Genomic DNA, 86,365 nt, shown 5'->3' with positions numbered 1-86,365 from the left:
GCACCGGATTGACAGTGTTATTGCATTTTTCGCGCAAGGCTTTATTTTCTTCGCCTTTTTGGGAGTAATAATGTCTTCTGTTGCGCGTTTAAGAAAAATGTCCCTCAGTCGGGGACTCGATAAATATTACGAGTCGGTATCAGTTCACAAAAAGGGCCATCTTCAGGAATTTTACCGGGTCAATGTGATTAAACGGCACCCACTGGCCAGCCGGAACATGGATGAGATCACCACAGTTGATATTGCAGCCTACCGTGATGAAAGGCTGACGCAGTGCAACCCCAGGACTGGGAACCCTATCTCTGGCAATACAGTAAGGCTTGAACTGGCGCTGTTATCATCACTTTTTGGAATTGCACGAGTGGAATGGGGGACATGTCGTAGCAATCCGGTCGAACTGGTGCGTAAACCTAAAGTATCCAAAGGTCGCGATCGCCGCCTGACATCCAGTGAAGAGCGCAGACTGTCCCGTTATTTCCGCGAACGAAACTTAATGCTGTATATAATTTTTCATCTCGCGCTTGAGACAGCCATGCGCCAGGGTGAAATCCTTAACCTGCAATGGGAATACATTGACCTGCAGCACGGCGTAGCACATCTGCCAGATACCAAGAATGGCTCATCGCGAGATGTTCCTCTCTCACGTAAGGCTCGTAACCTCCTTCAGATGATGCCGGCCCAGCTAAAAGGTAAGTTGTTTTCCTATACGTCATCCGGTTTCAAAAGCGCCTGGCGAAATGCTCTCAAGGAACTCTCTATCGAAAATCTGCATTTTCATGATCTTCGGCACGAGGCCATCAGCCGTTTCTTCGAACTCGGTACGCTGAACGTTATGGAGGTCGCAGCTATATCAGGCCACCGCTCGATGAATATGCTAAAGCGCTACACCCATCTGAGAGCTTACCAGCTGGTCAGCAAGCTGGACGCGCGACGGCGTCAGACTCAAAAGATCGCCCCCTACTTCGTGCCCTATCCTGCCCAGGTCGAGCAGGACAGCGAAGAGTCAGGTGACATCAAGGTAATGCTATGCGATTTCGAAAATCTGACGGTATCAGCGCCGACTCGCGAACTTGCATTGGCCCGCGCCAGCGAACTGCTACTGCGGACACTGGCTCTTGCAGCCCAGCGCGGCGAACGAGTCCCCGCGCCGGGAGAGCTTCCTGTCAGGACAAACAATCACATCATGATATGTCCGCTTAACCCCGACCTGGCACTGTCGGCCCTGGTATAACTTTTCTTCTGGAGGGGCTGTGTTTCTGATTTTCCTTTCAGCAGTACCACTAACGCTACTGCTGTATTGCCCGATAATGACAATCGTCAGTGCCGTGACGCCCTGGAAAGGGTTCCGAACGGCCTTGGTTCGACATCGTAAGAAGCATTACACAACCCTGCATCTGTCGACATTTGACCGGGTTGGCCATCTTAATCTCCGACGCGCGGCACGCTTTCACCGCAGCTTTCTGGCCACGTTGCAGCTGGCGCTACAAAGAGACAGCGCGCCGGTGTACTTCACATCCCATCTGATGCGACCGGCACACCTGAAAAGCATGACTATCCTGATGTCAAAAATGGGGGAAACGCACCGCTGGCGCTGCACCACAGTCACGATACCTCCAGCCATCAGAAACGGGATACGGCTGCAAACATTTTTACAGGAATGGCGCTGGATAACCGTACCTGAAACCGGCGTGCTTGTACTCATTCGGCCGCGCCGGAAAGCGCGGTAAAAAAAAGCAAATACACAAACGTAATTAAAACGAACACGCAAACGCAGTCGATCTACACGATCGAATTAACTCGTTATACATACGCGTCACGATTAATTATTCTCTAACCCACTGAGAAACAAAGTCTAATTTCACTTAAGGGGACCATGTGGCAAACAGTCTTACAGCAATTTTCACCTCGCTTCTGGCGCTCCCCGACCTTGATCGGAACAGGATTGCAGAACTGCTTCAGCGCAATGATAAGAAGCCCATGCAGACCACATCACTTCGGTTGCGACCTGGTACCCGTCAACTGATTGATGAGCTGTCAGGCAAAATTGGAATTTCTCAGTCAGAGTTGCTGAATATGGTAATTGAAGGCTCTTTTCGCGATATCTTCCTGCCATTCAGTAATACTGCAATCAGCGTTATAGACCGCTTTGAGCTACTGATGCAGTCACACGAGCTTAGCCCGACAGACATCGCAGAACTGCTGTCGTCATGGAATGTTCGGGTTAGTGTGCTACAGGACAGGGAACGTACAATGGACTATCTGTCCACCCCGCTTCTCCAGGCGCTCGCTGACTGGTTTTTCGTTTCTCCTGGCTGGTTGCTTGGAAGCAACGTTCCCCCTGTTGACACAGGCAGCGCGAGTCATCAATGGCCACAAACGGAAGAAACTTTCCGGGAGGTAATTATTCCTTCAGCCGAAAACAATAATGACAGCATTATTTTCTGGAAGACTGAAAATACAACTGAGGATAAAGATCAGGAACGAAACGGCATATTAATTAAGAAGAAAATATCTTCATCTCAGCTGACATATTTTCCGGTGCTATCCATTATTACGCGCACCCTGAATACAGAGCAGGAATGCTGGAAAGAGCGACTCCTCAGGGAACACGCAGCAACAGGTACTATCCGCCCCGTCACCTTAGGTGCAGGGCTGGCAACAGCACTTGAACACGGAACAACGTTACCCGTACTTATATTCAGACAGCTTTAAACCACGCTGAAAATCTGAATTAAAAAAGAAAAAGAAAATTTTGATGCTGCCGCATCAGGACCTTCTTTTGCCCTAAATCCAGACAGGACTACAGGAATTTTACTTATGAAAAAGACTCACATCGCAAAAACACTGATATCTTCCGCCGTCATGATGGCATTTCATGCAGGAGCTGCAACCTCTTATATGGAAGCCCGCAGCGATGCGATGGGCGGGACTGGCGTAGCTTCCGCACATTACGGTACAGCTGCCTTATCCAACCCGGCACTCCTGACGAAATTTGGCGCGAACGATGACTTCAGCCTGGTGCTGCCGTCCGTAGGTGTCCAGGTAGCAGACCCAGATAATGCCATCGATAATACCGATGACGTAAAGGATCTGTGGAACAATTTTGACAATGCAGTTGACCGCCAGAGCGGTGTCAGCGAAAGTGCAGCCGCATTACGCAACAAGCTGGAAGACCTGAAGGACGTAAAAGCAAACGGACAGGTCGGGGCATCTGTCATTGCTACCACTCCTAATAAGGTGCTTCCATTTGCGGTTGTCGTGAAGTCCTGGGGCACCGTTTCCGTAAACGGCAAGGTCAGTGATCACGATCTACAGTATCTCGATAATATCGCCAGCGGCGCCATCCCGTCAGATACGGTAGACAAGGATGCACTAACGTCCCGCGCTTATGGTCGGGCTGCCGTTATCACCGATGTCGGTGTGGCTATGGCGCACGAATTTGAAACAGCGGGACATAGCTGGTCACTGGGGATCACGCCCAAGTATCAGCGCATCGATCTTTTCAACTACAGCGCAAAGGTAAACGACTTCGACAAAAATGACCTGAATTCGGATGACTACCGCAATACTAAAACCGGATTTAACGCCGACATCGGTCTGGCAACAAACCTCGGCGACAACTGGATGCTGGGTCTCGCGGTACAGAACATCATCGCCCGCACCGTTGACACTAAAGCAGTGAATGGTGAGAAAGAAACATTCAAAGTAAAACCACAGGCCACTGCAGGCGTGGCATGGAGTAACAGTATCCTGACCACCGCTCTCGATGTGGATCTGACCGAAGCCAGCCGCTTTGAGCGAGATGACAAACGCCAGTTCGCCAGTGTGGGTGCCGAGCTGAATGCCTGGAACTGGATGCAGGTACGCGCGGGTTATCGTCAGAACATGGTCTCCAGCGAGGGCAACGCTTTCACTGCGGGTCTGGGCTTCTCTCCTTTCGACGTAGTACATCTGGACCTGACCGGTATTGCAGGAACCGATCGTACCTACGGTGCGGTCGCACAGTTGCAGTTCACGTTCTGATAGTTTAGGGGAAGCCCGCAATGGGCTTCCTCTGCCGTTTCTTTGTGTGTTATCCCCTGTGCACTGGCTGTAATCCCCCCGAACTTTCTCCCGCTGAGACCGTTGAAGATGAAATCTTTCCGATATGTACATGTATTGCATCAGATCAGCAGTGTTGCTTTCAGCAGCCTGATAACTGCGCCAGCCACCGGTTTTTTTATTCTGTTCATGTTATTTGGATTCAACCACTCGCTCGCCGACACCTTCCTTGAACAGGCCCGATCACTTACCGGTGATGCACCACCAGGCATGGTAAGAGAATGTAAACAATCAAACGATAGCGGCCCGCCATCTCCTCTTGTAATGCCTCAGGTATGCAAAACGGTATTAATTGATGAGGATCACTGGAAAGAGCGTGTTGACGATACCATCAGGCAGTTTTATCTCACTTTCTCTGTATTCGGACTTTTATTCTGGATGACCGCAAATAATCAACCAGCTGAATTAATTGGCTGGATACGCAGGAAAAGTAAACATCAAAATTAACGGCATCATAAGCCTCGCCCACTGAATCTTCTGGCTTTAATCTCCGTCGCCCCCCGGCAAGGTAACTACCATGAATTATTTAATGCTTCCCGGCGTGTTGGCCATCTCCCTGCTCGCCGGCTGCCAGTCCTGGACTACGCCATCAACGTCTCCAGTTTCTCCTTCCCCCGACCGTTACGGCGCGGCCTCATCCGTTGCCGTTACCCGTCACACACAGTATCAGATGTGGAATAACGGTGTCTGGTCCGGTTCGAAAACCGTGCCATCATCCATGGAGATCATTCGCTCCAACAGCGCTGACGTCTCTTTCGACTGGGAAGGTGATGCTGTGGAACTACTGGATGAACTGGCGCGGGCACGTGGCCTGCAGTTCAACTACAGCGGCGTTCGCCTGCCCTTGCCCGTAACATTGCACGTTCGTGGCATGACGTTCAGCAATGTGTTGCGCGTTATCGAAGCGCAGACCGCATGGCGCGCAACCCTGAATCAGTACCCTGGGCTGCTCCAGCTCAACTTCATGCAACCGGAGACCAGAAAGAAATGAAATGCTTTCTCTTGTTACTATTCCCTGCTCTGCTCCTGACTGGGTGTGCAGGAGAGCGGCCGGCTTCACCGACAGATACAGGGGCACCACCTCCGGATATGCAGGCCTGGCTCAACCCGGAGCGACAAAGACCAGAAGGTCTGTCCGAAACGCGCTGGCAGATGCTTACTGATGCTGGCAGAACACTGGGATTCCGGGGAGGAAAATCCCAGCGGGCATGGGAGTTAACCCAGGCACTCAACGCCCGCGAATCCACCCTCAATGCCCTTTACGATTTCCGTCCACTTATCAGCCCTGAAGGCTGGCTTCCTCCGGTTATTGATGAAGCGCAGGATGTAGCACACATCACTCCTGATCAAATTCGCACAGCCTCAAAAGTCTGGACCATCATCCGACCGGAGCGATTCGTCAGTAACCCGCCCAGCTGGCGCAGCTGGTTACTACGCGGTCTGGCCACCACGGCAACCCCTGGCACAGAAGGTCTGGTTGTGCCGGAAGACAGCGCCCAGAGAAAGGTCTGGGAAGACGCACTGAAAAAAGGCTGGCAGGAAGGTCGCGAAAATGCCGATCTGACCTTTGAGGCCAGCATGAATCAACTCACACGGGACTATCGCGGCATGATGCTTTATTCCCTGCTCTGGCGACGGGGCATGATTTCCCGGCCGGAAGTCACCGAGCAGCAGCAGACTGTTACTGGCAGTGGTCAGAAGCTCGTTACCGGCGATCGTGTTCGCCGACTCAAATCACATGCATCGTTTGAGCTACAGAAATCACGCTGGCGCCCGTCCGTTACCATCCAGTAAGGAGTTTTCCTCGTGAACATATCAGCTATCCCTGACTCGTTCGGGCTTTTCCCGTTCAGCGGTGCCTATACCGCCGACGAGTTCAGGACATTTTTTGCCTGGTGTTCGGCACATGGAGTCAGTGATGTGGATCTGGTTGGCGGCTCACCAGTTTCAGTGAGTCGTTATGGCCGACGTGAGAGAGTCTCAGACACCATACTGCCGAATATCATGCTGGGAAATATGCTTGACGACCTGCTGGGGCCAGAAGTGCGCCCCCGAGTGCAGGGTGGAAGCCCGCTGGACAGAGCCATTCAAATCGACGGCGACATGCATGGGCGATATGGCCTGGAAAGGGGGGAACGCGTGCGGCTACGCGCGCACATCATCCAGGGGACATCTGCCCGGGAAGAAAAGGCTCTCTCCGTCACTCTGCGTGTGATCCCCCACATCATTCCCGATTTTCTGAAGCTGGGTATCGAGCCCGATCTGGCGGCGGCAATGCTGCCAAAAACCGGGCTGGGTCTTATTTGCGGTGAAACGGGTTCGGGTAAATCAACGTTGCAGGCGTCGTTGTATCGCCACTGCCAGGACACACAGCCCGATCGCAAAATTGTGACCTACGAAGATCCAGTAGAGTACATTCTCGGCCGCCCCGACGACCTTCTGCCGCCGCATCAGGCTCAGGTAAGACGTGACGTCGCAAGTTTTGCAGATGGGCTTCGCTCCGCAATGCGCCGAAACCCGGAGGTCATCGGTATCGGGGAAATTCGTGACACGGAAACAGCAGAGGCTTCTGTCCAGGCCGGTGAAAGCGGACATTTAACCATCGGTACACTGCACTCTAAATCACCAGGTGAAACCCTGAACCGACTGCTTGGTCTGTTCCCGCCTCAGATTCGTGATGCACGCGCCTGGGAGATGCTTGGGATGTTACGGTTTATCGTAGTCCAGGTACTTGTCAGAACGACAGACGGCAAACGCCGGGCTCTCCGGGAATACATCGTCTTCGACGATGAGCTACGCGATGCACTACAGAATCTCCCGTCAGAGAAGTGGCCGGCCCACATCGATAACATCCTGAGACTGGAGAAAAGGCGCATTGTCGATCAAGTGCGTGAAGGTTACGTAACGGGTGATATAGACAGACACGAAGCGGCACTCTACCTACCGACACAGGAGCTTAGACATTGAAACGAGAAGGATTCTGGCGCTATGCCACACCGCCTGTCACCTTTTTTGGTATCCCGCTGCCGTTCCTGTTGCTGTATCTGGTCTGGTTTCGCTGGCCGTCCATGAAGACGCTGTATATCTGTTCCGCCATTCTGGGATTCTTTGTTGCCCTAAATTTCTTTGGCTGGAGTGTACGGGCTATCTGCCTGCGCGTAATAAGTACCTTCAGGGGAAAGATTGCCTCCGGTCGCCCCTGGTGGTACCGGCATTTTGTTGAAAAACCACGAGACTGGACTGGTCTCTGAACCCGATGTAACCCGTTCGTTCCCCATAGCGCCCCCGCGCTACTCCCTCAATATCTTCCAGGAATGTGACCATGCAAAAAAGTCACCGCGTATGGCTTGCCGTACCTCACGAAGAGAAGGACGACGCCATCAACGCCCACCCGCGTCTCAGCGATGGGCAGAAAGCCCTTAAATGGGACGATGAGCACCGCCTCTGGTATGCCCGACCAGGAGCCGACCTGACCAGGTTCGAGCGATGGATGCCTCGCCCCCATGAACTGTCGATGAATGCGGACGATCCGGTAACAGAGTTTGCTCAAAAACTCGAAGAAGCAGGACTGCTGGTTAAGGGGCTCCCCGTGATGGATGGAAGCCTTCAGCGCGTACCGACGAAACAGGACAAGAAAGGTTCGAAAAGCGGAGCTTACAAGGCTTACCTGGACGGGCGCCCTGCCGGATGGTACCGCGATTATCGCAGCGCCGACGCTAAACCGACGCAGTGGGTGTTTTCAGGTGGTGGCGAGATGGATCCGCTTGCGCGTCTTCATCTCCGTGCACACGCCCAGCAAACGCGTGAAGACAATGCCCGTGCTCTGGAGCAACAGTACAACCGGCAGGCGGAGTACGCCGCCCGATATGTTGAACGCTACCCGCAGGCTACAACGAACGCCTATCTGACCCGTAAGGGTGTGGAGGCTGCGCCGGGTATAAGAATCAACGATAAGCAAGAACTTGTGATCCCCTTCAGCAATGCGCATGGCGACATACGCTCCTACCAGCGTATTCCGCTCACTGGCGGAAAAGACGCCCGCATCCTTAAAGACAGTGAAAAAACAGGTAACTGGTTTGCACTGGGGACGCCACAGAATGGCCTGCCTTTGCTGTTTGCTGAAGGATATGCCACAGCAGCCTCTCTGCATGAGGCATCAGGTCTGCCGGTACTGATGACGGTTGATGCGGGAAACATGATTGCCGTTGGCCAGAATGCTCGTGCCGTCTGGCCTGACAGTCCTTTTATTTTCTGTGCAGACAATGATCATCAGCTGAAGAATGCGCAGACAGGACAACCTGAAAATAAGGGCATCCTGAGCGCTGAGAAAGCGGCAGAACTCACGGGCGGCAGAGTCATCGTCCCTGATTTCACCGAAGAAGAAAAAGCACGCTTGCTGACGGACTTCAACGATCTCGATACCAGCAGGGGCAGAGAAGCCTTCCGTGAGCACATCAGCGACCTCCTCAGGTCTGCCGGCATCGATATCCGGACAGACTACGCACCCAACGATGCACAATTTCTCTCACAACAGGACCCAAAAATGGAAAATCTGGAAAGCCAGGAATCCGGCCAGTCTTCGATTGCCCCGGATGAACCTGTCGTTATTCCGTCTGAAAGCCACAGGCAGGATGAGTCAGTAAACCCAGCGCCGCCCGCCCCGCCTGAACCTGAAATAATCTCTCCGGCAGCGGTGATGCCGCCCGATGAAGCCAGTATCAGTGCGGCACCGGTTGAGAATAAGGCTGAACACGATGAACCCGCCCCCACGTCCCTGCGAGACGCTGATGTTTTAATTCCTGATACGCAGAGCACCACGGACGGGACGATCGCGACATCTTCTGCGGATGCCGGTCAGCGTAGTCATAGTGCCGTCGAATCAGGATCGAATATACCGGTCCCTGGCCTCGATGATTATGCAGACATACGCGCGCAGATGGACGACCCACAATTTGCTGAATGGGTGAACAGTCAGTCTGATGACATTCCCCATATGCCTGCTCAGGAACGACAGACAGACCATGAACTGCCAGAAACGGGCAAACAAACCCTGAAACCTGAGGCAGCGTCACATGAAACAGACGCTGAGTCTCCGGAGCCGATCGTTCCTGAATTACCAATCCCTCCACAGTCCCCCGGAGCAACATCAACCGGGCAAAAACAGGAGCAGACGCAAACTGCTGATGTGGATCCAAACACGTCAGAGCCCTCCCCGGGCAGGAAGGAAACGGCAGAGAGTGAGATGCATGAAGCGGATGGGCTTGTCTACGGACCGCGAAGGCCGGAACCGCTTCAGCGAGAAGATCTCGATGAAATCATTAAAGCCCTGTCAACGGAAGAACAGCGTGACAATAAGGTGCTTTACCGTCTCGACGGGGAAGATGCGTTTCACGATCTCGGCAACCGTCTCGAAATGTGTAACGGTGCGAGTGAGGACAAGCGCAAGGTGCTCGCCGCGCTGGCCGTGGCATCACGCTATTACGGCGGCGTGGTGGAGCTCACCGGCAGTACGCAGTTTAAAGAGCAGGCCATGCGGCTCATTATTGAATATGACCTCGATATCCGAATGAAGCTGCCTGCGCAGCGCGCGCAGCTTGAGGCTATGCGGCAACAGTTTGGGGCAACCAGGGATTCAGTCACAACACATATTCCTACGCCGGACCTGAACCGACAGACTCCATCACCTGATGCCGCATCGCCAGTGTCACCGGCAACAGCCGCCCCCGAAGCTGTTACCCCTGACGCTCCGGGCATACCCGTGCCCCCCGTATCACCGACGCCGTCAGCACAGGCAACTGCCGCAAAGCAGCCTGCCGTTTCACCCTCAACAGAGCCTGTAGCGCCTAAGCAGGCCGACAGCATCCGGGTCCCTGATATGCCCGCTGAGCCCGCCCCCTCTGCACTGAAACCAGGCCAGAGCGTCACGGCGGTCCTCAAGAACTTTGGTGAAGCGATGTACGAAAATAAAGAGCAAAAGGGCAAGAGCTTCTTTATCGAGCTACAGAACCGCGGTGGAAGTCATACCTACTGGGGGCAGGATTTACGGGAGCTGATCGCGCACCACAAAACCGGCGATGTGGTCACGCTGACGCTCAATTCCCGTGACAGCTGGCAGGTACCTGGTGAGGAAAAAGAGCGCGTAAAAAATAACTGGTCATTGACGTCCGCCTCAACAGGTCTTGCCGTGGCACATGATCGACCGGAGCAGGGACAGCCTCTTCAGGCTTTCCCGGTCGATACGTTTGGCCGCCTCACACAGCAAATCCGACAGGCCTGGCCTGAGTACACCACAGACCTGAAGCTGCCACCTCGCCTGGAAGAGCGTCAGTTTTATCTGGGCGAAGACAGGCATCCTGTAAAGTCACCGGTAGCCGCGGCCAGCATTTCGCCACCGTCCACGGAAGCACCAGACAGGCTGGTACCCGTCATGGCCTCTATGGACACACAGTCAAACCAGTTAGATCTGCTGCTTGTCCAGTCTGCGGGGGAACACCTGCAGGGGATGGTTCGTCTGGATGGCACGCTGTATCCGGCACTGGCCACGCCAACCACAGACAACAGTCAGCTGGTTATTAATGCCATCACCGATGACGGTCCCCGCTTTGTAGGCTACGGACAGGCGGTGAATTTCGAACCCGACGGCACCACCCGTGCCGCACCTCAGCTGATGACGTTCCACCTGAAAGGTCGGGAAGAGGATACACCGCTTCCCGCCCGGCTCTACACACCGGAAAAACAGGCAGATACCTTGTTCCAGCGCCTCGGTTTTGAACAGACCTGGAAACAATGGGATGACGCCCGAAAGCCGGAGGGCAGACAGGAAAAAGCGCTTCATCAGGAACACTCCCACAGCCCCGGCCGCTAAGCCGATAAGGAGAGAGAATGCGATATCACATGCTTAAAGCCGGACTTTTGTCCGGCTTCATGCTTTTTTCTGCCGCCGCTGCGGCGGCAACCTGCCGAGCAGGAAGTGCTGCTGAAGCGGGTAGCCAGGCTGGTTATGAGCGAGCCAGGGCGGCCGCAACAGCCTGGGAACAGCGCGAAAGCAATGTCTCATCCTCCCTGCAGTCCTGTCTGTCCCGTATCAAGAACGTCAAGGTGACCCTGCCGCAATTCCCCGGGCTCGATGAAATCATTTCGCAACTGGAAAATAAGGTCTGCGAAGCGGCCCTGGATAAAGTCAACGAACAGATCCCAGACAACATCGATCCCTGGAAAAACTTCAACTCCTGAAACCTATGACAAAACAGACACAATCAGCCCCCCCAGCAAAGGGGCGGGCCCCCTCCCCTGCGGAGGATCCGCTGAAAAACGCCGTGAACATGATGAAAACGGCAGAAAAACGCCAGAAAATGGCACCAGAGCTGATGAAGAGTAACCTCCTGCTGGGGAGTGGCCTGCTTATCAGCATCATCCTCAATGCTGGCCTGACCTGGGCTCTGATACAACAGCCACGGGATTACTTTGCCACCGACAATGGGCGCCTGGTTCGCCTGGCTCCCACTTCCGAACCAGCATGGAGCCAGGATGATGCCATCGCCTTTGGCAGCAAGGCTCTGATGCGGGCCTTTAACCTGGACTTCGTTCATTATCGTGAACAGGTATCCTCTACAGCATCGCTGTTCTCTGAAGCAGGACACGCCAGTTACATCCAGGCGCTAACCAACTCCAATATCTACGATGCCCTGAAACGCGAGCGTATGAATCTTACCGGCTCCGTAGGGGCTGGTGTCGTCATCCGGCGTGGGCGTCTGTCTGACGGAACCTGGTTCTGGACAATGCAGTATCCGGTACGTTTGCGCCTGGTTGGGCAGACGACCAGCAAGCCTGAACAACCGTTTGTTTTCGAAATTACCATCCAGCGCGTAGATCCACGACAGAAACCCGTCGGGATGGAAATCCGCCAGATGATCTCACGCAACGCTCCCCGCAACCTCTGAGGCTCCCGCCATGAAACTTCGTTATCTCATGACCACACTACTGCTGTGTGGTCCGGCCCTCGTAGCCGCCGCTGACAATACTGGCTGGCAGGATGCCAGGACGCCTGGTGCAGCAACTGCCGCCGCTCCTCAGGCGGCAGAAGCGCAAACAACAGGTGTACCGGCAACCCGGATTAGTGGAGAGCTCCCGCCCCCGGAACAAAGCTCGCCGCTGGTAGATGAGGCAGCAGGTTTAGACTCGCCTCTGTCAGCGGATGAGATACGCGAATTGAGGCTTCGACTGACCGACAACGAGCGTTCTGTAAATGCCCCAATGATAAGCGTGGTTCCGCGTATCAGTTCATTAACCCTCAATCTTTCTCCAGGCGCCAGTATCCCGCTGGTACGCACGGCCATGAATAACCAGAGCGTCGTCACCCTGACGGACATCAGTGGCGTACCGTGGCCACAGTCAGATCCGCCAATTAATGCCAGCCCGAAGAGTTTTGATGTGAAGTTCAATGCTGGAACCAACATGCTGGCCATAACACCCCTGCGCCCGTGGGCGGCGGGGAATATTTCCGTATATCTGAAAGGGCTTGATGTTCCAATCATGATCAATGTGACAAGTGGTGAGACAGACACCCGTACTGCCAGTCAGGAGATCGACAGTCGGCTGGATTTACGCGTCCCGCGTCTGGGTCCTGGCTCAGCAGCCCCGGGCGTACCCGTCGATAAAATCGCACTCCACAGCGCCACGTTGCAGGCTTTTCTGGATGGCACACCACCAGAAGATGCCCGTCGCCTTAAATTCCAGGGCAACGTCCCTGACACTGCGATCTGGCAAAGCGGTGATGATCTGATGGTCCGTTCCCGCGCAATGCTGCGCGACGAGTTTGAACAGACACTCTCTTCAGCGGATGGTACGCATCTCTGGAAACTCCCCGTCACCCCGTTACTGACCTTCTCAGTAAACGGGAAATCCGTTCACGTCACGCCGGAGCTTCAGTAATGAGCGCAGAACAGGATGCCGGTAAGAACGGCAAAAAACTTTTTTCAATAATTGGATTTAGTGCCCTGGTTTTAGTGACCGCGGGTTATCTGGCCATGTCGTGGCTGACACATGACCCTTCAGGAACAGATTCTGCCGTCAACCTTAACGGTACGGCCTCAAGTGCCGTAACCACCACGACGGAGAGCCCGCGTTACCGTGAACTGCTTAAAGCCTCAAACGATTTAGGCGCGCAGGAAGCCGCACGGACCGATTCATCCTTCATCGCCAGTCTCCCGGTCGGCCTTGAAGTCACGGAACCCCCTCCGGATAAGGTGCCAGAAACAAAACCGGTGGACCTGCCACCTCCGCCGCCAGCAGCATCACGCCATGCGGAAAACCCGGCCGGAGAAGAGCAGGCAAACGAAAAGCGACAGGCTCAACTGCAAAAACTGCTTAAGCGGATCAGTGACGCCCAGACTGGCGGCGATGCACCGGTGCTGGCAACTGCCCTGGCAAGTGTTACGCAGACATCGCCAGCGACTGGCACAAGAAACCTGGCAGAGACAAAAACGGAAACAGAGAGTGCACAGGTCTTCATCCACGCACTTACGCGTGCGGCCGGTTATATGGAGACTGCCGTGGATTCAGATAACCCCAACTCAGAGGTTGTTGCGGTTATTCCTGCCGGGCCGCTGGCTGGCGCAAGACTTCACAGTTCGTCAGTAAAACTTGCCGGCAATGGACTGGATATCAGGTTTACCAGTATGAGCTGGAACGGCATGGAGCTGAACGTCAATGCAAGCGCACAGAGCGAGAAAAACCTGATGTCTTCTGTGGCCTCCGATGTTAACCATAGATGGGGAACACACATCGTTCTGCCCGCTGTACTGGGAGGTCTTGGTGATCTTGGTGGGCTGTACAAGGATGCTAACACTCAGGTTATGCAGTCCAGTGTCGGTACCGTCACCGGACGAGTGGGTAAACCTGATGGCAGCACAGTGGCTGGCGTAATGGTTGGCGGCACAGCCCAGACCGGTGCGGAAGTCATCAAACAGGAGATGGCCCGTGAGCCGTTCCGCCAGGTCACCGTGAAGCAGAAAGAAGTTATCTCCATTCTCTTCGTTGACTCGGTTACTTCTGACGACATTGTCAGTAGCAATAAAGCGGCCCGCCCCGCAATCAATAGCACCTTATCAGCACCCGCTGCCGCAGAGCAGCAAACCGAAACCCGCCTGCAGGAAGCCATCGCGCGCCGCCAGGCTGAAATCCGTCGTCAGTATGGCGATACCGTACCCGTGAGGAACAATGATGAACCAGAAAATTGATATGCCTGAAGAAGAAACACTGGAAAGCGAGGATGATTTTGGCGCGCCAGATCCTCGCGAGAAACCGCCCTTCTGGAAGCGAGACCTGCTGTTTGGCTATTCTCTGCCGTGGCTTCTCGGGATAACGCTTCTGGCAGTGGCCAGCCTCTGGTACCTGTTCGGTCCATCACTGTCATTGACGAATAATACGCCGTCTGAAACCAGCTTCAGTGAAGTTGAAAATACACTCGACGGTGCACAGCATAGTACGGTTGAGTCTGTTCCGCAGCAGGCTGTCTCGCCAGCCGCGGCGCAACCGGCGGCACATACGTCCCTGCCAATGGCTCAGGACGACAGGGCGAGCATGATGACGGATATCCGTGACGAACTGAACGATCGTGACCGCAAGATAAATGACTCTCTGACGTCGCTGAAAGACAGCGTTACGCGCCTGTCTGATGCTATCAAAAGGGATGAGGCTTACGCAGTAGAAACGCGTGCACAGCTTAATGAGCTGACACAGAAGCTGGCTGTTCTGGAAACCCGCGTAAGCACCTCTGATGCCTCAAAAACAGCTTCCCGGCCCCAAAAACGGCAGACAACCAGTGCTGTTGCAGGCATGAAAATCATGTCGCTGGAAGCAGGAATGGCGTGGATCAAATGGCAGGGCAGTACCTGGTCAGTCCGGGAGGGGGATACGCTGGGTAAAGTCACTATTCGTCAGATTGATCCTGCCACGCGCTCTGTGGTGACAACCGGAGGAACCCTGCGCTAATGGCACTGGATGCCGTCACGCTAATAGAGAATCTTGCTTCGGGCATCTTCACCGCTGGGCTGGATTTATTGTTCAGCTGGTCCGAGATGATTGGTTTTTTTGGCCTCATCGCACTTCTGACCCGGCAACGTTCCAGTCGAAGCCCATTATCCCCGGGCAAGTTTGCTATTGGCCTTTTTTTCTGCGCCGCGCTGGTATCTCTCCCCTCCATCATTAATGCCAGTGGTGCGCAGCTTGGCTTTGGCGCCACATCTTTTGATGCAATCGCGTATGTGCAACCCGCCACCTACGGCGTTGCTGCCGGGGCTGCAAACGCCGTACTTTCTCTGGTCCGGCTAGCAGGAGTGGGATTTGTCTATGCGGCACTCGATATGTTTCGACGATCAGAGCTTGAGGGGCACACCGCACTCAGTTCAAGTGAAAGCATTCGCGCTGCGACAGTAAAACTGTTTGCAGGGACCGGTATGGTCTTTTCACCTCAGCTCATCGATGCCGCACTTGCCACTCTCGGCCTCTCTTTTTAACACACTTCGTTTTTTATAACCCAAGGAGACACTATGTCACTTTTCCGTGCTATTTCCGCGCGTCTTTATGCCGTCGTTATTTTCTGCCAGCTGACCATGATGCAGTGCCGCGAGCGCATGATTCAGGGGCTGTGTGCTCTGGTCACGTTCCTGTTACCCGGCATGGCCTTCGCTGATGGCGACATTGCCGACATGTTAGGCAGCGCCGCTGATGGTGCCAAAAGAGGTAAAACATCCGGTCTGGAAATCGCCCAGGCAATCGGTGTGTTCATCTTCATCGGTGCCCTGCTGTCCTTCAAAAAAGTGGGCACCAATCCGCAGATCACCGTAGGCCGCTGCTGTGCAGGTCTGGCCATCGGCGCATTACTGGTCGTCGTTCCTGAAATTATGGGACGAACCCAGAAACAGCTCGGTACCAGCTCCGTCAGCATCAGCTAACCACAGGAAAGGGTCGGTGTTTACCGACCCTTTCAGGAGAAAACGATGAGCAAAAAGAAAAAGACACCTGACTGTCCATGGCTACATCCGCTTCCGGTTCCTGATGTTGTCCATTCCACAGCCCCTTTACTTCCTCCCCCCGAGAGCGTTTCGGGAGGGCGGTGTTATTGCTGTAGTGCTGACATGAAACATCTGTTTGTGTTACCGGAATCCCTGCCATTATCCCGACTTGCGGAAGACGCGCAGGATGCCAGGACCCGACTCGTCAGAGCGAAAGACACGCTGGCTCAGCTGGAGTCACGTCCCACCCCGCAGGTACCGGTTGAATATGAGAAACACGCCCGGGCTCTGAAAGCTGCCCAGACCGGGATGCAGCACGCATCACTTGCCGCCCGCCGGATTGCTTTGCGACACATCCCCAAAACACTGCTGACCGACACCAGTCTGCTGTCTGACATCGAACATGCTGAATTAGAACGGCTCACGACACCGTTTCACCTCTGTTACCTATGCCATGCCTGGCATGCCCTCAACGGATTTGCTGCTGCTCAGGGGGTCATGGTCTGGCTACCGGACCTGCACCCACGTAATGTTGTTGCCCTGAACCGAAAAGCCCTGCAGGCTGTCTTCAGCACCAGACCAGGCGAGGTTCGGGAAGGCCGTCGGGTACTGTCGGAACTGACCCGCCATCGTCTTCCTCTGGAAGAACGTTTCGGGGGATGGCGACCAGCTGACTATGCAGATGCGCTTAAACGTTTCCCGCCAGTCATGCGCGATGAAATGCGACAAAAAATGAACGGAGTGGCGTTGATCCTGACACCTGATTCAGTGACGGACAGTGACGTTCTGTCAGGAGCCTCGCAGACAACAATATTATCCTCACAGTCATCTGGTACCACTGTCACGTAAACCTAACGCAAGCCTTATCCCGCAGATGCGCCCACAGAAGCGCCTCGCCCATCAATACACGCCATTCCGGTGGAGTCTTCGCAGCTATGAATATCAACCGCCTTGTCTTCACTATTGAAGACGTTATGAATACCTGTTCCCGTTTCGCCGTCTCTGCTGACTTTGTCGACTACTGCGACATTCGTACGGTGATCGGACTGGACAAACAAGATCTGGAGCTCAGACCCTGGCTGGAAGCGCCTTATATAGGTGTCACCCATCATGGCTATTTCCTTTCTGTATTCGAAATATCCGGGGCATTGCGTGAAATGTCGGAAACAGCCTCAGACGATCATCCGGATGCGTTTGAAGGAATGATCGCGCACCTCGCGTCCACGCTCAGCACCACCTGGAAAAATATCGGCCATAAACTGGCCTTCATTTTCGAACGTGACCCGGAAAAAGGGCGTGACGAAGTCAGCGCCATGATCGCCCCGCAAATGCGTTCAATTCAGCACATCGGCGTCCAGCTGGATGACCTGCTTAATGAGAAGATCAATGTCATTTCTCCGTGGCTTGTTCGTGAGCGCTGCTGGCTTGCCGTCTGGAGCTCTCCGACACTGGTGAGTCATCAGGAACGAACCGATTTTAACGCCACCGTTCGGGCCATTCAGGATAAAGCACCTGTCGCGCGCTTTGGTCAGGAGCCCTGGCGCTGGCAAATGTCTGGTCTGAAGATCCGGCACGATAGCTTTATCACCACTCTTGAAAAAGCACTCGTACGCGGTGGAGACGGCTTGCTTGTCCGCCTGCTTGATGTGCCTGAGTTCTGTAATGAAATTAGACGTGAAACAGCACGCAACAGCACATCGGCCGCATGGCGCCCGGCATTACCGGGGAAGGCTGCGCCAGCGGGTGCGCTTCAGGAGGGCGACGCTACAGCACTGCTAGCTCCCTTCCTGAATCTTCAGGTATTTGGTTGTACGCCAGAAACAGAAGGTAATCTGGTGCATGCAGGGGGGCTGTGGCACGGCATGGTGGCCATAACACTTCCGCCTCAGCATCCCCGCCCCTTCAATGAGCTTGTGAAATTGGTTCCACGTTCCGTTCCCTGGCGCATACGAATCGACATCATGCCTGGCGGGATGAAAGCGCTGGGCTGGAAAAAGACTATTTCATCATTTGGACAATTTATTCCCTCTATTCGCCCACTTTACGACGCTTTCACACAGCTGGCTGCAACGGATGAACGCGATCCGGTCTGCGTGATGACCATTGTGGCGTCCACCTGGGGGCATACCCGGGAAATATGCTCCCGTAATCAGATGCTGCTTGAATCAGCGTTGCAGGGCTGGGGAGTCTGTAACACGACCACCACATTCGGTGATCCTCGCAGGGGATGGGTCAACAGTATGCTGGCCGCGTCAGCGGGCTCCGGCCCTGTTCCGCTTTACCCGCCACTCTCCCATGCGCTATCGATGTTGCCCTTCAACCGACCAGGTACCGTCTGGCGAGGGGAAGGCAACCTGATGCTGCACACGGAAGACGGATGCGCCTGGGAAGTCGGGCTGGGGTCTTCTCGACAGAACAAGCATACCGAACTTGCCCCTGGCGATTCGGGTCTGGGTAAATCGGTACTGATTAATACCCTGACGGAAATACAGGTATCTTCCGCCCAGGTTTCGCTTCCTTATGTGGCTCACATTGATAAAGGATTCAGCGCGATGGGGTTAATCCAGCTGATACGTGACAGTCTGCCAGAAGAGAGAAAGGACGAAGCAGTCGGCATCATACTCAGCAACGACCCGTCTAAGTCACGCAATGTCTTCGACATCCTGTACGGCGCTCGTAAGCCAGTGACACCAGAGAAGCAATTTATCGCGTCCATGTTGACGGCCTTCTGTATCGAACCGGATAAAGGGACCCCGCCTAACCCTACAGATACCCGGCAAATAGTGAATCGCCTGATTGATCTGGCGTATGACATGCGTAGTGGTATTGAGCCAAACATGTTCCGTTCAAACGTAGAGCCAGAAGTGGATGCGGCACTGGAGTCATCCGGTTTGTGGGGTGAGCACGATCCGGAGTGGTGGACCGCGACACCATGGTACGAAGTACGTGACCTCCTGCATGAACGTGGAGAGTTATCTGCAGCTCAGCGGGCACACTACCAGGCGGTACCAGAACTTGCTGATATGCCCGCGCTACTACGCAGTGAGGTTATTCAGGAGACTTTTGGCCGAATACAGCGTAACGGCTCACAGGAGCCCCTGGTGGAGTACATTGAGCGCTGCATGATTCAGGCCCGACAGGACTACCCGATGATGGCCAGTCGGACTCGTTTTGCGCTGAACCCGAACACACGCATTATTGCCGTAGACTTAAACAACGTAGCCGGCGATAAGACCCCGGCAGGCAGACTGAAAACCGGCATCATGTTCCTCTTTGCTGGCCACATCACTGCGGGTGATTTTTTGCTGCCGCAGTATCAGGATGAGGTAATGCAAATACTGCCGGAAGCCTACCTCCCGGGCATTATGCGACGCATCAACCAGCTCGATAGTGAAATGAAAACCAAAATCTATGACGAACTGCACAACGTCAAAGGCATTGATTTCATCTTCGAAGCACTGGATACGCAGGATCGTGAACAACGTAAGTTTGGTATCCGCACGGTGCTGAGTACCCAGTTCCTTACCGACTATCCGAAAAGCCTGCTCGACTCTGCCAACACCCTCTGGCTGCTGCGCTTCCGCCAGGAAGATATTCCACTTTTACGGGACAGTTTTAAGATCCCCGAACACAATCTTCATGCATTCCTGCGTATGCCAGCTGGTCCGGCTGCAGACGGTAGTGGCGTACCGATGCTATGTATGATGCGCACAACCCAGGGGACGCTGGCACGGATTGTCCGGTTTACGCTCGGACCGCTGGAGCTGTGGTCGCTTAACTCAGACAAAAAAGACGGCGCGCTACGCAGAAATCTCTCGGATACGATCGGTACTGCCCGTGCCCGTCAGTTACTGGCGGAGAAGTTCCCTCGCGGATCCGCAAAAAAACTCATTGAGTACAGGGAGCGTAACAGTGGCGCCCGTGGTGATAAGGGCGTCATCGAATTGATGGCAGACGAAATGATAAATGAGCTGGGGTATGACCTTTGATGTGTTCCATCCACCTGACGCCACGCTGTCGCCGCCCGGTAAAGGGCCAGGTCAGTCTTTCCCGCCTGGTGATCGATGCCGACGGCGTGGAGTTCGTCCTGCCGTCTCGGCACTTCCGTACAGACAGTGCAGTGAACTCCCGGGCGGTATACGCGACCGATCGCCGGGCAACGCAAGAGGCCTGTGGCGTGCTTCTTTCACTCAAAGCGCGACCACGCCAGCTGGTCACAACAGCCATCTGGCAGGTCAATGAGCCAGGCGAACCGGTGCGGGAATCGCGTCATGTGGTCCAGTGGTTGCTACCTGAAAATACAGTGGCGGTGTTAACTGATGATACCTGGTTATGGCCGGAGGGGGCAGATACCCCACAACTCAGCCCGGGAGACTGGCCGGTACTGGATATCACCCCTCCAGCTCATGCAAGAATCACGCGTCGTGGGCTGACAATCATAGACACCCGCAGCCGGGAAGGACGTATCAGCAGACGCTTTCAGACCTTCCCTCTGGTCGCCCTCGCCCCCGGCACACAGTCAACCCGCCTTCCCGACGTGTTTACCCCGCTCAAATAAACGGAGAATTTCATGATACAACGTCATCTCCCCGCGCTGGCGCTGGCCATCGCGTCCAGCCTTCCCACTGTTGCCTGTGCTTTAACGGTCAACGTGAACTCCAGCGTTCCGATCACGACTCAGGTTCTGCCTGAGATGGCCACCATTCAGGCAACTCTGGTCGAAATACTACAGATGCAACAGGCAACCGGCACAGCCATCACACAGAACGCCGACAAGCTCGGCGCCCTGATTAATCAGGATGGGCAGGCTACTCGTCAGCAAATGATTTTCAATAATGAAACCCAACGTCTGGAGGAGGCACGGCAGAGTTTTTCGGTACCGGATTCGATCTGTAGTGATTCCGCATCCGGTGTGGCAGCACAAAGTAAAAGTGCATCAGGCAGCGCCGCGTCAAAACTCTCATCAGGCAAAGGTGTTTCCAGTTCAGCGGTGCGGAAGAGGATTTCTACAGCATCGGAAGAACAGGCCCGCGACGCTTATGACGGTGCGAACGTACATGCCGCGTACTGTACGGCAGCAGAATATGAACGCTTTGGCGGAACCGGTATCTGCCCTGCCGTCAGTAATTTGCCCGGAGGTGACAGTCAGGTACGCTCCATCTATGGCGGCGCGGGACCTGAAGGGCAGGCACCGGCACTTTCCTGGTCACAGGAACAGATTGATGCCGCTATGGCCTACATGAAAAACACGGCTCGACCTTCAGCAGGCCGCACGCCAGGCAAAGGTGAAGTCAACACTGTTACCGGTCGTACGTATGTAGGGTTGCTCAACGAGTACAACGGTATCATCGATGCCGCGTCTGAACCTCAGCTCTCGCTGATTGCCGACAGTAAGACCAGTGAAACCACCCGTGATGCCCTGAAAGAAGCACTGCAGTCACCTTCCGCTGCGCAGTATTTTGACAATGTGGCTTCGCCGGAGGCGAAGGCAAAGGGCTACATGAGCCAGCGAGAATTTGAATCGTTTGAGGCCGGACGTCGATATGCCAACACAGCCTATCTCTCCGACCTGCAGCAAATGGACGGGGATAACCTTATGCGCGAACTCATCCGAACTACGGCACAGATGAACTGGCAACTTAACGACATTAAAGAGTTGCTGCGCAAAGGGAACGTGATCGACGGCCAGCTACTCGCCGCCTTTGCCCGCCAGTCCTACGCCCCACGTCTGAAACAACTCGAATCAGCCATGAACCAGGGAGCTGCCAAATGACACTGGAAAAAACAGTCGCACGGAAAAAAGGACTACCTGGACGTATTACCCGGGGACTGCTGAGCATATTTCTGCCATTGCAGGAAACGAAGTGGTATTTGCGGGCTGCCCGGCACATGACCTCACGAAATATTGAGCGAATGCGTGATGCTTTTCCGGAGCTCATTACTGACGACAAACCGCCGGCTTCTCCTGACTGGGAAAAAGCCGTTGCGGAATCAGGTTGTACCCCCGCACAGCTGGATAAGGGGTATGTGAGCCAGCGCAAGCGCTGGCGAGTGCTGTTCTGGCTTATGGCCATACCGGTTCCGCTTGCAGCACTGACACCATTCATTATTGGCGGGAGTATCTCCGCGCACCAGATCAGCACCTGTGTGGTGCTGTTTTCCGGTGCTGGCGTGGCATGGTCAAAAGCGCTAATCGTAACCTACCGACTGTGGCAGTTACGCAACCGTCGCGTAAGTCTTGCTGAAAGAGGCACCTTTCAGCATTTCATGGCGGAAACCCATGCCGTACGAGATGCCATTCTCGGGAAATAGCTGCCCTTCTCTGCCTCCTGCCGACATCCCGGCATTCATGCATTATCCGGAGTTACCGTGAAAAATCTCATTCGTGCGCTTTGTGCAGGGCTGCTTATCTCTGTTACCCCGGCACGCGCAGGTGTCACTTACGATGACATAGTCTCTGCTGCAACCAATGCACAGGACCTCTCCCGACAGGCACTGGTCACTATCTTCGGCGATGTGGTGCTGGACCCTCTCGCCGCCGGCAATACCACGATGATCGGGAATCTGTTTGCTCTGTTTAACGGAATTATCGCCGTCCTTGCCGTCGTCTGGTTTGTATTTATTGGTCTGAAGCACATTAATAAAACGGGGCATCAGGGCAAGGTATTCAGTGGGGATCGCGATATCACCAGCACACTGAGCACAGTGTCAGGATTTTTGATGATTATCCCTACAGCCAATGGCTGGAGCATGTCCCAGCTAATCATCCTCTGGGGCGCGTCGATTATGGGCATAGGTTCTGCCAACCTGATGGTGTCCAAAGCTGCCAGTGATATTGCCAGCGGCTACTCCCTGACTGTCCAGCCCACACAGGCTTCGACCCGCACTTCTGCACGCGGTATTTTTGAGATGCAGCTTTGTAAACATGCCATCAATACTGCGCTGGACGATTACAACAGCACGGCAAGCTCGACCACAGCCAGAATGGCAGGGGTATCCGGTTCTTCTGGAGGGAATTATACCTACCGGGTCACTAATGGCAGCGGTGTGTGCGGCACGGCGACGATACCGGAACAACAGAAATCGGACTCCTCGTCTGGTTCCGGAAGCTTCTTTAACCCCTTCAGTAACCGCGATACACGTGAAGTGGTGGATGCGCAAAACAAAGCTATGGAAGCAATGATCCAGGATATGGACAGCGCGGCCAGCGAGTTTATGGCAGGGTTTATGAATAAACGAACAACCGGCAACGGCACACTCCCGGATATTGAAACCCGCATTCAGAGAGCAGCCAGTACGTACGAACAAACTGTTCAGCGCGCATTACCGGCGCAGAGTGAACAAAATGGCATACAGGATGCTGTCAGGAATTACCTCGACACATATGGCTGGGCGGCTCTCGGTGCCTGGTACCAGACTTTTGCAACGGCCAATCAACGCCTGACAGAAGTTGCCAGTCGCGCGCCTGCAACCAGTGGAATGTCATCTCTTGGGGAAATTGGCAGCGGAGACCTGTTCAATGCGGTAATGAGCGCCTACCGTACGCAATTGCAGAATTCCAGCTTCAGCCCCGCTTTAGGCACTATTGTCTCAAGTGACGAGCAAATGGCTGTCGATGGAAACGATCCAAATAGCGTTTTCATGAAATCTGTTGCGGGGCCAATGCAGAGACTAACCAATTATTTTGCTACATCATTAAGTGGTACAGGGACTGAAAACGGGCAAGTAAACCCCCTCATTAAGATGAAGAATGTAGGGGATTACACGTTGGGAGCGGCAGAAGGCACTCTCACGACTTATACTGCCGTACGCATAATTGCAGCTGCGGGAGAAGGAAGTCTGTTTGGTAAAGCTTTAGACTTATCGACAGGCACTGTCAGCGGTATAAATAAAGGTTTGGATGCGATTTCTCCAGCAGTTTATTTCCTGCTATTACTCATGTTTACTGCCGGATTCACTTTATCAATCTATCTACCGTTTATCCCGTTCATTTTCTGGATGACGGGGATTGGCAACTGGGTAGTTAGTGTGCTGGTAGGCTGTGCAGCAGGGCCTTTGTGGGGAGCAACACATCTGGGAACGTCTCAGGATCGTGGTAGCCGCGCTGCATATGGCTACATTTACTTAATCGACACAATGATCAGACCTACATTGATGGTGTTTGGATTCTTCTTTGCATCAGTAGCAATTATAGCTGTAGGCACAATTTTGCATGCACTATTCGGGGCTGCACTTGCCAACGTTCAGGCAAATTCTTTAACTGGTGTATTTAGCCTAGCTGGTTTTTTAATGATCTATGCCCGTCTGTGCACAGCACTGGTATCAAGTATGTTTGCATTACAGGCATATTTACCTGACTACGTCATTTCGTTCCTTGGCGGTAGAGATGCAGCAAATACTCTTGGAAGCATGGCTGGTTCTGTCAAAGATATGTTCGTAGCCGGTGGGAGGAATATACGGCATACCCCTGGTGTTAATACGAAGGGTATGAATGGTCCTGGTGAAACAAATAATGATGGGATTAAAAGCTGAGAAGTGGACATCTATCCAGTGGTGCTATAATATTGAGTGAAATATCTAAGGAGGGTTGACTGTGAAAGATAGATTCCCTAAGTGGTGGCTTCCATATTATGTAGTCAGAACTCTATTTTTGCGCTTTGGAGTTATTACACTAGTTTTACTTGCCCCGTTATTTACTTTATACGTAGCAAATGGGGATTATGTTATTGGAAGTGACTATGTGTTTCTCTTTAGTCTTTGGTTTATGCTGTTCGCCCCATTCGCCATAAATTACGGCATAGCCAAGAAACGCAAAAAAAAGATCCTTGCTGTTATTGAGAAAATCAAGGAGACAGGGCATTTCAACCCGGAAAGCACTTCTGAGGGCTGGCTCTTCTGGAAAAGTACCTACCTGGGTTTCGACTTTCAGCAAGGAACCTTTTTGTACGTCCGAATCTACCCGGGCAATGTCATGGATGTCATTGGCTTCGATGCTTACAGCCTGACACGTACAGAAGTTGAAGATTCAAAGTTGCGTCTCTTCACAAGGTTCACATCATTGCCGATGATTCCTATCGATACCGGTGCTGCATCCAGTATTGCTAACCATCTGCATGCAATGAACAACAAAGGATACACCTATAACTTCAACTTCCACGATGTCGTGAATAAAAAACGTGCCGAGATTGAATCTCTGACAGGGCTACCTGTTCCCGTTCTTGCCTGAAACACATCCAATACCTTCCAATAAATAGCCGGTTTAATTGCCGGCTATTTTCATTGATTTCATTAACGCAGATCATCGCTCTGAAAATTCACTTTAAAACAGATGATGATAATAAAAACCACAACCCATCTTATTAATGCCCCTCACTAAAACAAAGGAGATCCGTATCAGATCCTCAACAATCTAATATTTGACCAATCAATATAATTCCACCTGCCGTTATCACCAGTAAATACTCTTGCTAACTTTTCGTAAGCTCGGGCTCTGCTGCCCTCTTTTATTCAGTTAGTCTTCATCGTTTTTATTTAGGGAGCTTTTCCATGACATCCGCTCGCGCGGGAACGACTGACCCGCTTGAATTTCTTGGAGCCCTCGCCATCTTGGGCATTATGCTTCTGCTTGTTGCATGGCTGTTCTTGCCTGAGTTTGTGTACTGGTCATGTTTCATTTTGCATACCCTGTGGGGCATGGCTGATTTTGGCCCCTTCCACACCTGGGCCGCACCGCGTTATAACCTGCTGGCCGTCACCGCCAACAATGCCGAAAACATCACTTACGATCAGTGGATCAACGTGATGAAGCAAACGACGGTGATCCTGATGATATTCCTCATTCCCCTGTCTACCGCTTCGCTGTGGAGCTGGTTATGCCATCCTGCACGAAACTGGCAAACACGACGGGTACTCAATATCAGCACGCTGCCCTTCGCTATGGAAACCATTTCTCCTGCAATTGCCCCCATTCTTAATGAGGGGGATTCCAGTCGCCTGTTGCTTGATAAACGTCGTCCAGAAAGACGTCCGGCACAAAGCCCTGAGGGTTTCGCTGAAGAGCATGAACTCATCAGTAATATGCAGCTCGATGTTGCCCGCTGCCGGGCTGTTTTTATGGCCCAGCTGGGGCGTCCACTTAATGGATGGAAAAGTCTCGCTCCTCATGAAAAGGCATTATTCGCAATATTCGGCCTTCAGTTTTTCCTGGACGACCGACCGGCCGCACGTCAATTAATGGATGCCCTGAACCGCTCCTGTCGGATAAAAAGCCGCCGTGATAAGGGAAAATTCTCAGTTCCGGTCTATGCGCTGGCGAGAACCGCTTTTAAGCGCGTCATCCAGAGCGAAGGCGCGAAACAGTGGTTGCGTGAGCACCGTTACGTCAGAAGTGGTCTGGTCTGGCTGTACGCGCATGATTTACGGCTGACACCACCTAACTGGCTATGGCTAAAGGGGGTAGACCGCCCACTCTTCTATGCCCTGCACCGGGCAAACACCACCAAAGGATTTATTGAAGGTGCAGGTATCGTCGCCGTCGCCCGCACCGAGAGCGAGGCTATCCGACTTGGCCTCCCCTGCCCGCAAGCCTGCGTCGATGAAGCCATTGAGGGATTGCGCATCGATATGCTGTCCCTGGGGCTAATCTGGAACGAACCTCAGCCAGACCGCGACCGCAGGCGTCGCATCCGGACCAACTGGTCACTCACGGAAGACGTCATCACTCGCCCGGGTGACGATGACGATCTCATCTTCTGAAATTTCGCTCATTTCTGACGCTAATTATCTTACTGTCTACTGGAGTCTCATTATGTCGCTGGAAAGCACCTACACCACCTTTCGTTGTAACGACACCATTGTGGTTTTACATCAACACGGACATGGTGTTCCTCAGGCCCTGTTCACCTTTCGTGAGCCTCAGCGTATGGCCATCTACGATAAAAAGCTCATCGCTTTTTATCCATATTCAGCAGAAGCCGTGACACTTCTTGATGACCCGATGCACGATGCGGCGGAAGTCTTCAACACCATAGCGCGACACCTCAAAACCCAGAGTAAGGCAATAATGAAACGCCGTATTAAGTCCCTTGCCCTGTTTGTGAGCGGCGCGCTGATAGCATCTTCGTTATGGCTCCTGGGTACGGACAACCATTTCTCACTCAATGTGGGAAACCAGACACTGACTATCCCGGCAGAACCAGGCGCAATCGCACCGGCCCGGCCGCGGCAGACTGTTGCTGTTCAGGAGCCAGCCAACCCGACGGCAGGCAATACAGTCATTCAGGCTGCCCAGGCTGAATCCGACAACATGCAGAATATTATGAAGGAAAGTCATAAATCCTTACCGGCTTCGCCTTCTGAAGCCCTGAAAACAGCACCGGCAGCGGTAACGTCAACCACATCAGTAAAAAAAGAAGCGACGGAACAGCCAGCGCGACAGAAGATGGTGGAAATACTGAAGCGCAGTACCGATCGCGGTCTGTTCACCATCCAGCTCTCAACCGGGCATGAGCGTACGCTGTATGCATTCCTCGATCCTACCTGTGCGGTCTGCAGAAGTATGGAGCCGGCAATCGAACAGCTGGCACAGCGTTACAACGTTGTTGTATTCCCTGTATCAGTCGTGAATGACGGCGGCGATGCTGTAGAGAAGATCATTCCGGTTTTATGCGAGAAGGACCAGACAGCTCGTGCTGTTGCATGGAGTGATCTTTTCCGACCGGACGCAGGTATGCTGGTTCCGGGACAGACAACACCTCCACAGGTGAGCTCAGACTGTTCCGCGTCGGCTCAGGCCGTAGTAGCCGTAAACGATACTGGCTTCCGCACCTTTGGTTTTTCAGGTACGCCGACAGTGCTGACTGACACGGGCATTCGCCTGGCAACGGGCATGCTGACCGCGCCGGATAAAATTGATCACTTCCTGAAAATTACAGATCCAATGTCACCAGAACAGGTCGACCGCTTTGTGAGTTCCCTCAGTATCCAGGAGTAAACCATGAATTATACGCCCGTTAACCAGGCGCTCATGAAGCGCAATGCCTGGAACTCCCCTGTTCTTGAGCTTTTACGCGACCACCTGCTGTATGCCGGCATTATGGCAGGAAGTGTGGTGGCGGGGTTTATCTGGCCACTCGCCATACCGCTTTTGCTTTTGCTGGCCATCGTGGCCAGCATCAGCTTTGGAACACACCGCTGGCGTATGCCCATGCGAATGCCTGTCCACCTGAATAAAGTAGACCCCTCTGAAGACCGGAAGGTACGGCGCAGCCTGTTCAGAAGGTTCCCCTCACTGTTGCAGTATGAAACAACGCAGGAAAGTAAAGGTAAGGGAATATTCTATCTCGGCTACAGGCGAATGAATGATATCGGGCGCGAACTCTGGCTCACCATTGATGACCTGACCCGTCATGTGATGTTCTTTGCCTCGACCGGTGGAGGCAAAACCGAAACCATCTATGCGTGGATGCTCAATTCATTTTGCTGGGGTCGGGGCTTCACCTTTGTTGACGGCAAGGCGCAGAACGACACGGCGCGCACCTGCTACTACCTGGCCCGCCGATTTGGGCGAGAGGATGATGTGGAGTACATCAACTTCATGAATAGCGGCATGTCCCGCAGTGAGATGATCCACAACGGTGATAAAAGTCGGCCACAGTCTCACCAGTGGAACCCCTTCTGCTATAGCACTGAGGCCTTTGTTGCTGAGACGATGCAATCAATGCTGCCGACCAACGTACAGGGGGGAGAATGGCAGTCCAGAGCAATTGCAATGAACAAGGCGCTGGTTTTTGGCACAAAGTTCTATTGCGTCCGTGAAAACAAAACCATGTCGTTGCAGCTGCTGCGCGAGTTTATGCCACTGGAGAAACTGGCAGAGCTTTACTGCCGTGCCATAGACGATCAATGGCCAGAGGAAGCTGTCTCTCCGCTCTATAATTATCTGGTAGACGTACCGGGTTTCGATATGGCCACCGTTCGCCAGCCTTCAGCCTGGACAGAAGAGCCACGCAAGCAGCACAGCTACCTGACTGGGCAGTTTCTGGAAACCTTCAACACATTTACGGAAACGTTCGGTAATATCTTCGCTGAGGATGCCGGTGACATTGATATTCGCGACAGCATTCACAGCGACCGGATACTCCTGGTACTTATCCCGGCAATGAACACCTCTCAGCACACAACCTCTGCACTGGGGAGAATGTTCGTTACCCAGCAGAGCATGATACTGGCCCGGGACCTGGGACATCGTCTGGAAGGGCTAGATTCCGAAGCTCTCGAAATCACCAAATACAAAGGCCCCTTCCCCTACATGAACTATCTCGACGAGGTGGGAGCCTATTATACCGAGCGTATTGCCGTTCAGGCCACACAGGTGCGTTCCCTGGACTTTTCTATCGTCATGATGAGCCAGGACCAGGAGCGCATTGAAAGCCAGACCTCAGCCACAAACGTTGCCACCCTGATGCAAAACGCCGGCACTAAGGTTGCGGGTAAAATCGTAAGTGATGATAAAACGGCAAAGACAATCACTAATGCCGCAGGACAGGAAGCCCGGGCGAACATGGTCAGCCTGCAACGGCGTGACGGTATCATTGGTACCTCCTGGATCGATGGCGACCACATCAATATTCAGATGGAGAACAAAATCAATGTGCAGGATCTGATTAAATTGCAGCCTGGTGAGAACTACACGGTATTTCAGGGTGATCCGGTTCCGGGAGCATCCTTCTACATCGAGCCGCAGGACAAAACGTGCAATGCACCCGTCATTATCAACCGATACATAACGATTAACCCACCGAACCTTAAGCAACTACGTAAACTTGTTCCACGAACAGCGCAGCGCCGTCTTCCGGCTCCGGAGAACGTCAGCAAAATCATTGGTGTTCTGACAGAAAAGCCCTCGCGTCGGCGTAAAGCGGCAAAAGCTGAACCCTGGAAGATAATCGATACCTTTCAGCAGCGTCTGGCCAATCGCCAGGAAGCGCATAATCTGATGACTGAATATGATACGGACCACCGTGGACGGGAAGAAAACCTCTGGGATGAAGCGCTGGAGGTAATCAGAACAACCACTATGGCGGAACGTACAATACGGTACATCACGCTTAATAAGCCTGAATCGGAACCGACGCAAGTAAGCGCTGAAGAAATTCAGCTCGCACCAGATGCGATACTGAGAACGCTGACACTCCCGCAGCCGGCTTATATTCCTCCTTCCAGATATCGAAACGAGCCATTTATCTCCCCGAAACTGCCTGATTCACCACATCCGGATATGGAGTGGCCAGAGTGATAGTTCAAAAAAATTGTCTTGTTTCAGGAACCGCTGCCGATAAACAAAATGATATAGAACAGAAGGAAATGAAATGAAGAAGCTACTATTTGCCGCCCTCCTTGGTTTTTCATGTGTTGCCGCTGCAGCGCCCCAGCCCGTTATCGACACCGATGCCGTGGCGCAGTTGTCTGAAATCCGTAACATCCTCCTCACGAACCAGCAGAAGGTGTACGCCTGCTCCGATGGCGAGAAGCTTTATACCGTCGGGTTGCAGATAAAACATGATGGTTCTGAATACAAATGTGTTTTAAAGAAAGACCATGCTGAATGGGAATTAGTCCCACGCATCGCATTCAACTAAATAAGGCCGCGAAAGCGGCTTTTTTACACCCCTTGTTTAATTCCCGCGCCTCCTGGACAGGGAGGTTATTCCGCCCAGTTCTGCTGGTTGCGGGAGATCGGGCTTGGTATGATGCGAATGTACTCGAAAATCCCTTTCTGAACGTTAGCCTGGAGGAATCAATGTTATCTTTTATTTTAGCGTTCTTTTTACTATGCTTGTTTTTCGCTGGCCTTATTCTCTTTCCATACAACAAAGTAGCTCAGTGGCTAAAAGGAAATATCCACATACGCACCTTCTGCGCTGGTATCGCATTGATTGTGTTCGGTTTCATATTTGATGGTGAACAGGCTCCAGTTAATTCTGCAAATGAAATGAGTGTAATCCTTCCTCAGTATGCATCCGGTATTCATATATTTATTGTTGCCGTCGGTGTTATCTGCTTAGTGGCCTCCTTCTTTATCAGCCGCCTTTTCAGTGATAACGAATAATCCTGCGATCTGGCGCTCGTAATCCTTGCTGGGCGTCAAACTGTTTCCGTTATAATTGCTGGCATTCTGTCAGCTTGAGCTGCGCGGTCATGCTCATAAATGCCTGGCGTAACTTCCTCTCCGGATGCGCAGCCGGTCGCGGAACTGCTGGCATACCCTGTCTGTTACGTAATCCTCTCCCCACATTGGACGTTCAGGTTGTTCTGTCCAGTTCTGCTGGCAGTACGGGAGATTGATAAGTATGATTGATAAAACAGGGGGCAGAGAATGAACATTCCTAAACAGACACTGGTTTTATCTATTGCAGGTTGCTCACTTCAGTTATTCTTTATTTTCGCTTCTTTCATAGGTGCTGATGATAGTTTTGCTGTCTTCTGGACATCATGCGGCTTTGCCTATGTATTGCTTGCGTTCCATGTAGTCACGGGCGTTGTCGCTTGTTATGACATAAAACATCCCCTAAAAGTTTAAAAGGCCGCATTTGCGGCCTTTTTTATTTCTTATCTGCGGGCTAAATTCCATCTGGTCCCCGAATGCTTATAACGGTGAAGGTGGTTTCCAGTTTGGTCCTGACTCATTGCGCACAGCTTCTGTATTACTCCCCTGATACGTCATTTCAGCAAAGCGCATCTCGCTTTCAACACGCACCTGGTCGACCTCCGGTCGCGAGATCTGGTATTCACCTTCATCACGGTGGTTCACATTGTGCCATGCCACCATTTTGGCAAAAGCTGTATTGAACTGTTCATTATTCCCTTCCGGCGCCATCGCGACGCTCGGAGAACGGCTGAAGAGAACCGGCGCGACTTTGACCATATCCCGCTTAAGCGCATCGTAATCGCCACTGTTCCGGAAAATAACCCTGTCGCCATAGTCGGTACAAATATGGCGGCCTGTCTCCGGATCGCGGAACTGGACTCGACCGTTCTTCTTCAGTGAAGCCCGCAGGCCAGGAACACCGGAATACATCGGCGTTCCGCCTGGCTCACAGATAACGACACATCGGTTGTCTGTTGTGGATTTCACCGCATTACCACGACGATCCCTGTAATCCCATCCTCTCAGCTGCGATATCGCAGCTTTGTCACCTTTCACCGCTTCAGCTTCCACCCACTGCCGGTAAGACGGCGGATACCATTTCCCCTGCCCGATAAGCTCAGCTCGTTCAGTCTTCATGGTTTCTTTCAGCGCAATCAGTGCCTGCATGCGCTGAAGCTCTGCAATATGATAATGCAGCTTCCTCACCAGAGGGTCTCGATGTTCGATGCGGATGCGCGCTTTACGCATCCTGCATTCGTCATGAATCGCCTGGTAACGTTCACGGCCATGCAAATCAGGGCGCTGCCAGTTAGCCCGCCAGGCTGCATAACGGGCTTTCAGATCTTCTCGCGCAGCTGCGCGCGCTTCGCGACGCTGACGACGCAATTCAGGATCACGCTTCATACCCGGAATATCGCGGTCGCTCACGGCCAGTTCAGGATTATAACGGCTGACCGGCTTAACACGTTCAAAGATGTCTGACGGCACCGAAACAAACGAACCAGCATGGGGTTCAGAACGTGCAAGCGTCAGATCAGGATGAACGTGGCTGGCCTTTACAGGGGTCTGTTCGTGATTGTAAGCGTCCATCACAACCAGGCCCTGCTGCTCGCGCATCAGCAACAGCCCCTGACGCGCAAGTAGCTCATGACAGCGTTCCCAGGTAAATTCACCACTACCGATCAGCGTCTCAATATCCTGACGGCAGTGTGAAACCGCATAGCCCCAGAGGCTCTCCTTATCAGAGAAAATCTCACGTTTCAGCGCCCCCTGCGGACCCGAACCTGTTCGCAGCTTTCGCCATTCCCGATCGGAAACTGGGGTGGCTTCCAGACCGCCGCCGGTGAACTGTTCCGCAGGGGGAACCTGCTGGAAAATGTCTTTCGGTACCGGCTGCCAGCCTCCTTTATACGAGTCCAGAATAGCCTTCGTTAGCGCAGGCCACACACGTTCCGCCCTGACAGGTGTACGCGTTGAGTCATACCCGTCACAGATAACCAGACGGTCATGCTGTTCTTTCAGATACAGTCCAGACTGTGCCAGAAGCGTATGCACTGACTGTATGGTTCGCTGCGTTGGATCCTGATCAAGTGCAATCAGCGGCGCCCGTAAACGTGCGATCGCATAGTCGGATAAGGATTCTTTCTCTGTCATCCGTTCAGGGCGAGACGGCATAATAATCTTGTCTGGTTCATAGCGGCCGACAGCCGGAACTTGCGTGAAAATGTCCTGTGCAGGAGGAACAAACTCACCCAGTTTACGAATAAGTTTATCGGTATCAAAGGCGTGTCCAAACGCAGAAAGCGTAACGCCAGGACGTTCACGTTCCCAGCCGTCCTTCACTTTTAGCTCGCCGCTCTCCTTTGTCAGGAACAGACCTTCTTTCGCAAATCTCTGATGGAGAGAAGGCCAGTCGGTCACCGGTGACTCCCGTAAACCAGCTATTGCCGTGTCAGCGATATATTCTCTCAGGCTCTGATTACGGCCACGTTTCCAGGCACTTTGACGATCGCGTTCAACAGAAGTACGACGAACAATACGATTATCAGGGGCAATCACATAGCAACCATTGTCAGGTGAAAACCCATGTTTGATCTCCAGTTCACGACAGGCTTTACTCAGTTTTTCCTGGCTGTAAGCAAGACGGTTAAGATAACCAGTCTCTGGATGTACGCGATTTACAGCGATGTGTACGTGGAGGTTATCCGTGTCAGTGTGAACGGCAGCAACGAACTGATGGCCCGCTAAACCGAGACGGGAAAGTGTATGGCTGACCGAATCATAAATCTGTTCAGGACGCGGGCTTTCGTGCGACTGCCAGCTCAGAATATAGTGGAATACAGGATCACTTTTGTTGTGGGCAAACTTCGCTTTACGTGCGGAGAACTCCATTTCTTCAGCTGCACTTTCAATTGATGTGCAATTGTGGAAACAGGTCACACCGTAAAAATTCACCCATTCCCCGCCGTCAGGCATCACGTCAACCAGCGAGATAAACGACTCATCGCGCAGTTTAGTAGCGTAGTCAACCAGACGGGAAAAGCGACTGCTGTGCGGCATTTCTGGCTTTGTTCCGGAAGCTTTCACGGCTTCCATTAAATCATCATCGCGCGGTTCATCACGAACAGAAACGTACGACACCAGGTCCCCAAAGGAGGACTTGCCGTCTTGTCGTTTCGGTGGAATAACCGGGATCATGATGTTGTTCTTCTCTCCGTGCTAATCGTTGCTCATGAGTTTGTTTCTGAGCGTGGTCGACAGTTCTGTTATTGCGACAAGGACCGTGGAGTACTCTTTATCCCCCACTCGTTTTCCTTCAACAAAGAGATGCTTTTGCAGTCTCCCCAGCCTTAAAAGTTCGGTCATAAAGCTGTCGTCGATGAGTGAAATCATCTTTCTGTTCATCGCTGCGTTACGGATATAAGCCGATACGCTTTGCCCCACTGCTTCCGCTTTCTGTTCGATCTCTTCGATTTCATCCGGCGTGAACCTCAGGGTCTTGATTACGGTTTTCTGCCGTTTATCACTTCCCCTTCGGGATGCTTTGTCGCTCATGTGTGCTCCTTACTCGGGTGTCGGGGCGGAGCCCTGACCAGGTGGCATTTGGAATATCGTGCGTGCGCGGTATTACAAATGCACATCCTGTCCCGTCTTTCGAGCCATTATACGCTTCGCTGACTGTTTCGCCTAGTGGCGATTTGACGGCATAGGCAGTGCGGAGCACTGCCACTTTTCAGTGGTCAATGTTATGATTTGGATGACAATATTCTGAAAGAGGCAAGAAGATGAGTAAGAAGGCATTTTATTCAGATGAAGATATCGAGCTGGCAAAAGTTGCTCTGGCTGGATTACCGGATCTGACACCTCAGCGCAAATCACAAAAGGAATTTCTTGATGCAATCCGTGATGACCTGTTAGCACTGGTCAAAACGAAAGGTTACACGGTCTCTGACATTAAAGAGACACTAAAAACAACGGGGTATGAAATCAGTGAGAGAGCACTTCGTGAAATCGTTCGTGATGCTGATAAAAACAAACCAGCCCGTAAAAATCGCAGGCCGATGGCAGGGAATTCGTCATCACCAACGAAATAATTCCTGCATCCTGAAGATGTGATGTACTGATACTTTTCTTACCTGGCTGAAATCTTTTTTCAGCCAGGCTCGAAGAAAAATGATGTAGTAACTACCATTCGAACGTCGGAACGCCTGCCAACATTTCTCCCCATGAAGTAAAATGAACCATGCTGATATCAGCCTTAATCATGGCAGTGTAAATCACTATTCTCGCCGCTTTTGAAATTCCATGACGTTTCAGAGCGAGAAGCGGATAGCTGATGGCATCAACACGAATGATGTAACCCAGATCGGATTCATGTATCCATTCTCTTTCATATTCTGCGTGACATAGTTCGCTCAGAATCTCGCTATCCCTCCGCGTAATATGGCTCAGACTACATTCCAGAACAGAACGCAAAACTTTGTAATTAAGTTCAATGCGCTGTCCCCATCCGAGCGATGCAGTAACATCCTCCCACGTCCAGTGAGGGTTATCAGGAACCTGAGCAGTAAGCTGTTTAAATGGCAAACTAAGTGCGGTCGACAGATTCAATCCTGATGCAACAATGCGTGGATAAAGCTCACTGGCTTTACATGAGTAAATCAGTTCTCCATTAACGAAGAGAGCTTCATCACCGTTATCAAGACGGATGCAGGTAACACCATGAGGCGCGCGGGAAATGTAGTGAGGCATGTTCCATTCCTTTCAAAAATGTGCCGGATAATATTCCGGCACTGTGTTATAAAATTCTGCCCCATTGCAGGGCTGCGGTTATCAGGCGTACGCGTGGGAAAGCTCAAGGGTACTCAGAACGTGATCCCATTCAGCCCCGTTAAGTGCTGGAATATGGATCGGTTTCTGAACACGCCCACAACGGACCAGTGATGTCCCCAGTTGTTTCAGATGTGGCGCGATAGTGTCTGGTTTCAACGTTTCGCGGATTTTCCTTGGATGACGGGTTTTAACCCGCTCCTTTACAAAGTATTCGCGACATGCGACGATGAACTGGTCTTTCATAGTGCCTCCTCAGAGTCATTATGATAACGAGCTGTTACAGCAGCCCGTGTAAACAGGCAGGGCACCCGCCCTGCTTTTTTATTGCCAGTCTTCCGGCAATATCCTGCGCGTCTTACGACGCAAATCTTGCAGGCCATCCGGCCTTTTCTGCCGTCGTCCTTTTCCGTTTTCTTGCAATGAGGGAAATGCCTTCATTACGCTAATGCCCTGACAGGGTGACGATGGAAAGCAGGGGTGAAGGACAGATTATTTGGAGCCTGCGAGAAAAAATCTGGACGGAAAGCGTCAGCGTCCCTTGCTGAACAGAGGCGCTCTGTCAGAGTGCATAAGTAATGAAAGGCTTTCACGGCAGAAACGGACAGGACGGCAGAAGGCGCCGGTTAATCCGGCGTTCCCTTGCGGCCGCCGTGGCGGTCAGTGGGAGCGGCGCTGCCGGAACGGCAGCTGCAAGCGGGATGGGTTCAGGTATCGCTTGCTATCCGTCAGGACGGAGACGCGTGCGGCTCCGCGTAGCGCGGTGGGCGTACGGCCACCACGCGAAGTGCAGGCGACGACCCGGCAGCGACGGGGAGCCGAAGGTACCCAGATGTCAGTCCTGACAACATGCTTTTCGTCGTCATTTAGCATCAAATTAATCCACAAAAAAAATCAATAAAAGTGCAGAATCTGCACTTTATTCATATGTACTTCCCCACAAAAAAAACACTAAAATAAGTGCAGAATCTGCACTTATTTAGGTATCAGAAAATGACGGGTTACGAACTTCGTTTATGGCGAAAAGGTATGAACTGGAGCAGTGACAGGGCGGCCGAAGAGCTTGGAGTCAGCCTGCGAACATGGAAAGTTTACGAGAAGTCGGAAAAGGTATCGCGGGTAGTAGAGCTGGCAACCGTAACACTTTCTATCGCTGCTGCTGTTCCTTCCTTCGGACACCGGAAAACCACCAAAGAAAAGATAATTACCATGATCCAGACACTAACCGGCGCTGCTGGACTCATCGGGAGGCGCTGAGCACCTCCCAGCCCTCATCAGGCGGCTTTCGATAAATCGCGCATAAAGTCCATCATAGCTTTAAGTCTGCGCTGAGTGTTCAGCTTCGCTTCAAAGTCGTTGAGATAGTAAACAGGCGTATACCGTACACGATTGAACTGCATAGTGAGCGTGTTCCCTGTCACCACCTCCGCCGCAATCCCCAAAAGAGACAACTGGATAAATGCCATATCGGCAGCAACCGGATCAATATCGATGCAACTGGCGAACAGGTGCGCGGAGGGATTGATATCAGCCTCAAGCAGACATTCAGCATAGGCAATAATCATTCCTGCCGAACCGCAGGCCGGATCGCTTATCGTCGCGATACCCTCCCGCGTGACCGTCTCTTTAATGCCGGAAACCAGCATTCTGGCCATCATTGACTGGACAGAATAAGGGGTAAAATATTGCCCCATACCTCCCGACCCCAGCTCAAGCTCCATAAAAATTGAGCCGATGAAGTCATGGAATTTAGCCTCCAGCGCGCAAACCATCAGACGGAACAACTCATGAAAATTGCGGATATCGTCCGCATCGTATCGCGCGCAGATCTTCCGGCAGTTTTCCGCGTTCTCTGGCGTTCTCACCCGCGCAATATCCAGTTCGCTCGCGGCAAGTCTGACAAAATCGCTGAATACATCCCAGCGGTGAAGGTGGCGGGCAGTCTGGTTAAACAGACTGATAAACTGCTTACGCGCGGTGTCGATGCTGATAAGACGCGGGGGGACTTGCTCTGACTGGACAGCCGGAGCCGTCTGCACGACAGGGCGGGCGGCTCCGCGCCTTTTTGTCTCATTGAAGAAATCGGCAAAGCTAATCTGGGTCATGTTTTTTTCTCCTGCCGCCCCGTCAGGGGCGGCGTTGTTGTCAGTTACAGGCGCGGCTCAGTTCAAGCGTGCGCAGCACATGACCCCACTCGCTCCCGCGCATGGCGGGAATACGTACGGATCGCCCCTTTTTCCGGCAGTGCGCAATATGACGCCCCAGTGCCCGCATTTCCGGACTGAGGGCATTGCTGGCAATTTCACCGCGTTTGATACGCACCTGCTTTTTCACGGGCGCGTTTTGAGCCTCCTGCATCTGGACATAGAGGGCGGTTGGTGTAACAATCGAAACTTCACTGAATTGCATGGGTTTGTTCCTTTTAGTGAAAGCCGGATTTTTTCGTTGGAATCGCTCAAATCCGGCGTGGATGGAGCAGGCGTAAGCCTGCTTTTTTCATTTCTGGCTCTGGCTCTCAGGGCTGAATGCTGCTTTCACCTTCGCCACGATATCGGCGTGATTCAGGTTGCTGTAATCACGTACGCGGAAATAACGCTTTCCAATACGGACAAAAATGTCCGTCACGTTCATACAGATCATCTCTGCCAGCATGAAGGTTTCAGTGTCCTGTGCGGTGTCACAACGCCAGTTGATCATCGGTGGGTGCATTCCTGCCGCATCGTGGAATTTGTTCACATCGATTTCCACGGGGGCGATCAGTGCGGACTTTTCACGGCTCAGCCAGTAGGCCATTTCCGATTCGGCGCTGGCGCTGGAATCAAGAGAAGCGAAAGAATCAGTCGTGTGTAAATGCATGGTTTATCTCCTTTTATCAGTACATGCCGGATATCCGGCGTGGGGTTACAGCTGTACGTATTGCAGGTTGCGTTTCAGTTCAAAAAGAAAATCAGGTTGAAACGACCAGGCGCGCCAGTTAAGCGTTCCGTTGGTGCGGATCTCCACCTGCACATCGCCGTATCGGGACACATCGGACACGGTGACAGTGACGCCCTCTTTCAGCGCAGTGGCCTGAGCCACCCACTCCTTCGCGACAGAAACAGGGTTTTGTTCTTCCTCCATCTTCCTGGAAGATTCTTGAGCGGCGGTTTTGACGTTGACGTTTCGTGTGTGCATCCTGGTTTTCTCCTGTGGTGATGGTGTCCATCTCCCTGGTGAGTTCTCTCGCGGCAAAGGGCAAAGGAGCGACGGCGGGGCGGCAGGAAAAGGGCGCAGACAAAAGTTTTTGCAATCCCTTGCAAAAAGTTTTGGCGGCGTTCATTTAACCCTTTGGATGACGACCTGACGGTGCTACGACCAGCCCTCCGCGTGAGGACACACGGGGGATGGACTCACGCGGGTGAACAGGATTGCACACACCCGACACGTCGGAACGGCGTGTCGCCATTAGAGCGACGGCTTCGCCGGCGCGGTGAAGGCGTTCCGGACGGTACGGCCGGAGAAGCCGCAGTTATTGACCTTTGCCATCAGACCCTAGCGATAGCCCGAAACCGCTTGCGGGTTCGGCGGAGACTGGCTGGTGCGTAAGCAGCTGCCTGGCGGAGTGGGGCTCGACGACTGGACCGCCACGCGGGCCAGGAGCCGAAGGTGGCCATTGCCCTACCCGTCTTTCTGGCTCTGGCCATCACGGAACTGCAGCGAAGAGAACTAACCAGCAGGATATCGATCAAAACAGACAGGATGAGGCACTCGGAAAAGTCCTTTCTGAAGCACAGCTTCAGCAGACTAATCGCAACAGCGTGAATTAACAGCAGCTAGGAATTGAATGATTGAGCGAGGACAAACCAGAGGGAGCAGAGGGGCAGCGCCGGAGGCGCGCCCCGCTTCCCCCGAACCCCGCAGGGGTACGGTCCGTCCCGGAAGTTCAGGCGTGCGGTCGCGTCGGGATGGAAAAAGGGGCTACCGGCGAACCGGCAACCCCTTCATAAAGGCGCTTCAGGCATGTCAAACCAACTCAGCCCTGAAAAGGCGGGGTTTCCCCCGCCTCCAGGTTGCTACTTACCGTTGGATTCGTAAGCCAGAATTGCAGCGACCTCCCGTTGTCCGTCCCTCAGGCGAATTTCGCAAAGCGATTTTCGCGTAAGGAAAGTGAATATCAGCAGTGTGAGACACACTATCAGTACGCACCAGATAACGGTACTTCGCGGCAGTTTCATGGTTTACTCCTCCTTGCATTAAGCACGGTAAGAGGCCATACTGTTGTTGATCAGACATACAGGGGGCCTCGTGGGTTAATGAAAATTAACTACGGGGCTTTCTGCTTTCTGCCACACAACACGGCAACAAACCACCTTCACGTCATGAGGCAAAAAGCCTCAAGCGCCATCGCCATTATATCCCGACGAGCCGATTCTGCCCAGGAATAACAGTCTGATTACTGGATAAATACTGACCTTTACCTGATTTACTCAGGATCACTTCTGCCTGTGGACCAGTTATGTATCTGTTCGTCGAGCGCCTCAAGATGCTGATCAATGCTTTCTGCGAGTCGCTCACTTTCAGTCTCCAGCCAGCCGCTTAATCCGTCCCACTCATAGCACATCTCTTTCAGCTTTTCCGACATAGTCCGAAGTTTATTGCGCTGGCTGCGGGCAACCTTCAGCTCCGTTTTCCACGGATTGTTTCTCACGGCCATATAGACCTCAGCGTGATTTTGTTCGGTACCATCCAGCGCTCCAGCTCTTTCTCCGCCGGTGTTGAGGATCCCGCCACATCATGTACATCGAGAACAATGTCTTGCGCACGGTCGTAGTAAGCCTTCACCAGATGAGACAACGAGGGGCTGCGTTCCGTCCACGCCCACAACATTCGCTGGATGTCATAGTCCCGTATATCCTGCTGGGACCAGAACTCATACCATGCACGCAGTGTCTCCGGTGTCTGAAATGCCAGGTCGATTTCAGCCTGCCCCACGCGGTTCTGGTACTTCTCTTCCTTTTCACGGTGTCGCCGTGATTCCTGACGGGAATAAAGATTATCCTCGCGCACTTCCCGCTGCGTGTGGCGCTCTCTGATGCTGAACGCCTGCTCCGGAAACAGGTTCTGCACCATGTCGGTACCGAGCGGAGGGTAACACAGGCGACCGCGGCTACTGATCAGTATGTCAAACGCCTCTTCATATCGGGCCAGAGAAATTTTATCGCCCTTCAGCCAGTACGCCCCGCGCACCTGGTTGATCGCCTTTCCACTAATTTTACTGCTACCAGTCAGGAACCGGAAAAATGCTCTGGAATAGGGATACGGCTGCGGGTGTCGGCTTCCGTACCGCCCGCCCCCCTCTTCTACGGCAATAATGGCTCGTAACGCTGCCTCACGCTCCGGCAGTTGCGTGACAAGAGAAAGGTGACGAGGGATCATCAGGCCACCTCCATGCGCAGCGTTGAGAGAATATCGAATATTGAGTATCCATCACTGTCCAGCCTGCTGGTCAGGCTCAGCACATGGTTTATCACAGCAGCGTCAAATTGTGGGCATGAGCGGATACAGGATACTTCCTGCCCTTTTCTCCAGACCAACAGCATGATCCAGTCCTGACTAAATTCACCAGGACTACACAGAACCACTTCAAATCGGCCATGAGTGGGCGAAAAACGGATCTGCACGGGAAATAAGCCCCCGAACTCGCTACGATACTCCCCGTTAACATCCCAGTTTTCAGGCGCACTCAGTGCCCCCATAACAGCGTGTGTCATCTCACGGCGGTAGGAGTAACCAGCGGCGCGGCAGGTTTCGAAATCTTCACCGATCATGGAGGAAAGCTTAAAGTTTGGCATATTCATCAGATATCTCCTTATTGCCGCCCCGTAGGGCGGCTATCCTTATCAGGCGGCAATTGCCGCGTTGTCAGTGTCGGTATCGGTGCTGTCTTTTGCATCAGGCTGCGGTGACTGTAACCATGCAGGAACCCAACGGTTCTGCTTCATAAAGAACTCCGCATGCACTGCCGCGTCGCCTTTCTTCATTTTTTCTGCGTCAGCAGCGGCACCAGTCAGACCTGCATCTTTAAGTGAAGTGACTATCTGTGAATGTTTCAGGCTACCGAAGTAGTTCTCTTTTGTAGGCTGCCACCAGTCGCGAAGGTGAAAACCTATCGCGGCCTCAACCGTATCGAGAGGGCTGCGTGATGTGTGTCCATTATCACGCGTCTGTACACCATCTACGGAACAAGCCGCACAGAAGGCCAGCAATGACATCAGTACCTCTCCGTTCAGGGCGAAGAAGGTCGTGAAGTCCTTCTCCCATCCTGCTGGCAGCAGGGTTTTCAGGCGCTCTTTTTCGGTCATCAGGGCTTCAAACGCTGCGCCTTCTTTACCGGATGGGGCGTTCTCAGTGAGGCTGCTGTGAGAAACGGTCAGGTTGATACGGAACGGATGCGGCGTGGTCACACATCCAGCAAAAACGCAGGTACACATACGCCAGACCATAAGCGCCACAGCCTTTTCAGGTTGCTGCATCAGCGCGGCCTGTACCGCCAGAGTGCGCTCGGATGACATTTTGGTGAGCAGCGGGATGCTGATCCCTTCTGCTGCATCAGGTCGATGCATATGAGTCACGGCAGGAGACTGCGCGGAATCCTCTCCGTTACTGTCATGGTCAGGTAAATCAGACATGCGGCATATACCACGCTGAATACGAAGCGCACCGTGCATGTAGCTCACCACCACTCCTGATTTTGCTTTCAGATCTTCTGTCCACCCACGAAGCTCAGCGGCATGTTCAATGAGGGATATTTCGCTGCTAATGGCCTCGGCTTCATCACTGTCAGGATCCAGAGCGTTAAATTTGTCGGACAGTTCATCGATACGGCGGCTGTCATCTTCGCTGTAGATTGCATCTGGCTCCGGCAGAATGCGGTAGTCCTTTCCGTCAGGTCCGTAAAGGTTAATTGCAGCCAGACGTCCGGTACCCCACATCCAGCCCTCTTTTTGATGGATTTCCTGAGCGATCAATTCAAGTTTTTCCAGTACCAGACGTTCAACAAGCAGACTGTCTACTGTTCCGTCCCCTTCCTGCTCACTGAACAGATCTTCACGGACAATTCCGCCTGCGGCTTCATAAACTTCCCGCCCGATAAATGCGAAACGTGGATGCGAGACAGAAATTTCACTTTCCGTAATACGATTTTTAAGTGCGTTTACGGTAGTGCGTCCCCATTCCTCCTTTACGCTTTCGTAAACAGCAACCTGACGCTCAGGATCGCTTTCAAGACACAACACCTGACACTGTTCAACATCAAGCTGACCTTCTGCCAGAAGTGCAAGCAGTGACGGGGCAAGACTGGCAAGTTTGAGCATGCGCTGGACGTGGCGGGAACCGTACCCAAGCACCTCACCAATCTGCGCGGGAGTTTTTCCCTGCGCCGCCAGCGTACCAAACGCTGTGATCTGCTCGGCAGGGTGCATGGTTTCAAGCTCGTTGTTCTCGGCGTAAGAAGCCTCAACAGCAAGCTCGTCGCTGACACGTTTAACCGGAACCTGATAATCCGGTTTGATACGCCCCATTTCAGACATGAGCGTCAGCGCAGTCAGACGCCGACCACCTGCTGCCACACCGTATTTTCCCTCGGGCAGGGCATGGACAACCAGATTGTGAAGCAGTCCGAGGCTTTCAATGGAGTTAGCCAGTCGCTTAACGCTCTCGGTGGTGTAGGGAATCGTGCGCACGTTCAGCGGTGATTTAATGAGATCGGTCAGCGGAACATACTCAATGACTGCCGCATCGAGGGCAGTTTTCAGCGCCTCGTTTCCGGCAGTTTTATTCTTACTGGTTTTTTTTGGTGCTTTTGATTTAACATCTGCAACTGTCATGATTTAGTACCTCTCAGTATTAATGATTGTCTTGCCCTGCGGAGTGACAGCTCCGACAGGGCACCTTCTTACTGCTGTTTTCTGGCTCTGTAACTGGCAAGAGCGCGGTTAAGCAATGCCCCCACGTCGTTCTCAAAGTTCCACGCGCACTTCGTCAAAAACCCTTCTTCACCCCGCACAACAAGCTGAAAATAAGTACCCTGATCGTTCTCAATACTGACGTTGGTGTACTGCGCCACCAGAGCGGTCGCCTCTTCACGGGTAAACGGCCCCTGAGGCAGCACCACGGGTGCAGTGACGGTACTGCCATTCAATAGAGCCGCCAGTTCGTTTTCTTCGGCGGTGGGTTCGCGCAGCAGCACTGGCTGATTCAGAAATTCCTGTAATGTTTTTCCCACTGAATACTTCCTTTAAAAAAGTGGCTGGTTTTAAAACCCATCACCCGTTGAGTTACGGGAGCCGCGGTTTTGACGTTTCGCGGGAACCTGCTGAACTTTCCCGGGGGATAAAACATCACCCGTTTGAGAACCTTCGCCGCAGGTGCGTAAACGACACCGGCCGAGGCAGATGTCCGGGGCGGACGCAAAAAGTTTTTGCCTGCAAAAAGTTTTGGTGGCCGTGCGTCAGCATTCACCCTGGACAGCCACGAGGACTGTGGCGGTCTCAGCACCCGGAGGAGGGACTCAAAGGGGTGTAAAAGGACCGGATGGAATGGGCAGGGACACGCCGCAATGACGGGAAGCCGCGCGCGGCGAAACGACATTGCCCCCTACATCACGACGGGGTATTTACGGCGTGATGCAGGGAGCGCAGGAAACGGCGCGACTGAGCGGCGCAGCCGGAACGGCTGCTGCAAGCGATGGGGGTTGCGTCATGGGATGGACACCCGCTGCCCCGCAGGGGCCGGGCAGAGACAGCTTTGCTGGCTCTGTGCGAAGCATGACAGCCCGCCCGGACGCCCACTGCAACAAAGGCAATGAGTTTGATTTACAGCATATCTTACTGAAAAAATTACTTTTTATTTGCCTCGGCCATTTCTGAATATTGTGGGCCGCTGGCTTTCGGCAACTGCTGGCTAAGCTGGCGGTAATGGCGCAACCTTTCCAGAAAATATTCGCGAAGCTCTTCGGGCACCTCTCGTGCCACAATTTCCGGCACCACTGGCTGATTTAGCCGCTCTTTAAATGCCACACCTGACGCGGCCAGGTCTACGGCGATCCTGTCCTGATCCTCTTTTGAACGTACCGAAAGATTAAATTCGCTCATGTTTTTCCTCTCTTTCACGCGCCTGCAACGAGATCGTTGCTGACTTTTTCTGCCGGGGCGGTTTGTAGCTGCGCCGCAGGCGCGGTAACAACCGCCGGCAGGCAAAGCCTGCCAGGGTTTTTCGCGCGGGCTAACAGGCGGATGATACCGCCTGCCAGGTTATCAGTTACCTTTTCCACCCTGCAAAATGAAATGACCGCCGATATACACCGCACGCTGGCAGGTCATGTAATAGCATATTTCGTCGATCACCTGCTCCGTTCTTAATTCCCGTTGACCATTTTCACGTCGACGGGCGTTAATAATATTTTTGTACTGACGCAGGATGTCACGGGTCTGTGGATCAAGTTTCATTTTTATTCTCCTTTGTGGCGGGGCCCTGCCCCGCCTCTGACATCAACCGTTGAACACGTAGCCATCCAGAAATACCAGACCATCCAGGAACAAATCCCGCGCCCAGGCTCCCATATCGAAATAGCAACGCAGCGATTCCGGAATGTCATTGAGAAGGCCGCACTCTTCTGCCATAGTCCAGGCGTAGTCCTCTTCGCTCTCAGCTTCTCCGCAATAAGCATCCTCGAAGGCGTCATAATCACACTCTCCGGAGTATTCCACCCAGGCAATAAATGCAGCATCCATACCGTCTTCTACTGCGCGCTTGTAGGCTTCAATGAAATTCCAGTCAACGGAAGATTCGGATGCAAATGCTGACGGGATCCCTTCCCAGTCCTGGAACATGAGTTCCGGGTCGGATTCATTGGCGTGCAGCTCGTTGCAGGCTTCCAGAAACTCTGCTTTATCATCAAAGTCGGTGAGGTCAAACCATTTACCGTAGAGGCTACCGCAGTTGTATTTGTGGTATGTACCTACATAAATCGCCGGGGTGGTAGTGTTCATAAAACTCCTCCAGTGTCTGTGTCGTCTGAGTTCCGGCTTACGCCGTGCCGACACGACAGCCCGACTTCGAGCGGAAGATGCAGGGGCGACACCGGAGGCCGCAGCGCAGATAAAAAGCGATGACGGTCTGGACGGTTCTCCCGCGAATATTGAGCGGGAGAACGACGGGAAGAACGGCATCAGGCGTAAAAATCTGCGACCGGGCGAGGATGGCGGCGGAGCGAACCCTTGCATCTGAAGCGATCGGGCTAAAGTGAAGGCACGGCGTTAGCCGCAGACCGCACGGACGTTTTCACCTGCGTCCCCGTAACATCGTGGAGGGGGCGCCGGTAAAGCGGAGCGTGCGACATCCTTTTCGCAATAAGGCGGGGCGCACTGCCCCGCCCAAAATCAGGCGGCAATCCGGATGCCGGAGAAGGATTTCATCATCGCGTCAATCTCGGTTCGTGCGCTGCTGACCACATCCCGCAGCCAGTGTCTGTCAAACCAGTCGCGGGATGGGCTGTCAGGGTGACGAAGGGCATAAGGCACGTGGGTCTGCCCGACTGTACGGCCATTGCATTCCAGACGGATTTGCAGACGGCGAAAGGTTTCCTTCCCGTCGAGTACCGCTTTAAGACGCGCGTCGAGCGTCTCATTATCCCACTGCGCATCATCCTGCACCTGCTCCACTTCCGTTACTGTCAGGAGGAAATTACGGGTTCGGCGGGTAAATACCAGCGGTTCAGCGGCGGGGCGCAAGGCTTCCATCAGGCGGTATCCGGCGGATGCCACGCAGCTACAGACGTGGTTAATCTCATCACGCAGGGCTTTCAGCAGACAGAGGATATGTTTCGTGGACATACCCTCAGGGCAATTATCATATTCAAGCGAAATGGTTCCGGCATGAGCCTTACGATGCCCCAGCGAATTACGATAAAGGCGGACAATCAGTTCACTTCCTGCCAGTAATGGCAGCAGCACCTTCATTGCCTGATCGGACATCAAACCACGCAGTGCAATCTCAGGTAACAGACGCTGCAACTGTAAAGCATCGAGCTGGCCATAGAACGCAACGCCTTCTCCTCTGGAGTAATTCAGGCTTGTATCGATATCCATGTTGGCTGGCCAGCCGCGGGCTACGAGCGTGTTTCGGGTATGACGGTGCATAAAGCGGTAAGCAATGGTCATGATATTCTCCTCTTCTGAATGCGGCGACGTCTTCGCCGTGCCGACACGACAGCCCGACATCGAGCGGAAAATGCAGGGGCGACACCGGAGGCCGCAGCGCAGATAAACAGCGATGACGGTCTGGACGGTTCTCCCGCGAATATTGAGCGGGAGAACGACGGGAAGAACGGCATGAAGCAATAAATCACTGCGACCGGGCGAGGATGGAGGCGTAGCGAACCCTTGCATTTGTAGCGTTCGGGCTAAAGTGAAGGCACGGCGCTCACATCCGCCGCGCCAGCGCGGCATAAAAAGCGGAGTTAACGACATCCTCTTTCGCTGTGAATTGTCACCGGTTGCCGGGGACGCTCCCCCGGCCGTTCTCAGGCTACCAGCGCGTCTTTCAGTGCGTAGACGTCATTCCTTGCTTCCTTTACGGAATCGGGTTCAGGCCGCCCGGCCTCCCAGGCCATTCCGGCGCGATGCTCCAGCTCACACTCATAGTCGCGCAGGACGCGTGCAAGTAAAGCTGCCGGTACACTCACCTGACGGTTTGCCGCTTCCCGCTGATGGGTCAGGAGATCGCTGATAGTCAGATTATTTACCCCCTCCTGGCGGTATTGCGTCATTTTCATTTCACCAAGCGCCTTCATCACCGCCCGGATTTCAGCCTCGTCCGGTTCTGGCTGGGTTTCACGGCAGGCCACGCTAATCCCCTCTTCCGTCCAGACCAGCAGGACCAGGGGTTCGTCAGACGTGAACATGGTTTCAAGCTGTACACAAAGTTCTTTGCGGGTTCCGTACATCTTTTTATCTCTTTCGTAAGTGGTTACAGGCCGGGCATCAGCCCGGCAGGGTCAGTCAGCCCTGAAAGGTTTCGTCCAGCACCAGGGCTTCGCGGTAGGCTTCCAGAAGCAGGGTGTTGATCCGGCGCAGGGTCTGGGCGGCCATACGTTCAGCCAGCGTTGCCGCGTCGTGCCGGTGCTGAGATTCGAGGCGGTTCAGCAGCATCCGCACGTCACACATGGCATTGCTGAGCTCGGCCACGTCCGCGCGCAGGGATTCAAGGCCCGGGTAGTTCATGCCGCCTCCGGATAATCAGGGTAAAACGTACCGTCATTGGCCGCCGGCATCCTTCTCGCCCGTTCAACCTGTGCCAGACGGCGAACGCCGGCGGCGTGGTACTGCTCAAGCATCTCGATCCCGATATAGCGGCGGCTGGCTTCGGCGGCGGCCACGCAGGTGGAACCGCTACCGGCGAACGGGTCAAGGACAATGGCCCCCGGACGAGTGAGCGATTCAATCAGTGGCCGCAGGCTCTGCACCGGCTTCTCCGTCGGATGGTGTCTGTTGCCCGTGTATTTCCAGGGGATCACGTCCGGGATGGGGCGGTCCGGGGTTTGCGGTCGCCCCTTCGCGAGCAGGTAAGCGTTCTCATGGGTGTAGCCCACGAACGTTGATTTGGAGGCATAACTCTTCGCAAAAACGATATGGCCAACAACACGGAACCCAGCCGATTTCCACGCATTGAGAAACAGATCTGCGCGGTTCCATGCGTAAAAGCTCACCATCAGACTGTCGTTTTTGAGTACGCGGTACATTTCGTGGCACGCTGGCTGAAGCCATTCCGACGAATTGTCCCCGGCCAGAGTGCGGCCGGTACGGTCCTTAAAGCCAACCAGATACGGGGGATCGGTAAGAATAAAATCAACGGCACGTGCCGGAAAACGGGACATCACCTGCACGCAGTCACCCAGGATATAACGGGACATAGACACACTCCTCTCTGATATGCGGCACCCTGTTGCGCCGTGCCGCCACAAAAACCCGGCTCTGAGCGGAGGGCGCAGGGGCGACGCCGCAAGCCGCAGCGCAAGCCTTTCACGGGCTGAATGCGCCGTGAAAGGTGCGAACGGGTGAGGACGGAGACAACGTGAACCCTTGCGACCGCAGCGGACGGGTTAGCGTGAAGGCACGGCGTTGAACACGCCGCCGACTGGCGGCAGAAAGGCGGAGGGCACCGACATCCTTTGGTACTGATTCTGGTAGCTGAAGGCGCCTCCCGTGTATGACAGAATGACCATAAGTGCGTGTCAGTACACCACTTTATAGGATCATAAGCCTGGTATGTTTTGAGACGCCTCCGGCCGGTGGCGTTTTTTTTAAGTCCGATATATGGCAGGCGCGAATGGTCAGGAAGCATGCAACAATACAAGGGCAATAACTGAAGGGTTTTCTCTTAAAACGGATGGCATGATTTCAGGACACCCCGTTCCCGGAAGGTGTCCTTTTTTTGTCAGCGCCCCTTTACGTGGTCGATAGCGAACTGCAGGGTTTCCCAGTTAAAACCGATGCTGGCATCATGGCTGCGATAACAGACACGCATGGCTTCAGCAATTTCCCCCTCCGTCAGGCTGTCATTGAGGGACAGAAAGTCATCAGCCAGCCAGAACGTTCCCATACACAGTGCGTCCGGCGGATACTGCTGTAAGCGCGCGATGAGAGCTGCCACGGTTACACCCTCGCAGCTGGCGGATAGCGACGGCAGCACGCGATCGGCAATGTCATTCCAGCACCACTCTTCGTCCTCCGGAACTGCCTCTTGAATAGTGCAGGTTTCCACACCCGGCATCAGGGAAAGCTGCTCCAGCACCTCACCCAGGTAGAGTCGTTCCCCGCTGGCATCCTCACTCCACAGATAATGGTTGTTGATATACACGGCAAATTCGCCGTTATTGAGTTCAATACAGGTCAGTCTGAACATGGTTGTATCCTCAGCATCCGGCACCCAGTTGCGCCGTGCCGGCACAAAAACCCGGCTCTGAGCGGAGGGCGCAGGGGCTACGCCGCAAGCCGCAGCGCAAGCCTTTCACGGGCCGAATGCACCGTGAAAGGTGCGAACGGGTGAGGACGGAGACATCGTGAACCCTTGTGACCGCAGCGGCCGGGTTAGCGTGAAGGCACGGCGTTGAACATTCCACTGAGAGGAGGAAAACGAAGGGGGAGTATCACTCCCATTTTGCATAACTACAGGGTACTCTGTTCCGGAATTTTGCCGGTAATCCTTTTCATGTCGCCAGCAGCCAGTGTGACATTCACTACCCATTACCCGCTGGATACCCGTAATATGTGGGTAGATGAGCAAATACCATACTATCAAGCACGATCGCATTGATAATATTAAAGTTTCCCCAAATTCTGTCGTTAATAACTATAGTCCCTTATATTGCCAGAGTATTTTTTAATGACTGATAACAGCATCCCCGTAGACTTTAATTCCAGAGACGCACTTTCCCATTTTAAAGAATGTTTAAGGTTAGAAGTCATAAACCGGAATGGAGAAAAGAAATTTTCATGGTTTAAGGTCTTTCACCGTGTGCTTTTTAGCTATAAAAAGAGATTTTACTTTTGGTGGCGACTTGCTAATTACATGAATCAGACACCGTCCAGACGATATCAGAAGTGGGCAAGGAAGATAAATGCTAATCTGCGTTGCAAATATGGTGCTGATATTAGTATCGAAGCGCAAATCGGTGAAGGCATGAAACTCAATCACTATGTAGGAATAGTTATCCGTTCTGAATGTAAGATAGGGAAAAATGCAAATATTCGGCAGAACACGACGATTGGAAGGAAAACGTCCAATGATGTAATCGGCATGACTGTAATTGGGGATAATGTAGATATTGGTGCTCATTCTTGCATCATAGGTGATATCAATATAGGACATAACGTAACAATAGGTGCAATGACATTTGTTAACAAAGATGTTCCCGACAACTCAATAATCTATAACACAGTAACATCAGTCATAAAAAGCAAGTGAAATTAGAGCTCATCAAGGTCGTTTCAGCGACCTTCTCTACACTCCTCGTTTAGTTCCCCGCAAGCCAGAACGTTCAGGTGATTATGTCCAGTACAAGCGGGGCTTTTATCTATCAATCTTGCTGTCTTCCAGGCTTATCGTAAGAGGTTCTTTTACGCCAGGCTTTGTCACCTCGCTCCCAAATAACTTCGTCACCAGTTAATTTTTTAAATTTTGCTAAAACATTTTTATCTATAGATAGATTGCCATTTGCATTTTTATAGACAAAATTATCGCCAAACAAATTCTTTATTTTATACACAGCAACTTCCTGGTAGAGCCTGGATGATTCTTCGACTTGATACTTCATCCATTGAGCCACATCATCAATAGTATGCATAAATTTGCCCCATAATTTTGTATGTCAGTCCTGTTCCCCGTTCCACTGTTCGGATAGACTTCATCATATCCACCCGTATTTCACATATAGCACTTTCTTCCTTAGTAAAAAAGGCCCAATGCACACCAGGTATCGTGTTCGTGGAGTTCACACCTCACAGACATTAGGTGACAGAGGTATTATTACGGTTCCGGGCTACTTCTACTTGGCACTCAGTGGCTTCTGCACAGATATCCCCCCCCAAACTTGACATACAGATGTCTCTGTCCAGTTATACAGATCCGTCCCGTTTTTATCCCCCGTTTCTGTGGATAATCAATATGTGGAGCCCACACCATAGGTTTCATCCACTGTATATTGTGTCCATCCCGTAGCGGTCGCGCCCTCCCCAACCCCGTTGCGCTGAAAAAATGCCGCCTAAGAATGGGCATAAATGCATACCTAGCAAGATAAAGCAGGAAGAGCGCAACACGGAACCATAGCAACTCAGAAACATCAGGTTAAACAGGAAGGCAGTTTGAGGCGGTTTATTACGCCACCAGTGATGGAGACTTAACGGGGATTGTGCTCCTTGTCGAGTAACCCAAGGCGAACCATATAGGCAAGAACAGATTCCGGGCGTCGCTGATACTCCCTTGCAAACTCTTCAACATCGAGCATGCCCGCCTCGTCCAGGGCGATCAGGCGTTGTTTCTCCTCCTCGTCCCATTTCGCGCCGTGGCGCGGATACTGCTGCTTATAGCCTGCGCCAGGCGAAGAACGACGCGTGAGCTCCTCACGCAGCTGTCCCAGGGTCATATTTTCCAGGCCATCGACCACATTCAGGGATTCGAGCTCACGAGCCGCTTTGAGGAACTGGCGGACAAGCTTTCCGTGTTCCCGCAGATCAGACATTGTTTCCCGTCCCGCCGAACATGCTCCGGGCATTATTTCGGGTTTCGTCATCAGGCGATACCGAATCGCTCATCTGCTCCTGAGACTGAGGGGCTGCGATTACTGCCTCTCGCGCCCTGCCCTGCAGCAGAGCCTCGGTTTCGCGTGGGTAAACGGCTTTAAGCAGCTGCAGCAGGTCATCAAATGACGTATCGCGGTTAAGCAGTTCGCTGAAGAGGAACGGCAGCCGTTCATCCTGCTTGCCAAATGCAAAGCCGGTAAGCAGCGCGGCGCGCCATAAACGCCCCCTGTCCCCCTGAGGCGTTTCGTCCGTTTTCTGGCAGACAAAGCGGTCCGCTTCGTTAGTTTCAGGATTCAGGTAAAACGTAATTTTGCGTCGCGTATCCATGGTTTTTATCCAATAAGGTACATACCGTTAACGAGGTCGAACTGAGACGTACTGGTTTTGTAGAAACGTTCTTCCCTGACTGCACAGTGTTTTTTTACTGCCTCTGCAATGAGTTCGGCGCCACCGCCAATGACCATTACATGCGAGTATCCCTCAAAGCGACTGACTGCTTCAATAACCCGGTTAACAAGCCGGCTGTGAGCCGATGTCATTGCTTCACAAACAAGATCGATGCGTGAGGTATCGTTAATGCGTGACGCCAGGTAGGCCGCATCATTACGGTGAATGATGATATCGTCGGCCAGATAGCTGCTTCCCTTCGTGCGGGCCAGCGAAAGTGCGTCTCTTACGGCACCGGTCATCAGAGAGACTCCCAGCGTGGAATCACCGTAAATACGCGATATTCCGCGCATTTTGCCCATCACCTGAGAAATATCGAGCGTCGTTCCGCCCAGGTCAACGATCAGCAGTGAATCAAGCTCGTTGAGGTTTTTAACGACTTCGAAACCAGCCGGGATGGATTCTGGCATCACGTCAACATGACGAACAGAGAAGGTTTTCCCCCCATTGAGTTCGACCGGACGCAGCAGGTTTGTTTTCTTACGTTGAATGTTTGCTTCGTTGGGCTGGTTGTTCTTGTCGTAATACTCCGCCAGCGGCAGTGTGACAACGATATCCACTTCGCACGGCTCAATACCGCTGTTGAGAAGCGCATGATGTACAGCAACAACGTTCACATCGCTGTATTGCCACGCAACGTTAGTCGTCACAACCGCCTCTGGGCTGATCGGGTCGAAAGAATACTGCTCCCCGTTCAGTTGATAGTTGAACGCCTGCTGAGAACCGAACGCCACAGCCCATTCACGTTTGAAGCTGTTAGGGCTGATTGACTGCCTGACCTGTCCGGCTTCGTTCCACTGCAGTTTGATATTGGTAGAGCCATCATCAATGAAAATTTTCATACCTTTCACCTTGGAATAGTTTGGATTGAAACGAGCACAAGCAAACACAATTAAGAGAACAATTTGAGAACAATATGAGAATTATACAAAACGAGGACCCAATAACAACCCTAAAAGAGAAATATTAGAGAACTATTTGAGAACAAAAAAGAAAAAGGTAGGGATTGAAGCTATTCATACGCTAGCTATTTGCGCCTAAAAATCAGCCGGTTGAAATAAAGGGACCGAGAATAGCTTGCTTAAAACTGGGTTCATAAAAATAATACTGTATATAAACACAGTGCAAAGGGAGGTAAAAATGGTCAACATTAGCTTTATCGCACCGGCAGACTCACCAGATAAAATGCAGCTGCCGTTATTCGCCGATCTGGCCTCATGTGGTTTCCCTTCACCTGCAGCTGACTATGTCGAGTCCGATCTGGATCTCCATGATTACTGCATACGACATCCAAGCGCGACTTACTACCTTCGCGCAAGCGGAGACAGCATGGCCGACGGCAGTCTGTACAATGGCGATCTGCTGGTTGTGGACAGTGCCGAGAAGCCCCGGCATGGCGATATTGTTGTGGCCAGCGTGCAGGGGGAATTTACGGTTAAACGGCTGCTGCTGACGCCACGACTGACGCTGCAGCCCATGAACGCGGCCTGGTCGCCGATTTTTCCCGACCCGGACGATCTGGATATCTTTGGCGTCGTCACGCACATCATTCACCGTCCCAGGGAAATGTACTGATGTTTGCCCTGGCCGATGTAAACAGCTTTTATGCCAGCTGCGAACGTGTTTTCCGTCCGGATTTGAAAGGAAAGCCGATAGTCGTCCTGAGCAACAACGACGGAAACGTGATCGCACGCAGCGCCGAGGCGAAACCCTGGATTAAAATGGGCACCCCTTGGTTCCAGATAAAAAACGAGCCTTACCCGGAACAAATATATTGCTTTTCAAGTAATTATGAGCTTTACGCTTCAATGTCGGCGCGCGTGATGAGCTGTCTGGAGGAGTTGGCCCCCAGGGTGGAACAGTATTCGATTGACGAGATGTTCCTCGACCTGACCGGCGTGGAGCACTGCATGGCTCTGGAGGACTTCGGCCGCCAGCTGCGCCAGCACGTATATGACTGTACCCGTCTGACCATCGGAATTGGGGCTGCGCCTACGAAAACCCTTGCAAAATCAGCACAATGGGCCTCAAAGGAGTGGAAACAGTTTCGTGGCGTGCTCGCCCTGACCCGGGGGAATCCTCAGCGAACGCGGAAACTGCTTTCACTGCAGCCGGTCGAAGAGATCTGGGGCGTTGGAAACCGTATTGCACGCAAGCTCCATGTACTGGGCATCAGGACCGCGCTCGATCTTGCCCTGACGAACCCGGCCTTCATCCGGAAAAATTTCTCCGTAGTTCTCGAGCGAACAGTACGCGAACTGAACGGGGAAAGCTGCATGTCGCTCGAGGAAGCCCCGCCTACGAAACAACAGATTGTCTGCAGCCGCAGCTTTGGAGAGAAAATCACGGAGTACGATTCGCTCCGCCAGGCTGTCTGTCAGTACGCAGAGCGGGCATCTGAAAAGCTGCGTAAAGAGCGCCAGTATTGCCGGCATATTTCCGTATTCATCAAAACGTCTCCGTTCGCTGTTAAAGAACCTTATTACGGCAACGTGGCCACGGAGAAACTGCTTACCCCCACTCAGGACACCCGGGACATCATTGCGGCCGCCACTACGGCTCTGGAGCGTATCTGGAAAGACGGGCACCGGTATGCCAAAGCCGGTGTGATGCTGAATGACTTCACCGGATCCGGTGTTTCGCAGCTGCAACTGTTCGACGAACGTCCGCCACGTCCTCACAGCGCTGAGCTGATGAAGGTTCTCGATGGCATTAATCATTCCGGTCTGGGACAGGTCTGGTTTGCCGGACGTGGGATTGCACCATCCTGGCAGATGAAACGCGATATGCTCTCCCCTGCTTACACCACTCGCTGGAAAGATATCCCCGTTGCGAGGATCAGCTAAATTTCGCCTTTCAGAGAGAGCTAGCTGGGTATTTGATATACATCCAAAGCGGCCCCCTAAGGAATCCCAGGGATATCCAGTAGATATCTAAAATACATTTAATGGATATAAAAACCAGCTTCAAACCGGAGTGGATTTTGATGGATGTTTTTAGGATATCTTCTGGATATCCTTTAGGGGTGCAACAAACACCCCTCAGACATCTTAAATATACATAATAAATATCTTTCGGATATCTTACCTATTTACCAATAGCACCATCTCTCTCGAGTTTCTCTCTGATAGCTTCGATGATATATGAACTGAAGTCCAAAGACGTTTTACTGGTTGCCTTAAGTTCAGCATGGGCCTCAAAGTATGAAAGAGGAATAGCCTTGAGATTTTTAGCTTTAGTCTTGGTTTGCTCAGGACGTTCGGAGACCAGAGTCGTTTTTTCAGGTTCTACATTCGCCTCTTTGCCAATGATCTCACCTACTTTGGTCGCATCATTCGTAACAGCAACCGGCGCAGACGTTTGTAGCCGAGCAGATCCAACTAAGCTTTTGAGTTTCTCTGCCTGTTCGTTAAATTTATTTTTGCTCATAATTTTCTCAGGATGTTCTGAGGGGATTCAATGAATGCCCACTGGATACAATTTCAATACCTATTGGATACCCTTCGAATATCCAATATTTCAATTTCTACCGGCTAATAACTGCTTAATTTCCTGGACTAAGGCTATGACTTCTTTGCCGCCCGGAGTGGCTCGTCCATGTACAGTTTCGGTTATCCCCATTCCGCTTTCGATAACTTCTTCAAATTCGGTACGTGTAGAAATACGACTATTCATCAACTTCACGTGTTTTAAGGAAGGGAGTAGAGCCTCCAGTTTTGGGAAGCTCTTTTTGTTTGGGTTAACCTTGCACAGATAAAGATTGACGGTGATATCAGTTTCCATAATTGCACTGATTTCATCGAGAACGGCATCAAAGTGCATAAGCCCAATTCGTTCTGTGAGAGAGTCTTTAGATGGAACGATGACACAATCAGCGAATGCCACTGCAGTTCGGGTTAGATCCGAGTCGAAACCTCCGCAATCTATAAACAACGTCTTATCGCTGTTTTTGTAAGGTGTCATTATCTCAATCAGCTCTTCAACGGTATTTGGAATTTTAACGGAGATCTCTTTCCCTGATGGACGGAGTCCAAGAATGATTGAAAGACCGGTATGCGTATCAAGGTCCAAAGCATCTGTTTCCATTTCACCAATCAGATTAACTGATGAAGTGGTTTTACCGGCACCGCCTTTAGGGTGAGCATTAGCAATGATTGGCATGGTGTATCCCTTTTATCCTCTATTGATACCCATCTAACCCCTTTAAGATATTCATGGGATATCCGATGGATGTATTTAACGTACCCTTTTTAACCTAAGGCTTGTTATGAGTCAATGATTTTTAGATATCCCAGGCATATCAAAAATATATCCAATGGATATCCCATAGATATCCATATAAGATATTCACTGAAATAATCGATCACTCTATGGCTACTTTAAATGAGGGGAGAGGGTCTCTCTGTTACCATGCAACCATGACGTGCTAAAGCCCCCCTTTGAGCATAGCTACCGCATCAGCACCTGGCATCTGAAACTGTACCCTGTGCCGTGCCGCCACATCGAGCGCAAACACCTTCGTATACACCTCCGTCGAGCTGATGCTCTTATGTCCCATTAAACTCTGCAGCACCTTCAGCGGTATGCCTGCGTACAGCATGTGCATCGCGTAGGAATGGCGGAATGTATGGGGCGTCACCGGTACTGAGAACATCACCCCGTCGGCCGCCGCGGCTTCCACCGCTTCGCTGAGCCAGGTGCGGACAGTCCGGTCGGTAATCTCCCAGATGCGCGCCTTCTCGGTTCTGCCGCTGCGTTTGTTACGTCGTTCAAGAGGTATTTTCAGCGTGGCCACCATCATCTCCAGCTGACCGACATAGTTCGAATCGGAAAGCGGTACCAGCCGGTGAGCCTGACTGCCGGCAGGTGAGCGGCCGGCCGTTCGGGCCGCTTTCTCCGCCCGCTGCTTGAGTGTGGCCAGCTGCACGAACGGGTAGGGCGGCGCCAGAGAAAAATCACTCCTGGTCAGCGCCAGCGCCTCGTTAATGCGCGCGCCGGTATTCCAGAGGGTTGCCAGCAACATCTTGCGGTGGAGATCGGGTACATAGTGGAGCAGGGCACTCACTTCCGGCGCCAGCAGATATTTCGGCAGTTCGTCCTGAACGAGCGCAATCTGGCGCAGGGCCAGTGCGGCAGGGTAGTCGATGGCCACCGGCAGCTGCGTGGCAGAAAAAGAAACGCCCTGGCCTGGGATTGTCGGCATCATTGCTTGTTATCCCTGCCGGACAGGTATTGCTCTGTAAGTCGTGCCAGTGCTTTCTGCGCGTAATCCTCCCCCGGGAGCACACTGATTTCTCCCCGGCGTTCCATCTCGGCGCCGATGGCGCTCAGGGTCGTCGCTACCGGCAGCAGCCGGTGCAGCTGAAGGGCATGAGCGCATGCGGAACGGATACGATCGGCAAACGCATCCTCATCGCGGGAATATGTCCCGGGCTCCGGCCGTTCCCTGCCGTCCTTTTCTGACTGTAGCTGCTGACACAGTTTCAGCAGGCCAATAATGTCATCGGCAGCTTCGTTTGCATGCGGATCGTTGAGATAATTGGGTTTCACTGGTTATCCTTTCTCATCAGGGCACAGGTCTTTCTGTATCTGCCGCTGGCGTTGCACATGCTGGCGCCACAACGCGCGCCGGTTACGCCACAGGATGGATCCGATCCGCCTGCACAGTTCCCCTTCGCGCGGGGGAGGAAGATCGCAGATCCGGCGAAGACGCCAGGCTGTCAGCAGCACTTTCAGCCCCAGACGGGCATACTGGTACCGGGCGGATTCCGCGACGTCAGGTGGTGATTCGTACCGGAATACGCTTTCAATAACGTACCGGGCCTCCCTGTTCAGCGCCGGCAGGTTACGGATACGGAAAAGCAGTTCGGATGGAAGCGAACGCCAGTCACCTTCGATTTCTTCCAGACTCAGAAGAGGCAGATCTTTGGCCGACCAGTTTTCTTTGTCGGGCTCAGTATCGCAGGCAACATCACTGCACTGGTCAGCAAAGTGCTCCAGCAGGCAGATCAGCTCTGTGCCGATAAAGAGGCGCTCGCGGACCAGTTTCTCTTCTGCAGCTCTTTCCTCACGCTTGCGGGTGAAGTAATGCGTCAGCGCTACACCGCCAAATGCAGCCCCAACCGACGTAACAGCCGTGATAATTTGTGGTGCAAGGCCAATACTGTCCTTCACCACCTTCACGCCTTCGGTCGCAATAAACCAGTCAGCCATATTTGTTCCCTTACTGAAAAATCCCGCCGGTCATACTGACGCAGCGCCTCCACGGAACGGCTCAAAGGCAAGCAGGGCATCCCTCCTGGAGAGCAGCTCGATACAGTCCCCGCACTGCGGGTCGATCTCTTCGTCAGTGGCCTCGTTATACCGCATGCGCAGCCGCCATCCCTTCATCGGTGGCGCGTTCTGTATGGCCAGCACCATCCCCTCCGGCGACAGCAGTTCGCGGAGGGTGTAGCAGGCGCCGATCCGGGTCGAGTCCCGCAGCCACATCACGGGGTACTCACTGACCAGCTGGTCGTAAACGCATTCCGGCGTATGGAAGTAATTCCCGTCCGCCCTGCAAAAATCACACATAGTCTTTCCTTTACTGGGAAACCCCGCCCTGTGCTACCTGTCCGCAGCGCCAGGCCAGCGCGGCGTAAACCACCCTTTATTCTCACCGAGACACTCCGTCACGTCCCGGACCCTACCGCCGTTAGTGACCAGCAGGACACTGCCATCAGGACGGCGTTCGGGCACGCCCAGCGTCATACCGGTTTCCGTGTTCACCGCATCCAGGCGACCGTCGCGGGGGATGATCTCAAAATTGCCCGTCGGCAGGGAGCAGCTGGCAATGCTGCCCGCGGTCTTGCTCTCCGGATGATAATAATGATACAGCGCGATACCCAGCAGACTCGCAACAAGAAGAGCGCCAACCTGAAAGGCCCGCTGGCCTAATTTATCGTCATCAATCACATGACTTCCTTTTTATTAAATTATAAATAATCACTCAGAGTAATGATGACGCGCAGCACAAACCACTGCGCACAGGGCTGCGTCTGTCACCCGGATGATTTTTCCCTGCCGTCATCATTTTCAGGCTGATAATAAGCAGCCATATAACCACGCCTTTAAATTACCGGAGGGCTGTTTCCGGCAGATCCGACTTTCCTGCACATCTCAACTTTCCGGAAGTGTACCACGGTCAGGGAATAAGCAAAGCGGCGTTTTCTGCTGCAGCGCGCCGGGTCACGGATCGGGGGTGAAACACTATATATAGAAGAAATCGCAGCTGACCGAGTGGCATATATTGTGTTTTCGTGCCGCCGCACGGCGGGGCGGTTCAGGAGGATCCGGAACATGCTTTTTTCGGATCTCAGTGGAGAAAACTGAAAGAAAACCAAAATGCACACATCAATTAAAATATCAATACCAAAAACAACGAATAGCACTTTTTGTGTTCACGGATAGCACTAATTGCTAAAGCGGGGTATATTTGCGTCATCGGCTGCTTCAGGTGGCCTCATGACCATCTTTAAGGAGAATATTGTGGACACAAGTCTGATTGGATCGATCCTTACGGCGCTGCTTGCCGCTGCGGGGTTCTACTGTAAGTTTTGGTTTACGCGTTATCAGGCCTCCCGTGATCAGGCCCAGAAAGTCAGCCGGACGATCGAGGATGTCCTGAGCAATATGGCCGCGCTGTTCGGACAGAAGAAACCTGCCCGGATACTGAGAGAGGAATTTTCCGCTGTTATTGCGCCGCTTCATCAGGAAATGCGCATCCTTGACGATATGACGTCCCGTCTGCCGCTGAAATGGCTGCAGCGCGAACAGCGCCACGTTCTTTATCATGCCCGATGGCTGCAGCGGTATCTGGATTCGCGCAGGGGCGGCAGTGACGGGGACTTTTTCCTGCTATTGCACGATGTGGCGATGGGGACCGATTATCAGGTTGCTGACATTCTGGCATCGCAGCATGACTGTAAGCGGCGTCGTGGATCACAGCTGCCGGTTAACCTGAAAACCTGCCCCTGAGAGGGGCAGTTGAAAGCAGATAACTATCCGGCATCAGTCGGGTGATCCCGACACCACATATGGCATGCGTCTGGCTTCATCAAAGTCCCGCAGCTCCTGCGCCTGCCTCATGATCTCTGCGCTTGGTACCGGGAGTTTACCCAGGAGTTCCTTAAATCGACTGGCAACTGACTGGATTGACACGCTGTTGGTCCTGGCTGTTTTCAGATTGGTATAAACAAGGCGGGAAAGTGGCTTTGTCAGCGCCTTGTCTTCCATGAATCGCTTGAATGTCCAGAGATAAATATCTACCAGCTCCAGACCTGCACTCTTGGTACCGGACTGGAATACAAGTGGTTCAGCCGGCATATTTTTCATGTTCATAACAGGTAACCCGGGGCCCAGTTCCCAGGGCATCTCCCGTATCTGGTAGTAAAACTCGTTAAGTTCACGCTGGGTGGTGTTGAACTGTGACTGCTGGTCAACAATGATACTGGCCTTTCTTTCTGGTGCCCCCAGGCGGGAACAGATCCCGTGCAATACGGACTGAAAGCCAATCATATTGGGCATAATCCGCAGCCTTTCCTTGTTGGTTTTACAGTTATAGCCCAGCTGTTCAAAATTGGCTGACGCCCAGTTCAGGGCATCGGTGATCAGCTGCTTCGACCGGTGGTCCAGCGCGCTTGCTGCCGTCCTGCTGATCAGTTCATCACTGACGGTACAAAAAAGTTCCGACGCCCGCTCATCATGCGCCTCCAGCCTTGCCGTCCATGCGTTTGAAGCAAGTTCATCATCAAACAGGCTGGCCAGATTCAGCAGCAGGGGGTAGCGCAGAGGGGTCCAGTATGCAGACCAGGGAACGGCCGGATTCATTCCCTGATCAAATACCTGGTCGAAGAACGAAATGATGGCATGATCGCGCTTTACTACCTGCCAGATGTCAAACCGTATCCGGTGCTTTTTCTGCAGAACCAGCAGCGTATCTACAAGGTCAGAAAGGCGGTGCAAGCCCAGTTCCGCAGCGTGCAGGCGCTGCACGCCAAGCGTTTTGCGTAATACGGCAAGATCCGCTTCAGCAACCTTATCCAGATTAGCATCAGACGACAGCACTCCGTAGGAGAGGACTGGCTGGGTTTTGTCAAAAAGGTTTCGGCCAGTCTGGCCTGTTTCATCCACATAAAAGTGCATTCAGAGATCCTTTACCAGGCAGGAGGAAGGGAAACGGCATAATCCGGGTCAATGTAAAACCTTTCTGCAGCCAGCTGCAAGTGATCCGCTTAAGGCTTTAATGACCTCAATACTGGGTTCACGGCAATGAACAAACGGGCCGGATCACAGACCCGTTTTTTAGGGATTACATCTGCCCGGGCTGCAGAAACTCGATTCTGGCAATGGCCGACCTCGACACAGATTTCCCGTCACAGTCTATGCCGAAAGTTGCGTTTCCGTCCGGCGGGAGGTCACGGACTGATGTATAGGCATATGACAGAGCCGTTTCAAGAACCCCTTTTTCATAAACAATATCCGCCTCGAACCAGACAATACAGGGATGAAGCACGCTCAGATAATGCGGTGTAAGATCGTGGCCGTATTTCTTCTGGTAGGCCTTACAGACATCCTCTACCAGCTCCGGCAGCCAGAGGTAATCATGCAGTCCATTTTCACTGGCGTTAAAATGTAATTCCCGGACTAAATGGCCAAAAGGCCCCCAGTGGATTTTATCGCCGGTTCTGAGCTGAAACATCTCATCCGGGACGCCCCCCGGAACATCCCATTCCTTCAGGTGTGTACGGACCATCTCATTCGGGGCCAGGTCGAGCAGCATTTTCATGGCGAGGGATTCTGACTGATTTAGCGCCAGTAACCCCGCCGGAAAAGTATTATCGGCGAAAGTCCGGGTGCCATGAAACCACAGAGCCCGGGTGAATGGTCCCGGTTCGCCCAGTTCCGCACAGACGTACTCTCTCAGATACTGAGGTGCATCAACCAACTGGCGAGGATTAAGCTCGTAGATACTTTCAAGATCGAACGAAAGCAGCACTTTTTTCAGCTTTTCAGGGGGACAGGCAAACCCGGCAGATAATGTATGCAACGCCTGAGTTCGTGAGGAGCAATCGAGAATCAACATGGTGTAAATCCCTTACAAATCCAATATGTTAACAGCGGGGGCTCGACGGCGGGCCATATTGTCGAGCAGCAGGGTCGCATAATATTTCAGAAAGGGTAAAAGCTCCGGAGCGCTGAAGCTGGCGTAGACTTCTCCATCTCCCTGAGATTCCCTGAAAACAATCCAGTCTACAAGGTGTGCATCGCTGGCTGACTCTACCTGGACGCAGAAATGAGCAACTGAATTCCGCATCTTATGGATCAACTCCCGCAGGTTCATTTCCGGTCCGGGCAGCTGTGACTCATGTAATCCCATTTCAGCTTTAAGTTGCCGCGTTAAACGGTCGGCAGGCAGGAAAGAAAGCGCCCTCTCTTTCGGTAACACGATAAGACCCAGAAGGCAATTCAGGGTCAACGTGTAGTTGTACTGCTCCCTGAAGGGTTTGCCCAGCACCTCAATCATTTCGTTATATTGATCGATAAGCGCAAGTGTTCGCTGAACAAAATCGGTCTCAAAATCTGAATAATTTCCCATTTAACCCTCCCGTTCCGGTTCGAGGATCCACTATATCATCCGGCCAGCCTGACGGCTCAGATACGGCATTTCCTACTAAGCCAGAAATCGGATCTGTGCGGCGGGAATCCATCAAGAGATATGATAATAAAGCAAATAGTATAAAATCATACTGAGTGTGATATTTATCATAAATCATGAAATCATACCTGATATGATATTTACTCGTTTAATAGAAAATCATTCAGGGTATGATTTTTCACTCAACCGACATTATCAGACGGAGCGTGCAGGATGGATCAGGAAATGACGTTTTCACTCAGCTATGAGCAGCTTTTGCAGGAAGCGGAAGCGCAGATTAAAAATTGCGATCTCCGCGAGGCTGGCCCTTACTACCTCCAGGAGCTGAACAAAGCCCGGGACTTCCTGGCTTTCTGGCACCGTCTGGCGCTGAAAGGGCAGACAGGAGCACCGGATGCCCGTTTCTATGACCGCATAGACGCAGACTGGGAGCGCCTGGACGCGCTTATCCGGAACGGGAACAACGCAGCATGACTACAGCCAACGCACGTCGTCCGTCACCGCTGCAGCGGCGGGTGCTGATTGTGCTGGCCGCCCTCGGTGCGAAACGTCCGGGACCGGTGGCCACACGGGATATTGAGCGGGTGCTGGAGCAGGGCGGGGACGCCCCGGTGTACGGGCCGAACCTGCGCGCCTCCTGCCGCCGGATGGAAGCCGCGGGCTGGCTGCGCACCCTGCGCGCCCCGAACCTGCAGCTGGCCGTGGAGCTGACGGAGGCCGGCCGGGCGCTGGCCGCCCCGCTTCTGGCTGACGAACAGGCGCGCGTCCTGGCGGAGCAGCGCGCGACAACGGTCCGGGTTCTGCCCCTGGTCCCGCCCGGCCAGGCCGGGGAGGCTGACGACCGGCCGGTGGAGCTGGACGGTCGCTGGCACCTGGCGTGCCGGGGGGACTACGTTATCCGCCTTGACGGCACCACCTGTCTCCAGCTGTGGAACACGGCCGGGCAGGTGACGCGTCTGACGGGCGATCCCCTTCAGGTGGCGCAGTGGCTCCAGGCCTGCCACGGGGCGGGGATTGCGGTCCGGGTGCAGGTTAATGAGAGCACCACGCCGGAGGCGGGCACGCTGAACGCTACCGCGCCGGCGGATCTGACCGGCACCTGGTACCGCCGGCTGGACGCCGCGCTGCAGGCGGAGGGGATCACCGGGCTGACTGAGGATATTCGCCTGGCCGTGGTCAGGCCTGAAGTATCCCTGCGGTCGCTGCCGGCACCGGCGCGCCTGCTGCACGTTCTGCGCGAAAGCCCGGAGGCGTTCCCGCTCACGGCTGCCAGGTATGAAGAAGACACGCAGGCCGCGCTGACTGACCTGCTGGCACGCGCGGGGTTCACCGGCGACCAGGCGCAGGAGCTGCTGTGGCACCGCATCCGCTGGCCGCAGATGAGTCAGGAAGAAGCTGACCGGCGCGAACTGAACAGCCTGCTGGACGAACTTGTACAGCGCCAGCTGTACTGCAACCGCGAACAGCTGACGGAGATTGTGTTTTCGCCGGTCCGTAAACCCGGCGAGCGCTGGACTGACCGTCTGCATTGGCTCCTGATGACGGACGGATTCGGGTTCCGGAGTCCGCTCTCCCGTGACGCAGGCGCCCGGGCGCTGGCGATCCTGGCCGCTTACACGGGGCAGGAGGTGGCGGACCATCTGGCCACGGTTATCGTCTGGAACGACGGCAGCGCGGGGATGCCGTCATGAACACAGGCAACGTCCATCTCATCGTCACCTGCACGCGCCGCAAAACCATAACAGCCGGTCAAACCATCTTTCCATATGAACACGACGCCGGAAATGCTTATGAAGTCTGGCTGGAAAGGCTGGCCAGGGCGCGGAACGACGGCGCTGCCATAACAGCCGGTGAACTGTATACGGGCCAGCACTGGAGCAGGGCTGCTGCGGCTGCAAAACGTACCGGCGCGGAGCTGTGGGTGATTTCAGCAGGTCTGGGGCTGCTGCACGTATCAGACCCGGTGGTCCCTTATGAGGCAACGTTCTCCTCGATGCCGTTCAGTCACAGCAGACTGTGGGAAAGCCTGACAGCTTGCCCGCCTGCTGAACGACGGTATGCTTCCCTGAGGACGCTGATGCAGGCGAGGCCTGACGATCGGTTTGTGGTGGCCGCCTCTCCGGTGTACCTGCGTGCCGTTGAAGCAGACCTGCTCGCGGGGAGGGACGCGTTACGTACGCCTGAACAGCTGCAGGTTGTCACCTCCAAAGGCTACCAGGGCGGCCTGAAGGACAGTGTCCGGTATACGAGCGCAGACATGATGAAAGAGCTGAATACCAACATGACCGGACTGAATGTCAGTTACGCCCTGCAGATCATTGGTAATGAAAAACTGAACAGCAGTACAGCAGGTGAGGTATATGCATGAGCCGGCAACTCAGTGCCATGCTCCTGTTCGTGGTGATCTTCCCGGCCAGCGCAGATATCAGCGGCCGGATCGTTCGAGTGCTGGACGGGGATACCGTTGAGGTTCTTGAAACGGGGAACCGCCTGACGCGCGTTCGTCTTGCCGGCATCGATGCGCCGGAAAAGAACCAGCCCTTTGGCCAGCGGTCCAAGCAGGAGCTCACATCAATGGTGGCGCAGCGTAACGTAACCATCACGGGTGAAGAAACGGATCGCTACGGGCGGCGGCTGGGCACCGTGTGGCTTGGCGCGACGGATGTGAATGCCGCGCAGATCCGCAAAGGGCTGGCCTGGGTATACCGGTACCACGGAAAACCGGCCCGGGCTGACTACGCTCAGCTGGAAGCCGAAGCCCGCCGGCAGGGTATCGGGCTCTGGTCAGTTCCGGGTCAGACAGAACCCTGGCGCTGGCGGAGCCATCATCAGGAGAGAGGTTCTGTCAGAGACGCTCCCTGATTCCGCACGTTGCCGACCGCCGGGGAAACCCGATGCCAGGTGAATGCCTCAGCAGGCACCGCCCCCTGTTTGGCTGTCCTGCCCGCCTCGTCACCACTGAGACTCTCGCGCAGCCAGTCCCGGGCGGCATCCGGCGTCAGCACCAGAGGACGACGATCGTGGATATCGAGAAGCCCTTTGTCCGCAGCTGCCGTGACAATAACAAACCCTTCCCCGTCATCCCTCAGCCCAAACGGCCGCGCACCAATGGCAGCCATGAACACGGGCTGACCGTCCCTGCGGTAAATAAAATACGGCTGTTTTTTGTTCCCCTGGCGCACCCACTCGTACCACCCGTCAGCAAACACAACGGCGCGTCCGCGTTCCCACAGCGGACGAAACATACGTCCCTCAGCTGCTGTTTCGGCACGGGCATTAATCAGGGGCGCTTTGTGCCACCACGGCGGGGAGTATCCCCACAGAACAGGATCGAGCTGCAGCTGGTCATTGCTTTCACTGAGCAACAGCACCCGGGTCCCCGGCGCCACGTTGTAGCGTCCGACAGGCTCCGGTACGGCAGAAAACCTGGCATCAACCTCACCGGCCAGATAAGCCAGATATTCAGCCCGGGTCTGAGACTGAGAAAAACGTCCACACATAAGCGTTTCCTGCCGTTAAATGGTAAGTATAGGAAAAATGGGAAGCATGGATTGTTTAACGGCAACGGCACAACGATCCGGACAGGGGGGCAAAAGCAGGAAGGTACGGGACGTCTAAATAGTGTATTCTTTTTATCAGGTTAAAGGAGACGTGAATGACAGTGAAAAACCAGGAACTTATCGCGGCAGGATTCACCAGTAAGGATATCGAGCGAATCAAACGTCACCAGGCGACGGGGGACTCGCAGGAAAAGGTTCTGAAGGATCTGGCCGGCTATTTCCTGTCGGTAGCCTGGATCACCGGCGGGATGGCCATCATCACCCTGCTCACCGCGTTCTTTGGCAGCGCCAGCCATATTATCTCCTGCGTGGTTGCCGTCGTCTTTCTGCTGATTGTGCTGCTTCTGGTGATGCCGGTCAGACTTGGCTATAAATCATGGAAGCTGATGAGATCACATATCAGCGATTCCGGTCATCACGGGTAAGGAGTTCCAGTACCACCTTTGCACTGACCCCCCATCCCAGAACCTTCATCGTCAGTTTGCCCGGAGACATGGTTTCCACCTTGCGGTAATAGTCTCCGGGAAGATAACGGAAAAGACGCCAGGCCTCAGCTTTCCCGGTCAGACCAAACACACCATAAACGCTGGCTGCAAGCGTGGTTGCATTAAAGATCCCCAGGCCGACATCGCGGCTGAAGCCCATAAACTCCGCTACGGACATGGCGCCGTCCGCAATGATCCCTTCTGAAGCAGGTTCATTCAGGAACTGACGGGCTGCCTCCCGTGATACTGTATTAAGGGCATCACCGACCAGAACGGCACCGGCAAGCATACCAGCAGGCGTCATCGTTGCGATCATCACACCGCCAAACACAGCCTGAACGCCGGCGAGAACGACCTTAATTCCGGATATGAAGTATCCGACAATTTTATTCTGCTCTGTTACATACTGAATTTCAGCGTAGATCCGGGCATAACCGGTTTTCAGCATGCGCGACTGTTCAAGCAGGAACTCATTCTCAGCCCTGAGGTTCTTCAGGCAGGCAATGCATTCTTCATCGCTCCTTGCTCTTCTCGCCGCGTCAAACTGTTGCATGACAACCTGTCTTATTTCATCCACGAATTTCAGACGGGTCAGTGAATCACTGAGGTGCATGGCCGCGACGGTATTTGCGGTATTCACAAGCTTACGGGCTTCCAGATTGATCATTGTATCAACCCACTGACGCCGGCTCTGCCCGGGAAAAAGCGCGATATCCATTACATATTCCTTATTTGTCGTCAGGACAAGAAGCCATTAGCCGGCCTGTCTCAAATATTGCAGCTGCGCGCCAGGACTTCACGTCTTCAGTTTTCTTACCGTCAACATACCAGTGGAGCCCGTCGGTATTTATTCGCTCAAAAAGAAAAGACATATCCCACACGTGTTCAGGGATTAACGTTCCTTCCCCCGCCAGAATACCGGCCGTGATGGAGTGATTACCTCCCCGAACAAAACCAATGCGCCAGGGCAGCCAGAGTTCAACATAATGATTAGTACGATCCTGCTGCCATACTCTTCCTTTTGCCGTACCAATCCGGGACACATTATCGATATAACGGGAAAGACTCCACGGCCAGGGAAGAACCATATCACTGGCCAGAGAAAGCGGGTAATCTTCTGGATTAACTTCTCCCGCCTTCATACGGCTATAGTCCTGAACCTCTGTGATGGCATTAAAGAAAAATGCCCCGGGTGTCAAATCCGGACGGGCATCGGTTCCTTCTTCTGCCACCGCGAGCAGGAAATCACTCTGCAAAGGGCGGACCATAGCGCGAATCAAATCCGGCAAAGCCTGGACCGGAAGCGAAGACGCAACCGACAGCAGATGTTCAAAGTTATTCTTGGCCGTGGTGAGCCTGCTGTACTTCCTGTTCCCTTTCCAGAACACAATTCTTCTCCCGGTATTCACTCAGCCAGCTATGCCAGTCGTCAGATCCGTATTCGATTTTGTCAATAATAGCCACTGCACTGGTATCAAATATCACGGTAGTTGTACCGTGAAGATAGCTGTCCGTAAATATACCTTCCCAGTCATAAACGCCCTGGATACCACAATTCAGGTACAGGCGGATCATTTCATCTGAATCCACATGCCTGTTACCCACATAAAACATACGCCCTTTGTAAGTGCTGTAATGAGGCTCACGCAGGGCATGCCAGTCCCGGCCTTTACTGAGTTGGCTACTGATGCTGACAGGAAGTCCATCTCTCAGACGTGCCGCGATATCGGGCTGCTCTGCGAGCGGCAGCCGGTGATTAGCGATAATCGCCCCGGAGTTCAGTTCACACCGGCAAACAAGTGGCTGTCCGGGATTTCTGTTTTTGAATAACGCATGATTACTGGCTCCTTTAAAATTATCCGTAAACCAGCAGGCATCGATGTTTCCGGACTCACCTGTTCCCTTGTAGGCCACATCAAACTTATCAAAACGCTGTCTGGTTCCGTGAAAAAGCTGCATTACTGGCACCTTCAGTCAGACCTTATTGAGTCGGAGGATCTAAGTAGCAGTATGCCGCCTGGCTACATGGAGGCGCCAGCGAATGTTAACTATGAAAATGAAGGCCAGTAGCGCAGTCGTCCGACAAAGCCGGTAACGCAGCTACCAGATTCTGGTGTGAGAATGCCGAGCAGCGCGCAGGCATTCAATAAATGCGCCGAAGGCGCATGAAGGCGCCCTCTGTCGCTGAATATTGCTCCTGCGTAAATGGCGCCGTAACCCGGCGAAGCCGGTTACATTATTGATAGGTCCCACCAATCCATCACTTCCCCCTGTTAAGCCATAACCCGCTTTCAGCGTTCACAGAATTTGATGTGCGCCGTCGGAGTGGTCACGACAAGGCGTAGCCGCAGTCGGGGCGTATCTCCGCGTTAGCGGGCCGTCAGGACCGCTTACGGGCGTGTTACACAGAACTTGGCAGCAGAATGCATTTAAGCGACTCAGATCCTAGTTACAACATCCATTATTAAAAGCGATGTCTTCCGGCCCTTCGGGCCGGGTGGCTGCGCTTTTCAGTGGTGGGTCTATATGTGGAGCTGAGGATACAGGAGATCGATGGTTGACCATTGGCACTTTGTAACGTACTGCACCCTGCCCGCCATTTTTGGCGGGTGCTACCTCCAGGCGCAGAGCGCCTGAACCGAACCGGCGCGGACATAGTCCGCTGCAAGGGCGGGCATTTTCAGGAGCCTGTCCACAGGTCAGGCGACGAACAGGTTATATATTTATATGAATGAAATAAAAGATATTTAAAAGAAGTACAGAGCAGGTTTTTAAAGGAAACCACGCACTTTGAAATCAGGTCGGCTGGCGCTCTGTAAGCATAACGGTTGTAACCTTATGGAAAGGTCCCTTGCAGTTATTTGTGGGTAACTAAATCTGGCGACCAGATGTGGACTCTCTGATGCAATTTCTGGCCATTCTGATGGCGAGATGGGGTGAATGTCAGGAAGGACGGCCGTCATTTCGTGCAGAAAACCGTCAGCCGGGAGCTGCAGACGTGCGAAACCCTCCGGCGCCAGCCGGATTTTTCACACAGGAAGGGTTATATGGGGACGGTGGCCAGCCGCGTGTAGTTGTTGCCACGCGACATCAGCATGCGCTCTTTCACGCGGCGCTCCAGCTCCCGCTTCATGGCATCAAGACCACCGGTGAATCGCCCGCTGGCGTATTCCCGCGTCAGCTGTTGCTTCACCAGGGTCACAATGTCCTTACGGGTTCTGTCCGAGTCACGACGTGCACGGGCGCGTTTTAGGCCATGCTGTTTACGTTCGGACTGATAGCTGCGGAACCGTTCGCGCACAAACCGCCAGGACTTCGCTATCAGCTCGTCCATCTCCAGCGGCTTCAGGTTCTGCTTTTTGCGCTGCTGATTTTCCCATTCAACGCGGCTGCGACGTGCAGCCACAACAGCCACGTCAGAGACGTCGAGCGCAGAGAACAGTGCCGGCGTGAAGGTGATATCGGTCGGGATGTTGCAGCCTATCTGCGGGTCATACTCGGTCTGGTAGGTAATCAGCCCCAGCTCCGCCATAAACTTCAGCGCCCGCGTGGCACGGGTGATGGACAGATTGCCGTTTTTTGACTCGGTGGCCAGACCGCACTCGATGGCCAGATTGGTGATGGAGCGCTGTACACGATTGGCCAGCGGGTCATGATGGAAACACATCCCCTGGAGCAGGGCATCGATGGCCCGGCGGCGCAACAGTGGCGGCATCCGGTGACGTTTACCCAGCGAGCGTAAGAACGCCACATGGATGGAAAAGTCAAAACGGGACGTGAAGCCTTCGGCTTTCGCCATCAGCTTACGACAGAACGGCAGTGTCTTTTTCCCCTCGCGCGGCGTGAATACCGGATTCGGGTTTTTGACCTGACGGTAAAGTGTAGTGGTTTCATATTTCTGCTTACTCACCACTTCCTGCGCTTATGTTGCACAGAAGGAGTAAGCACGGAATCTCTTGTCTTTTTTCGCGCACGGGTTATACTCCCATACAGAAGCAACAACTTCTGTATGTTTCAAAGCAACCCCGTTAATCTTCTCGTCCGGCCAAGGTGAAGAGATTCTCGGGGTTTTGTTTTATCTGGAGTTTGATATTTACTACCCCAGATCCTGCCAACTTATGGCTTGGCTACCAATCATACCTGAACTCAATCGTCGGGACTCTAACACTAAGATCCCAAACGATCAATTTAAAGAAATCCAAGAGCTAACCATTAACCATGTGCCTGAGAATCTTGGGATTCCAGAGCTTTTTTCATCTTCTCAAAAAGCTCTAGTGGCACACAGTAGAACACTGGTTTGTTGTAGCTCAAAATCGCCAGAGCCTCGCCAGCAGTCGATGTCACAAGTTTTTCTGGATTAGCCTTAAGCTCAGAAACACCTGCAACACGGTTACAAAGAATCGTTCGCGACATTGAGAGCCCTCACAACAAGATAGCTAACTAATGCGACTCAGTATAGAACCACAATTAGACTTTAGAAAGTCTTATTATCGTTGATCTTTAAACGATCTGTGATCTAAAACAAACTTAAAACCACCGTCTTGACTGAACGTTAGTTCCTGAGTAGCCTGTAATAGTTGGAATAGATGTCCAACCGGGCGTGGAAACCCGACTTTACGTGTACAAAAAACACGCGCTTGCGTGTTTTTTATTGCCTGTCGCCGTTTGTATCTCAATGGTGGCTCAGGTGGGGCAACCGTCAAGGTTGGCCGGGTACACGTAACCGGTATTTCCACCCCTGCCTGGGCTACCACCAGAAGCGTGGAAACTTCGAGGTAGCTTTCGATACTATCTACGTGGAGGCTGAAACGATGGCCACATTTGCTACCTGCCTAGCATTTTTCACATCAATCCAATCACCCAAAGCTGTTCCAGACGTGAACAGATCCACAAAACCTATTCTCAATGCAGGGCTTTACCCTTTCGTAAAAAGATTAAAGAAACTGCCTGTTCTACCGTCAACTCCTATTCACTTATGTTAAATAGGAGACAGGTATGTTACAAAATATTATGCAAAATCAAGCAGTTGAAATGGTACACAAACATTTTCAACCACTTTCGAGAAAGCAACTTGAAATCTGTCTCCTTCATACATTTGGAGTAGCCAAAAGTATTATTGCCAGTAATTATAATATTACTGTTGAGGCGGTTAAGCAGAATATAAAAAGAAGCGTGCAGAAACTCGAACTGGATAATAGTGATGCACTGAGGGTTGCTTTACTCTCTACAATATTTGTAATAATGCTCAATAAATAATCATCAAATGTACCCTAACGGGTACATTTTTTAAGATTCATCTCATTTTACTTTACAACAAATAAAAAAATTAAGATCATTAAACTGAGTTTTATAAGTTGATCCGGCCTAGTATAACTTTGAAACTCATGACAAGAGCATCCTGAGCCATGAAGGCGTTCGAACTACAGCATGCAAACTTAAGTGTTTGTTAGTAAGACTGTTTAGCCTTCATGGTTGAGTATGTTCGACCCCATTGAACTTGAATTATCCTTTCATGGATCAATTCTGCGCGAAGCGTTCAAAAAATGAATATTGAGACTGTATGTAACCAACAATGGTATCTTGCTCTCTATATTACCGGGGGCAAAAACCGCGAGAACTTATTCGACTGGCTACACGACAGGAGAATAACACCCTGGACACCTTTATCCTTAACGCAAATACGGCGTGCGGATGCCCCGCATGTTTTCAGAAAAAGGATCTCGGCCGTTTTCCCAGGATATTTCTTCCTTAAGGCAGATTTTGAATCACAGAAAATAGATATGATTCGGGCGCACTCTGCATTCTGCGACTTTGTAAAATTCGGCAGTAAAATTGCCCCTGTGAATACAAGGGTAGTCGAAGCGTTAATGAAGAAATACCCCGACCCGACTCATCACCCTGCGGCAAGAGCTGAACTCGAAGCGGCATCAGATATCTGGCTGACAAAAAGCCAATACAAACGCCTTACCCAGTTAGATAAAACGGATCATCCCATATCCCGGACTGCAATGCTGTTCGATATGATCACCCATGCTGATGCGTGGGGATTTTAAAATGTACTTAACCGAGCCTCTAAAGCTGGTCCAAACCAGTTTTACACCATCCCTTTAGTTTCCCCCGTTCACGGGGGCTTTTTTTCACCGTTTTCCGGCAATGACGTCTGGGCTGGCCCTGCCCAATGAACACCCTCTGTTCCTGTAGCCAGCCTGCTTTCAGGCTTCTTTCATTCTGGCGGAATGAAGGTACAGACGTCATTGCCAGAAACCGGAACCAGAGAGAGACAAACCATGCAGTCCACCCAGGAACAGGTCAGCCATCTCTTGTGGTGCATTCTCGTAGCCTTACGTACGGCAGTCGAAAACCATCACATAACCTCAGAGCGTGGCAAACGTAGATTCATCGCAGAATGGCTAAGCGGAGCACGAAGAATACCAACATTCAAAGGGATGGGTAGCGAGTTTATGACTATCCGGCAGTTGCTCGAAAACGAACGAAATCGTCCCATTGATGACGTCCTGACTGCGCTCTGGACCAACGCTGTTTCAACCGGGAACTGTGATCTGTTTCGTTTTCGGGCAGTTCTTAATTCACTTCTCGGCCTTGGCTGGAAGCACTGCCTTTGCCCCTGGCCTGAGCAGGTTGTAACTGAAATCATGGAACGCCAGCGAAATCGTAAGAACCACATCCTACAGTTCACCCGTATGGAAGAAGCATTTACCGCGACAGGCTCAATGACTTCCCCCGTCACGCTTCAACTCCTCCTGAAAAAAAATGAAGATGATGAGGTAGAAAAGTCTTTCTATCTCGATCGTTTCTCTGTTGTCCGTGGCCGCGATATCTCACTACCCAAAGCCACTCTTCGCACACTCTATATCGGACATCACACACTGCCGGAGTCAGCATGGGGTGCCCGTGAAGGCGTCCGCTACGGAGATGTATGGCGCCCTGACCTTCATTAATCTTTTTGCCGAGGCTTAATCATGAAAACGCATACATTGGGCGTGCTATGTTCCCTGCTGGCGTTATATGGCTGCAACGGAGCTACTACTTCAAACCAGGCTCATCACCGTAATGAAATCGGGCAGTATCAGAAAAACGAAACTGCATACATTCCTGTCAGAGCCAGTATTTACGAGCTTTCCACTCCCGTAACGCCTGAACTAAAGGAATTGCTTGAACAGCCAGGTGCAAAAATATCTTTAAGACCGGTCAGCGCTTCACTGGGAGACGAACTCACGGAACTGGTCGCTAAAGGGGACGTCAGGCTGCTCTACGATATGTCAGGAGTCACAACCAACAACAAGGCATTACTTTTCTCTGTTTCAAATTACTCCGCTCAACAACACGCAACGACAGGGGAGAAGAAGAAAGAAAATGTCGTGGATGATCTCTCATTAGTGATAACGCCGGCTCTTTCCGCAGACTCTGCATTAATGCAGATGACCGTAGAGCTTTCCCGGACCACTGGCAGCTCAAAAAATGAATATTCCCGTTACGCTATCAACTTCCGACAACTTCTCAGATTAAAAGGTGGACAGAAGCTCAGTGTTGCTCTTCCCCTCAATGACGAAACGAACCGCCTCATTATCATCTCTCAAAAAACATAACCGTCCCGACTCGTCACTTCCTGCTCCCTTTCATACCTGTATTTCACTAACAACTAACTCCGGAGTAAAAACATGAAACATATTACCCTTGCCGTATTGCCGCTTATCCTGAGCGCCTGCTCGTCCTCACAGCCCGATCAGCGTATTGACATTACTCACGGCAAACCAGCCTCTGTCCAAAAAGTGATTTCTCTCAGGATGGATGCGCCGCTCAGCCAACCTGTTACTTTCGACAACTCAGACAGCGTACGCTATGTAAATTCGGTCACTACGGAAGATGGGAAAATCGTCAGTAAGGAATACCGCACTCTCTCTTATGGAACCACGGTCAGGGCTGTCGTCAGCGATGCAGGGGATGACAAACAACTCGTTTCACTGGCGGTACGACACGCCTGCCATCCCGAATTATCAAAACTCCCAGCTGGCTCAGCCGAGGAAGGGATAGACCAGCCCTCGCAAAATTACATAACTCAACAGCAAAAAATTCTGATAGCGCGCGGAGACGATGTTCTGATCAGCGGTACCGGTTTTGACGCGAACTGTGCTTTTCCACGTATTACCGTTCACCCCACCGAATAACCCCCGGGGATCATCATGAATAAACTTGCCCTGCCCCTGTTAATACCGTCGCTGTTAAGCAGTTGCGCGGGATTTAATAACCGTAACATCGCTCCTGACACACCTGCGCTCGTGTTTGTCGACGGCCAGATCAGCGATAGTGCCGATATCATTACACAGACACAGCGGCGAATTGCGCCTCCGGCGGCCACTCCCGTTCCTGTACGCCAGCCGACATCTGTAGCGGTAACATCGCAGACCTCCCCGCTGCCGCAACCAACAATGATGGCCTCCTCCGCAAAACAAGCCAGCTCAGTGAGCCCCATCATGAATCCGGCGCTGCCGGCACTCACGTTTACAGGCACACCAGGTCCCGTTGCCGTTCTGTCATTATCACCGGTGCGTAACCTCACTTTCGAACAGTGGGTCAGGCGCATCATTCCGACTGGATGGACGCTGAACTATGAGAATGCCCTGCGACCTGTACTGAATACCCGTATCGTCTCGGTCGATACCAATGACCAGTGGACCAGGGTGCTCAACCGTCTGCTGACAGAGCAATCCATCCAGGGTCAGCTGGACTGGGATCGTCATACCGTCACATTGCAGCGAAAGGGGCAAACCGCTCAGATGACCGTCCCTGCACTGTCCACTGGAAACCTCCCTGCTCCGCCACAGGCGTCTGGCGCGCCGAGAAATCCGTTCAGCGGACCGGAGGTGACCCAACCCATACCGCCGGCAGCGGTTAAAACCAGCACATCCTCTGTAACAACAAAACCGGTGAAGGCACCAACAGCGGTAGTTAAAGCACAACCAGCCACCGGGGAACCAGTCGCACCTGTGGTTCAGGGTAAAACCTGGCTGGCGCCATCGGGAACGACTCTTCGGGAAATGTTGATGAAATGGGCGCAGGATACCCGCTGTGAATCAGGCGCATCATCGCACTGGACGGTTATCTGGCCAGTATCCGTGACGGATTATCGGCTTGACGCACCACTGACCTTCCGCGGCTCATTTGAAACCATGCTCGGTCAGATGTTCGACCTTTACCGCTCAGCACAGAAACCGCTTTATGCTGAAGCTTCCCGCATGCAGTGCGTGGTATCTGTCACAGACACTCCGGCAGGTCGGTGATGGGCTGGGTCATACTGGCAATCAGCATGATATTTTTTCTGATTGTCGGTGATATAGATTCGCAACAAAATCAGACCAGCCGGACTGCAATACAGACGCAGAGCGGCCAGCTTTATGCCTCCCAGATCCTGACTATCGCCAACCGCGTTAACGACTGGCGTTACAAAACTGGCCAAACGAACGGCACAGTTCCAGTTGACCAGCTGGGTCTTCCCTTTACTCCCGACGCCCGGATCCAGTACCGGTTACTTCAGAGTAGATTGTGGGTCTGGATGCCGGAACAAGCTGGACTCGTTGATGCCCTACGGGCACAGAGTCGAGGTTCGGCACTCATCGGCACCATGAGAAGCGGCCAGTTAATCTGGCTTTCCGGTCTGGCCACCGGGCTCACGGCTCCACAGGGCGTTCCTGAAGGCGCTGTGGTTTACCTCAACTAATCCGGATTTCCCCCATGAAGAAAACCCTTTTGCGACGCCTGCTGATGGCGTCCTGCTTTGCCATGCTCGCAGGTTGTACCTTCTCTGAAATCAACAAAATGCAGACTAAGGCACAATCTGACGCCACGGTAGCCCGCGCACAGGCACAGCTCCCGCGAACACAACATCAACAACCACTGACCTGGACGGAGCGTCAGTGGATTAATCCGAGTCCTATCCCGGTCGCCGTTCGTGAACGGAACCACCAGGCTCCGTCATGTAATATCACCCAGGCAAAAAATACAATTACGCTACAGGAACTGGCACAACGCATCACCGCGCTGTGTGGAACCCCCGTTATTTTTACTCCTGACGCCCTTGATATCAGCCAGAGCAGCGTCAGTACCGGCGTCACACGCCAGATGAGTGGCACACTACCACCACCTGATGACAGCGGTCGGACGCCACTGGCCAGTCTGGGGGTCGTAAATTCTTTGCCGACTGGAGGAACCAGCCAGCCCCTGAACCTTACCGGACTGATGTGGCAGGGAGACCTGGGCGGACTTCTGGATCTGATGGCCAGCCGTAGCGGTCTCTACTGGCGAATGGATAATGGAACTATCGTGTTCTATCTGATGGAAACCCGGACCTATTCACTGGCCATGCTGAACACTAAAACGTCCAGCACGTCGAGCGTCAGCTCAGGGACGACCAGCAGTATGGGAGCCACCAGTGGTACAGATAACTCCGCCTCCGGCGAATCCACAACCTCCCAGAGCACAACCACGGGGCAGGAATACGATTTGTATGCTGATCTGCGAAAAGCTGTGGAGTCGATGCTGACCCCGAACAAAGGTCGCTACTGGCTGTCCTCCTCCAGCTCCTCACTGATTGTGACGGACACGCCGTCAGTACAGGCCGCTGTGGCCCGTTATGTGAACGAGCAAAATCTCATCATGAACAGGCAGGTAGCCCTGAATGTTGAAGTCCTGAGCGTCGGTAATTCACGAAACGAAGATTTCCGGATTGACTGGAACCTGGTGTACAAGTCTCTGCACTCTGCTGGCGCCACGCTTAACAACGCGACAGGGGATCTCACTGGCGGTATTTCTGCCGGCGCGTCCATTCTTGATACCGCTACTGGTAATGCCGCGAAGTTTGCTGGCTCCAGCCTTCTGCTGAAAGCGTTGTCAGAACAGGGCGATGTCAGCGTCGTCACTTCTCAGTCCAGTACCGTGACTAACCTGACGCCCGTGCCTATTCAGATGGCAGATCAGACGGTCTATGTAGCGCAGTCGGCTACAACGACAACCACCGATGTCGGCGCCACTACAACGCTGACTCCTGGGATGATCACCACCGGTTTCAACATGACCCTGTTACCGTTGATTCAGGAAACAGGTAACGTTCAGCTACAGGTAAACTTCAACCTGTCAGATCCACCGACCATCCGTAACTTCACGTCAAAAGACGGGAACTCTTACATCGAGATGCCATATACCAAACTGCGCTCTCTGAGCCAGAAGGCAAATCTCCGGGCCGGGCAATCGCTGATCCTTACTGGTTTTGATCAGAACAATACCTCCGTCAATAAATCCGGCACCTTTACGCCAGGGAACCCGCTCCTGGGCGGAAGTCAGTCAGGTAAAAACGAACGGACCACCCTGGTCATCGTGATCACACCGACATTCCCGCAAAGTTCCGGAGGCTGAAATGAAGGATGAGGATTACCTGTTTACAATCCGGGATGGAAAATCCCGCAGCCGTTACTGGCTGGCGGGGATGGACTGGGCGCCAACGGAAAAACAGAAATTTCGGCTGCCGTCATTTCAACTAATAAAATCACGTTCCGGAAGAACAGACGGCGTTGGCGTCCACACCTCAACCGGACAATTCAATACACGGGAAAAAGGGCAATCAGTCGCAGGGAGTGGCAGATTGCCCGTCCGTTATCGACGTCACCAGCTCTTTTCGCTGGCACTCGCGTTCTGTGCCAGCACACGAAATGGATACGGCATTTATCGGCTGAGTAGTACCGACTTCGTGTTTCTGGCCAGTATTAATGGTGTGCCTGCCGTCACTGCCGATAAAACAGGGAGTGCGGACAAAATGCAGGAGCTGCTGACACTGTTCCTGAGCATGAACGAACCGCCCCCAGAAGGCTGGGACTGTCTGGCATCAGTGGAAACCCCCCTTGATGCTAACAGTCTCTTTGCCGGACTATCTGCACGCAGGCGACAGCAATGCCGTGTGCATGTAGATGGGCTCCAGAGACAGCGCTGGTTACTGGCTTGCGCGATACTGCTGCTCGGCTCAGGCGCCATTGCCTGGTGGCAGACGACCACACCACCGGAGGAACCGGTACTCACCGCTGAAGAAATACAGGCCAGGGCGCGCGCAATGTTCGCCAGTCAGGCAAAACCTAAGGTTTTGCCTCATCCCTGGGCACGCGAGGTAACAGCCCAGGCTCTGATCGAGGATTGTCAGAGAAAGACCGATCCGGCGCTACATGTTCTGGGGAGCTGGAAACTGGCATCCGGGACCTGCTCTCCTGACGGGATAACCCTTTTGTACCAGATTATGCCCGGTGGCACAGTTGAAGGGTTTCTCGCTCGCAGTCAGGAGGTCTTCGGTGTCACGCCATTATTCAATCTCAAGGAGGGGGGGCGGGAAGCCCGAATTTCATTACCGCCCCCGGACAGACCACTCAGAGATGAAGCAGTGCCTGACAGTTCATTGCAGCTCATCCGCATCCTCTCCTGGTTCCAGCGTCAGCAAATCACACTCAACATCACCGATGTAGCCATGCCTCCAGTCCTGCCGGGGTCGAACGGAGAACCGCCTCCTGTGCAGGACTGGCAGGAATACGCGTTTAGTTTTTCCGCGCCCCTCCCCGCCATCATCTTATTCGACGGTCTGGATGAAACTGGTATCCGACTTACCCGTTTAACATTCGAGCTGAACGGAAGTGCGTTCAGCTATACCACTGAAGGTAAAATTTATGCGTCAGCAAAGTAAATTTCTTCGGCAGGCGACACTCTGGCTCCTGCTGTCAATATTCGGGCCTTTACCCGTTCAGGCCTCTCAGTCAACGAACCAACAGGTATCACAGCCAGCAGGGAATCTGACACCCGGTGTGACAAAAGGGCAGCTTGAACAGTTGCATATACGAAACGTTATTCTTCAGGCAGAAGTTCAGGGGGCGCAACTGCAGCGCCAGCTTGAGGAAAATCAATCCAGCGCCAGCACTCCTGCCACCGCTCTTCCCGGTGCCTCCTTCGGCGATACTTCACTGCCCGGTCAGCCTGCACGCCCGGTTACCATGAATAATCGCCCTGTCGTTCTTGAGATTAACGGCCGCGATAAAAACCTCCGCGCCACACTGCAACTCCAATCAGGACAGTCATTGGTTGTATCGCCGGGAAGCCGTATTCCAGGGATGGAGAGCACAGTCAAGAGCATTACGCTAGCCGGCGTCACACTCAGCGATGGCACACTGCTTGCCTTTGGGGACTAACCATGAGCGCTATTACTGCAGAATCTCTTCTGCTGTTTGATGACGGTGACAGGAAAGAAATCCTCATCGATACCAACCAGCGAGGCGTCCCAAGTGTACAGGCCGCGCTGATGGACTTAATGAACAAACACCCGGGGATCAAACATCGGTTTGTCACTCTCTCAGACTTACGAGAGGCACGGAAAAAGCAGGAAGCTCAACCGCAGGCCAGCGCCAAGACAGGATTAACTCTGGCAGACCTGGATGGAGACAGCAGCCAAAGTGAGCAACGGATCCTGAACTATTTTTCAGTGGCCAAAAAGCTCGGTTCCTCAGATATTCACTTTCTGATTTCTGATTCGCTCTTCCAGGTCAAAATGCGTGTCCACGGCTATTTACATGTGGTGGATGAACGTCGGCGGGAGGAAGGAATGTCCCTCTGTGCCACCTGTATTCTCTCGATGTCGGATGTGTCAGAAACCAGCTTCTACCCACACCGGGAACAGGATGCACGACTCTCCCCGGCCATGATGCGTAAAATAGGACTGTTTGGTGCCCGCTACAGTCACCGTCCAACTGGCGATGGGCTGATTGCGGTTATGCGACTTATTCCGGATGACGGTAACAACGTACCTGACTTCCTGCAACTGGGTTATCTACCCGAACAAATCAAGCTGCTTAAACGCATGATTGACCGACCTGAAGGGAAGATCATCCTCTCGGGACCAACTGGTTCCGGTAAATCCACCACACTCCGTACCGCCTGCCGTGTATATCTGGATACCAACCCCGGGCAACACCTTCTGACCATCGAAGACCCACTTGAGGGGCAGGTCGTGGGAGCAGTTCAGACACCGATCATCTGCGACAAATCAGATGAGGAAGCAGTACGTATCGCCTGGGGAAAAGCTATCTCGTCAGCGCTGCGACTGGATCCGGACGCCATTATGGAGGGTGAAATGCGTGATCTTGTCTCGATGCTGGCCACCATTTATGCAGCCCAGACCGGGCACCTGGTGATGACCACCCTGCACACAAACTCAGCACTTGGCATCCCGGAGCGTATGGTTACGCTCGGTGTTAACGAAAATCTGTTGTGTGATGCCCAACTTTTAATCGGGCTAATCAGTCAGCGTCTGGTACCCACGCTATGTCCGGAATGTCGTATATCCTGGCAGGATAAGGTCAACACCTTAAGTGAGGAGGAAAAGAACTGGCTGGAGAAATACTGCAATATTGAAGGCGTCTGTTCAACCGACAGGCTCTATTTCCATAACCCGGCCGGGTGTGAAGCCTGCACACAGGTGGTGGAGATCAACGGCCAGGTGCGTGGCAAAGTCGGTCAGGGTATCAGGGGACGTACTGTCATTGCCGAGGTTATTGAGACCAATAACCGTCTTTTTAAACTGCTGAAAACTGACGGCAAGGTCGCAGCTCGCCAGTTCTGGATAAACAACATGCAGGGGATCAGCCGTGTCCGGCACGTCCTTCATAAAATCAACGACGGACTGGTCGACCCGCTGATGGCCAACCGGATCATTCCACTCGATGAAGATGAACGTCTGGAGGTGGATGATGCGTGAAATGCATTTCCTGAAACGACTCCGCTATACCCTGGTTCGTAAAACGTTCAGCGGACAGTACCGAGTTCAGTTCTATGAAGCGCTGCGGTTTCTGATTGAAAACCGACAGAAACTAAAGCCTTCTCTGGAGAAAATGCGCAATGCCTGGACGAACTTCGGACAGAAGTGGCATCCCTACGTTGAGCTGACGGACGACTGCATTGATGCGTTAAGGGAAAACAGCGGGGATAAAACGCTTGAGCGTACACTCACCCGATGGCTACCTGCCGCAGAAGCTTCCGTTATAAGCGCCGGCATACGCAGTGAGTCACTTCCACGCTCACTAAGATACGCCTGTGCCCTGACACACGCGGGTAAGCGTATTCGTGCAGCTGTATGGCAGATGGCCATCTATCCGATTGGCTTTGCCATCATGTTGTCCAGTTCCATCTATGTACTGAATACCGAGCTACTTGCCACGCTGACAGAAATCAGCCCGCCAGAGAGCTGGACCGGGGCACTAGGGTTTCTTTACGGGATCTCAGTGTTTTTCGGTGAGTATGGTGTGATAACCGGCGTCGTGGCCACCGCGTTAATTATCTGGACGGTCTGGTCCCTCCCGCGCTGGCATCGCCCTGACAGGCTTCGTCGTGTATTCGACGGGCTGATGCCATGGTCGGTTTATAAGGATATTCAGGGCGCGACCTTCCTGTTGAACATTGGTGCACTGCTACAGTCCGGCGTAAGAACCAAAGACGCGCTGGAGATCCTGCAGGAAACTGCATCCCCCTGGCTTGCAGTCCGAATCGACGCAATTACCGAACACGTACGTGAAGGTAAACATTTCGGACTGGCCCTGAAGGACTGCGGTTACGATTTCCCGTCGCAGGAAGCGGCCAACTTCCTCTCCCTTCTCCAGGGGGATGGAGACGATGAAATCATCATCAACTACGGTCAGCGCTGGCTTGAGCAAACCCTGGAGCGCGTAGCAAAACGTGCTGTCGTTGTCCGCGGATTCATGTTCCTGTCAATGATCATGATGCTTCTGCTTCTGGTCTTTGTCGTTATGGATATCAATGCCCTTAGCAACTCGTCGGGCTCTTTTTAAATGAGGAAAAACCATGCAATTTAATTCTGAACAAACTTCTCAGCTATACAAACCAACCAAGACGGTTACGCACCCCCGCGGCTGGGGCTACCTGGAGCAGGGCAGTCTTGCTCTAATCGTGCTGGCCGTCATCGGGTTCGTGCTTGCGGGATACTTCGCCCTCAAAAATAACGTCAACGTAGGTAAGGAGTCGTCGAACATTCAGTCGCTCATCACAAGCACCCAAAACATGATGAAAGGAGGAGATGGATACACATTCACTTCCGGTGCCAAAATGATGGGCTCGCTTATCCAGATGAAACTTCAGCCTAAAAGTATGACTGTACGTGGTACCCCCTCTTCCGGGACTGCCACGCTTTATAATGGATGGGGTGGAGCCGTGACACTGTCACCTGTCACAGTCTCCGGGTTCTCAAATGGGTTCTCTTTGACCTACGAAATGGTTCCTCAGGGTGCCTGCGTCTCGCTAGTCACACAACTCAGTCGCGCCAAAATTGCTGATGCGATCACCGTCAACTCCACGGCGCACAGTGATGGGGTCGTGACAACTGAAGAAGCCAGCGCGCAATGCACAGCTGACAATGGCAGCACAGGTACCAACAAGCTGATCTTCACGATGAACAGCTAAGGAGACAACATGCGGAGAGAACGCATTCTCTCCTGCCACCTGTTAATGACGCTGCTCATTCTGTCCTTTTCCTCCGGCCCATTGATGGCCAGCACGAACTCCCCGCCTGCGACTTTTGATGCCTGCTTTAACAATGCCGGTGCCCGATACCAGATCGAGCCACTGCTGCTTAAGGCTGTGGCCAAAGGGGAGTCCTCGTTCCGTCCATGGGTCACAAACACCAACCGGGATAAAAAGGGTAATCCGGTCAGCACGGACTATGGGTTGATGCAGATTAACTCAATCCATGTGCCGAAGCTCGTCCGGATGGGTGTCATCCAGGGGGCAGAAGACCTGCTGAAGCGCCCCTGTCTGAACATTCAGATAGGGGCGTGGATCCTGGCCAGCCACTTTCAGGTATGTGGTGTGACCTGGAATTGCCTCGGGTCTTACAACGCTGGATTCCGTAAGGATCGGCACGAAACTCGTGAGCAATATGCCAACCGTATCTGGGGGTTCTATCTGGAGCTGAAAGGTCTTCGAGTCTGTCGACAGGTGAAAGGAAAGCGAATATGCGAACCATCATAGTTACGAGTCTGACGACAGCATGGAGTCTGCCGTTACTACTGGGGTTCGCACTCATTGGCAGAGGCCTGATGTGCCGCGTGCTCGAATTTCTGGAGGAGCACCCGATGAACGTTAAGGAACAGAAAACAACCTTGACGGCAGGGATTTGGCTCTTCGCTACTTTCAGTATGATCGCCGCCCTTGCACCGGTTCCTGTTGCTGATCGGGCAGCTGCCATAGTGATGATGGCCTTCCTTCTTCAGGCCGGGAGCACAGACGCAGTCAGTGGATATCTGCCACGAACCTTCACAGTACGGCTTTTACTTGGAGGATTGCTCTGGGGAGCAGCATCAGACGTTTCAGTTGAAGGTATATCTACACAACTGGCGGAGATCGCAGCAACAGTCAGTCTGATGGCGCTACTGAGTGTCCTGGTAAATCGGGGCACTCAGCGTCTGGGTCAGGGGGATTTATGGCTGATAACTGGCCTGACTGCCTGGATGGGGGGGAAAGATGCTGCACTGGTCACTCTGTTTGGAGCAGCAGCCTTTGTTCTCTGGCTGCTAACCTGGCATGTATCGGGGAAAAAAGAGGGACCGCTGGGACCCTGGCTTTGTCTTAGCGGGAGTATTTTCCAGCTCACTCTTCTGTATCAACCTGTATGGATATCGATTCTATGAAAAAGCATGATCGTGGCTGGGCAAATCTTGATGTCGCTCTGTCGCTCCTGGTTGTGATGGCAATGGCCGTCTTTGGACTCACTAAATACAAGGACTGGCAACAGGAGAAAAACTGGCAGGTTGAAGCAGCCCATATCAGTACCTACGCAGCAGCTGCGCGTGGCTACGTCGGGCGAAACTATGCCACACTGTTAAGTGCAACCAGCACTACTGCGCCGACAGTGATCACCACAGCCATGCTTAAAAATACCGGTTTTCTGCCGTCCGGTTTTACCGAAACAAACAGCCAGGGTCAGCGTATGAACACGTACCTGGTCAGAAACGGGCAGAACACGGAATTGTTGCAGGGAATGGTGGTATCAAGCGGTGGCAGTGTATATCCGGCCAAAGCATTGAGGCTGATATCGCGGGATATCAAAACCGGATTCGGAGGATACATCGATGACGGTAAAACTGCCACTGGTGCCTTGCGGACGTGGAAAATCCCGCTGAGTAGCTACGGAGCTACTTCAGGAAACGGGCATATCGTCGTGCTTCTCTCAACAGATGAGTTATCTGGTGCACAGGAGGATAACGACAGGTTGTACCGTTTTCAGGTTAATGGCCGCCCCGACCTGAATAAGATGCACACAGCCATCGATATGGGTGGAAATAACCTGAACAGCGTTGGCACCGTTAATGGTCAGACAGGAGCATTTAGTGGAAACGTAAGTGGTTCAAACGGAATATTCACCAGTAACGTCAGCGGAGCGAACGGTAATTTCACCCAAAATATTACAGCGGGAGCACAAGTAAAAGGAGCTACGGTACGTGCCGAAAGCGACATCAGCGCCGGACGAAATATTACGGCAACAAACGAGGTATCTGGTGCCACAGTCAAAGCGTCAGGCAACCTTTCGGCTGGCGGTGTTTTGCAGCTGGGTCAGGTCAACGTTGCAGGCATGGCCTGTTACCCTAACGGCCTGATAAGCCGTGATGCCAATGGCGGCGTACTTTCCTGTCAATCCGGTGC

At 53.0% G+C, this 86,365-nt stretch carries 101 protein-coding genes and 2 pseudogenes; 59 read left to right on the top strand and 44 right to left on the bottom strand.

Features of this window, described 5'->3' with window-relative positions; translation table 11 throughout:
• Positions 1-70: 70 nt before the first annotated feature.
• From ACOTX4_RS22480 to ACOTX4_RS22335, 30 genes and pseudogenes are all read left to right on the top strand, one after another.
• Positions 71-1,231 (top strand): site-specific integrase, encoded by a 1,161-nt coding sequence (locus ACOTX4_RS22480; protein WP_247607315.1) that lies wholly within the window; start codon positions 71-73, stop codon positions 1,229-1,231.
• A 19-nt stretch (positions 1,232-1,250) separates the two neighbouring features.
• Entirely contained in the window at positions 1,251-1,727 is a 477-nt protein-coding gene (locus tag ACOTX4_RS22475) for a hypothetical protein (protein WP_137042064.1), read from the top strand.
• 148 nt (positions 1,728-1,875) lie between these two features.
• Positions 1,876-2,712 (top strand): hypothetical protein, encoded by an 837-nt coding sequence (locus ACOTX4_RS22470; RefSeq protein WP_137042063.1) that lies wholly within the window; start codon positions 1,876-1,878, stop codon positions 2,710-2,712.
• 105 nt (positions 2,713-2,817) lie between these two features.
• Complete coding sequence (locus ACOTX4_RS22465) at positions 2,818-4,023, top strand: conjugal transfer protein TraF (RefSeq protein WP_047625714.1); 1,206 nt, start codon at positions 2,818-2,820, stop codon at positions 4,021-4,023.
• A gap of 108 nt (positions 4,024-4,131) precedes the next feature.
• A complete protein-coding gene (locus tag ACOTX4_RS22460; protein WP_137042062.1) occupies positions 4,132-4,548 on the top strand; it encodes a hypothetical protein in 417 nt (138 codons plus the stop codon).
• A gap of 70 nt (positions 4,549-4,618) precedes the next feature.
• Complete coding sequence (locus ACOTX4_RS22455; protein ID WP_137042061.1) at positions 4,619-5,092, top strand: DotD/TraH family lipoprotein; 474 nt, start codon at positions 4,619-4,621, stop codon at positions 5,090-5,092.
• Positions 5,089-5,895, top strand: a complete 807-nt coding sequence (locus ACOTX4_RS22450) for a type IV secretory system conjugative DNA transfer family protein (protein ID WP_022649986.1) — start codon at positions 5,089-5,091, stop codon at positions 5,893-5,895. Before ACOTX4_RS22455 ends, ACOTX4_RS22450 begins: the two co-directional genes overlap by 4 nt.
• 27 nt (positions 5,896-5,922) lie before the next feature.
• Positions 5,923-7,068, top strand: a complete 1,146-nt coding sequence (gene traJ / locus ACOTX4_RS22445; RefSeq protein WP_137042072.1) for a plasmid transfer ATPase TraJ — start codon at positions 5,923-5,925, stop codon at positions 7,066-7,068.
• Complete coding sequence (locus ACOTX4_RS22440; protein ID WP_022649988.1) at positions 7,065-7,352, top strand: hypothetical protein; 288 nt, start codon at positions 7,065-7,067, stop codon at positions 7,350-7,352. Before traJ ends, ACOTX4_RS22440 begins: the two co-directional genes overlap by 4 nt.
• Before the next feature lie 71 nt (positions 7,353-7,423).
• A pseudogene (locus ACOTX4_RS22435) lies at positions 7,424-9,700 on the top strand (LPD7 domain-containing protein); the annotation flags it as partial.
• 1,283 nt (positions 9,701-10,983) lie between these two features.
• The gene (locus ACOTX4_RS22430; RefSeq protein ID WP_022649990.1) at positions 10,984-11,334 is read left to right on the top strand and encodes a hypothetical protein; all 351 of its coding nucleotides are present in this window, start codon (positions 10,984-10,986) and stop codon (positions 11,332-11,334) included.
• Positions 11,335-11,423: 89 nt separating this feature from the next.
• Positions 11,424-12,041, top strand: coding sequence for a DotI/IcmL family type IV secretion protein (locus tag ACOTX4_RS22425; RefSeq protein ID WP_247607314.1), 618 nt, complete (start codon positions 11,424-11,426; stop codon positions 12,039-12,041).
• 10 nt (positions 12,042-12,051) lie between these two features.
• Entirely contained in the window at positions 12,052-13,032 is a 981-nt protein-coding gene (locus tag ACOTX4_RS22420) for a DotH/IcmK family type IV secretion protein (protein ID WP_137042059.1), read from the top strand.
• Complete coding sequence (traO, locus tag ACOTX4_RS22415; RefSeq protein WP_095427106.1) at positions 13,032-14,339, top strand: conjugal transfer protein TraO; 1,308 nt, start codon at positions 13,032-13,034, stop codon at positions 14,337-14,339. Before ACOTX4_RS22420 ends, traO begins: the two co-directional genes overlap by 1 nt.
• Positions 14,320-15,093 carry a conjugal transfer protein TraP gene (traP, locus tag ACOTX4_RS22410; protein ID WP_123839398.1) on the top strand — a complete coding sequence of 258 codons (774 nt, stop codon included), beginning with the start codon at positions 14,320-14,322 and terminating at the stop codon, positions 15,091-15,093. The genes traO and traP overlap by 20 nt, the downstream gene beginning before the upstream one ends.
• Positions 15,093-15,617: a conjugal transfer protein TraQ gene (gene traQ / locus ACOTX4_RS22405; protein ID WP_047625719.1), complete on the top strand. Its 525-nt coding sequence runs from the start codon at positions 15,093-15,095 to the stop codon at positions 15,615-15,617. The genes traP and traQ overlap by 1 nt, the downstream gene beginning before the upstream one ends.
• Before the next feature lie 33 nt (positions 15,618-15,650).
• Complete coding sequence (locus tag ACOTX4_RS22400; protein ID WP_095427107.1) at positions 15,651-16,055, top strand: DUF6750 family protein; 405 nt, start codon at positions 15,651-15,653, stop codon at positions 16,053-16,055.
• Between the two features lie 183 nt (positions 16,056-16,238).
• Entirely contained in the window at positions 16,239-16,964 is a 726-nt protein-coding gene (locus ACOTX4_RS22395) for a conjugal transfer protein TraT (protein ID WP_247607310.1), read from the top strand.
• Positions 16,965-17,050: 86 nt separating this feature from the next.
• The gene (locus tag ACOTX4_RS22390; RefSeq protein ID WP_137042058.1) at positions 17,051-20,104 is read left to right on the top strand and encodes an ATP-binding protein; all 3,054 of its coding nucleotides are present in this window, start codon (positions 17,051-17,053) and stop codon (positions 20,102-20,104) included.
• Positions 20,104-20,673, top strand: a complete 570-nt coding sequence (locus tag ACOTX4_RS22385) for a conjugal transfer protein TraV (protein ID WP_170965316.1) — start codon at positions 20,104-20,106, stop codon at positions 20,671-20,673. The genes ACOTX4_RS22390 and ACOTX4_RS22385 overlap by 1 nt, the downstream gene beginning before the upstream one ends.
• A gap of 12 nt (positions 20,674-20,685) precedes the next feature.
• Positions 20,686-21,888 (top strand): conjugal transfer protein TraW, encoded by a 1,203-nt coding sequence (gene traW / locus ACOTX4_RS22380; protein WP_137042057.1) that lies wholly within the window; start codon positions 20,686-20,688, stop codon positions 21,886-21,888.
• A complete protein-coding gene (gene traX, locus ACOTX4_RS22375) occupies positions 21,885-22,427 on the top strand; it encodes a conjugal transfer protein TraX (RefSeq protein ID WP_131657229.1) in 543 nt (180 codons plus the stop codon). The genes traW and traX overlap by 4 nt, the downstream gene beginning before the upstream one ends.
• 57 nt (positions 22,428-22,484) lie before the next feature.
• Positions 22,485-24,647: a DotA/TraY family protein gene (locus ACOTX4_RS22370; protein WP_045891824.1), complete on the top strand. Its 2,163-nt coding sequence runs from the start codon at positions 22,485-22,487 to the stop codon at positions 24,645-24,647.
• A 61-nt stretch (positions 24,648-24,708) separates the two neighbouring features.
• On the top strand, positions 24,709-25,341 hold the full coding sequence (gene excA / locus ACOTX4_RS22365) for a plasmid IncI1-type surface exclusion protein ExcA (protein ID WP_137042056.1): 633 nt from the start codon (positions 24,709-24,711) through the stop codon (positions 25,339-25,341).
• Between the two features lie 320 nt (positions 25,342-25,661).
• Positions 25,662-26,870 (top strand): hypothetical protein, encoded by a 1,209-nt coding sequence (locus ACOTX4_RS22360; protein WP_032650374.1) that lies wholly within the window; start codon positions 25,662-25,664, stop codon positions 26,868-26,870.
• A 52-nt stretch (positions 26,871-26,922) separates the two neighbouring features.
• Complete coding sequence (locus ACOTX4_RS22355; RefSeq protein WP_285934791.1) at positions 26,923-28,107, top strand: thioredoxin fold domain-containing protein; 1,185 nt, start codon at positions 26,923-26,925, stop codon at positions 28,105-28,107.
• Between the two features lie 3 nt (positions 28,108-28,110).
• Positions 28,111-30,411: an F-type conjugative transfer protein TrbC gene (trbC, locus tag ACOTX4_RS22350; RefSeq protein ID WP_137042054.1), complete on the top strand. Its 2,301-nt coding sequence runs from the start codon at positions 28,111-28,113 to the stop codon at positions 30,409-30,411.
• Between the two features lie 73 nt (positions 30,412-30,484).
• A complete protein-coding gene (locus ACOTX4_RS22345; RefSeq protein ID WP_137042053.1) occupies positions 30,485-30,754 on the top strand; it encodes a hypothetical protein in 270 nt (89 codons plus the stop codon).
• Positions 30,721-31,224: a hypothetical protein gene (locus ACOTX4_RS22340; protein ID WP_137042052.1), complete on the top strand. Its 504-nt coding sequence runs from the start codon at positions 30,721-30,723 to the stop codon at positions 31,222-31,224. The genes ACOTX4_RS22345 and ACOTX4_RS22340 overlap by 34 nt, the downstream gene beginning before the upstream one ends.
• A 267-nt stretch (positions 31,225-31,491) precedes the next feature.
• Complete coding sequence (locus ACOTX4_RS22335) at positions 31,492-31,695, top strand: hypothetical protein (RefSeq protein ID WP_123839396.1); 204 nt, start codon at positions 31,492-31,494, stop codon at positions 31,693-31,695.
• Between the two features lie 66 nt (positions 31,696-31,761).
• Here the strand turns inward: ACOTX4_RS22335 and ACOTX4_RS22330 are convergent, their stop codons facing one another.
• Both ACOTX4_RS22330 and mobA read right to left on the bottom strand, forming a co-directional pair.
• Complete coding sequence (locus tag ACOTX4_RS22330) at positions 31,762-34,461, bottom strand: relaxase/mobilization nuclease domain-containing protein (protein ID WP_137042051.1); 2,700 nt, start codon at positions 34,459-34,461, stop codon at positions 31,762-31,764.
• Between the two features lie 21 nt (positions 34,462-34,482).
• Positions 34,483-34,818: a plasmid mobilization protein MobA gene (gene mobA / locus ACOTX4_RS22325; RefSeq protein ID WP_045347619.1), complete on the bottom strand. Its 336-nt coding sequence runs from the start codon at positions 34,816-34,818 to the stop codon at positions 34,483-34,485.
• A gap of 230 nt (positions 34,819-35,048) precedes the next feature.
• Between mobA and ACOTX4_RS22320 the strand changes: the two genes are divergently transcribed.
• Complete coding sequence (locus tag ACOTX4_RS22320; RefSeq protein WP_180238922.1) at positions 35,049-35,357, top strand: molybdopterin-guanine dinucleotide biosynthesis protein MobC; 309 nt, start codon at positions 35,049-35,051, stop codon at positions 35,355-35,357.
• A 91-nt stretch (positions 35,358-35,448) separates the two neighbouring features.
• Here ACOTX4_RS22320 and ACOTX4_RS22315 read toward each other — a convergent pair whose 3' ends face one another.
• Positions 35,449-36,015 carry a DUF5983 family protein gene (locus tag ACOTX4_RS22315; protein ID WP_180238923.1) on the bottom strand — a complete coding sequence of 189 codons (567 nt, stop codon included), beginning with the start codon at positions 36,013-36,015 and terminating at the stop codon, positions 35,449-35,451.
• Between the two features lie 81 nt (positions 36,016-36,096).
• Positions 36,097-36,339 carry a hypothetical protein gene (locus ACOTX4_RS22310; protein ID WP_180238924.1) on the bottom strand — a complete coding sequence of 81 codons (243 nt, stop codon included), beginning with the start codon at positions 36,337-36,339 and terminating at the stop codon, positions 36,097-36,099.
• 783 nt (positions 36,340-37,122) lie between these two features.
• On the opposite strand from ACOTX4_RS22310, the gene ACOTX4_RS22305 reads away from it, so the two are divergent.
• Entirely contained in the window at positions 37,123-37,350 is a 228-nt protein-coding gene (locus tag ACOTX4_RS22305) for an XRE family transcriptional regulator (protein ID WP_369794051.1), read from the top strand.
• 17 nt (positions 37,351-37,367) lie between these two features.
• Here ACOTX4_RS22305 and ACOTX4_RS22300 read toward each other — a convergent pair whose 3' ends face one another.
• From ACOTX4_RS22300 to ACOTX4_RS22230, 15 genes and pseudogenes are all read right to left on the bottom strand, one after another.
• Positions 37,368-38,198 (bottom strand): N-6 DNA methylase, encoded by an 831-nt coding sequence (locus tag ACOTX4_RS22300; protein WP_155026676.1) that lies wholly within the window; start codon positions 38,196-38,198, stop codon positions 37,368-37,370.
• Positions 38,199-38,238: 40 nt separating this feature from the next.
• A complete protein-coding gene (locus tag ACOTX4_RS22295) occupies positions 38,239-38,502 on the bottom strand; it encodes a hypothetical protein (protein WP_045347622.1) in 264 nt (87 codons plus the stop codon).
• Positions 38,503-38,589: 87 nt separating this feature from the next.
• Positions 38,590-38,949, bottom strand: a complete 360-nt coding sequence (locus tag ACOTX4_RS22290; RefSeq protein WP_022650016.1) for a hypothetical protein — start codon at positions 38,947-38,949, stop codon at positions 38,590-38,592.
• Positions 38,950-38,994: 45 nt separating this feature from the next.
• Positions 38,995-39,267 carry a hypothetical protein gene (locus ACOTX4_RS22285; protein ID WP_022650017.1) on the bottom strand — a complete coding sequence of 91 codons (273 nt, stop codon included), beginning with the start codon at positions 39,265-39,267 and terminating at the stop codon, positions 38,995-38,997.
• An 878-nt stretch (positions 39,268-40,145) separates the two neighbouring features.
• Entirely contained in the window at positions 40,146-40,268 is a 123-nt protein-coding gene (locus ACOTX4_RS22280; protein WP_269430392.1) for a type I toxin-antitoxin system Hok family toxin, read from the bottom strand.
• Positions 40,216-40,326, bottom strand: a pseudogene (locus ACOTX4_RS22275) (DUF5431 family protein); the annotation flags it as partial. The gene ACOTX4_RS22280 and the pseudogene ACOTX4_RS22275, both read right to left, overlap by 53 nt.
• Positions 40,327-40,555: 229 nt before the next feature.
• Positions 40,556-40,786 (bottom strand): hypothetical protein, encoded by a 231-nt coding sequence (locus ACOTX4_RS22270; protein WP_022650019.1) that lies wholly within the window; start codon positions 40,784-40,786, stop codon positions 40,556-40,558.
• On the bottom strand, positions 40,777-41,508 hold the full coding sequence (locus tag ACOTX4_RS22265; protein WP_194514673.1) for a plasmid SOS inhibition protein A: 732 nt from the start codon (positions 41,506-41,508) through the stop codon (positions 40,777-40,779). Before ACOTX4_RS22265 ends, ACOTX4_RS22270 begins: the two co-directional genes overlap by 10 nt.
• Complete coding sequence (gene psiB, locus ACOTX4_RS22260; RefSeq protein WP_022650021.1) at positions 41,508-41,930, bottom strand: conjugation system SOS inhibitor PsiB; 423 nt, start codon at positions 41,928-41,930, stop codon at positions 41,508-41,510. The genes ACOTX4_RS22265 and psiB overlap by 1 nt, the downstream gene beginning before the upstream one ends.
• A 42-nt stretch (positions 41,931-41,972) precedes the next feature.
• Entirely contained in the window at positions 41,973-43,958 is a 1,986-nt protein-coding gene (locus ACOTX4_RS22255; RefSeq protein WP_285934772.1) for a ParB/RepB/Spo0J family partition protein, read from the bottom strand.
• A gap of 68 nt (positions 43,959-44,026) precedes the next feature.
• A complete protein-coding gene (locus ACOTX4_RS22250) occupies positions 44,027-44,272 on the bottom strand; it encodes a DUF905 family protein (RefSeq protein WP_032623592.1) in 246 nt (81 codons plus the stop codon).
• Between the two features lie 697 nt (positions 44,273-44,969).
• A complete protein-coding gene (locus tag ACOTX4_RS22245; protein WP_285934773.1) occupies positions 44,970-45,224 on the bottom strand; it encodes a DNA polymerase III subunit theta in 255 nt (84 codons plus the stop codon).
• A gap of 14 nt (positions 45,225-45,238) precedes the next feature.
• Positions 45,239-45,403, bottom strand: coding sequence for a hypothetical protein (locus tag ACOTX4_RS22240; protein WP_154590114.1), 165 nt, complete (start codon positions 45,401-45,403; stop codon positions 45,239-45,241).
• Positions 45,387-45,578 carry a hypothetical protein gene (locus tag ACOTX4_RS22235; protein ID WP_022650025.1) on the bottom strand — a complete coding sequence of 64 codons (192 nt, stop codon included), beginning with the start codon at positions 45,576-45,578 and terminating at the stop codon, positions 45,387-45,389. Before ACOTX4_RS22235 ends, ACOTX4_RS22240 begins: the two co-directional genes overlap by 17 nt.
• Positions 45,579-45,620: 42 nt before the next feature.
• Entirely contained in the window at positions 45,621-46,121 is a 501-nt protein-coding gene (locus ACOTX4_RS22230; RefSeq protein WP_022650026.1) for an antirestriction protein ArdA, read from the bottom strand.
• Here ACOTX4_RS22230 and ACOTX4_RS22225 point away from each other — a divergent pair.
• Positions 46,114-46,359, top strand: coding sequence for a hypothetical protein (locus tag ACOTX4_RS22225; protein WP_185761689.1), 246 nt, complete (start codon positions 46,114-46,116; stop codon positions 46,357-46,359). The genes ACOTX4_RS22230 and ACOTX4_RS22225 overlap by 8 nt on opposite strands.
• Before the next feature lie 152 nt (positions 46,360-46,511).
• Here ACOTX4_RS22225 and ACOTX4_RS22220 read toward each other — a convergent pair whose 3' ends face one another.
• Positions 46,512-47,291 (bottom strand): hypothetical protein, encoded by a 780-nt coding sequence (locus tag ACOTX4_RS22220; RefSeq protein ID WP_032650516.1) that lies wholly within the window; start codon positions 47,289-47,291, stop codon positions 46,512-46,514.
• Positions 47,292-47,309: 18 nt separating this feature from the next.
• Here ACOTX4_RS22220 and ACOTX4_RS22215 point away from each other — a divergent pair, with 18 nt between their 5' ends.
• Positions 47,310-47,474 (top strand): hypothetical protein, encoded by a 165-nt coding sequence (locus ACOTX4_RS22215; RefSeq protein ID WP_170965315.1) that lies wholly within the window; start codon positions 47,310-47,312, stop codon positions 47,472-47,474.
• Between the two features lie 179 nt (positions 47,475-47,653).
• On the opposite strand, the gene ACOTX4_RS22210 is transcribed toward ACOTX4_RS22215, so the two are convergent.
• The 4 genes from ACOTX4_RS22210 to ACOTX4_RS22195 all read right to left on the bottom strand — a co-directional run bounded on the left by ACOTX4_RS22210 (position 47,654) and on the right by ACOTX4_RS22195 (position 50,034).
• Positions 47,654-48,076, bottom strand: a complete 423-nt coding sequence (locus ACOTX4_RS22210; RefSeq protein WP_045347629.1) for a DUF1380 family protein — start codon at positions 48,074-48,076, stop codon at positions 47,654-47,656.
• 55 nt (positions 48,077-48,131) lie between these two features.
• Positions 48,132-48,353 (bottom strand): hypothetical protein, encoded by a 222-nt coding sequence (locus ACOTX4_RS22205; protein ID WP_022650029.1) that lies wholly within the window; start codon positions 48,351-48,353, stop codon positions 48,132-48,134.
• The gene (locus tag ACOTX4_RS22200) at positions 48,350-49,042 is read right to left on the bottom strand and encodes a DNA methylase (RefSeq protein WP_022650030.1); all 693 of its coding nucleotides are present in this window, start codon (positions 49,040-49,042) and stop codon (positions 48,350-48,352) included. The genes ACOTX4_RS22205 and ACOTX4_RS22200 overlap by 4 nt, the downstream gene beginning before the upstream one ends.
• A 524-nt stretch (positions 49,043-49,566) precedes the next feature.
• Positions 49,567-50,034, bottom strand: a complete 468-nt coding sequence (locus ACOTX4_RS22195) for a hypothetical protein (protein ID WP_125365924.1) — start codon at positions 50,032-50,034, stop codon at positions 49,567-49,569.
• 480 nt (positions 50,035-50,514) lie between these two features.
• Here ACOTX4_RS22195 and ACOTX4_RS22190 point away from each other — a divergent pair, with 480 nt between their 5' ends.
• On the top strand, positions 50,515-51,096 hold the full coding sequence (locus ACOTX4_RS22190; protein WP_125365926.1) for a serine acetyltransferase: 582 nt from the start codon (positions 50,515-50,517) through the stop codon (positions 51,094-51,096).
• Positions 51,097-51,208: 112 nt separating this feature from the next.
• Here the strand turns inward: ACOTX4_RS22190 and ACOTX4_RS22185 are convergent, their stop codons facing one another.
• From ACOTX4_RS22185 to ACOTX4_RS22170, 4 genes are all read right to left on the bottom strand, one after another.
• Positions 51,209-51,475: a DUF6953 family protein gene (locus ACOTX4_RS22185; RefSeq protein ID WP_285934774.1), complete on the bottom strand. Its 267-nt coding sequence runs from the start codon at positions 51,473-51,475 to the stop codon at positions 51,209-51,211.
• 552 nt (positions 51,476-52,027) lie between these two features.
• Positions 52,028-52,369, bottom strand: coding sequence for a hypothetical protein (locus ACOTX4_RS22180; protein ID WP_285934775.1), 342 nt, complete (start codon positions 52,367-52,369; stop codon positions 52,028-52,030).
• Positions 52,362-52,757, bottom strand: a complete 396-nt coding sequence (locus ACOTX4_RS22175; protein WP_118284100.1) for a plasmid partitioning/stability family protein — start codon at positions 52,755-52,757, stop codon at positions 52,362-52,364. Before ACOTX4_RS22175 ends, ACOTX4_RS22180 begins: the two co-directional genes overlap by 8 nt.
• 5 nt (positions 52,758-52,762) lie before the next feature.
• Entirely contained in the window at positions 52,763-53,719 is a 957-nt protein-coding gene (locus tag ACOTX4_RS22170) for a plasmid segregation protein ParM (RefSeq protein WP_043135399.1), read from the bottom strand.
• Positions 53,720-54,062: 343 nt separating this feature from the next.
• On the opposite strand from ACOTX4_RS22170, the gene umuD reads away from it, so the two are divergent.
• Both umuD and ACOTX4_RS22160 read left to right on the top strand, forming a co-directional pair.
• The gene (gene umuD / locus ACOTX4_RS22165) at positions 54,063-54,452 is read left to right on the top strand and encodes a translesion error-prone DNA polymerase V autoproteolytic subunit (protein ID WP_125365956.1); all 390 of its coding nucleotides are present in this window, start codon (positions 54,063-54,065) and stop codon (positions 54,450-54,452) included.
• On the top strand, positions 54,452-55,723 hold the full coding sequence (locus ACOTX4_RS22160) for a Y-family DNA polymerase (RefSeq protein ID WP_285934776.1): 1,272 nt from the start codon (positions 54,452-54,454) through the stop codon (positions 55,721-55,723). Before umuD ends, ACOTX4_RS22160 begins: the two co-directional genes overlap by 1 nt.
• A gap of 241 nt (positions 55,724-55,964) precedes the next feature.
• Here the strand turns inward: ACOTX4_RS22160 and ACOTX4_RS22155 are convergent, their stop codons facing one another.
• From ACOTX4_RS22155 to ACOTX4_RS22125, 7 genes are all read right to left on the bottom strand, one after another.
• On the bottom strand, positions 55,965-56,306 hold the full coding sequence (locus ACOTX4_RS22155) for a molecular chaperone GroEL (RefSeq protein ID WP_125365936.1): 342 nt from the start codon (positions 56,304-56,306) through the stop codon (positions 55,965-55,967).
• A gap of 90 nt (positions 56,307-56,396) precedes the next feature.
• The gene (locus ACOTX4_RS22150) at positions 56,397-57,038 is read right to left on the bottom strand and encodes a ParA family protein (RefSeq protein ID WP_125365938.1); all 642 of its coding nucleotides are present in this window, start codon (positions 57,036-57,038) and stop codon (positions 56,397-56,399) included.
• 265 nt (positions 57,039-57,303) lie between these two features.
• Positions 57,304-58,083 carry a site-specific integrase gene (locus ACOTX4_RS22145; protein ID WP_285934777.1) on the bottom strand — a complete coding sequence of 260 codons (780 nt, stop codon included), beginning with the start codon at positions 58,081-58,083 and terminating at the stop codon, positions 57,304-57,306.
• Complete coding sequence (locus ACOTX4_RS22140) at positions 58,080-58,427, bottom strand: hypothetical protein (RefSeq protein ID WP_285934778.1); 348 nt, start codon at positions 58,425-58,427, stop codon at positions 58,080-58,082. The genes ACOTX4_RS22145 and ACOTX4_RS22140 overlap by 4 nt, the downstream gene beginning before the upstream one ends.
• A gap of 3 nt (positions 58,428-58,430) precedes the next feature.
• The gene (locus ACOTX4_RS22135) at positions 58,431-59,090 is read right to left on the bottom strand and encodes a hypothetical protein (RefSeq protein ID WP_285934779.1); all 660 of its coding nucleotides are present in this window, start codon (positions 59,088-59,090) and stop codon (positions 58,431-58,433) included.
• A gap of 30 nt (positions 59,091-59,120) precedes the next feature.
• Positions 59,121-59,450: a hypothetical protein gene (locus tag ACOTX4_RS22130; protein WP_285934780.1), complete on the bottom strand. Its 330-nt coding sequence runs from the start codon at positions 59,448-59,450 to the stop codon at positions 59,121-59,123.
• A gap of 33 nt (positions 59,451-59,483) precedes the next feature.
• Positions 59,484-59,831 carry a hypothetical protein gene (locus ACOTX4_RS22125; protein WP_155026687.1) on the bottom strand — a complete coding sequence of 116 codons (348 nt, stop codon included), beginning with the start codon at positions 59,829-59,831 and terminating at the stop codon, positions 59,484-59,486.
• 549 nt (positions 59,832-60,380) lie between these two features.
• Here ACOTX4_RS22125 and ACOTX4_RS22120 point away from each other — a divergent pair.
• A complete protein-coding gene (locus ACOTX4_RS22120) occupies positions 60,381-60,893 on the top strand; it encodes a hypothetical protein (RefSeq protein WP_064672525.1) in 513 nt (170 codons plus the stop codon).
• A gap of 33 nt (positions 60,894-60,926) precedes the next feature.
• On the opposite strand, the gene ACOTX4_RS22115 is transcribed toward ACOTX4_RS22120, so the two are convergent.
• The 3 genes from ACOTX4_RS22115 to ACOTX4_RS22105 form a co-directional block, all read right to left on the bottom strand.
• A complete protein-coding gene (locus ACOTX4_RS22115) occupies positions 60,927-62,060 on the bottom strand; it encodes a DUF3800 domain-containing protein (protein WP_064672524.1) in 1,134 nt (377 codons plus the stop codon).
• Between the two features lie 166 nt (positions 62,061-62,226).
• Positions 62,227-63,000 carry a hypothetical protein gene (locus ACOTX4_RS22110; protein WP_285934781.1) on the bottom strand — a complete coding sequence of 258 codons (774 nt, stop codon included), beginning with the start codon at positions 62,998-63,000 and terminating at the stop codon, positions 62,227-62,229.
• 12 nt (positions 63,001-63,012) lie between these two features.
• Positions 63,013-63,513, bottom strand: coding sequence for a HEPN family nuclease (locus ACOTX4_RS22105; RefSeq protein ID WP_064672522.1), 501 nt, complete (start codon positions 63,511-63,513; stop codon positions 63,013-63,015).
• Between the two features lie 273 nt (positions 63,514-63,786).
• Between ACOTX4_RS22105 and ACOTX4_RS22100 the strand changes: the two genes are divergently transcribed.
• From ACOTX4_RS22100 to ACOTX4_RS22085, 4 genes are all read left to right on the top strand, one after another.
• Positions 63,787-64,047, top strand: a complete 261-nt coding sequence (locus tag ACOTX4_RS22100) for a hypothetical protein (protein ID WP_285934782.1) — start codon at positions 63,787-63,789, stop codon at positions 64,045-64,047.
• A gap of 374 nt (positions 64,048-64,421) precedes the next feature.
• Positions 64,422-65,264 (top strand): hypothetical protein, encoded by an 843-nt coding sequence (locus ACOTX4_RS22095; RefSeq protein ID WP_285934783.1) that lies wholly within the window; start codon positions 64,422-64,424, stop codon positions 65,262-65,264.
• Positions 65,261-65,941 (top strand): DUF6884 domain-containing protein, encoded by a 681-nt coding sequence (locus ACOTX4_RS22090; RefSeq protein WP_285934784.1) that lies wholly within the window; start codon positions 65,261-65,263, stop codon positions 65,939-65,941. Before ACOTX4_RS22095 ends, ACOTX4_RS22090 begins: the two co-directional genes overlap by 4 nt.
• A 77-nt stretch (positions 65,942-66,018) precedes the next feature.
• Positions 66,019-66,435 (top strand): thermonuclease family protein, encoded by a 417-nt coding sequence (locus ACOTX4_RS22085; RefSeq protein WP_421635428.1) that lies wholly within the window; start codon positions 66,019-66,021, stop codon positions 66,433-66,435.
• Here the strand turns inward: ACOTX4_RS22085 and ACOTX4_RS22080 are convergent.
• The gene (locus ACOTX4_RS22080) at positions 66,402-67,073 is read right to left on the bottom strand and encodes an SOS response-associated peptidase family protein (protein ID WP_155026695.1); all 672 of its coding nucleotides are present in this window, start codon (positions 67,071-67,073) and stop codon (positions 66,402-66,404) included. The two genes, ACOTX4_RS22085 and ACOTX4_RS22080, sit on opposite strands and share 34 nt — an antisense overlap.
• Before the next feature lie 155 nt (positions 67,074-67,228).
• On the opposite strand from ACOTX4_RS22080, the gene ACOTX4_RS22075 reads away from it, so the two are divergent.
• A complete protein-coding gene (locus ACOTX4_RS22075) occupies positions 67,229-67,558 on the top strand; it encodes a hypothetical protein (protein WP_155026696.1) in 330 nt (109 codons plus the stop codon).
• Here ACOTX4_RS22075 and ACOTX4_RS22070 read toward each other — a convergent pair.
• The 5 genes from ACOTX4_RS22070 to ACOTX4_RS22050 form a co-directional block, all read right to left on the bottom strand.
• On the bottom strand, positions 67,533-68,336 hold the full coding sequence (locus ACOTX4_RS22070) for a DUF4225 domain-containing protein (protein WP_285934786.1): 804 nt from the start codon (positions 68,334-68,336) through the stop codon (positions 67,533-67,535). The two genes, ACOTX4_RS22075 and ACOTX4_RS22070, sit on opposite strands and share 26 nt — an antisense overlap.
• A 10-nt stretch (positions 68,337-68,346) precedes the next feature.
• Positions 68,347-69,006, bottom strand: a complete 660-nt coding sequence (locus ACOTX4_RS22065) for a DUF6710 family protein (protein ID WP_249039640.1) — start codon at positions 69,004-69,006, stop codon at positions 68,347-68,349.
• Entirely contained in the window at positions 68,954-69,577 is a 624-nt protein-coding gene (locus ACOTX4_RS22060; RefSeq protein WP_155026698.1) for a hypothetical protein, read from the bottom strand. The genes ACOTX4_RS22065 and ACOTX4_RS22060 overlap by 53 nt, the downstream gene beginning before the upstream one ends.
• Before the next feature lie 1,084 nt (positions 69,578-70,661).
• The gene (gene repA / locus ACOTX4_RS22055; protein ID WP_285934787.1) at positions 70,662-71,528 is read right to left on the bottom strand and encodes an incFII family plasmid replication initiator RepA; all 867 of its coding nucleotides are present in this window, start codon (positions 71,526-71,528) and stop codon (positions 70,662-70,664) included.
• Positions 71,529-71,830: 302 nt separating this feature from the next.
• Positions 71,831-72,031: a type II toxin-antitoxin system Phd/YefM family antitoxin gene (locus ACOTX4_RS22050; protein WP_072021765.1), complete on the bottom strand. Its 201-nt coding sequence runs from the start codon at positions 72,029-72,031 to the stop codon at positions 71,831-71,833.
• A 582-nt stretch (positions 72,032-72,613) separates the two neighbouring features.
• Here ACOTX4_RS22050 and ACOTX4_RS22045 point away from each other — a divergent pair.
• From ACOTX4_RS22045 to pilV, 16 genes are all read left to right on the top strand, one after another.
• Positions 72,614-72,874, top strand: coding sequence for a hypothetical protein (locus tag ACOTX4_RS22045; RefSeq protein ID WP_032650430.1), 261 nt, complete (start codon positions 72,614-72,616; stop codon positions 72,872-72,874).
• A 287-nt stretch (positions 72,875-73,161) separates the two neighbouring features.
• Complete coding sequence (locus ACOTX4_RS22040) at positions 73,162-73,671, top strand: transcription termination/antitermination NusG family protein (protein WP_032623570.1); 510 nt, start codon at positions 73,162-73,164, stop codon at positions 73,669-73,671.
• 234 nt (positions 73,672-73,905) lie between these two features.
• Complete coding sequence (locus tag ACOTX4_RS22035; RefSeq protein ID WP_047345397.1) at positions 73,906-74,577, top strand: hypothetical protein; 672 nt, start codon at positions 73,906-73,908, stop codon at positions 74,575-74,577.
• Positions 74,578-74,598: 21 nt separating this feature from the next.
• On the top strand, positions 74,599-75,225 hold the full coding sequence (locus tag ACOTX4_RS22030; RefSeq protein WP_022650067.1) for a hypothetical protein: 627 nt from the start codon (positions 74,599-74,601) through the stop codon (positions 75,223-75,225).
• Between the two features lie 72 nt (positions 75,226-75,297).
• A complete protein-coding gene (locus ACOTX4_RS22025; RefSeq protein WP_137042070.1) occupies positions 75,298-75,804 on the top strand; it encodes a hypothetical protein in 507 nt (168 codons plus the stop codon).
• 15 nt (positions 75,805-75,819) lie between these two features.
• The gene (locus ACOTX4_RS22020) at positions 75,820-76,917 is read left to right on the top strand and encodes a toxin co-regulated pilus biosynthesis Q family protein (RefSeq protein ID WP_137042069.1); all 1,098 of its coding nucleotides are present in this window, start codon (positions 75,820-75,822) and stop codon (positions 76,915-76,917) included.
• Positions 76,917-77,354 carry a type IV pilus biogenesis protein PilM gene (gene pilM / locus ACOTX4_RS22015; protein ID WP_022649971.1) on the top strand — a complete coding sequence of 146 codons (438 nt, stop codon included), beginning with the start codon at positions 76,917-76,919 and terminating at the stop codon, positions 77,352-77,354. The genes ACOTX4_RS22020 and pilM overlap by 1 nt, the downstream gene beginning before the upstream one ends.
• A gap of 14 nt (positions 77,355-77,368) precedes the next feature.
• Entirely contained in the window at positions 77,369-79,045 is a 1,677-nt protein-coding gene (locus tag ACOTX4_RS22010) for a PilN family type IVB pilus formation outer membrane protein (RefSeq protein WP_137042068.1), read from the top strand.
• 1 nt (position 79,046) lies between these two features.
• On the top strand, positions 79,047-80,351 hold the full coding sequence (pilO2, locus tag ACOTX4_RS22005) for a type 4b pilus protein PilO2 (protein ID WP_137042067.1): 1,305 nt from the start codon (positions 79,047-79,049) through the stop codon (positions 80,349-80,351).
• The gene (gene pilP, locus ACOTX4_RS22000; protein WP_080298886.1) at positions 80,335-80,850 is read left to right on the top strand and encodes a type IV pilus biogenesis protein PilP; all 516 of its coding nucleotides are present in this window, start codon (positions 80,335-80,337) and stop codon (positions 80,848-80,850) included. The genes pilO2 and pilP overlap by 17 nt, the downstream gene beginning before the upstream one ends.
• 2 nt (positions 80,851-80,852) lie before the next feature.
• Complete coding sequence (locus ACOTX4_RS21995) at positions 80,853-82,412, top strand: GspE/PulE family protein (RefSeq protein WP_095427093.1); 1,560 nt, start codon at positions 80,853-80,855, stop codon at positions 82,410-82,412.
• A complete protein-coding gene (locus ACOTX4_RS21990) occupies positions 82,405-83,499 on the top strand; it encodes a type II secretion system F family protein (RefSeq protein WP_095427094.1) in 1,095 nt (364 codons plus the stop codon). The genes ACOTX4_RS21995 and ACOTX4_RS21990 overlap by 8 nt, the downstream gene beginning before the upstream one ends.
• A 13-nt stretch (positions 83,500-83,512) precedes the next feature.
• The gene (locus ACOTX4_RS21985) at positions 83,513-84,127 is read left to right on the top strand and encodes a type 4 pilus major pilin (RefSeq protein WP_137042066.1); all 615 of its coding nucleotides are present in this window, start codon (positions 83,513-83,515) and stop codon (positions 84,125-84,127) included.
• A gap of 9 nt (positions 84,128-84,136) precedes the next feature.
• Entirely contained in the window at positions 84,137-84,694 is a 558-nt protein-coding gene (locus tag ACOTX4_RS21980) for a lytic transglycosylase domain-containing protein (protein WP_170965318.1), read from the top strand.
• 104 nt (positions 84,695-84,798) lie between these two features.
• A complete protein-coding gene (locus ACOTX4_RS21975) occupies positions 84,799-85,353 on the top strand; it encodes a prepilin peptidase (protein WP_170965317.1) in 555 nt (184 codons plus the stop codon).
• The coding region (pilV, locus tag ACOTX4_RS21970) for a shufflon system plasmid conjugative transfer pilus tip adhesin PilV (protein ID WP_332942219.1) at positions 85,350-86,365 on the top strand (1,016 nt) is incomplete at its 3' end. The genes ACOTX4_RS21975 and pilV, both read left to right, overlap by 4 nt.

Source organism: Enterobacter cloacae complex sp. IR5459 (assembly GCF_049238005.1).
GTDB classification, from domain to species: Bacteria; Pseudomonadota; Gammaproteobacteria; order Enterobacterales; family Enterobacteriaceae; genus Enterobacter; species Enterobacter hormaechei_C.
This window is presented reverse-complemented; position numbering and strand designations above follow the sequence as displayed.

Excerpts from the sequence above, each read along its gene's own strand:
- ACOTX4_RS22285 (WP_022650017.1), bottom strand. The coding sequence starts at position 39,267 with ATGCACACACGAAACGTCAACGTCAAAACCGCCGCTCAAGAATCTTCC.
- ACOTX4_RS22155 (WP_125365936.1), bottom strand. The coding sequence starts at position 56,306 with ATGAGCAAAAATAAATTTAACGAACAGGCAGAGAAACTCAAAAGCTTA.
- ACOTX4_RS22455 (WP_137042061.1), top strand. The coding sequence starts at position 4,619 with ATGAATTATTTAATGCTTCCCGGCGTGTTGGCCATCTCCCTGCTCGCC.
- ACOTX4_RS22235 (WP_022650025.1), bottom strand. The coding sequence starts at position 45,578 with ATGAAACTTGATCCACAGACCCGTGACATCCTGCGTCAGTACAAAAAT.
- ACOTX4_RS22075 (WP_155026696.1), top strand. The coding sequence starts at position 67,229 with ATGACAGTGAAAAACCAGGAACTTATCGCGGCAGGATTCACCAGTAAG.
- psiB (WP_022650021.1), bottom strand. The coding sequence starts at position 41,930 with ATGAATATGCCAAACTTTAAGCTTTCCTCCATGATCGGTGAAGATTTC.
- ACOTX4_RS22145 (WP_285934777.1), bottom strand. The coding sequence starts at position 58,083 with ATGATGCCGACAATCCCAGGCCAGGGCGTTTCTTTTTCTGCCACGCAG.
- ACOTX4_RS22150 (WP_125365938.1), bottom strand. The coding sequence starts at position 57,038 with ATGCCAATCATTGCTAATGCTCACCCTAAAGGCGGTGCCGGTAAAACC.
- ACOTX4_RS22300 (WP_155026676.1), bottom strand. The coding sequence starts at position 38,198 with ATGACCCAGATTAGCTTTGCCGATTTCTTCAATGAGACAAAAAGGCGC.
- ACOTX4_RS22400 (WP_095427107.1), top strand. The coding sequence starts at position 15,651 with ATGTCACTTTTCCGTGCTATTTCCGCGCGTCTTTATGCCGTCGTTATT.
- ACOTX4_RS21985 (WP_137042066.1), top strand. The coding sequence starts at position 83,513 with ATGCAATTTAATTCTGAACAAACTTCTCAGCTATACAAACCAACCAAG.
- ACOTX4_RS22200 (WP_022650030.1), bottom strand. The coding sequence starts at position 49,042 with ATGTCCCGTTATATCCTGGGTGACTGCGTGCAGGTGATGTCCCGTTTT.
- ACOTX4_RS22295 (WP_045347622.1), bottom strand. The coding sequence starts at position 38,502 with ATGCAATTCAGTGAAGTTTCGATTGTTACACCAACCGCCCTCTATGTC.
- ACOTX4_RS22265 (WP_194514673.1), bottom strand. The coding sequence starts at position 41,508 with ATGATCCCTCGTCACCTTTCTCTTGTCACGCAACTGCCGGAGCGTGAG.
- traX (WP_131657229.1), top strand. The coding sequence starts at position 21,885 with ATGACACTGGAAAAAACAGTCGCACGGAAAAAAGGACTACCTGGACGT.
- ACOTX4_RS22270 (WP_022650019.1), bottom strand. The coding sequence starts at position 40,786 with ATGGCCGTGAGAAACAATCCGTGGAAAACGGAGCTGAAGGTTGCCCGC.
- ACOTX4_RS22160 (WP_285934776.1), top strand. The coding sequence starts at position 54,452 with ATGTTTGCCCTGGCCGATGTAAACAGCTTTTATGCCAGCTGCGAACGT.
- ACOTX4_RS21980 (WP_170965318.1), top strand. The coding sequence starts at position 84,137 with ATGCGGAGAGAACGCATTCTCTCCTGCCACCTGTTAATGACGCTGCTC.
- ACOTX4_RS22335 (WP_123839396.1), top strand. The coding sequence starts at position 31,492 with ATGAACATTCCTAAACAGACACTGGTTTTATCTATTGCAGGTTGCTCA.
- ACOTX4_RS22320 (WP_180238922.1), top strand. The coding sequence starts at position 35,049 with ATGAGTAAGAAGGCATTTTATTCAGATGAAGATATCGAGCTGGCAAAA.
- ACOTX4_RS22100 (WP_285934782.1), top strand. The coding sequence starts at position 63,787 with ATGGATCAGGAAATGACGTTTTCACTCAGCTATGAGCAGCTTTTGCAG.
- pilO2 (WP_137042067.1), top strand. The coding sequence starts at position 79,047 with ATGAAGGATGAGGATTACCTGTTTACAATCCGGGATGGAAAATCCCGC.
- mobA (WP_045347619.1), bottom strand. The coding sequence starts at position 34,818 with ATGAGCGACAAAGCATCCCGAAGGGGAAGTGATAAACGGCAGAAAACC.
- ACOTX4_RS22010 (WP_137042068.1), top strand. The coding sequence starts at position 77,369 with ATGAAGAAAACCCTTTTGCGACGCCTGCTGATGGCGTCCTGCTTTGCC.
- ACOTX4_RS22195 (WP_125365924.1), bottom strand. The coding sequence starts at position 50,034 with ATGTTCAGACTGACCTGTATTGAACTCAATAACGGCGAATTTGCCGTG.
- ACOTX4_RS22255 (WP_285934772.1), bottom strand. The coding sequence starts at position 43,958 with ATGACAGTTGCAGATGTTAAATCAAAAGCACCAAAAAAAACCAGTAAG.
- ACOTX4_RS22305 (WP_369794051.1), top strand. The coding sequence starts at position 37,123 with ATGAACTGGAGCAGTGACAGGGCGGCCGAAGAGCTTGGAGTCAGCCTG.
- ACOTX4_RS22050 (WP_072021765.1), bottom strand. The coding sequence starts at position 72,031 with ATGTCGCGAACGATTCTTTGTAACCGTGTTGCAGGTGTTTCTGAGCTT.
- ACOTX4_RS22355 (WP_285934791.1), top strand. The coding sequence starts at position 26,923 with ATGTCGCTGGAAAGCACCTACACCACCTTTCGTTGTAACGACACCATT.
- traW (WP_137042057.1), top strand. The coding sequence starts at position 20,686 with ATGATACAACGTCATCTCCCCGCGCTGGCGCTGGCCATCGCGTCCAGC.
- ACOTX4_RS22385 (WP_170965316.1), top strand. The coding sequence starts at position 20,104 with ATGTGTTCCATCCACCTGACGCCACGCTGTCGCCGCCCGGTAAAGGGC.
- ACOTX4_RS22040 (WP_032623570.1), top strand. The coding sequence starts at position 73,162 with ATGAATATTGAGACTGTATGTAACCAACAATGGTATCTTGCTCTCTAT.
- ACOTX4_RS22430 (WP_022649990.1), top strand. The coding sequence starts at position 10,984 with ATGCGATATCACATGCTTAAAGCCGGACTTTTGTCCGGCTTCATGCTT.
- ACOTX4_RS22345 (WP_137042053.1), top strand. The coding sequence starts at position 30,485 with ATGAAGAAGCTACTATTTGCCGCCCTCCTTGGTTTTTCATGTGTTGCC.
- ACOTX4_RS22060 (WP_155026698.1), bottom strand. The coding sequence starts at position 69,577 with ATGCAGCTTTTTCACGGAACCAGACAGCGTTTTGATAAGTTTGATGTG.
- ACOTX4_RS22170 (WP_043135399.1), bottom strand. The coding sequence starts at position 53,719 with ATGAAAATTTTCATTGATGATGGCTCTACCAATATCAAACTGCAGTGG.
- ACOTX4_RS21975 (WP_170965317.1), top strand. The coding sequence starts at position 84,799 with ATGAACGTTAAGGAACAGAAAACAACCTTGACGGCAGGGATTTGGCTC.
- ACOTX4_RS22070 (WP_285934786.1), bottom strand. The coding sequence starts at position 68,336 with ATGGATATCGCGCTTTTTCCCGGGCAGAGCCGGCGTCAGTGGGTTGAT.
- ACOTX4_RS22080 (WP_155026695.1), bottom strand. The coding sequence starts at position 67,073 with ATGTGTGGACGTTTTTCTCAGTCTCAGACCCGGGCTGAATATCTGGCT.
- ACOTX4_RS22020 (WP_137042069.1), top strand. The coding sequence starts at position 75,820 with ATGAATAAACTTGCCCTGCCCCTGTTAATACCGTCGCTGTTAAGCAGT.
- umuD (WP_125365956.1), top strand. The coding sequence starts at position 54,063 with ATGCAGCTGCCGTTATTCGCCGATCTGGCCTCATGTGGTTTCCCTTCA.
- traP (WP_123839398.1), top strand. The coding sequence starts at position 14,320 with ATGATGAACCAGAAAATTGATATGCCTGAAGAAGAAACACTGGAAAGC.
- ACOTX4_RS22420 (WP_137042059.1), top strand. The coding sequence starts at position 12,052 with ATGAAACTTCGTTATCTCATGACCACACTACTGCTGTGTGGTCCGGCC.
- ACOTX4_RS22180 (WP_285934775.1), bottom strand. The coding sequence starts at position 52,369 with ATGTCTGATCTGCGGGAACACGGAAAGCTTGTCCGCCAGTTCCTCAAA.
- ACOTX4_RS22030 (WP_022650067.1), top strand. The coding sequence starts at position 74,599 with ATGAAAACGCATACATTGGGCGTGCTATGTTCCCTGCTGGCGTTATAT.
- ACOTX4_RS22205 (WP_022650029.1), bottom strand. The coding sequence starts at position 48,353 with ATGAACTACCCGGGCCTTGAATCCCTGCGCGCGGACGTGGCCGAGCTC.
- ACOTX4_RS22130 (WP_285934780.1), bottom strand. The coding sequence starts at position 59,450 with ATGTGTGATTTTTGCAGGGCGGACGGGAATTACTTCCATACGCCGGAA.
- ACOTX4_RS22310 (WP_180238924.1), bottom strand. The coding sequence starts at position 36,339 with ATGAAAGACCAGTTCATCGTCGCATGTCGCGAATACTTTGTAAAGGAG.
- ACOTX4_RS22290 (WP_022650016.1), bottom strand. The coding sequence starts at position 38,949 with ATGCATTTACACACGACTGATTCTTTCGCTTCTCTTGATTCCAGCGCC.
- ACOTX4_RS22315 (WP_180238923.1), bottom strand. The coding sequence starts at position 36,015 with ATGCCTCACTACATTTCCCGCGCGCCTCATGGTGTTACCTGCATCCGT.
- ACOTX4_RS22045 (WP_032650430.1), top strand. The coding sequence starts at position 72,614 with ATGTTACAAAATATTATGCAAAATCAAGCAGTTGAAATGGTACACAAA.
- ACOTX4_RS22480 (WP_247607315.1), top strand. The coding sequence starts at position 71 with ATGTCTTCTGTTGCGCGTTTAAGAAAAATGTCCCTCAGTCGGGGACTC.
- ACOTX4_RS22425 (WP_247607314.1), top strand. The coding sequence starts at position 11,424 with ATGATGAAAACGGCAGAAAAACGCCAGAAAATGGCACCAGAGCTGATG.
- pilM (WP_022649971.1), top strand. The coding sequence starts at position 76,917 with ATGGGCTGGGTCATACTGGCAATCAGCATGATATTTTTTCTGATTGTC.
- ACOTX4_RS22105 (WP_064672522.1), bottom strand. The coding sequence starts at position 63,513 with ATGGGAAATTATTCAGATTTTGAGACCGATTTTGTTCAGCGAACACTT.
- ACOTX4_RS22120 (WP_064672525.1), top strand. The coding sequence starts at position 60,381 with ATGACCATCTTTAAGGAGAATATTGTGGACACAAGTCTGATTGGATCG.
- ACOTX4_RS21995 (WP_095427093.1), top strand. The coding sequence starts at position 80,853 with ATGAGCGCTATTACTGCAGAATCTCTTCTGCTGTTTGATGACGGTGAC.
- ACOTX4_RS22025 (WP_137042070.1), top strand. The coding sequence starts at position 75,298 with ATGAAACATATTACCCTTGCCGTATTGCCGCTTATCCTGAGCGCCTGC.
- ACOTX4_RS22330 (WP_137042051.1), bottom strand. The coding sequence starts at position 34,461 with ATGATCCCGGTTATTCCACCGAAACGACAAGACGGCAAGTCCTCCTTT.
- ACOTX4_RS22230 (WP_022650026.1), bottom strand. The coding sequence starts at position 46,121 with ATGAACACTACCACCCCGGCGATTTATGTAGGTACATACCACAAATAC.
- ACOTX4_RS21990 (WP_095427094.1), top strand. The coding sequence starts at position 82,405 with ATGCGTGAAATGCATTTCCTGAAACGACTCCGCTATACCCTGGTTCGT.
- ACOTX4_RS22390 (WP_137042058.1), top strand. The coding sequence starts at position 17,051 with ATGAATATCAACCGCCTTGTCTTCACTATTGAAGACGTTATGAATACC.
- ACOTX4_RS22190 (WP_125365926.1), top strand. The coding sequence starts at position 50,515 with ATGACTGATAACAGCATCCCCGTAGACTTTAATTCCAGAGACGCACTT.
- traQ (WP_047625719.1), top strand. The coding sequence starts at position 15,093 with ATGGCACTGGATGCCGTCACGCTAATAGAGAATCTTGCTTCGGGCATC.
- ACOTX4_RS22185 (WP_285934774.1), bottom strand. The coding sequence starts at position 51,475 with ATGCATACTATTGATGATGTGGCTCAATGGATGAAGTATCAAGTCGAA.
- ACOTX4_RS22215 (WP_170965315.1), top strand. The coding sequence starts at position 47,310 with ATGCGGCGACGTCTTCGCCGTGCCGACACGACAGCCCGACATCGAGCG.
- ACOTX4_RS22035 (WP_047345397.1), top strand. The coding sequence starts at position 73,906 with ATGCAGTCCACCCAGGAACAGGTCAGCCATCTCTTGTGGTGCATTCTC.
- ACOTX4_RS22110 (WP_285934781.1), bottom strand. The coding sequence starts at position 63,000 with ATGTTGATTCTCGATTGCTCCTCACGAACTCAGGCGTTGCATACATTA.
- ACOTX4_RS22245 (WP_285934773.1), bottom strand. The coding sequence starts at position 45,224 with ATGAGCGAATTTAATCTTTCGGTACGTTCAAAAGAGGATCAGGACAGG.
- ACOTX4_RS22090 (WP_285934784.1), top strand. The coding sequence starts at position 65,261 with ATGAACACAGGCAACGTCCATCTCATCGTCACCTGCACGCGCCGCAAA.
- ACOTX4_RS22210 (WP_045347629.1), bottom strand. The coding sequence starts at position 48,076 with ATGTACGGAACCCGCAAAGAACTTTGTGTACAGCTTGAAACCATGTTC.
- ACOTX4_RS22175 (WP_118284100.1), bottom strand. The coding sequence starts at position 52,757 with ATGGATACGCGACGCAAAATTACGTTTTACCTGAATCCTGAAACTAAC.
- ACOTX4_RS22450 (WP_022649986.1), top strand. The coding sequence starts at position 5,089 with ATGAAATGCTTTCTCTTGTTACTATTCCCTGCTCTGCTCCTGACTGGG.
- ACOTX4_RS22340 (WP_137042052.1), top strand. The coding sequence starts at position 30,721 with ATGGGAATTAGTCCCACGCATCGCATTCAACTAAATAAGGCCGCGAAA.
- traO (WP_095427106.1), top strand. The coding sequence starts at position 13,032 with ATGAGCGCAGAACAGGATGCCGGTAAGAACGGCAAAAAACTTTTTTCA.
- ACOTX4_RS22465 (WP_047625714.1), top strand. The coding sequence starts at position 2,818 with ATGAAAAAGACTCACATCGCAAAAACACTGATATCTTCCGCCGTCATG.
- ACOTX4_RS22460 (WP_137042062.1), top strand. The coding sequence starts at position 4,132 with ATGAAATCTTTCCGATATGTACATGTATTGCATCAGATCAGCAGTGTT.
- ACOTX4_RS22220 (WP_032650516.1), bottom strand. The coding sequence starts at position 47,291 with ATGACCATTGCTTACCGCTTTATGCACCGTCATACCCGAAACACGCTC.
- ACOTX4_RS22395 (WP_247607310.1), top strand. The coding sequence starts at position 16,239 with ATGAAACATCTGTTTGTGTTACCGGAATCCCTGCCATTATCCCGACTT.
- ACOTX4_RS22115 (WP_064672524.1), bottom strand. The coding sequence starts at position 62,060 with ATGCACTTTTATGTGGATGAAACAGGCCAGACTGGCCGAAACCTTTTT.
- pilP (WP_080298886.1), top strand. The coding sequence starts at position 80,335 with ATGCGTCAGCAAAGTAAATTTCTTCGGCAGGCGACACTCTGGCTCCTG.
- trbC (WP_137042054.1), top strand. The coding sequence starts at position 28,111 with ATGAATTATACGCCCGTTAACCAGGCGCTCATGAAGCGCAATGCCTGG.
- ACOTX4_RS22360 (WP_032650374.1), top strand. The coding sequence starts at position 25,662 with ATGACATCCGCTCGCGCGGGAACGACTGACCCGCTTGAATTTCTTGGA.
- ACOTX4_RS22135 (WP_285934779.1), bottom strand. The coding sequence starts at position 59,090 with ATGGCTGACTGGTTTATTGCGACCGAAGGCGTGAAGGTGGTGAAGGAC.